Raw genomic sequence first — 113,149 nt, forward strand, 5'->3', positions numbered from 1 at the left:
CCAGATGCGCACGTTCATCGACGCCAACTTCGACTCCCCGCTCGGGCTGCTGACCGGGGATCTGGCGCGGCTGGCCGCGCTCGGCGGCTTCGGCTCCTGGCACGGCAGGGTGGCACGCCACCTCCGGGACGAGCGGCTGCGGCGCCTGTTCACCTTCCAGGCGCTGTACGCCGGGGTGGCGCCGACCAGGGCGCTGGCCGCCTACGCGGTCATCGCCTACATGGACACCGTGGCCGGTGTGTGGTTCCCCCGGGGCGGGATGCACGCGCTGCCCCGCGCCATGGCGCGGGCGGCGGCGGGGGCCGGGGCCCGGCTCGTCCTCGGCAGCGGTGTCACGGCGCTGGAACGCGCGGGCGGCCGCGCGGTGGCGGTGCGCACCGCCCGGGGCGAGCGCATCCCCTGCGACGCCGTCGTGCTCACCTGCGACCTGCCCGCCGCGCACCGGCTGCTCGGCGCGGCACCCCGGCGGCCGCTCCCGCTGCGGTACGCGCCCTCGGCCGTGCTGCTGCACACCGGCGGCGCCCGTACCTGGCCGCAACTCGCCCACCACACGCTGTCGTTCGGCCGCGCGTGGGATCGGACGTTCCGTCAGTTGACGCGCACGGGCGAGCTGATGAGCGACCCCTCGCTCCTCATCACACGCCCGACCGCCACCGATCCGTCGCTCGCGCCCGAGGGCCGGCATCTGCACTACCTGCTGGCGCCGTGCCCCAACCTGCGCCGCGGGCGCCAGGACTGGGACCGGATCGCCGTCCGCTACCGCGACGGGCTCGCCGCCACCCTCGAACGGCGCGGCATGCCGGGCTTCGCCGCAGGACTCGACGTGGAGAAGCTGGTCACGCCCGCCGACTGGGCGCGGCAGGGCCTGGCCGCGGGCACCCCCTTCTCCGTGGCACACACCTTCGCCCAGACCGGCCCGTTCCGGCCGCGCAACCTGCCCTCCGGATGGGAGAACGTCGTGCTGGCCGGCTGCGGCACCACTCCAGGTGTCGGTGTGCCCACGGTGATCGTGTCAGGGAAGCTCGCCGCCGCCCGCATCACCGCACACCACCGCCGCCCCGCACGGCCGTCGCGCCCGGCGGCGCCCGAGCACCCGCGGGGACGGCCGGGTGTCCCCGTGGACGTCTCCGGCAGGGAGGGCAGCCCATGACCGCCCGCGAACTCGACGCGGCAGGCGTCCACGACGAGAGGCTGCGGACCGCCTACACGCGCTGCCGCCTCATCAACGCCCGGGGCGGCGCCACGTACTTCCTCGCCACCCGGCTGCTCGGGCCCGCCCAACGGCCCGCCGTGCACGCGCTGTACGGGTTCGCCCGCTACGCCGACGACATCGTCGACGACCTCGGCGGCGGCAGGGACGTCCCGCAGCGCACCCGCGACCTCGACGCGCTCGACGCGCTCGTGCGGGACGCCCTCAGGACCGGCCGCAGCGGGCACCCGGTGCTTGCGGCGCTGGCCGACACGGTGACACGCCACCGTATCGACACCGCCCACTTCACCGCGTTCCTGCGCTCCATGCGCATGGACCTGCGCACCACCGACTACCCCACCTGGGACGACCTGGCCCGGTACATGCACGGCTCGGCCGCCGTGATCGGGCTCGAACTGCTGCCGGTCCTGGGCACCGTCGTGCCCCACGAGGAGGCCGCGCCGCACGCCGCCTCGCTCGGTGTGGCGTTCCAGCTCACCAACTTCCTGCGCGACATCGGCGAAGACCTCGACCGCGGCCGTATCTACCTGCCCGCCGACCTGCTCCACGCCCACGGCGTCGACCGCGGGCTGCTGACCTGGTGCCGCCGCACCGGACACACGGACGCGCGGGTACGCGCCGCCCTGCGGGAAATGATCGGCCTCACCCGGGGTGTCTACCGGCACGCCGCCCCCGGCATCCAACTCCTCGACCCGGCGTCACGGCCCTGCGTCCACACCGCGTTCATCCTCTACAGCGCCATCCTGCGGCGTATCGAGGCAGCCGACTGCGCCGTCATCGGCCATCGCGCCGTGGTACCGCGCCGCCACAAGGCCGCCCTCGCCCTGACGGGCCTGGCACGCAGCACCGCGCACCGCACCCGGCGCCGGATCGGCCGCGCCGACTCCCGCGGGCCGCAGCGGGGAGCCCCCTCGTGAGGCCGCCCGCCGCATCGCGCGTCCCCCTGCGCCTGCTCAGGTCCCCGGTCTGGAGCCGGCAGCGGAGCACCTGGCGGGCGGCCGCACCGCATCTGATCGCCTCCGCGCTGAAGCGGGCCCGCGAGCGGCCGACCGGGAACTGGTACGTGCTCGGCGCGAGCCGCGCGCTGCCGCCGGGGCGCTCGTGGGGGCGCACCGTCGCCGGTGAGGAGATCGTCGCCTGGCGCACCCCCGAGGGGCGGGTGGCGGCAGGTCCTGGCGCCTGCCCGCACTTGGGGGCGCCTTTGTGCCTGTCCCCCGTGGTGGCGGGCGAGTTGGTGTGCCACTGGCACGGCATGCGGCTGACCGCGGACGGCGGTCCCGGCTGGTCGCCGCTGCCGGTGCACGACGACGGCGTCCTGGTGTGGGTGCGCCTCGACGGGCAGGGCACGGAGCCTGGTTCGCCGCTGCCCTACGTGCCCGCGCGGCCGGTTCTCTCGGCAGCGGTCGAGGCCGTCACCGCGCTGGAGGGCGACTGCGAGCCCGAGGACGTCGTCGCCAACCGCCTCGACCCCTGGCACGGCGGCTGGTTCCATCCGTACGCCTTCTCCCATCTGACCGTGCTTGAGGAGCCCGACCCGGCCGACGGGGACCGCTTCCTCGTCGAGGTGGCCTACCGTCTCGGACGCCGCGCCGCGGTGCCCGTCCTCGCGGAGTTCACGGCGCCGGGGCCGCGCACCGTGGTGATGCGCGTCGTGGCGGGCGAGGGCACGGGCTCCGTGGTGGAGACCCATGCCACCCCGCTCACCGCGCCCGACGAGGCCGGGCCGCGTACCGCCGTCACCGAGGCCGTCATCGCCACCTCCCGGCGGACCGGCTTCGCCGCCGCGCGGGCGGCCGCCCCGCTGCTGCGCCCGCTGATGGGCCGGGTCGCGGCACGGCTGTGGCGCGACGACATGGCCTACGCGGAACGCCGTTGGCACCTGCGCAGCCACGGCCGCTTCCCGGGGAGCTGACACACACATGCGCCGTCGCAACGGGAGGGGGGACGCGGTGGGGGACGCGGACGTGGTGGTGGTCGGCGCGGGCGCCGCGGGCCTCTCGCTGGCAAGGCGGCTGGCCGCCACGCGGGGCCCCGGCGGGCGGGTGCCGTCGATCGTCGTCGTGGAGCCGCCCCCGGGCGCGGCCACCTCCCCGCCGCGCACCTGGTGCTTCTGGGAGCGTGCGGCAGGCGACCTCGACGCGTTCGTCTCCGCGTCCTGGGAGCGGCTGTGCGTACGGGACCCGGGCGGGCGTACCCTCACCGGCACCACCCCTTACCCGTACAGGATGATCCGCTCCGCCGACTATCTTCCAGCGGTGGCAAGGGAGTTGGCGTCCGCTGCCCATGTGCGGCGGCTCACCGGCACCGTGACCCGGGTCGCCGAACTCCCTTGCGGCGGGCGGGTCACCGGTGTCGACGCGCACGGCGCGGCGTTCGCCGTGGAGGGCCGCTGGGTGTTCGACTCCCGCCCGCCCCGCCGCCTGCCGCCCGCCCGCACCACGCTCTTCCAGCACTTCCGCGGCTGGTTCGTCGAGACCGCCGCCGACCGGTTCGAGCCCGGGGTGGCCGAGTTGATGGACTTCCGCACCCCGCAGCCCGCGCGGGGCCTGTCCTTCGCCTATGTGCTGCCGTTCTCCAAGCGCCGCGCCCTGGTCGAGTACACCGAGTTCTCCCCGCGGCCGTCCGACCGGGCCGCCCACGAGCGCGCACTCGACCACTACACCCGCCACATCCGGCCGCTGGGGGCCTTCACCGTCACCGCCGCCGAACAGGGCGCCATCCCGATGACCGACGCCCAACTCTCCCGCGGCCAGGGGGCGTCGGTCTTCGCCATCGGCACCGCGGGCGGCGCCACCCGCCCCGCCACCGGCTACACCTTCGCCACCGTCCAGCGGCAGAGCGCCGCCATCGCCGACGCCTGGCGCCGCGGCCACCGGCCGGTGCCGCCACGGCCGCACAAGCGCCGCCATCTGGCCATGGACGCCGCCTGGCTGCGCGCCCTCGACCGCGGCCGTATCGACGGCCCCGCGTTCTTCACCGGCCTCTTCGCACACAACCCCCTGCCGAGGGTGCTGCGCTTCCTCGACGGCGCCTCCACCCCCGCGGAGGACATCGCCCTCGGTCTGCGCTGCCCCGCCGGGGCCATGGCCCTCTCCCTGCTCGAACTGCCCCTGCTGCCCCGCCGATCCACCCCCCTCGCGCCCGCGGGGGCCCGCACCGGCCCGTCGGAGAAGAGCGTTCCGTGAGACTCCCGCCCCACCGCACCCGGCACCGGCTGGCCCGCGACCCGTGGGCCGCGTACCGGCCCGCCCCGCCCGGCGCCCCCCGCACGGACGGGCGGGTGTGTGCCGCGGTCGTCGGCGGCGGGATCGCGGGCCTGGCCGCCGCCACCGCACTCGCGGAACGCGGGGTGCGCGTGGATCTCGTCGAGCGGGCGGACGCCCTCGGCGGGCGGGTGGCCGGCTGGCCCGTGCGGCTGGCCGACGGCACCACCCAGACCATGAGCCGCGGCTTCCACGCCTTCTTCCGCCAGTACTACAACCTGCGCAACCTGCTGCGGCGTGTCGACCCCACGCTGGCGATGCTCACCCCGGTCGAGGACTACCCGCTCCAGCACGCCGACGGCCCCCGCGACAGCTTCGCCCGTATGCCGCGCACCCCGCCCTGGAACGTGCTCGCCTTCACCGCGACGAGCCCCACCTTCACCGCGGGCGGCCTGGCCAGGATGCGCCCGCGGGCGGCGCTGCCGCTGCTCGACGTGCACGCCACCGGTGTGTACGACAGGCTCGACCACCTCAGCGCCGCCGACTTCCTCACCGCCATCCGCTTCCCCGCCGCCGCCAGACACCTGGCGTTCGAGGTATTCTCCCGCAGCTTCTTCGCCGACCCGCGCCAACTGTCCGCCGCCGAGCTGGCGTTGATGTTCCACATCTACTTCCTCGGCTCCGCCGAGGGGCTTCTCTTCGACACCGCGGCCGACCCCTTCCCCACCGCCCTGTGGGACCCGCTGGCCGCCCGCCTCGCACGGCGGGGCGTGGACATCCGCACCGGCACCACCGCCCACCGCCTCACCGAGGACCGCACGGGCGGCTTCACCCTCACCACCGCGCCCTCCGGCACACCGGGCACACCCCGCGCCCGGCACTACGACGCGGTCGTCCTCGCCCTCGACACCGGCGGTCTGAAGGCCCTGGACGTCCGCTCGCGCCGCCTCGACGGCACCGGCTGGCAGCGCCGCGTCGACGGCCTGCGGCAGGCCCCGCCGTTCCTCGTCTCCCGCTACTGGCTCGACCGCCCCGTGAGAACCGGCAGGCCCGCGTTCCTCGGCACCAGCGGGTACGGGCCCCTGGACAACGTCAGCGTCCTCGAACGGTTCGAGGGCCAGGCCGCCCGCTGGGCCTCCCGTACCGGCGGCAGCGTCGTCGAACTCCACGCGTACGCCGCCGCCACCGGCGACCCCGCCGCGCTGCGGGGACGCCTGCGGTCGGAGCTGGCGCGCGTCTACCCGGAGACGGCGGAGGCGGCCGTCGTCGACGAGCGGCACGAATGGCGGTCCGACTGCCCCCTGTTCACCCCCGGCAGCTACCGCGACCGCCCCACCGTCACCACCGCACACCCCCGGCTCGTCCTCGCCGGTGACCTCGTGCGCACCGACGCGCCCGTCGCCCTCATGGAACGCGCCGCCACCAGCGGCTTCCAGGCCGCCAACGCCCTGCTGGCCACCTGGCACGTGCGCGGCCACCCCCTCCTGACCGTCCCCCGACGCGGCCGTCCCGGCCTCCTGCGCCTGCTCACCCACGCCGTCGGCGGCACCCCGGAAATCGCAACACCGTTCACACGTACCTCTTAAGTGCCAAATGCCGGACAGTACGGCTGAGGCGTATATGCGTAGGGCATGTACTGGGGCAGGCCCTGACGTACCCTCCGACCAGTCCAGGGCAACGTCCGCATGAGCAGGGAGTCCTGGACATGATCGACCGCAGGGCACTGTTGCGCGCCGGCGCCGCCGGGTTCGCGACCACGGCCGCCGCCGCGGCCACCGTCGGGGCGGGCGCCCCGGCCGCCGTGGCCGCGTCCCGCGCCGACGACAGGTTCGACCTCTCCGTACCCGCCGTGTCCTACCTCAGGGAGAAGCCGCTCCACAACGAGACGATCATGCAGTCGTTCGCGTTCGACGACGCCAACGGCCGCCTGTTCGCGATCCAGCTCATGGAGGGCGGCATCCAACTGCCCGACGAACAGGCGCCGGTGTCGGGTGCCGACCGCAGCGCACGCGGCGACCTGTGTCTGACGAGGCTGAGCCGCACCGGCAGCCGGCTGGGCCACATGTACCTCCGCGGTTTCGGCCACGGCGCCTCGATGGGTGTCGAACCCCGCGGCAGGACCTCGTACATCTGGACCGAGGCGGACGCCAACCCGGAGACCGGGTACGGCACGGCCGTCGCCCGCTTCCGCTACGCCGACGGGCGGGTCCTGGACAGCCACGGCCCCGGGGTGCACAAGCTGTACGTCGTCGGCGGCTCGACGAGCAACCGGCCGGCCGTCGACATGCGCCACCGCCGGCTGCTGGTGCAGTACCTGCTCGGCGAGAACGACTACCGCTACCGGGTGTTGGACCTGGACCGCGCCAAGTGGGGCGACACCAGGGGGCTCTACGACCTCCCGCGGATCGGGATGGCCGACACCGAGACCCCGCAGGGACTCGCGCTGCTCGGCGACTACGTCTACCAGATGACCGGCACCCACTACACGGACGAGAGCGGCACCAACCCGCCCTCGAAGCGCGGCGACACCTATCTGTCCGCCATCCACCTGCCGACCACCCGGGTGGTGCAGCGCAACCGCACCGAGGCCGCCGCCACGCTGGACTACCGGGAGCCCGAGGGCCTGGCGATCCAACTGGGCGCCTCCCCGCCCCGGCTCCACATCGGCTTCGCCTCCGGCGTCGCGGGCGCACGCACCTACACGCTCTGCTACCAGAAGCAGAGTTGACGAGGCCGGGTCCCGCCGGGGGCGGCGGGGAGCCGGGCAGGGCACCGGCGGAGGCGGCCCCGCGACGGGACGGCACACCCACCGGCCCCCGCTGACGGGTTGCGGTTTCCGCTGCGTCAACTCCTACCGTCTTCGGTGGGGCCGGAGGGACCGGCCCGGCGACGGGAGGCGGCGCCATGGCCTGGTCGATCGCGCAGGTGGCCCGGATGTCGGGAGTGACGTCCAGGACACTGCGGCACTACGACGAGATCGGCCTGCTGCCACCGGCGTGGACCGCGGGCAACGGCCACCGCCACTACGGGGAGGCCGAGCTGCTGCGGCTCCAGCAGATCCTGCTGATGCGGGAGTTGGGCCTTGGGCTGCGCGAGATCCAGGCGGTCCTCGACAGCCAGGTGGACCGGCTCGCCGCGCTCCGCGAGCACCACCGACGGCTCCTCGCGGAGCGCGACCGGCTGGAGACGCTCGCCCGCACGGTCGGCCGCACCATCGCCGCACTGGAGGAAGGCAGGGACAGCAGCGACATGGCGCAGATCAACAGGCCGGAGAACCTGTTCGAGGGGTTCGAGCCGGGCCGCCACGACGCGGAGGCGCGGCAGCGGTGGCCCGAGCAGTGGGAGCAGTCCCGGCGGGCCGTCGCCGGGATGGGCGCCGACACCGTGGCGCAGTGGCAGCGTGAGGTGACGGCCGGGATGATCCGCATGGCGGAGTTCATGGTGGCCGGCACACCCGTCGCCGATCCCGCGGTGCAGGCCGAGGCGGACGCCCAGTACCGGGCCGTGTGCCGGTTCTGGACCCCGTGCGCCGCCGCGTACAAGGGACTTGGGCAGACCTACGTCGACGATCCGCGCTTCCGTGCGAACTTCGACGAGATCGCCGAAGGGCTGGCCGTCTACCAGCGCGACGCGATGGCCTGCTACGCCGACACACGGCTGAGCTGAGCACCACCGCCGACCGCGTCGCCGGGGGGGTTGCGGACCCCCGGCGACGCCACCCGACGGACCGGGCCGCGCGCCCGCCGCCGCGCTCCCTTTCGGCAACTGGCCTTTCCCGCAGGCGGGTCACCGGAAAAAGCGTTCAGTCCATGCCTCGCGCCCGTCGAACTGTGCGTCAAGGACGATCTTCCGTGCCACCGCATCGAATGAAGGGCGGGGGTAATCGGGTTGGCCCGCGACGGCAGGACCGAGAATTCTCCCGTCAGCCAATCATCGAAGGGATTTACCGTGCGTCGGACCATCGTTCTGGCGGCGGCAGCCGCATCTGCCATCGCCTTCATGACCTGTGGCGGCGCGTCAGCCGCGGACGCGGGAAAGGTCGACGTGTTCCGGACGGAACTGTCGCCCGTGACGGTCTTCCAGGACCCGCACGGCTGCCGGAAACTGCCCGCCGACGCCCATGTCCTCGTCAACAACACGGACCGCCCCGTCACGGTGTACGCGGACCCCTTCTGCGTCACACCAGGACTCGTCGTCCCGCCCGGCTACGGCTCGCACGTGGCTCCGGGCAGCGGCAGCTTCTCCGCCTGAGCCGGCCGGCGTTCCCCCTCTCCCTCCCTCTTCCCGCCGTCCCACGGTCCTGCCGTCCCGCCGCTTTGGAGCACGTCGCGCTGATGTTCGTCGATCTTGTCGTCATGGGCCTCGGCCACGTCGGACTCCCCCTCGCGCACCGGGCCTCGCAGGCCGGTCTGCGTACCGTGGGGCTCGACGTATCGGAACAGGTGGTGGCCGGGGTGAGGGGCGGCCGCTCCCCCGTCGGGGGCGTGGCGGACCAGGACGTGGCGGCCATGCTCGGGGCCGGGTTCACCGCCACCACCGACCCGGCGGTGATCTCGACCGCGCAGACCGTGGTGATCTGCGTGCCGACGGGACTGGCCCCCGACGGCACGCCTGACCTCTCCTCGGTCGAGGCGGCCACCCGCGCGGTGGCCTCCCGGCTGCGCGTCGGCATGCTGGTCGTCCTGGAGTCCACCAGCTACCCGGGCACCACACAGGACGTGGTGCGGCCCCTGCTGGAGAGCGGCAGCGGACTGCGGGCCGGCGACGACTTCCACCTCGCCTACTCCCCGCAGCGCATCGACCCGGGCAACCCGGTGTGGAACGTCGGCAACACCCCCAAGATCGTGAGCGGTTGCACCGAACTGTGCGCCAAATACGCCACCGCCTTCTACCGGCAGTTCGTGGACGACCTCGTCATCGCGCGCGGCACCCAGGAGGCCGAGATGGCGAAGCTGCTGGAGAACACCTACAGGTACGTCAACATCGCGCTGGTCAACGAGGTCGCGCTGTTCTGCCACGAGAGCGGCATCGACACCTGGGACGTACTGCACTGCGCGGCGACGAAACCCTTCGGCTTCGCGCCCTTCACACCGGGCCCCGGCGTCGGCGGGCACTGCATCCCCGTCGACCCCCGCTACCTCGCGGCCCGCGCCGCGTCCCAGGGCTTCCCCTTCCGCATGCTCGCCGCCGCCCACGAGGTCCTCGGCCGCATGCCCGGCCATGTCGCGGGGCGGGCGCTGCGGCTGCTGACCGAGGTCAGGGGCGATCCACGGGGCGCGCGCGTGCTGCTGCTGGGGGTCGCCTACAAGCCGGGCGTCGCCGACGTCCGCGAGAGCCCGGCCCGCCCCGTGGCCGAGGCGCTGTGCGCGGCCGGGGCCGAGGTCGGCTACCACGACCCCTACGTGGACACGTTCACCGTGGGAGGGCGGCCGCTGCCGCGCGCCACCGACCTGCCGGCCGCCCTCGACGCCAGCGACCTGGCGATCCTCCTCCAGGAACACCCCTGCTACGACATGAACGCGCTGTCCCGCGCCCGGTGCGCCCTGCTGGACACCCGGGGCAAGGTCGCGGGCAGCCGCGTCACCCTCCTCTGACCCTCCCCCGGCGCTCCCGCCCGGGTCCCGTCCGCGGCAGCCGCCTCCCCAGGGCCGTGCGCCCTGCGGAGCCCCGCGGCCCCACAGACTCCGTGCGCGCCCCTCGGCGTCGCACGGACCGCGGCGGGCCGTCGGCGATGTCCGACGCCCGCCACTCGACACCCAAGGAGACTCCATGAGCAACGCAACCGCCACCGCCCGCCTCGAAAAGCGCTTCGAGAAGTGGGACATCGACGGCAACGGCATTCTTGAGGCCCGCGACTTCCAGGAGGAGGCCGCCAGGATCGCCCAGAACATCGGCCGCAGCGGCACGCCACAGGCCGAAGCCCTCACGGCCGCCTTCGTGGGCCTCTACGAGCACCTCGCGGGGCGGGCCGGTGTCCAGGCCGGGCAGGGCCTCAGCAGGGAGCAGTTCCTCGACGTCACCGGCAAGCTGCTGTTCAGCGACGGCGAGGCCGGTTTCAACCGCGCCCTGTCCCCGCTGGTGAAGGCCCTCATCGGGATCTGCGACCAGGACCACGACGGCAAGATGGACGCCGACGAGTTCCGGGCGTGGCTCGTCGGTGTGGGGCTGCCGACCAGCAACGCGCGCGAGCTGTTCGGCAAGGTCGACGCGGACGGCAACGGCCATCTGTCGGAGGAGGAACTGCTGCGCGTCATGCGTGAGTTCCACTTCGGCCGTCTTGACGCCGAGCTGCTGGGCTGATCCACGGGCGGCGCACCGGCGCGGCAGGCCCCGGTCCGGCGAGGTCCGGGCCGGGGCCACCGCGCACCCGCCACCGGGGTCAGGGGTGGGCCGGGAGCGCGGTACGGCCCGCCGCCGCGTGGGCGTCGGCCGCGAGGGGCGGGCCCTGGTGGAACGCGACCGGTGCCTCGGGCCGCAGCCCCAGGTCGGGGCCGGTGAGCGGCCTGGCGGTATGGACGAGGATGTTGAGGTGGTTCGGCAGGTGGCAGCCGTCGAAGCCGAGGACGGTGCCGACGTCGCACCCGCCGATCACCAGGGTGTCGCCGCGGTCGAGCACACCGCCGCACTCCAGCTCGGCGAAGCCGAGGAAGCCGACCCGGTCGATCCTGGCGCCCGGGGCCGGGTCCCACTGGTCGGTGGTGACGAGTTCGTGGACCTGGCCGCGCAGCACGCAACGGGCCGCGTACTCCTGGAGCCGCATCCCGCGGTCGGTGCGCCGGTGGGTCAGCACCTTGACCAGCCGCCCGGTCACGACGCGCTTGGGCCCGTCCTCCCGGGGGTTCACCGGTCCGCTCCGGCGTCCGCCGCGGCCCGGTGGCCGCCGTCCGCGGCGGCGTACGAGGCCGCCACCAGGTCCAGGGAGGCGAGCCCGCCGTGTGCGCCGGGCGAAGGCAGTGCCGTGCGCCCGGCGAGTCCGGCGAACTCGGCGAGCAGCGCCTCGTACTCGTGCCAGAGCGAGTTCTTGAAGCCGGGATGGCCCGCGAGCATGTCGGCGTGCAGCACCCGTCCGTCGGCCAACACCGCCTCCACGTCCTTGCGTTCGCCGGGGAACGACCAGTCGAGGTCGACCCGGACCGCCGTGTCGCCGCACCGCAGCAGGACCACCGCACGCCGGTCGGTGCCGGACGCGTCGCGGTGCAGCTCGGCCGCGTCGACCGCAAGGCCGGGGCCGGTGTCCGGCAGCAACTGCCGTACGACGTCGAAGGCGTTGGGGCCGTTGTCGGCGAGGCAGCCGCCGCCGCAGCGTGCGGGGTCGAGGTACCAGTCCTCGCCGCCGAGGTGGTCCTCGATGCGCTCCAGGTAGCGGACCCGCACCGAGCTGACCCGCTGCCCCCGGGTGCGTGCCGCGAGCGCGCGGACGGCCGCGTTGTAGCGCCGGTGGAAGGCCGTCATCAGCGGGACGGAGCGGGCCTCCGCCAGGTCGGCCAGGGTGCGCCCCTGCGCCGGGGTGAGCGCGAGCGGCTTCTCCACGCACACCGGGACCCCGGCGTTCAGCGCGTCGGTGCAGACGTCGAGGTGCGCGTGGTTGGGGACGGCGACGACCACCGCGTCGGGCCGTGCCGTGCGCAGCAGGTCGCGGTGGTCGTCGAAGCGGGGCGCGGGGTCCTGGGCGCGCCGGGGCGGGCGGGGGTCGCAGACGGCCACGAGGTCCCAGCGGGGGGAGCGTGCCGCGGCGGCGAGGTAGTAGGGCGAGATCGCGCCGAGGCCGATCAGGCCGAGCCGCAGGGGCCGGTTCACAGGGCGTCCCCCGTGGCCGTGGGGAGCAGGCCGAGGGCGGCGAGTTCCGCGTGCAGCGGTGCGGCCATCGGGATGCCGGTGCGGCGGCGCAGGGCGGCGCGTTCCGCCTCGTGCCAGCCCGGATAGCGGACCGGGGGCCGGTCGGCCGTGGGCGGGCAGGCGGCGAGGGTACCGAAGAGCGAGGCGGTCTCGGCCGCGATGTCGGCGCCGGGGCGCAGGGCGCCGGGTGCGACGGCGAGCAGCAGGAAGCCGATGTCGTCGTCGCGGCCGTGCGGGCCGCCGTCGCCTTCGAGAGCGGCGGGCGCGGGGCCCACGGCGGCCCCGGACACCACGGCGGCCAGCAGCTCCACCGCGAGGCCGAGGCCGTAGCCCTTGTGGACCCCGTCGTCGGGGGTGCCGCCGAGCCAGCGCAGGAACGCCGCGCCGTCGTCGAAGCCCGCCGGGTCGGTGACCGGGTTGCCTGCCGCGTCCTCAAGCCAGCCCGCGGGCACCGGACGGCCCCGCTGGGCGGCCAGTCTGACCCGTCCCGAGGGGGCGACGGTGGTGGACATGTCCAGCAGAAAGGGGTGTCCTTCGAGCGCGGGCGCGGCGACGCTCAGCGGATTGGTGCCGAGCATCGCCAGGGCGCCGCCGGGCGGGCGGACGATGCGCTGGCCGCCGCAGTTGCTCATGACGACGCCGATCATCCCGGCCTCCGCGGCGCGCAGGGCGTGGAAGCCCGCGCAGCCGAAGTGGGTGGCGTCGCGTACGGAGACCAGTCCCACACCGTGCCGCCCTGCCCGTTCGACGGCGTCGTCCATGGCCTCGGCGGCGGCCCACAGGCCCAGTGCGCGTCCCGCGTCGACGAGTGCGCAGGCCCCCAGGTCGGTGCGGGTGCGCGGCTCGGCACGCGGGTCGCATCTGCCGGATGTGAGGAGGGGGAGGTAGAGCCGGGTGAGGTTGAAGACGCCGTGCGACTCGTGGCCGGTCAGGTCGCCGTGGCACAGCGCGTGGGCGGCGAGCGCGGCGCGCGCGTGCGGCAGGCCGTGCCGGGTGAACAGGCCGGTGAGCGCGGTGTGGAGCCGGTCGTGGGGCACGGGAACGGTGGCGTTCCCTTCGGCGGGGAGCGGGGTGACGGAGGTGGTCATGCGGGGTCCTCGGCGGTGGGTCGTACGGGCGGCGGGTCCGGCGGTGGCCCGGCCGGGCGGGGGTCCCGGGATGCGGTGGCGTCCCGGGAACTGAGCAGGTCGGCGTAGCGGGTGGTGAGCCGGTGGATGATCCCCGCGTACGCCTCCAGGTCGGCGAGGTCGATGAACTCCCCTGCGGCGTGCGCCCTGTTGGCGTCGAGGGTGCCGGGTCCGAGGACCGTGGTGTGGGCGCCCTCCAGGCCCGCTGCCCAGATGGCGTCGCAGGTGAATCCGGGGTCGTCGGGCGGCGCGGGGGGCGCGCCCGCTCCGGTCAGCAGCCGCTCGGCCCAGGCGGCCGGGTTGTCCAGTGCGGGCAGGTCCCGCTTGTCCCAGGTCAACCGGGCGATGGCGGCGGCGTCTTGGGCGGTGCGGCCGAACTCCCTTGTGTGGCCGAAGAGTTCGGTGAAGGCGTGGAGGGCGGAGTCGAGTTGTCCGGTGAGTGCGGCGGCGAGGCGGCGGCCCGCGGGCGTCGACGCGTAGGACAGGTTCAGCAGCAGGGTACCGCTGCCGTGCACCCGGTTGTGGAGGCGGCCGGTGTGCAGCCCCGCGACGCAGACCCGGGTGCCGGGGACGGCTCGGTCGAGGCCGCGTGCCAGGTGCTGGGCGAGGAAGCCGAGCAGCACGGTCGCGTTGTGGCCCGCGTCCGGCCGGTCGTCGACGGCGTCGCGGCCGTCGACGGTGATGCGCGCGGTCATGGCGGCGGTCGCCCTGGGCAGCGCGCGCAGGCCGGTGGGCTCGCAGAACACGTTGAGGTGCCCGTGGTAGCCGGCCTCGACCAGCGGTCGCGTCCCGTAGGTGCCGAGCGCGCCGCCCTCCTCCCCCGCGACCGCCTGGACGAGGACCGTCAGGGCTTCGCCGACGCGCCGGTGGGCGGCGGCGGCCCGCAGCCCGGCCAGCAGCGCGACGGCGGGGCCCTTCGCGTCGGCGGAGCCGCGGCCGGTGAAGCGTGCGCCGTCGAAGGCGAAGGGCCCGGCTCCCGCGACGGTGTCGAGGTGCACGTTGAACATCAGGGTCCCGGCAGGGGGGCGCGGGGGTCCGAGGCGCAGGACCAGGCTCGGCTGGGCCGCGAGGAAGCCGGGGTCGCGGGCCGCCTCGCGGACGGGCGCGGGCACCCCGGGCCGTTCCAGTACGGCGGCGGGCGGGCTCGCGTGGTAGACCGGCCGCAGGCCGAACTCGGCGGCGGCCGCCGCGTACCGGCGCTGTGCCTCGGCCAGCGGCCCGCGTGGCCGCGCCGCCCCGTGCGCGTACGAGGCCGTGCCGTCCTGGGGCCGGGGGACGGGGCCCGCGCCTGTGGCCCGGGGGCCGTCGGGTTCGCGCTCCAGGGGGTTGACGGTCGGCAGGCGCAGCAGGTCCAGCAGCAGGTCGCGGTCCCGTGGGGTGAACAGCGGGCTCACAGCGGCCTCCCGGCGTGCGCGGTCGCGGCGTCGTGGCCGTGCGGGGCGCCGGTGCCGGTGAGTCGGCCGAAGGGCGCGCGGGGGCGGTGCGGTGGCACGGGGTCAGTCATGGGCGGGGGCCGGGGCGGGGCCCGGGGCCGTGACGCAGTGGTCCCTGGCCTCGCAGAGCAGCCGGGCGGCGCGGTGCGCGGAGGCGAAGTCGCAGGGTGCGGCGGCGGCTTCGGTGCCGGTGCGGAAGGCCCGGTAGGCGTGTTCGAGGAAGTCCGTGAGGGCGTCGTCGTAGAGGACGTGCCTCGACGTGTGCACACCGGTCGTCCCTGCGGGCCCGTGGGAGGCGGGGTGCGGCCGGTCGAGCGGCCCGAAGTCCGCGGCCCGGCCCGGGACATGGACCGGCCCCGGCGGGCTCCCTGCCATGAGGGCGAGTTGGGCGTGGTGGTCGTCCTCGGCGACCGGGAAGTGGGCGGTGGCGGTGCCGTGGTCGAAGACGCAGTGCACCCGGCGCTGGCGCACGGGCGCCCCGAGGTCGGAGCGCAGCCGGGTCAGGACCCCGCCGTCGTGGGCGAGTTCGACACTGGCGCCGCCCATCAGCGGCAGGGTGCGGTCCTCGTAGCGCAGGTCCCAGCAGTGGGCGGCCCGCAGCCGCGCGGGTCCTGCCAGGTCGAGCACGAGGCCGAGGGAGTGCGGGATCTCGACGTCGAGGGCCGTACGGTGCCCGCGGTCGGTGAGCGAGCGGGCGAAGCGCGGTTTGTGCTGGTCGACCGTGATCCGGCGCAGCGCGCCGAGCCGCCCGGAGCGCACCGTGTCCCGCAGCCGCCCGGCCAGCCGCGAGGTGAGCCAGTGGGCGACGACCACCAGGCGCAGCGGGGTCCGCTCGCGCAGCCGTACCAGGGCGTCGAGTTCGTCCCCGGTGGCGGCGAGCGGCTTCTCCACGAGGACGCGCCGGAAGCCCAGGGCGGCCAGTTGCTCCAGCACGGGCAGGCGCCGGCCCGGCGGGACGCACAGATGGACGACCGTCCGGGCCGGGTCCAGGTGCGCCAGGCTGTCCTCAAGCTCGGGGACGACCACGAGGTCGGGGGCGTCGAGGGCGAGGGCGGCTGCGCGGGGGTCGTGGCCGACGGCGGGCAGGGCGACCGGCGGGGTGCCCGTGGCGCCGGTCCGCGCGGCCAGGGTACGCAGGGTCCGCAGATGGAGCCCGGCGCCTGACCGGCCTAGCCCGACGACGAGGGGCTGGAGCATCTGTCCTCCGTGAGGGCTGGGGCGGGACGGGCCGGGGGCGCGGCGAGGGGCGCCCCGCGGGGCGAAGGGGGCCGGTGTCAGGCCCGCCGGGCCCGGGAACCGGCCGCGGTGCACCGGCAAGTCGGCGGGTGACGCCCTGGGACTATCTCCGCGGCCGAGAGGGGAGGTCAAGTTTTTCGAATTCACATGACACGTACGTGTGAAGATGATGCTTTCATTTTCTGTTCCGCCTCTTGATTGTGGCTAGAGTCCAGTCTCCAGGTTCCAAGAGTTGGGTGGGAAGTGGCGGCAAGAGAGAAACTGCCGGGCCAGGAGGGCGCGTATTCGCCCTCCGTCCCGACGGGTGAATCCATTCCCTTCTTTTCTCAGGCGAAGACCTTCGCACGTCTTTGGCCGTCGATCGAGAAAAAGCTGGGCGAGGTCTTCGACAACGGGAAGTTCTCGCACGGAAAGCAGGTGGGCGAGTTCGAGGAAGCGCTCGCCCGCTACACCGGTGCCGGACATGTGATCGGGGTCAACTCCGGTACGGACGCCCTGGTCCTGCTGCTGCGGGCCTGCGGCCTCGAAGCGGGCGACGGGGTCCTGGTGCCCGCCTACTCGTTCTTCGCCACCGCCTCCGCGGTGGTACTGGCGGGCGGGCGGCCGCAGTTCGTCGACATCGACCCGGCGACTTATGCGATGGACCCGGCGGCGCTGGAGGCGGCCGTGACCGTCGACAGCCGGTTCGTCATGCCCGTCCACCTGTTCCACACCATGGCCGACATGGCCGCGGTCACCGCGGTGGCCCGGCGCCACGGGCTGACGGTGGTGGAGGACAGCGCCGAGGCGATCGGCATGCGCCAGGGCGGCAGGCACGCGGGTCTGCACGGGGCGGGCGGCGTCCTCTCGTTCTTCCCGTCCAAGACGCTGGGCGCGCTCGGGGACGCGGGCGCCGTACTGACCGACGACCCGTCCGTGGCGGCGGCCGCCGACGCGCTGCGCCACCACGGGCGCGGCGGCAGGACCCTCGACGACTTCCCGGCGGTGGCCACCGAGAGCGCCCTGCCGGGTGTGAACAGCAAGATGGACGACGTACAGGCCGCGGTGCTGCTCGCCAAGACCGCGGTGCTCGAAGAACAGATCGCCCGCAGGGCCGAGTTGGCGCGTGAGTACACCGCGCGGCTGCGGGACGTGCCGGGCGTGCTCCGGCTGCCGGGCCCGCCCCGGGAGGAAGGGGGCGACCGCGACGTGTACTACGTGTACCTGATCGAGAGCGAGCGGCGCGACGCCCTCGTGTCCCACCTCGACGAGCACGGCATCGGCACCGAGGTCTACTACCCGCTGCCGCTGCCCGACCAGCCGGCGTTCGCGCATCTGGGCCACCGGCGGGGCGAGTTCCCGCACGCCGCGGCCGCGGCCCGGCACGCCGTCGCCCTGCCCTTCCACCCCGACCTGGACACCGCGCAAGTGGAGCGTGTCTGTGCCGCCGTCCGCGCCTTCCACACCACTGCGACGACGGCGACCACGGCGACGACGGGGAGGCCCTCATGACCGCGGACACCGGACGCCCCCCGGCCGTACCGGCCCCCGCCGCACCCGCGCCGGAAGGACCCGCGCCACGCGGTGACATCGTGCACTTCTTCCCTCCGACGCTCTTCGAGGAGGACAGGGACGCGCTGATCCGCCTGGTCCGCGAGGTGGGGCTCGACCCCGGGCAGCGGTTCATCCTCGGGCCGCGCACCGCGGAGTTCGAGGATGTGCTGCGCGGGCAGCTCGGGGCCGCGGACGTGGTCTGCTGCTCCAGCGGCACCTCCGCGCTCTCCCTGGTGCTCCGCGCGATGGGGATCGGCGAGGGCGACGAGGTGATCGTGCCCGCCTTCGGCTGCGCCCCGCTCGCCGCGTCGGTGGTCTGGGCCGGGGCCGTACCGGTCTTCGCCGACATCGGGCCCGACACCATGACGATGAGCCCGGAAGGCGTCGAGCCCCTGGTGACGCCCCGTACCAGGGCGGTGCTGCCCGCGCACATGTTCTCCGTGATGGCGGACATGCCGCGCTTCGTGGAACTCTCCACCCGGCTCGGCATCCGCCTCGTGGAGGACTCGGCCGTCGCACAGGGCGGCGTCCTCGGGGGTGTGCCCGCGGGGCTCTGGGGCGAGGCCGGGGTGTACTCCTTCGTCCAGGTGAAGACCTGCGGGATGCCGGGCGAGGGCGGGGCCGTCATCACACGCGACGCCGAACTCGCGGCACGGGTGCGGCTGTTGCGCAATCACGGGCAGCGTCCCGGGCAGCGCTTCGTCCACAACACCGTCGGGTTCAACAGCCGCTTCGACGAGGTGCAGGCCGCCTTCCAGACCCACCGCCTCCCCGGCTTCCCCGCGCGGCTCGCACGGCGCGCCCGGATCGCCGCCTACTACACCGAGCGCTTCCTGCCCCTGGCCGACCGGGGAGTCGCCCCGCCGCCGCCCGGCACGGACGGGCGCTGCTGCTACGTCTACACCGTCCGGGCCGACGAACGGGCCGCCCTGCGGGCGTACTTGGGCGAGCGGAACATCGCCACCCACGTGTACTACCCGCGGCCGCTTCCGGCGCACCGCGCCTTCGCCCCGTACGCCCGCGGGGGCCGCTGGCCGCACGCACGCGCGGCCGCCGACCGGCACCTGGCCCTGCCCGTCCACCATCTGCTGACGGACACTCAGGTCGAGCGGGTCGCCGACGCCGTCGTGTCCTTCGCCGAAGGCCGCCCCCGCCGTCACACCCCCACCGGCGCCTGAGCCGCACCCCGGCGGGCCGCGGCAGCGCGCCCGGCCGCCGGGAGCACGGCACGCGCCCCTGCCGCCCGACACATCGGAGAGGTCATCTTGACGGACAGTATCGCCACCGGCTCCCGCCTGGCCGGGGAGGAGCGGGAGGGCCGGCTGCGCACCTACGCCCGGCTCGGCAAGCTGGATGTGTACGACTACTACCTCGGCGTCCTCATGGTGCTCGCGGCGGTGGCGTTCCCCCGCGGCACGTTCACCGGGCGGGACGGCCTGGTGCTCGTGCTGTTCACGGCGGGCTCGGTCGCCCTGCTGATGGCGATGGTCGCCCTGGACGACGTCACGGGCTTCCGCGACGGCAGCGACCTCACCAACTACGCGCCCGACGACCGGCTGCGCGCCAAGGCCCGCAAGCCCCTGGTGGCAGGAACCCTGACGGTGCCTCAGGCACTGTCCTTCGCCTGGGTGTCGGCGGCGGTCGGCGCCGTGCTGTGGGGCGCCGCGGTGCTGTGCGCGCCCCACAGGCCGGGCTGGGCGGTCGCGGCCGCCGCGGCCCTCTTCGTGGTGGCGCTCCAGTACTCGTACGGTCTCAAGCTGAGCTACCACGGCTTCCAGGAGGTCTTCCTGGCCGCGCTCGGCGCGGTCCTGGTGATCGTGCCGCACGGGCTGCTGACGGGCGGCTTCTTCCCCTTCATGATGGTGCAGGGGGTGCTGTTCGGCTTCGGCCCGCTGATGTTCGGGGTGTACTCCAACACCAACGATGTGGCGGGCGACCGGGCGGTGGGGCGGCCGACGGTGGCGGCGCTGGTGTCGGAGCGGGGCAACGCGGTCTTCATCGCGGCGCTCTCCGCCACCGAGTTCCTGATCGGCGCGCTCGCCTCGGCGACCGGTGTCGCGCCCGGCTGGTTCGTCCTGGTGATGCTGCCCGCCTCGGCGCTGCGGCTGCGGCAGTATCTGACCGGCTTCGTCCGCGGGGACATCATGAAGGCCCGCCGCACCGGCTTCCGGGTGCACAGGCTGAGTGTGGTGCTGATGGTCGCGGCCAATGTCGTCGCCGGATCGGGGGCGGGCGGATGAGCCGCGTACCGGAGCTGGACGTGGCCGTGGTGGGGGCGGGCGCCGCGGGGCTGAGCGCCGCGCACGAACTGCGGCGTGCCGGTCTCACCGTCCGCGTCTACGAGCGGTCGCCGCACGTGGGCGGCAGGATGCGCAGCCTGCGGCACGAGGGCTGGACCGTCGACACGGGCGCGGAGCAGCTCTCCGAGCGCGGCTACCCGGCGACCTGGGAGCTGCTGCGGCGGCTCGGCGCCAGGCCCACGGAGGTGCCGCGGGTCGGGGCGGGCGTCGGGGTGTGGCGCGGGGGGCGTGCCCACCTCGGCGTGGGCGAGCCGACGGCGGTGCTCACCGGGGCGGGACTGCGCCCCCGGGCCCGGCTCGACCTGGCCGTCCTCATGGCGCGCACCGGCCGTCCCACCACCGGTGACGTCCCCCTTGAGGCGGGGCCGCCGGGTGCGGCGACCCTGCGGGAGGCGGCCGCGCGCTACCACCGCGACCTGCACGACTACCTCCTCCAGCCGGTCGCGGGCTGCTTCTTCGGCTGGGACACCGCCCGTTCCGCGGCGGGACCGCTGCTGGACCTCCTCAGGGAGAACGGCGCGCCCTCCGGGTGGCGCACCTACCGGGACGGCATGGACCACCTGGCCAGGCGGCTCGCCGCCGGCCTCGACGTCGTCACCGGCCGCGCGGTGCGCGAGGTGGTGGACGAGGGCGGCCGTGCCGTCCTGCGGTTCGAGGAGGGGGACGCGGTCACCGCGCGGGCCGCGGTCCTCGCCGTGCCCGCCCCGCTCGTCCGCGCGCTGCGGCCAGAACTCCCGCCGGACGAGGCGGGTTTCGTCGAGGCGAGCGGGTTCACCCCGATGCTGAAGGTGAGCCTCCTGCTGCGGCGGCCGCTCTCCCCCGCCGCCGGGAGGCCGGTGCACGTCCTGCTCACCCCGGCCGTCGAGGAGGCGGAACTCTCCGGGGTGGTCGTCGACCACGCCAAGCATCCCGGCAGGGCCCCGGCGGGCCGCGGTCTCCTCAGCCTGCTCGCCGCCCCGCGGTGCGTGCCCGAACTGCTTGAGGCGCCGGAGGAGGAGGCCGCCGGGCGGCTCACCCGCGCCGCCGAGCGCTATGTGCCGGGGCTCGCCGAACCCGGCGTCGTCGTACGGCACTTCGTGCACCCCTTCAGGCACGGGCTCCCGGAGGCCCGGCCGCGGGCGCTGCGCGAGCGCCCCGGGTTCCTGTCCCGTCCGGCGCGCGCGGTGGAGTACGCGGGCGACTGGGTGATGCTGCGCCCGGCGGCCGAGGGCGCCGTCCGGTCGGGGGCGCTGGCCGCGTCCCGGGTGCTGAGCAGGATCGGGCGGCCCCTTCGGGCGTCCGGCGACGAGCGAGGAGAGCAGAGCCATGCGGCCTCATGACATGGGCACCCTGTTCGACGAGGCCGCCGCGCACGGCGCGCCCACCGTCGTACGCCTGGACCGGCCCTTCGACATCGCGCCGCGGGACGGGACCCGCTGGACGGTGCCCGCGCTCGCCGCCCTGGTACGCGCCACGGCCGCCCGGCTGTCCGCGGCCGGGGTCGGTCCCGGCGACCGGGTGGCGATCGTCAAGGACAACCACTGGGACTACGACCTGCTCGCCTGCGCCGCGGTACGGCTCGGCGCGGTACCGGCGCAGCTCTCCGACCGGCTCGACGCGCCCACCCTCGGCACCCTCCTCGACCGGCTGGAACCGGCCGCGGTCGTCACGACGGCCGCGCTGCTCGCACGCTGCGACGCGCTGCGGGCCGCACCGCTCCGTATCACCGTGGACGGCCCGGCGCCGGGCGCCGACCACCTGGCGGCGCTGAGCCCAGGCGGCCCCGCTGCCCCGGTGCGCCGCCACGACGACGAGCCGTTGGTCATCCACCACACGTCGGGCACCACGGGGCTACCGAAGCTCGTGGTGCACTCCACCCGCACCCTCGTGCACAGGCTCGCCCGCGCCGAGACGGCGCCGCTGCCCCTGGTCGGGCTGCGCCCGCGGGACGTGCTGCTCAACGCGAGCGCGTACGCCCACGCGCGCACGTTCTGCTGGACGGCGGTGGTGATGTCCCGCCCCCCGGCCGCGCTGCTGATCCTCACCGGGGACGACCCCGACCTGGCGGACCCGCTGCTGCGCACCCACCGCCCCACCGTCGTCGAGGCGCTGCCGTCGACCTATGTCAGGCTGCGGCCGCTGACCGGGCGCCTCGACAGCCCGTTCCGCTCGGTGCGGCTCTACATCAGCACGTACGACGCCGTGCACCCGCCCGTCCTGCGGTCGTACCTCTCCGTGTCCCGGGTCGGCGAGCCGCTGTGGATGCAGGTCTGGGGACAGACCGAGACGGGGCCGCTGACCTTCCGCTTCCACACGAGGCGCGCCGCGTCGGGGCCCGCGGGCGACGCCCGCAGGCTGGGCCGCCCGGTGCCGGTGCGCACCCGACTGCGGGTCGTCGACCCCCTGACGCTGCGTCAGGTGCCGCGGGGCCGGCCCGGGTTGCTCCAGGTGCGTACGGCGGCGCTCGGCCTCGGCTATGTCGGCGAGGGCACCCGCTGGGACGCCAAGCTGAGGGACGGCTGGTGGTCCACCGGCGACCTGGGCGTACGGCACAGGTCGGGCCGCGTCAGCGTCCTCGACCGGGAGGTCGACAGCGGGCCGGGGCTGAGCTGCCTGGCCACCGAGGACCTGCTGGAGGAGCGGCTGCCGCGGGCCGTGGAGTGCGTGGTCCTGAACATCCCGGGCGGCGGCCCGCCGCTGCCCGTGGTCGTCACCGGCGACGGGCGGCTCGACGCGGCCGAGTGGAAGCGCGCCGCCACCGGCCTGCCCGACCTGGCCGAACCGGCCGTACTGGGCTGGGACGAAGTGCCGCGCACCGGCACAGGCAAGGTGCGCCGCGCCGCCCTCGCCGAACTCCTCACCGGCCATGACGCGCTCCTCGGCACCGGCCGCTGGACCTGAACCCCGCAGGGGAAGGAGAACCGACGCATGCACCGGAGCGATCCCGGCACCGTGCCGGCCCCCGGCCGCCCGCTCTTCGCGAACGACACAGAACACGGCCGCGACCGGCAGCACTGGTCGGCGGCGGCCAACGACCCCGTGACACTGCCCCGGCTCGCGGCGCTCGGCGTCGGGCCCGGCTGGCACTGCCTGGAGATCGGCGCGGGCGGCGGCAGCGTCTCCCGCTGGCTGGCGGGGCGGGTGCTGCCGGGCGGGTCGGTGCTCGCCAGCGACCGCGACCCCAGCGCGCTGCGGCCGGAGCCCGGACTGCGGGTCGCGGCGCTCGACGTGACCGTCGACCCGCTGCCCGAGGCGGTGTACGACCTGATCGTCGCCCGCCTCGTCCTCCAGCACCTGCCGACCCGTGAGACCGTGCTCGGGCGGCTCGTCCGCGCGCTGCGGCCCGGGGGCGTCCTGCACGTCGACGAGTTCGACGCCTCCTACGAACCCCCGCTGCTCACCCCCGGTCCGGAGGCCGAGGAGCTGTATCTGCGGTTCCTGGCGGCGAAGGGCGCGGCGATGCGCGCGGCCGGGGGCGACCCGCACTGGGGCCGCAAGGCGCCCGCCGCGCTGCGGGCGGCCGGGCTCGTCGACCTCGACGTGCACATCCGGGTGGCGGTGCGGCACGCGGGCGAGCCCGGTCTCGGCCTCCAGCTCAACCACACCCACAACCTCCGCGACCAACTGCTCGAACAGGGGCTGACGGACGGGGACCTGGAGCGGGTGCGCGCGCTGATGCGGGACCCGTCCTTCCTGGCCGCCTCCAGCGTCTTCTACTCGGTCCAGGGCCGCCGCCCCGCGGACACGGACAGGTGACCCCGGTCCTGACGGCCGCCACCCGGCCGGGCACCGCCCTGGACGTCGCCGAACGGCTGCTGCGCCACACCGCGGACGGCCTGCCCGGCGGCGCGTACCTCGTCAGGGGCGCCGCGCGCTGCGCCGTCGACTGGGCGGGGCCGGTCGGCGCGGAACTGCCGGACGAGCGCGCGGTGCAGGCGGTTTGCGGAATCATGCATGTGCACGGCCGGGCGACCGGCGGGCCGCTCCCGCTCGCCGTGGACTACGCGTCGGCGGTGGCCGGGGTCCTCGCGGCCCAGGGCACCACCGCGCTCCTCCTCGCGCGGGCCAGGGGCCTTGCTCTGACCGAGGCGCGGACCTCGGTGGCGCAGGGTGCGCTCCTGGCCCTGGCGCAGTACCTCGCCGCCGCCACCGCCCCGTACGACCCGGACGCGGAGGCCGGGCCCGCTCGCCCCGCGGGGGCCGACCCGGTCGCCGGGGGCCTTGCGACGCTGGTGTCCGCCGAGGGTGTCCGCCTGGAGGCCGAGACCCTGGACCCCGGGGCCTGGCGCCGTTTCTGGGCGGGCCTCGACGTGGCCCCCGAGGTCGCGGGGCACGGCTGGTGGCCCTTCCAGCAGCGGTTCGCCACCGCCGTGTGCCCCCTGCCGCAGGCGCTGCGCGACGCGGCACGCGCCGCCCCGCTGGCCGCGCTGCGGGCGGCCGCCGACACCGCGGGCGTCAGCCTGCTCGTCATCGGTGACGACCCGTCGCCCGCCGCCGTACCACCGCCGTGGCTGGACACACCGGCCCCCGCCCCGCGCGGCGCCACGGCGCCGCGGTGTGCCGCCGGGCCCGCGGCGCCGGGGACGGCGGTGCTCCCGCTGCGGGGGCTGCGGGTGGTGGAGTCGACGCGCCGGGTGCAGGGGCCCCTCACCGGGCATCTGTTGCGGCTGCTTGGCGCCGACATCGTCCGCGTGGAGCCGCCCGGCGGCGACCCGATGCGCTGGCTCGCGCCGCTCGCCGGGGACTGCTCGGCCCGGTTCACGGCGCTGAACGCGGGCAAGGACGTCGTGGAGGCGGACCTGACCACCGCGGCCGGGCGCAAGACGGTGCTGGCACTCGCCGCCGACGCCGACGTGTTCCTGCACAACTGGGCGCCGGGGAAGGCCGCGCGCTTCGGCCTCGACGCACCCGGGATGCTCGCCGCCTCACCTGCCCTGGTGTGCGCGTGGGCCGCGGGCTTCGGCCCCGGCACCGACGGCCGCGGGCTGCTGGGCACCGACTACCTGGCCCAGGTCCGCGGCGGTCTCGCCGCGGCCGTACGGCCCCTGGGCACCCCCGCGGCGCCGTCCCTGATGACCCTCACCGACGTCCTCGGCGGCCTGGTCTGCGCGCAGGGCGTGCTGGCGGCGCTGCTGGCTCGGGAGGGGACACGGCGCGGCCGCGCGGTGGTGTCCTCTCTCGAGTCCGCGGCGGCCCTGGTGCCGCGCGCCGCGCACCGGGTCCGCTGGACACCCTGGGATCTTCCGCTGCGGACCGCCGACGGCTATGTGTGCCCTGGCCCCGACGCCCGTTCCCAACCGGAGGCGCTGGCGCGGCTGCTGGGGCCGGGCGCCGACCCGTCGGCCGGGCCGTCCGGCCGGCTCCGCGCCATGGACAGCGCGGCCGTGATCTCGCGGCTGGCGGGGGCGGGGCTCTCCGCGGTACCGGTCCGTACGGACCTGGCCACCCTGCCGGACGACCCCGCCTTCCAAGCCGCGGTCGTACCGGCCGATCCCACCGCACCCTCCCGGGCCTGCGCCCGGCCGACCGCCCCCTGGGAGTTCGCGTGAGCACGAGCACAGGAATGCCCGCCGCGGCCACAAAGCCCACCGTGGCGCCACCGGCCGTGTGGACGTCGGCGAACGGCGTCCCCTTCCCCGACCTGGTGCCGCGGGCACTGCGCGGGGCCTGGACGGCGGCGGGCCTGTGCCCGGACGCCGACCTGTACACCCTGTTCACCCGCCGGGTCGGCGAACACCCGGGCCGCGAGGCCGTGGTGGACGACGCGGGGCCGCTCGACTATGCCGCCCTGCACACCGCGGTGCGGCGGTGGGCGGCCCTGCTGGTACGCGCCGGGGTGCGCGCCCGTGACGTCGTGGGCATCCGGCTGCCCAACGGCCGGGACGCGGTCGCGGCGGAGCTGGCGGTGTACGCGTGCGGCGCGGTGGCGCTGCCGCTGCCGCCGGGCGGCGGCGCCCGCGACCTCGCCCTGCTGCTGGAGCGCTGCCGGGCCCGCGCCATCGTCCTGCCCGAGCCGGAGCGGGCCGAACTCCCCCCGGACCGGCGGCAGTACGCGGTCCTGACGCCGGGCGAGGCGGACGACGGGGGCGCTGCTGCCCGCGGATGGCGGCCACACCGTGTCGACCCGTGCGGCCCGGCGCGCATCCTGGTGTCCTCGGGGTCCGAGACCGAGCCCAAGACGGTCGCCTACAGCCACCAGGGCATGGCGGGCGGCAGGGCCGCATACGTCCGCGCACTGCACCGCGATCCGGCACCGCCACGCCATCTGGTGCTCGTACCGCTCGCCTCCTCCTTCGGCTCCCTGGGCACTCCTGTCACCCTCGCGGCGCTGGGCGGCACGCTGATCGTGCAGGGGTCGTTCGACCCGGCCGACGCGCTGCGGCTGGTCGCCGCGCACCGCGCGACCCACCTCTTCGGGGTGCCCACCATGCTCCGCCGGATCGCCGACCTGCCCCCGACGGCCGGGGAGGACCTGTCGTCGCTGCGCGCCGTCGTCTCCAGCGGCGCCGCGCTCCCCGAGTCGACGGCCGGGCTGTGCCGGTCCCGGTTCGGCCGGCCCGTGATCACCGTGTACGGCTCGTCGGACGGGGTGAACTGCCACACGGCCGACGACGGCGCCGCGCCAGGGGGCAGCACGGGCGTGCCCGACCCGGAGGTCGCCCGCATCCGGATCACCGGCCCCGACGGCCGCGTACTGCCCCCCGGCCGACCGGGACAGATCGAGGCGCTGGGCCCGATGACCCCGATGTGCTACGTCAACTCACCCGAGCTGGACGCCCGTTACCGCGCACCTGGCGGCTGGGTGCGCACCGGTGACCTCGGCCGCCTGGACGAGCACGGCCGCCTGTGGGTTCTCGGGCGGCTTCGACGGATCGTCGTACGGGGCGGGCAGAACATCAGCGCCGCCGAGGTGGAGGCCGAGTTGGGCACCTGTCCCGCGGTCGCGGAGGTGGCGTGCGTACCGGTGCCCGACCCCGACCTGGGCGAGCGGCTGTGCGCCTGTGTCCGCCCGGCACCCGGCGCCGCCGCGCCCACCCTGGACACGCTGACGGCCCATCTGCGCGCCAGGGGCCTGGCCAGGCGGAAACACCCGGAGTACGTCCTGCTCGTCGACACGATGCCGCTCGGCCCGACCGGGAAGATCTCCCACCGCGCCCTCACCGAACGCGCCGCACACCACTGCGCGCCCGAACGCTCCTGACCCCAACTCCCCTCGGGCGGGCCACGATCCGCCGGCTCATCCCGACTCCCGGGCCAGTGCCTCGATCCTGAGGTCCCGCATGCGGGCGAGATGGACGGTCATGGCCCGCCCGGCCTCCTCGGGGTCGGAGGCGCGGACCGCGTCGAGGACGGCCCCGTGCTCCGGGACCGTGCGGTCGGGACCCGCCTGGATGGTGATGGCCGGGCGGTAGATCGCCAGCAGGCTGTCGAGGCGGTCGAGGAAACCGGCCACGATGTCGTTGCGTGCGGCGGCCCGCAGCGCCCGGTGCCACTCCTCGTTCATGGCGGTGAGGGTGGCGCGGTCCGCCGTCCCGGTCGCGGCGCGGCGCTGCTCCACCAGGTGGTCGAGGCGGGTGAGGTCGAAGGAGGTGCGACGCTCCGCCGCCAGCGCGGCCGCGGTGGACTCCAGGGAGATCCGCGCCTCATAGATCGCCAGGATCTCCTCGGGGCCGCGGTGGCGCACCACGAAGCCGCGGGAGCCGCGGTCGATGAAACCGTCCTGCGCCAGCCTGCCGAGCGCCTCGCGCACGGGGGTGCGGGAAACTCCGTAGCGCTCGGAGAGCACCGTCTCCAGCAGGACCGTCCCCGGCGGGAAGGTGCCGTGGACCAGGTCGTCCCTGATGCGGTTGTAGTGCACGTCGCCGGGGCCGCCGACACCGTGGTGCCCCCCGCTCGTTCGCGACCCGGCGCTCGCCATCCGCACTCCCTGGACCGTTGAAGGACGTTCAGCATCATAGGGCGCCCCGGGGCGGGCACGATCATGCCCTCGCACCCGCCGCCCCGGCCCGCTCCCTCCCCGTGACCCGCCCGCGGCCTGCGGGGCCGCGCGCACCTCACGGGGCTCTTGCGTGCCCCGACGCTTGTGTATACGCTGCGTATACGTTTCTGGTGGCGGTTGTCAACGTGCCCGCCCGGAGTGCTGGTTCTCCGGGACGGGGCCGGGCGGCGCACACCGGTCGACAGGGCGGGAAGCGAAGGGAGTCGGCGTGGTGGACGGGCGGCGTGACACGACCGCGGTCGTCACCGATGCGACCGGCGCCCTGCCGGCCCTGCGCACCCTGTACAGCGTGGCCCGCCGGTACGTCGACCAGATGGACGTCTCCTCCAGCCTCTGTTGACCCGGGCCGCTCAGCCCCGCCCTCCCGGTCCCGCGTCCCGCCCCGCCCCGCGGTGCGACGCCCGGGCGACCGCCCCGGGCCGGTAGCCGTCCCACCGGCCGCCCTTCGGCCGGTCGCCATCCCCTGCCACACACCCGGGCCGGCCCCGTCCCCATGAAGGGGGCGGTGTGCGGGCGGTGTGCGACCCGCGTCCGCACGGCCCGCGAGCGGTGTGCGGGCTCGCGCGCCCCGCCGCCCAACTCCCTGCCCCGATCCGCCCGTTCCGTCGCGAAAGGCGAACTCCCATGGCTCCGAACGGACGCCGTATGCACCTCGGCTTCACCATCTGGCCGACCGGTTTTCTCCCCGGCGCCTGGCGCTCCCCCGGCTCCCACCCGGACGGGAACTCCAGCCCGCGGCTCCTCCAGGCCGCCGCCCGCACCGCGGAACGCGGCACGTTCGACTTCTTCTTCATCGGCGACCGCGTCGTGGGCCTCACCGCCTCCCAGTTCGCCGCCCCCAACGAGGTGCTGCGCCCCGAGGCGCTGACGCTCGCCGCCAACATCGCCGCCGTCACCGAGCACATCGGGCTGATCACCACCGTCAACACCACCTACGCGGAGCCGTACAACGTGGCCAGGTCGCTGGCCACCATCGACCACCTCAGCGGCGGCCGCATCGGGCTGAACGTCGTCACCGGCAAGAACCAGGAGGCGGCCGACAACTTCGGCCGCAACGAGCACTGGGACAACGCACGCCGCTACGACTGGGCCACCGAGTTCATCGAGGTGCTCCAGCAGTTGTGGGACAGTTGGGAGGACGACGCGCGCGTCGCCGACCCGCGCACCGGGCGGTTCGTCGACGACAGCCGGGTCCACCGCATCGACTACAAGGGCGAGTTCTTCTCCGTCGCGGGGCCGCTCAACGTCGAGCGGCCCGTCCAGGGGCAGATACCCCTCATCAACGCGGGCGCCTCCGAGCGCTCACGGCAGTTGGGCGCACGCTACTGCGACCTGCGGTTCACCAACTCCTCGGTGCTCGGCCTCGACGGCGCCGCCGCGTACTACGCCGACCTCAAGAACCGGCTGCCCGAGCACGGCCGTTCGGCCGACGACCAGCGGATCGTCCCCGGGGTCGCCGTCTACACCGCGCCCACCGACCGCGAGGCGCACGCACTCTACGCCCGGCTGCACCGCCTGGCCGTACGCGCCACGGACACCCGGCAACTCGCCGCCGCCCTCGGACTCGACCTCGAAGGCGTCGACCCGGACGCCGTGCTCGGCGACGTCCTCGACCTCACCACGGCACCGCCCGACGCCACGGCGATCGTGAACGGGGCCCGGGAGCTGTGGGGCACGCAGGACGTCACCCTCCGCGAGGTCAACTCCTCTTTCATACGCGGGGGTTGGTTCAAGGAGATCGTCGGCTCCCCGTCCCGTGTCGCCGACGTACTCGAAGAGTGGTTCGAGGCGGGCGCGGCCGACGGGTTCATGATCTTCCCGCCCGAGATGCCCGCCTCCCTCGACGCGTTCGTCGATCTCGTCGTGCCCGAGCTGCGCCGCCGCGGCCTCTTCAGGACCGCGTACGAGGGCCACACCCTCCGCGACCACCTGGGGCTCGGGCGCCCGCGCAACCGCTGGGCGGCCGAGCGCGAGGCGGTGAACGGACGGTGAGCACCGCGCCCGACGCCACCCGGGTCACCGTCGACGCCGACGAACTCGCCCGCCTCCTGTCCGGCGACGAACGGCCCGTGCTCCTCGACGTGCGCCACGACCCCCGGCAGGACGGTGCCGGGCACGCCGCCTTCGCCGAAGGCCACATCCCCGGAGCCCTGTACGTCGACCTGGCCCGTGACCTCGCCCGCCCCGGACGGCCGGACGAGGGGCGCCACCCCCTGCCGGCCCTGGACACCCTCCAGGCCACCGTGCGCCGCTGGGGCGTCTCCCACGGCACCCCGGTGGTCGTCTACGACGCCAGGTCCGGGCTCTCCGCCGGGCGCGCCTGGTGGGTGCTGCGCTGGGCGGGCCTGGAGAACGTACGCATCCTGGACGGAGGAATCGCCGCCTGGACCGCACGCGGGCACCGTCTGACGGACCGTCAAAGTCCGCTTCCCGCACCGGGGGACGCCGTCCTGACCACCGGAGCGCTGCCCGTGGTCGACGCCGACACGGCGGCGGCGTACGCGGCGCGCGGTCTGCTCTTCGACGCGCGCGGCATCGACGCCTACGAACGGGGCCATATCCCCGGCGCGCACAGCACCCCCGCCGCCGCCAACCTCCGCGTCGACGGCACCCTGTCCGACCCCGCCGCGCTCCGCGCGCGGTACGCGGCCCTGCTGCCCCGGGCCGACGGCGAGGCGCCCGGGCCCACGCCGTTCGCCGTCTACTGCGGAAGCGGCGTTTCGGCGGCCTTCCAGACGGCGGTGCTGACCGCGCTCGGCATCCCCGTCGCCCTCTACCCCGGCTCCTGGTCGGCCTGGAGCGCCGACCCCGCGCGCCCGGTGGCCACGGGCCCCGACCCGGGCCCCGGCCGCGCCGCCGTGGACCACGAGAACGGAGGGTGAGCCGTGCCGTCCTTCACCCGCGCCGCCCGCGGCGCACCGGCGAGCGGCGCGGGCGCCCGGCAGGCGCAGGCGCCCACCGCGCAGGACACCGTGGCACCCGACGGGCCCGTCGTCCCCGGCGGGCACGGCGACCGCGCCGACCTCGACCACGACGCGGCCGACCGGCGGGCCGACCGCCGCTACCGCCTCGCGCTGTATGGCGGCCGGGTGCTGGTCGGGGTGGTCGCGCTCGCGCTCTGGCAGCTCGCCTCGGGGCGGTGGGTCCGCGCCTTCTACGTCAGCTCGCCCGCCGCGGTGGCGCGGCGGCTCGCCGACCTGGTCGCGAGCGGCGAGCTGTGGCCCCATCTGGAGGCCACCATGGAGGAGTTCGCGGTGGGCCTCGCCGCCGGGACCGTCCTCGGGGTGGCGCTGGGGCTCGCGATCGTCTACTCGGGGATCGTCGGCCGCTGGTTCCACCCGTACGTCATGGCCCTCTACAGCCTGCCGCGGGTGGCCCTCGCGCCGCTGTTCATCGTCTGGTTCGGGATCGGCCTCGCCTCCAAGATCACGATGATCATCACCATGGTGGTGTTCGTGATCTTCTACAACGTCCACGAGGGCATCAGGAGCATCGACCCCGACCTGCTCGACATGGCCCGCGTCCACCGGGCGGGCCGCCGGCGGACGCTGCGCTGGGTGGTCTTCCCCGCGCTGGTCTCCTGGCTGCTGACCGGGCTGCGCCTCGCCATCGGGCTCGCGCTGATCGGCGCGGTGATCGCGGAGATCATCGGATCGAGCGTCGGGCTCGGCTACTACATCAAGACCTCGTCGAACCTGCTGGACATCACCGGTGTGTTCGCGGGCCTCGCCGTCATCACCGTCATCGCCATGGTCTTCGACCTGCTCGTCGGGCTGGTCGAGCGGCGCCTGCTGCGCTACCGCTGAACCCGGAATGAGGACTCCCATGTACCACCGTGAAGACCGGGCCCCGCGAACCGTCCGCCCGGCCGGGCGCCGACGGTCCCCCGCGCCCACCGCCGCCGTCGCCCTCGCCGCCCTGACCGTGCTGAGCGCCTGCTCCTCGTCCGCCTCCTCCGACGCCTCGGACCCGGACGGCACCGTACGGGTGGGCAACGTCTGCGGCGGCATCAACCCCTCGACCGTCGCCACGGACGCCGACACCTTCCCCGCCGGGGTCGAGGTCAGGAAGATCTGCTTCGACGGCGGCGCCGAGGCGTTGCAGGCCCTCATCGGCGGCAGTATCGACGTGTTCGTCGGCTCGCCGGAACACGTCGTGTCGGCGCGGACCAAGGGCCTGCCGATCCGCGCCTACGCGGCCCTGAGCAGGCGCGTGCCGTACTCGCTCGTCACCGACGCGGACTCCGGCGTCCACAGCGTGCGGGACCTGCGCGGCAAGACCGTCGCCGTCACCTCCGTGGGCAGCCTCTCGGACACCGAACTGATCAAAGCGGCCGACGACGCGGGCATCCCGTACAAGGGCCTGAAGGTGATCAACGGCGGTACGGGCGCGAGTATGACCGCCGCGATCGGCAAGGGGGCGCAGGCCGGGATGGTCGGCGACCCCCAGTTGACACAACTGGTCACGTCCGGCGACTACCGGTCCATTTGGAAGCCCGATTTCGACTACGTGTCCCTGGTGACGCTCGCCAACACCGACTGGGTGAAGAAGAACCGCTCCCTCATGACCGGATACCTCAAGGGGCTGACCACCGCCGAGCAGAAGTCGCGGCAGAACCGGTCCTTCGCGATCAAGGCGCTCGCCAAGGAGAAGTTCGCGGTGAGCGACGAGGTGCTCGACGAGGCGACCCGGGAGGCCATCACGAACACCCCGGCGGGGCTGCGGATCGACGGCGCTGTCTACCGGAACACCATGGACGTGCTCGTCCAGACGGGACGCATCAAGAAGGACCAGGTCCCCGGCTTCGACGACGCCTTCGACTTCACCCTGGTGGGGAAGGAGTGAGCGCGGCGGCCACGGGCGGGCCGGGCACCGGCACACCGCCGCCCAAACTCTCCCTGCGCGGCCTGCGGCTCGGCTACCGCTCCGAGGGGCGGCGCACCCTGGCCCTGCGCGACCTGGATCTCGACGTGGCGGAGGGCGAGTTCCTGGCCCTCGTGGGGCCGAGCGGCTGCGGCAAGTCGACCCTGCTGAAGATCATCGCGGGGCTCGTCACCGCGACCGGTGGCACCGTCCGCCTCGACGGGCGCCCCGCGCCTGAGGCCCCGGAACGCGTCGGCCTGCTCTTCCAGAACGACGCCCTGCTGCCCTGGCGCACCGTCGCCGACAACATCCGCTTCCCCCTGGCGATCGCCGGAGTGCCGGCGGCCGAACAGCGCGAGCGGGTACGCGACTTGATCTCCGCCGTCGGTCTCGACGACTTCGGGCACTACTACCCGCGGCGGCTGTCCGGCGGGATGCGCAAGCGGGTCGCGCTGGCACGCATCCTGGCGGCCGACCCCGACGTGTTCCTCATGGACGAGCCGTTCGGGCCGCTCGACGCCCAGACCAGGGCCAGGATCAGCGCGGACTTTCTGGCGCTGTGGGAGAAGGTCGGCAAGACGGTGGTGTTCGTCACTCACGACGTGGACGAGGCGATCACCCTCGCCGACCGGGTCGCGGTGATGACGGCGGGCCCGGGACGCGTCAAGGAGGAGTACCGGGTGGACATCCCACGCCCCCGCTCCTTCGACGACGTACGCTTCTCCGCCCCCTTCCGCGAACTGCGGCAGCGCATCTCACGCTCGCTCGCCGAGGAGTTCGACCCGACCCGGTAGGCCGTGTTCCGACCGGCCGTGACCGGCACTCCCGACGCGGCGACCTCCCCGCGGTCGCCGTCCGTCTCACACCGGTACCCGCAGCGCGAGCAGCGCCACATCGTCCTGGCGCCGCCCGGCGAGGGCACTGAGCAGCCCGTCGCAGAACGCTCCGGGGGGCTCGCGGCAGAGCCGGGCGGCGTGCTGGCGCAGCCGGGTGAGCCCCCACTTGATGTCCTCGCCGGGACGCTCGACGAGCCCGTCGGTGTAGAGCAGCAGGGTGGCGCCCGGCGGCAGCACCGTCACGGCGTCGGCCCTCCGCAGATCCGGGTCCACCCCGAGGACGGGGGACAGCGCCTCTTCGAGCAGGTGTGCCCGGCCCTGCGGGGTCACCAGGACGGGCGCGGGGTGTCCCGCGTTGGTCCACTGGGCGAGCCACGGCCCACGGGACGGTGTGTGCACGCGAACGATCACCGCGGTGACCAGCTCCGTCGAGCTGAGCCCCTGCATGACCGCGTCGAGGCGCCGCATCACACCCGCCGGTGAGTCACCGCTGTCGAAGGCGAGGGCGCGCAGCATGTTCCTCATCTGCGCCATACGCACCGCCGCCTTCAGGTCGTGGCCCACGACGTCGCCGACCGCCAGCACGGTCGACCCGTCGACCAGCCGGAACGCGTCGTACCAGTCGCCGCCCACCTCGACCCCCGTGCGCGCCGGTACGTAGCGCGCCTCAAGGCGCAGATGGCGTACGTCGCCCAGCTCCGGCAGCAGGGAGCGCTGGAACTGCTCTGCGGTGTGCTGCTGGAGGTCGTAGAGGTGGGCGTTCTCCACGGCGAGCCCCGCCCGGTGGCCGATGTCCGCCGCCAGCGAGCGGTCCTGCTCGTCGAAGGGGCGCCCGTCAGGGTCCCGTACCAGGGTGAGCGCGCCCCGCACCTCGCGGCGGGCCTGGAGGGGCACCACGAGGGTGGGCCCTTCGGAGGGGCCGTGTCCGGCGGAGCCGAGGGGACCGGCGCCGCGCAGGACCCGCGCCAGCGGCTCCACGGAGTCGTTCGACCAGGCCGGGAGGGCCGACGCGGCCGGTTCCCTGCGCCGGGGGTCGCGCGCGGGGGCGACCGTGACGCGGCGTACCCGGTCCCCCTCCAGCAGGTCCACCGCGCAGGACGAGGCGAAGTGCGGTACGACGAGTCGCGCCAGGCGGCGCAGTGTCTCGTCGACGTCGAGGATGCTGGCGAGGGCGGCGCTGATGTCGGAGAGGAGCGCCAGCCGGTCGTGGGCGCGCGCCAGCTCGGTCCCGTCGTCCGCGGCCGGTCCTGAGGTCACCTCGCACCCCTCCGCGACATGGCCGTGGCATCGGATACGGGCGTCTGGTGTCCGCGGGGTTCTCGTCGCACGGGACAAATATATGGCGGTATCCACCCATTCGCGGCGCCTTTGCGGAGGGGCGTGTGCGGGATTGCGCCGCGCCTGAGGCCGTCACCCGGGCCGCGGCGCTGCCCCCTCGCCCGTGGGTGTCCACCGGTGGAGGCAGCACTCCGGGCGCATGGGACGCGCGTCGCGGGGTAGTCGGGGGTTCAAGTGGGACGGCGATGAGGCTCGCCGTTGACCGCGGGTGCGACCCCGCTGATGGCCTCTACCGACAGATACGTACCTGTCCGTAGGAGGCCACGATGGACCCGCCGACCGATGTCGACGAGCGCAAGGTCGGGGATGCCGGGGGCTTTGCCGCGGCGCCCCCTCCCTCGCGAAGGACACACCTCACCCCCTCCCCCGCGCGGGCCACCCCCGTCCTCTGGAGGACAGCCATGCCGGTACACATCGCGGACCTGCACGCCATCGAGATCCTGGACTCCCGCGCCCGCCCCACCCTCGCCCTCACCCTGACGACAGCCGACGGCGCCCGTATCCGGGCGGGTGTGCCGTCCGGAGCCTCCACCGGCAGCCGTGAGGCCGTCGAACTGCGCGACGGCGACCAGGGCCGCTACGCGGGCCAGGGCGTGCTGCGGGCCGTCGCCAGGGTCAACACCGACATCGCCGAAGCGCTGCGCGGACGCCGCTTCGCCTCGGCCGCCGAGGTCGACGCCGCCCTGCTCGAACTCGACGGCACCGACACCACCTCACACCTCGGGGCCAACGCGGTCACCGGCGTCTCCCTGGCCGCAGCCCGCGCGGAGGCGGCGTCGGCGGGCACACCCCTGTGGCGGTCGCTCGCCGATATCGCCGGGACCGCGCCCAGGCTCCCCGTACCGCACTTCAACGTGGTCAACGGCGGTGTGCACGCCGCGGGCGACCTCGACTTCCAGGAGTTCATGCTCGCCCCGCTCGGCGCCCCGGGGCTCCCCGAGGCCATCCGGGCCGGTGCCGAGATCTACGCGCGCGTCAAGGCCCGCCTCATCTCCGGGGGCCACACCACGGGACTCGGCGACGAGGGCGGCTTCGCACCGTCGCTCTCCCGGCCCGAGGACGTCCTCACCCTGCTGGTCGACGCCATCGAGGAGGCCGGCCACACCCCGGGCCCCACGGGCGTCGCCCTCGCCCTCGACCCCGCCGCGAGCGAGTTCCACACGGAGGGCCGCTACACCGTGGCGGGCGACGAACTGACGTCGGAACAACTCATCGACCGCTACGAGGAGATCGTCGACCGCTTCCCCGTATGGAGCATCGAGGACGGTCTCGCGGAGGACGACTGGGACGGCTGGGCGCGCCTCACCGCCCGCCTCGGCGACCGGGTCCAGCTCATGGGGGACGACATCTTCGTCACCAATCCCGCGATCATCGAACGCGCCGTCGCCCACCGGGTCGCCAACTCCGCCCTGATCAAGGTCAACCAGATCGGCACCGTCACCGCCGCGCTTGAGGCCATGGCGGTCTGCCGCGACGCCGGATACACCCAGATGGTGTCGCACCGGTCCGGCGAGACGGAGGACTCCTTCATCGCCGACCTCGCCACCGGAACCGGCTGCGGCCAGCTCAAGTCCGGCGCCCCCGCACGCGGGGAACGGGTCGCCAAGTACAACAGGCTCCTCGAACTCGCGCACCAGAACCCCCAACTCCCTTTCGCCGCTCCCGACCGCTGAACGATGGCGGCAGACGGGTCGGCCGCTGGCCTACCGGCCGTTGGCCTCAATACTGTCGGCCGCACTCGAAAAGAAGTAAGGGCGCCGCCGACGGCCGTGTCGGGGCCCATATCAGGGGCCCACGCTCCTGCCCCCGGGGGTTCCGTTCCCCCGGCCCCTGTCCCGTTCCAGGAGTGGTTTTCCACGTGCCCGGGGAGAGGCCCCACCATTCGGCGTAAGGCAGGGTTCGTGGGTTTGCCTGGTGCGGCACTCGGGTCCACGATGGCTCTTCGAAAGCTGAACTTGCCCTACGACAAAGCCCCTTGCGCCGCGGATGGCTGGACACCAGGCGGCACAAGGGGCTGAAGGAAGGACACAGCGTGTCGCTCCAATTCCACGATCCCATACACCCCGGCACACCGCCACGGCGTGCCGGCTCGGCAGCCGTCGTACTCGTGATCATCCTCCTGATGCCCCCCCTCATGACCGCCGCCCAGATCGCAGCAGCAGCCACCCTCATCAGCGCCGGAACCACCCTCATAACGAGGCTCAACAGGGCGGCCCCATGCACATGTCGGCCGTGAACCGGCACCGGTATCGCGGCTAGGATTATCTGCCCCCAGAGGGTTCGCCCGATGAGCGACATGAATCGCTTCTGACCACTAAGGCGGCTTTGGCAAAGTACGCAAAAACCGCGGTCCACCGAGACAAAACAGCAGGCCAACTCCTGTGCTCCCCGCGAACGCGGGGGTGGTCCCTGCTTGCGCAGCTTGCCGAGCGACGTGCCCTAGTGCCCCCCCCCGCAGGAACAACAGCCACCGCCCCCGCCCCAAACGCGAAGGAAGCGTGAGCAAGTCCGGGGCGGGGCACGGCACTACACCCCACGCCGCTGTATCACGCGTCGGCATGACCGGCCCTCCACGGGGCACCGGAATCTCGCAGGTCCAAAGCGCGAACCGGAACCGGACACGGCACCGGTCGCCCGGTGCGGCTGCCGTGGGGGTGCCGCGAGTGGGGGGACGTATGACGAAACGGAACGAAGTTCCCGGCATCACGCTCTTCGGCGCGCTGACCTTCGACTCCCGGGGCGGCTTCGACCGTCCGGCCGTCGAGAGCGTCCTGCGGGACGTCGCGGACAGCGGGGTCGAGGACGTCTACGTGATCGCGCACGGCGCCTGCAACACCGAGGAGACCGCCGACGCCTTCGACCACGAGATCGCCCGCCTGCTCGCCGCGGAACGCGCCGACGACACCCCGCCCGTCGGACTGCTCGGCGTGCGCTGGCCCTCCGTGCGGCTTCGCGACGAGCCGGTGCCGGGGCTCACGGCCGACGAGACACGCGCCGCGTGCGAGGCACGCCCCGCCCTGACCCCTCCCGGGCTCGACGACCTGCGTCACGCCCTGCCCAGGAGCCATGACGCGGTCGACACCATCGACCGGCTGCTGACGGAACAGCCCACCGACGACACCTCCTTCGACGACCTCGGCACGGCGCTGCGCGAGATCGCCCGGGTACCGCTCGACGACCCACGGGCCGACTACACCAGCGACACCGCGGGCGAACTCCTGCCGCAGGCCGACCCGTTGATGCTGTTCGAGGACACCAGGGAGGTCTGCGCCGAGTTCGCGGGCGCGCTGCGGGACGCCGAGAAGTCGTCGCGCAGGTCCGACCACAGGCCCGAGCGGCAGGAGCGCCCCGAACTGGCCTCGCAGGACGCGGCGCCCTCCGAGCACGGCACCCTGCGGGAGATCGCGACGGCGGGGCCAAGGCCCGCGGAACCCCTCAGCGACCGCGTCTCCAGGACCGGCACCGTCTCCGCCGCCGGCCCGCTCGGCGACGCCCGCCTCGCCCAGGACCCCGCCGACCTGTGGTACGGCGCGCACGAGCTGCTGCGCCAGGTCGTCTACCACGTACTGCGCCGACGCGCGGGCCTGGTCGGGGAGTTGGGGCTCGGCCCCTGCCTGTACGCGCTGGCGGAGGCGTCCAAGGTCCGTATCCACCTCGTCGGCCACGGCCTCGGCGGGCGCGTCGCGAGCTTCGCCCTGCGCGGCCTCGAACAGGACGGCGAGCAGCGCCTCGGCGTGTGGAGCCTCACCCTGCTCCAGGCGGCGATGTCGCACTTCGCGTTCGCCCGCAGCCTGCCCCAGCAGATCTCAGGACACGGCGCCCTGTGGGACCGCGAGGACCAGGTGCGGCGCCCCGTCGTGGCCTGCTTCTCCCACCACGACCTCAGCCTCGGCCTGATGTTCCCGCTGTCCACCCAGATGCTGGGGGACGCCGCCGAACTCTCCACGGTCGGCCGCAAGTGGGGCGCCATGGGATTCGACGGCATGCAGGGGGTACGGGGCACCGAGGTACGGGACATCGAGCAGGTGCTGCGCGAGGGGCTGCCCGAGGACGAGTCCTACGTCAACGTGGACGCGTCCTCGGTGGTGCGCCGCGGGGACGCCCCGGTGGGCGCCCACCACGACGTCCTCCACCCCGCCGTCGCCCGCCTCCTGCTCGGGCACCTCCCCGCCCCGTCCTCCTCCTGAGGCGCGCCGGGCCGGGAGCCACCGCGCGCGGTCCAGCCCACCACGGGCACGAGAGCACGAGGCAGACGCCTCGGCGGCCGGTGGCGGTCAGTCGATCTGTGCGGCGAATGCCGTGTACGCGCGGTCGTCGAAGAGGACGAACCTGATCTCCTCCGCCGCCGTCCTCGTCGCGCGGGCGGTCTCCACCGCGATACGGGCGCCGTCGTCCAGGGGCCAGCGGTAGACGCCGGTGGAGATGGCGGGGAACGCGACGGTGCGGGCGCCGAGTTCGTCGGCCACCCGCAGTGACTCGCGGTAGCAGGACGCCAGCAGGTCGGAGCGGTCCTCGGTGGCGCTCCAGACCGGGCCCACGGTGTGGATCACATGCCGGGCGGGCAGGTCGCCCGCGGTGGTGGCCACCGCCTTGCCGGTGGGCAGCCCCTTGCCGTAGTGGCCGGCGCGCAGCGCCCTGCACTCGGCGAGGATGCCCGGGCCGCCCCTGCGGTGGATCGCGCCGTCCACTCCCCCGCCGCCGAGCAGGGAACTGTTGGCCGCGTTCACCACCGCGTCGACCTCCTGGTCGGTGATGCTGCCGCGGACGAGGGTGAGGGTGGTGGTCATGGCGCCATCGTAGGCGCGTCACCGCTGCCCGCCCGGCCTTTTTCGCGGTGGTGGGGCGCCGCGGCGGGGTGCCGCATGCCCACGGTGGGACACCGCAGGCGCCGCATCCCACCGCCGCACACTCAGCCGGTCGCGCGCAGCCTGCGCCACACCGCCTTCGCCGCGTTGTGGCCCGACATCCCGTGTACGCCGGGGCCGGGCGGGGTGGCGGACGAGCAGAGGAACACCGCGGGGCGCGGGGTGGCGTACGGGAAGAGGGTGACCTTGGGGCGCAGCAGGAGTTGGATGCCGTCGGCGGCGCCGCAGGCGATGTCGCCGCCGACGTAGTTGGCGTTGCGGGCGGCGAGTTCCGGCGGGCCCGCGGTGGCGCGGGCCAGGACCAGGTCGCGGAAGCCCGGTGCGAAGCGCTCGACCTGGCGCTCGACGGCGTCCGTGAGGTCGCCCCGCCAGCCCGGTGGCACATGGCCGTACGCCCAGAACACGTGCTTGCCCTCGGGGGCGCGGCTCGGGTCGACGACGCTCGGCTGGGTGGTGATCAGGAACGGTGCCTCGGGGGCGTGTCCGCGCCGGGAGGCGTCGAGGAGCGCGGTGGCGATGTCGCCGCTGCCGGGGCCGATCTGGACGGTACCGGCCCTGCGGGGCGCCTCGGCGGTCCACGGCACGGGGCCGTCGAGCGCGTAGTCGATCTTGAAGACGGAGGCGCCGTAGCGGTAGCGGGCGTAGTAGCGGCCGAGGTCGGCGATGCGGGCGAGCGCGTCGGGCGAGGTGTCGAAGATGTAGGAGCGGGCGGGCGGCAGGTCGTCGAGCCGCTTCACCTCGAAGTCGGTGTGGACCTCGCCGCCGAGGTCGGCGAGGTAGCGGGTGAGCGCGTCGGGGATGGCCTGGGAGCCGCCGCGCGCCACCGGCCAGCCCCCGGCGTGCGCGGCGAGCGCGAAGACCAGGGCGACGGCGCTGGTGGCGAAGCCGCCCAGCGGGGCGATGACATGGGCGACAAGCCCGGCGAGCAGCGCCCGTGCGCGGTCGTCGCGGAAGCGGCGGGCGAGCCAGGGGTACGGGGGCAGGCCCGCGAGCCCGAAGCGGGCGAGGGTGACGGGGTCGCGGGGCAGCGAGGTCAGCGGCAGTGCCATGAAGTCCCGCGCCAGGCGCTCCCAGCGGGGCAGGAAGGGCGCGACGAGGCGACGGTAGGCCACGGCGTCCCGCGGCCCGAGGGAGGCGGCGGTCTCGGCAACGGAGCGGGAGAGCACGGCGGCGGTGCCGTCGGGGAACGGATGCGCCATCGGGAGCGGCGCGTGCAGCCACTCAAGGCCGTAGCGGTCGAGCGGCATCGCGTTGAACGCCGGGGAGTTGACGCCCAGGGCGTGGGCCGCGGAGCAGGGGTCGTGCCGGAAGCCCGGCAGGGTCAGCTCCTCGGTACGGGCGCCACCGCCCACGGTGTCACGGGCCTCGAAGACGGCCACCGACATGCCGCGGCGCGCCAGCTCCACCGCGGCGGTCAGACCGTTGGGCCCCGCCCCCACCACGCACGTGTCCAGCATCGACGGCACCTTCGGACTCCCTTGTCTCGTGTCTGCCGACGGCGACTCTCCCCCAGGATAGGCCGGTACCGCGATCTTCCGGCACGGGGCCGGTCGCCCGGGGCAGGGCGGCGGGGCCCCGTCGCTGGTCAGCGGGCCCGCACCCTCACCACTCCGCCCCGCAGCCCCGTACGGCCGGCCCCCCGCCCCGAGGCTCCCGCTCAGCGCCCCGTGGCGTACCCCTGCATGCCGCGCGGGTTGGCCGCGGCGGAGAGCAGGCCCGACTCGGGGTCGCGGGTGACGGCGCACAGCCGCCCCTCCGACCAGGGGTCGCCGACGGTGACGTCATGGCCGCGGCGGCGCAGTTCCGCCACGGTCTCCTCGTCGGTCCTGCTCTCCACGGTGAGGCTGCCGGGCTTCATGCCGCGGGGGTAGAAGGAGCCGGGGAAGCTGTCGTTGTGCCAGTTCGGGGCGTCGATGGCGCCCTGGAGGTCGAGGCCGCCGCGTACCGGGGCGCGCAGCGCGACCGCGAGGAAGAAGTGGAACTGCCACTGGTCCTGCTGGTCCCCGCCCGGGGTGCCGAACGCCATGACGGGCTCGCCGTCGCGCAGTGCCAGGGAGGGGGTGAGGGTGGTGCGCGGCCTGCGGCCGGGGGTGAGGGTGTTGGGCAGCCCCTCGTCGAGCCAGGTCATCTGGAGCCTGGTGCCGAGCGGGAAGCCCAGTTCCGGCACGACCGGGTTGGAGTGCAGCCAGCCGCCGCTCGGGGTGGCGGCGATCATGTTGCCCCAGCGGTCGACGACGTCGAGGTGGCAGGTGTCGCCGCTGGTGCCGTGTCTGGCCACCGTCGGCTCCCCGGCCCCGGCGCCCGCGAGGCCGAGCGCGTCGAAGCCGCCCTCGCCGGTGGCGACGGCGGCGGCGTGCGCGGCGAGCCGGGGGGTGCGGCCACCGGGCGACCCCGGGCGCACCTCGTGCGAGGCGGACGGCCCGACCAGGGCGCGGCGGGCGGCGCTGTACTCGGGCGAGAGCAGGTCGGCGAGCGGGGTGGCGGCGGCGTCGCCGTACCACGCCTCCCGGTCGGCCATGGCGAGCTTGCAGTTCTCGACGAGGAGGTGGACGTAGTCGGCCGAGCCGTACGGGGGCAGGTCGGCGGGGTCGGCGGGGAGGAGGGCGAGCTGCTGGAGAAACGCGGGCCCCTGGCTCCAGGCGCCCGCCTTGCACACGGTCCAGTCCGCCCAGTCGTGGGTGGCGGGCGCCTCCCAGCTCGCGGACCAGGCGGCGAGGTCGGCGGCGGTGAGGGTGCCGGGGTGGCGCTCGCCGCTGGTGTCCATGGTGGGCAGCGCGGCCTGTCCGGCCAGCGCCTCGGCTATGAAGCCGGTGCGCCACACCTCGCGGGCGCGCTCGATGCGGGCGGTCCTGTCGCCGCCCGCGGCGTCCGACTCGCGCAGCAGCCGCCGCCAGGTGGCGGCGAGCGCGGGGTTGCGGAAGAGGGTGCCGGGGCGCGGGAGTTCGCCGCCCGGCAGGTACAGCTCGGCGGAGCTTGTCCACTCGGTCTCGAAGAGGTCCCGTACGGCGGCGACGGTCTCGCCGAGGCGCTCGACGGGCGGGTGGCCGCCGTCCGCGTAGTGGATCGCGTACTGGAGGACGTCGGCGAGGTGCTTGGTGCCGTGGTCGCGCAGCAGCAGCATCCAGGCGTCGAAGGCGCCGGGCACGGCGGCGGCCAGCGGGCCCGTGCCGGGGACGAGGGTGAGGCCGAGGGAGCGGTAGTGGGCCGCGGTGGCGGCGGCGGGCGCGACGCCCTGCCCGCACAGCACCCGTACGGGGCCGCCCGCGGGGGCCACGAGCGCGGGGACCTCGCCCGCGGGCCCGTTGAGGTGGGGCTCGACGACGTGCAGGACGAAGGCCCCGGCCACCGCCGCGTCAAACGCGTTTCCGCCGTCCTCCAGTACGGCGGTGGCGGCGGAGGAGGCCAGCCAGTGGGTGGAGGACGCCATGCCGAAGGTGCCTTGGAGTGTCGGTCGGGTCGTGAACATTACGGCCAGTCACCTCGCTGTTTCCGCGCGTCGGCGGACCGGTCGGCACGGGGGGCCGTCCTGCGGTCGTACGCCGCCGGGCGTGGACCACAGGACGGCCCCCAGGACCGGTCCTCGGGAACTTACGGGAGGTCGCGGCCCCCGTCCGTTCACTCCAGCAGCCTAGGCCGCCGTAGGACGTGCCCTCCAGGGTGGGCCCACACACTTGCCTAAACACCTTAGGTTTTTGCATGCTATGTATAGGCACATAGCGAAGGAGCCCCCATGCGTCCCGGAACCGCGCGCACCCCGAGCGCGCCGATCACCACCCCCGTGACCGCCGCGATGGTGCGCGGCGCGCTCGACCTGGAGCGCACGGCGCACGGGCTGCTGCCGCACCGGCTGCCGCCCGCGGCCCGCCGCCAGATCCCCGACGCGCGGCTGGCGCACGCGGAGGTCCAGCCGTCCGGTGTGCGGCTCGCGCTGCGCACCCGCGCCACCGTGATCGAGCTGGACACCCTGCCCACGAAGCGGACGTACCCCGGTCTGCCCGCGCCCCCGGACGGCCCGTACGACCTGGTCGTCGACGGCCGCCCGGCGGGCCGTACCACCGTGGCCGGGGGGAACGTGCACACGCTCGACCCGGTGACACAGGAGGGCGCGCTGAGCGCGGGGCCGCCCGGCACCGCGCGCTTCACCGGGCTGCCCGGGCGCGACAAGCACGTCGAGATATGGCTGCCGCACACCGAGGTCGCCGAGCTGATCGCGCTGCACACCGACGCCCCGGTCACGGCGGCGCCCGCGGGCGGGCGGCGGTGGCTGCACCACGGCAGCTCCATCAGCCACGGCTCGAACGCCGCGGCCCCGACCCTGACCTGGCCCGCGCTGGCCGCGGCGCGCGGCGGGGTGGAGCTGACGAACCTGGGCTTCGGCGGCGGCGCGCTGCTCGACCCGTTCACCGCGCGCGCGATGCGCGACGCCCCCGCGGACCTGATCAGCGTGAAGATCGGCATCAACATCGTCAACGGCGACGCGATGCGGCTGCGGACGTTCCTGCCCGCCGTGCACGGCTTCCTCGACACCGTGCGCGAGGGGCACGAGGACACCCCGCTGCTCGTGGTCTCGCCGATCCTCTGCCCGGTGCAGGAGGACACACCGGGGCCGCTCGCGGCCGACTTCGAGGGCGGCGCGCTGCGGTTCAGGGCCACCGGGGACCCGGCGGAGCGCGCGGCCGGAAAGCTGACACTCCGGGTGATCAGGGATGAACTCGCCGCGCTCGTGGAGCGGCGCGCGGCCGACGACCCGGCGCTGTACCACCTCGAAGGACTCCGCCTCTTCGGCGAGCGCGACCACGAGGAGGCACCGCACCCCGACGGACTCCACCCGGGCCCCGAGGGACACCGCCGCATCGGCGCCAACTTCGCACGGATCGCCTTCGGCGAGAGCGGCCCCTTCGCCGCGCGGACCTGAGGAAGCGCAAACCTGAGGAGCGGTACGCGGCCACTCCCCCGGCCGGGCGGTACGCGGCCACTCCCCCGCGGGCGATACGCGGGCCACGCCGTCCGGCCGTTCCCCGGCCCCCGGCGCCCACCGCTCAGACCGGCAGCCGCCCGCGCACCCCGTCGCTGGACTCCCGTACCCGCAGCCAGTGCGGTGCGATGTGCACGCCGAACGGCAGCGGCTCCTTCGCGGCGATACGGGCCGCGAGGCACTTCACGGCCAGTGAGGCGAGCGCGGCCTTGTCCGGGGCCACCGTCGTCAGGGACGGCGTGCTGTACAGGGCCTCCTGGGAGCCGTCGATACCGGCGAGCGCGATGTCCCCCGGCACGCTGAGCCCCGCCTCGTACAGCGCACGCGCCGCGCCGACGGCCAGCATGTCGCTGAAGCAGAACACCGCGTCGGGCCGTTCGCCCGGCGGCAGTGCGGCCAGGGCGCGGGTCGCGAGCAGCCCGTCGACACGGCTGAACTCCCTGACGCGCGGGGCGAGTCGCGGATCGTAGGTCAACCCCGCCTCGTGCAGCGCGAGCTGGAAGCCCTCAAGGCGCTGGCGGCTGGTGGCCGAGCCGTGCTCGTCGACGCCGACGGCGGCGATCCTGGTGCGGCCGAGGCCGATCAGATGGGCGGTGACCTCGCGGGCCGCCGCGACACTGTCGATCAGCACGTGGTCCGCGACGACCCGGCCCCTGCCGTAGCCGCGCTCGCCGAGCAGCACCAGCGGGAACGCGTCGGCCACCCGGGCCAGTTCGTCGAGCGAGACCCGCAGCGGCGACAGGATCACACCGTCGAGCAGGGACGCCCCGACCCCGGTCGCCAGGCGCATCTCCTCCTTGGCGTCCCCCATCGTCTCCTCGATGAGGACGGTGAGGTCGAACGCGGCGGCCTCCGCCCGTACATGGTGGGCCAGTTCGGCGAAGTAGGGCGTGGCGAGGTCGGGCACCGCGAGGGCGACGAGTCCCGCGCGCCCGGTCCGCAGCCGCCGCGCCGAGGGGTTCGGCCGGTAGCCCAGCTCGTCCACGGCGCGCATCACCCGCTCCCGGGTGGCGTCCGACACCCGGGGCGCGCCGCGTACAACGTTGGAAACGGTTTTGATCGACACGCCTGCGCGGTCTGCCACGTCCTTGAGTCTCACTGCCGTCACCCAGCACACCCCCCATTCCTGGTTCCCGCAGATTATGCACAGAGTGGCGACCATTGTCACCGCCCGTTCCCTGGGTCAAGGTTCATCTTGGACAGAGGGTTGACCCTGGGCTCACCCCCCGGTTACAACGTTGGAACAGATCGCGAGCGGCTGGCCCGTTCCGCACTCGGGCACCGCTGTGCGCCCGGGGCGTCCGGGCCGCGCCACCGGGCGTCGGCTTCGACGGCGCGCCTCGGCGGCTCGACGCCGTGAGGAATCGAGCCGCCCGCAGGACCCGTCCGCCCGTTTCGAGAGAGGGTCCCCCTTGTCCCCCCTGCCCCCCTTGTCCGCACACCGATCCGACAGCCCGCTGCGCACGGCCGTGGTCGGCACCGGAGGCATTGCCAGGTCCGCCCATCTGCCAGCGCTGCGGACGCTCGCGGCGGAGGGAGAGGTGGAGCTGGTCGCCGCTGTCGACGTCGACGCGGAGGCGGTGGCGCACGTCGCCGCCGACAACGGCATTCCGCACGCCTCCACCGACCTCGCCGCCGCGCTCGCCGAGACGAGCCCCGCCCTGGTGGTGCTGTGCACCCCGCCCGCCGTCCACCGCGAACAGGCCGTCGCCGCGCTCGCGGCAGGCGCCCATGTGTGGTGCGAGAAGCCGCCCTGCCCCTCGCTTTCCGACTTCGACGCCATCGAGGCCGCCGAGGGCGGGGATGAGGGCCCGCACGCGTCCATCGTCTTCCAGCACCGCTTCGGCTCCGGGGCCCGCCACGTGCGCGCGCTGCTCGCCGAGGGCGCCTTCGGCAGGCCGCTCGTGGCCCACTGCCAGACCACCTGGTACCGGGACACCGCCTACTACTCCGTTCCCTGGCGCGGCCGTTGGGCCACCGAGGGCGGCGGCCCCGCCATGGGGCACGGCATCCACCAGACCGATCTGCTGCTCGACCTGATGGGCCCCTGGAGCGAGGTGCGGGGCATGGCGGCGCGGCTGGTGCACGACGTGGAGACCGAGGACGTGTCCACCGCGCAGGTCCGCTTCGCGAACGGGGCGGTGGCCACCGTCGTCAACAGCGTGCTCAGCCCGGACGAGGTCAGCAGGATACGCATCGACTGCGAGCGCGCCACCATCGAGGTGACCCATTTGTACGGCTACCGCAACGCCGACTGGCGCATCACCCCCGCCCCCGGCGTCCCCGAGGACACCGTCGGGGCGTGGCGGGACTTCGGCGACGACGAACCCAGCTCGCACATCGCCCAACTGCGCGCCCTGGTGGCCGACATCAGGGCGGGGCGGCGCCATCCGACCAGCGGCGAGGGCGGCCGCAGGACCCTGGAGTTCATCACCGCCCTCTACAAGTCCGCGTTCACCGACGCGCCCGTCCGGGCGGGCGAGGTCGGCCCCGGCGACCCCTACTACACCGTGCTGCACGGCGGGGCCCCCGGCTGGGCGCCCGTCACCACCCGCGAGGAAGAGGCCCGCACGTGACACTCTCGCTCACCCATGCCCACGGCGACCGGATCACGGTGGCGCACGAGGCGACCGGGACCGAGTTGTTCGCCTACGTCTACCGTCCCGAGGCGGCCTTCGAGGCGCCGAAGCCGTACCTGCACCCGCTGCGCACCCTCTCCGGCGCACTGGTCACCGACTACCGGCCCAACGACCACCGCTGGCACAAGGGGGTCCAGCTCACCGCCTCGCACCTGTCGGGACAGAACCTCTGGGGCGGCAACACGTACGTGCACGGCGAGGGTTACCTCAAGCTGCCCGAGCGGGTCGGGTCGATGGCCCATGTCTCGTTCGACGAGGTGGCGGCCGAGGGCGATGGCGCGGTGATCGCCGAGCGCCTGACCTGGCACCCGTTCGACGGCTCGCGGTGGGCCGAGGAGGTGCGCCGCATCGAGGTGCGCGACGTCGACCCCGAGGCCGGGAGCTGGTCGTTCACCTGGAGCTTCGCCGTGACCAACGTGCGTGACGAGCCGCTGCGGTTCGGCAGCCCGACCACGCACGGGCGCCCCGCGGCCGGCTACACCGGGCTGCTGTGGCGCGGCCCGCGCGCCTTCCGGGACGGCAGCGTCTTCACCGCGGACGAGGAGGGCCCGGAGCTGATGGGTCGTCAGGCACCGTGGCTGGCCTACTCGGGAGAGCACGACGGGCGCGACGGGCACGCGACGCTGGTGTTCGAGCACGCCGCGGGCAACGACCACGCGGGCGAGAAGGGCACGCACCCGGCGCACTGGTTCGTGCGCAACGACCCGTTCGCCGCGGTGGCGCCCTCCTTCGCCTTCCACGAGGAGCTGGTGCTCGAACCGGGCGACACCCTCGCCCGCGAGTACCGCGTCGTGGTCGCCGACGGCGCCTGGGACCGCGCGCGCGTCACCGCCCATCTGGAGCGTCACCCGTGGTGAGCTACGAGGGCTTCCCCGGCGCGGTCGGCGTCTCCCGGCTGACGGTGTACGGCTGGCCCACCGTCGACGGCCACCCCGGGGGCGGCACCCCGCACCTGCACCTCGCGTGCAGCGAGGGGTACGTGGTCACGGCGGGCAGCGGCGCCGTGCAGACCCTGGCCACCTCCGGCTTCCGGGAGATCCCCCTCGAAGCGGGGACGGTGGCCTGGTTCACCCCGGGCACCATCCACCGCCTCGTCAACGGCGGCGGCCTTGAGATCACCGTCGTCATGCAGAACAGCGGCCTGCCGGAGGCCGGGGACGCGGTGCTCACCCTGCCCCCCGAGCACCTGACCGACCCCGACACCTACGCAGGGGCCGTGCGCATCCCCGCCGACGTGCCGGAGGAGCGGCGGGAGGAGGCGGCCCGCGCCCGGCGCGACCTGGCGACCCGCCGCTTCCTCGAACTGCGCGCCGCGACCGAGGCGGGCGACCCGGAGCCGCTCGCCGCGTTCCAGCGGGCGGCGGCCGCCCTGGTGCGGCCCCGCCTCGACGCGTGGGAGGCCCGCTGGCGCGACGGCGCCCATGCCGCCGCCGCGGCGACCGGGGCACACCTCGCGGCCCTCAGGGACGGTGACACGGCGCACCTGACCGCGGCGCGCGCCACGTCCACCGGGCCCACCGCCCGCGGCCGGTTCGGCATGTGCGGCCGGCTGAACGTCTACGAGGACATCTGAGAGACCCTGCCCCCTCCCCCACACTTCCCCCACACCCCCGGCACACCCCACAACCCCCGCATCCGTACCGGCACCCACCCCGGGGCGGCCTCCTGAGCCCCGGGGGCGGGCCGCCATACGTCCTTCCCGTTCCCGACCCCGTAACCCGGGAGGCCCCATGCACGAGCCCCGATGCGGCCCGAGGCGGTCCACGCGCCGCCGCCGCGCCGCCATGGCAGCGGTCGCCGCAGGTCTCAGCACCGTGCTGGCGGCCACGCTCTCCGCGTGCTCGCAGTCGAGCGGCAGCGTGTCCCACGGCATCACCCTCACCTTCACCTGGTGGGGCAACGACGACCGCGCGGCACGCACCGAGAAGGCCGTCGAACTCTTCGAGAAGGAGCACCCCGGCGTCACGGTGCGCACCAACTCCTCGGACTTCGGGTCCTACCTCCAGAAGCTCGCCACCCAGGCGGCAGGCGGCGAGGTGCCCGACGTCGCCCAGCTCGACTACCGGCAGATGTCCCAGTACTCCGACGGCGGGGCGCTCCTCCCCCTCGACGAGGACGTGCAGAAGGGCGCCATCCGCACCGACGACGTCGACAAGCAGCTCCTCCATACCGGGGCCTACCGGGGCAAGTTGTACGCGGTTCCGATGGGGCAGGGGATCACCGGGTTCGCGTACGACGCCTCCCTGTACGAGAAGGCGGGGCTTTCGAAGCCGAAGCCCAGTTGGACCTGGGAGGACTGGGCCGACGCCAACCGGCGGATCGCCAAGCTCGGTCTGAAGGGCCCGGACGGCGGCGCGGTCACCGGCTCCAACGACCCCGGCACCAACGAGGACGTCTTCGAGGACTGGCTGCGCAGCCACGGAAAGAGCCTCTACCAGGGGCAGGAGCGCAAGCTCGGCTTCACCGAGGACGACCTGACGGCGTTCTGGACGTTCTGCGACACGCTGCGCCGCGAGGGCGCGATCGCGCAGGCCAAGGACACCACACAGGCCGACAGCGCCGAGCACAGCCCGATGGGCCGCGGCCTCGCCGCCGCCGACTACACCTGGGACGCCCCGTTCCCCGGCTATCCGCCGCTGCTCGGGGACTCGGTCCACTTCGAGCCGGTGCCGACGGTCGACGGGCACATCGGCGCGTACTTCAAGCCGTCGATGCTGATGGGCATCGGCGCGCACACCGCGCACCCCAAGGAGGCGGCCGAACTCGTCGACTTCCTCCTCAACGACCGCAAGGCGGGCAGCATCCTCGGCTTCACCCGCTCCACCCCGCCCAACCGCACCGTCGCCGCGGACGTCGCCAAGACCCTCGAAGGCCCGGAGCTGGAGATCTACCGGTACGCCCAGCGGATCAGGGCCTACGGGGTGGAGCCGCCGCCCCCGTCCCCGCCCTCGGGGGACGTCGCCATCCAGTCGGCGTTCAACCGCAACTACCAGCGGGTGATGTTCGGGATGGCCACCCCGCGGCAGGGGGCCCGCGAACTCATCAGCGAGGCCAACCGGGAGCTGACGTCATGACCGCTCTGTCGACCACCGCGCCCGCCCGCCGCGCCGCCGAGGGCAGCCCGCGCGTACGGCGGCGGCGCCGGGTCTCGCGGGAGAAGCAGTGGCCCGCGTATGTGTTCCTCACCCCGTGGATGATCGGCGCCGTGGTGCTGACGCTGGCGCCGATGGCGGTGTCGCTCTACCTGTCGTTCACGGACTACAACCTGTTCGACCCGCCGCGCTGGATCGGTCTTCGCAACTACTCCGACATGCTCACCGCCGACCCCCGCTTCTGGCGCTCGGTCGGCACCACGCTGCTGTACGTCGTGGTGGCGGTGCCGCTGAAGCTGGCGTTCGCGCTCGGCGCCGCGCTGCTGCTGAAGAGTCTGCGCCGGGGCCGCGGCTTCTACCGGTCCGCGTTCTACGCGCCGTCGCTGCTCGGGGCGAGCATGTCCGTCGCGCTGGTGTGGCGCGCGCTGTTCAACGATCATGGGTCGGTCGACAACGCGCTGGGCTGGTTCGGCATCCACTCCGGCGGCTGGGTCGGCAACCCGAGCCTCGCGGTGTTCGCGATCGTGCTGCTGACGGTGTGGCAGTTCGGCGCCCCCATGGTGATCTTCCTCGCCGGGCTCCAGCAGATACCGACCGACCTCTACGAGGCGGCGGAGCTGGACGGGGCGGGCCGCTGGCGGAGGTTCGTGTCCGTCACGGTGCCGATGCTGTCGCCCGTGGTCTTCTTCAACCTGGTCCTGGAGACCATCCAGTCGTTCCAGGTGTTCACCCCCGCGTTCGCCATCAGCGGCGGCAACGGCGGGCCCGCCGACTCGACGATGTTCTACACGCTCTACCTCTACGAGCGCGGTTTCACCGCCTCGCACATGGGCTACGCCTCGGCGATGGCCTGGCTGCTGCTGCTCGCGATCGGGGCCGTGACCCTGATCCTCTTCAAGACGTCCAGGTCCTGGGTCTTCTACGGGGACGAGGGGGCACGATGAACACCGCCGCCAAGCGCTGGCTGCCCCACACGGCGGCACTCGTGGGACTGCTGGTGCTGCTGTACCCACTCGCGTGGCTGCTCGCCACCTCGCTGAAACCGGCCACCGAGGTGGTGACCAGCCTCGACCTGTGGCCGAGCCATCTGGAGTGGTCCAACTACACCACCGCGCTCGACGGGGTCAGCGGGGTCTCCGTGCCCCGGCTGCTCGGCAACACCCTGTTCATCTCGGTGGGCGCGGTCGTCGGCAACGTCCTCACCTGCTCGCTCGCCGCCTACGCCTTCGCCCGGCTGCGCTTTCGCATGCGGGGGCCGATGTTCGGGTTCATGGTGGCCACGCTGATGCTGCCGCACCACGCCGTACTGATCCCGCAGTACATCATCTTCAACCGGCTCGGGATGGTGGACACCTACTGGCCGCTGGTGCTGCCGAAGTTCCTCGCCACGGACGCCTTCTTCGTCTTCCTCATCGTGCAGTTCATGCGCAACCTGCCGCGTGAGCTTGAGGAGTCGGCACGTATCGACGGGTGCGGGGCGTTTCGCACATACTGGTCGGTGACGCTGCCGCTGACCAGGCCCGCGCTGATCACCACCGCCATCTTCACGTTCATCTGGACCTGGAACGACTTCTTCACCCAGATGATCTACCTGTTCGCGCCGGAGAAGTTCACCATCACACTCGCGCTGCGCAGCTTCATCGACCAGTCGAGCCAGTCCGCGTACGGGCCGATGTTCGCGATGTCGGTGATCTCGGTGGTGCCGATCGTGCTGTTCTTCTTCGTCTTCCAGCGCTATCTCGTCCAGGGGATGGCCACGTCCGGGCTGAAGGGCTGACCCGCCATGAGCCACGCACCCGCCTCCGCGCCCGTCGTGCGCCCAGAGGCCCGCAAGGAGCCGGGCGAGGTCTTCGGGCCCGGCTTCACCCTCTTCGCCGACATGCTCCTGGTCGGCCTGCTCACCGCCGTCGCCTGTCTGCCGGTGGTCACCGCCCCGGCCGCCTTCGCGGCGGCCTCGGCGAGCCTGCGGGAGAGCGCGGCGAGCGGTGTCCAGGTCAGGTTGGGCGCCTACGCGGGCCATCTGCGGGCCCGGTCGACGCCGCGCGGGCTCGCCGCCGGGCTGCTGCCGCCCGCCGTCGCCGCGCTGCTGCTCCTCGACCACGCGGCGGTGCGCGCCGGGCTGCCCGGCTCCGCGGTGGCCGCGCCCGCGCTGCTGCTGCTCGCCCTGGGCGCGGCGGTCGTGGGGCTGCGCGCGACGGCGCTCGCGGCGCCCGGCACGCTGTCGGCGCGCGAGGCGCTGCTGCGCTCCTGCGCCGACCCGCGCGGCTCCGCGCTGCTGGCGGGCGCGCTCGTGCTGGCCGCGCTGCTCGTCTGGTCCATGCCGCTGCTGGTCCCGCTGCTGCCGGGGCCGCTCGCGTTCGCGGCGACGGTCATGGAGGTGCGGTACGAGGCGGGGCGCGGGGCGGAGTGAACGGGGGTACGCGTCCGGTGCGTTGCGGCCGGGCGCGTACCGCCGCGGCCGCCGTCAGGAGGCGACGGTGCCGGTGTGCACCGGTCGCCTGTCCTGGTCGCGCTGGAGGGCGCGGAAGTCCTCGTACCAGCCGACGTTGCGCGTGGGCAGCGCCTTCTTGTCGTCCTGCCGTACGGTGCGGCTCGCGTACACCGGGTTGAGCAGCCAGGGGTTCTTGCCGGGGCCGAAGTCCTTGACCATCGCGGCCCCCTGGACCACGGGGTAGGTGGCGACGGCGAGCCTGCCGGTGTCGCGGAAGCGCTGGACCTGGTTCTTCAGGTAGTGGCGGTGGCCCGCGTACCAGGGGCTCATGGTGAGCAGGTCGTCCCACTTGTCCTGGGACCAGGGGTGTTCTGTGGCGTCCTTGATGGCCTGCCACACCTTGGTCCCGGGTGCCGTGCCGTACCGGGCGGCGAAGCGGGCGGGCACCCGGTCGCCGAGGTGCGACTTCCAGAGCCACACCAGGGAGAACTCGGTGACCAGGAACTTCTGTCCGTCTCGCAGCCGGGGCAGGATGAAGTCGAGGTACTGCTGGGCGCTGTCGACGGCCGACACGTGCGGGTGGATGTCGACGCCCTCGATGCCGTCCGTGGCGCGGACGAACTCCATCCACCGCTGGGGGCCCTTGCCGCGCCACTCGGGTTTCTCCAGGCGGTTGAGGGCGCCCATGTAGACGCGGGTGGCGCAGCGGTCGCCGAAGTGGTCGGCGCGGTAGTCGAGCACGTGGTGGGCGACCTTCTCGTAGAAGTCGCCGAGCGGTCCGCTCCAGTCCCGCTGCCTGCTCTCGATGAAGGGCTCGTTGCCGACGGCGAGGATGTTCACCTTGTCCATCGCGGTGTCGAGCACCTTGTCGACCGTGCCGAGGATGCGGTCCATCTCCGCGCTGTCGGGGCGGGGGAACGCCTGGTCCTGGAAGGGGAGTTTGAGGTTCAGGACGGTGCCGTAGCCGTGCTCGGACGCGGTCAGCAGCGCGGAGAGTGCACGGTGCTCCACGGGGCCGGGTTCCTTGTCGGCGCGGACGAAGCCGCGCAGCCAGCTCGCCTTGACGCTGTCGAGTTCCGTGAGGCCGGTCCCGGTGGGGTCCTCGTTGAAGTTGACGCCGAGCGCGCCGTCGGGCGCCGACCCGGTGTCGGGCCCACCGCTCGGGCTGCTGCTCTCCCCGCCGCTGCCACCACCGTCCCCGCCGTCGTCGTCCCCGCCCCCGTCGGTACATGCCGCGGCGAGGAGCACGGCTCCCGAGGCGGCGATCAGTCGGCGCCGTGACATCCCACGGCCTTTGCGCTCCACGTGTGGTTCTCCCCTCGACAGCCAGGACTGCGAGGGCTGCTACCCACTTCCTCCGTTCTCGCACCTCGGGAGCGCCACCGGTCCCCTCACGGCGGGGCGGACCCGGGCACGGCGGACCCGGCGAGCCACACCCGGGCGGGGCGCGTGTCCCCGTCGAGCAGCACCAGGTCGGCGCGGGCCCCGGGGCGCAGCGCCCCGCGGTCGCCCAGGCCGAGCAGGCCGGCCGCGGTCGTGGACGCCATGCGTACGGCGTCGTCCGTGCCGAGGCCCAGCACCGTACGGGCCCTGCGGAACGCCTCCGCGACGAAGAGGGTCGACCCGGCGAGGGTGCCGGTGCCGCGCAGCCGTGCCACCCCGCCGGTGACCGTCACCTCACGGTCGGCGAAGGCGTAGTCGCCGTCGGGCATGCCGGCCGCGGCCATCGCGTCGCTGACCAGGGCGAGGCGGCCTGGTCCTGCGAGGCGGTGGGCGAGGCGTGCGGTGTCGTCGGCGAGGTGGTGGCCGTCGAGGATCAGCTCGCACACCAGGCGCCCGTCGAGCAGCGCGGCGGCGACCGGGCCCGGGGCGCGGTGGTGCAGCGGTGGCATCGCGTTGAAGAGGTGGGTCACGGCGCGGGCGCCCAGCGCCACGGCACGTTCGAAGGCCGCGGGGTCCGCGTCGGTGTGCCCGAGGCACCACACCAGGTCGTCGGCGTGGTCACGGACCAGTTCGGCGGCGCCCGGCAGCTCCGGCGCGATGGTCATCGACACGGCGTGCCCGCCCGCCGCGTCCAACAGCCGCTCCAGGACGGCGGGTTCCGGCCGCCGCAGGGCGTCGGCGGTCTGTGCGCCGCGGCGCGCGGGCGAGAGGAAGGGGCCCTCGAAGTGGATGCCCACCAGGTTGGGCGCGGAGCCGTCGTCGATGACGGACGCCACGGCACGCGCCGCGGCCTCCATGGCGGGCGGTTCGACCGTGGCCACGGACGCCAGCATGGCGGTGGTGCCGTGTGCGAGGTGGCTCGCGGCGGCGGCGCGCACATCGTCCGGGTCGCCGGTGTACACGCAGTGCCCGCCGCCGCCGTGGCAGTGCGGGTCCACGAAGCCCGGTACCACGAGCCCGCCCCGCAGCTCCTCCACCGGCTCCGGGACGTCGGGCGGCGTACCGTGCCCGAGCGCGTGGACGAGCCCGTCGCGTACCAGCAGCCAGCCCGGTTCTGCCGCGGTGTCCGAGCCGGTGAACCGGCCGTTCACGAACAGCCGCCCGCCGTACGAGATCTGAGGCGGCGTCACTTCACGCCCAGGAGGGCGTCGACCGCGGCCCGCGCGCACACCCGGGAGGCGCCGAAGGTGCGTATCCAGCCGCGGAAGCCGCCGAAGTCGTCACCGGGGACGCCCATGTCGACGACGACGCACCCGGGGTGGCGGCTCAGCAGCTCGTCGAGGACCGGGCGCTGCCAGGGGAAGCGGTGGGAGCTGCGGACCAGCAGCACCACGTCCGCGTCCTGGCCGAACTCGTCGAGGTAGAGGCCGATCTCGGCCCTGATCATGCCCTCGGCGTTGTACGTGTCGCCGGCCACCGCCAGCGCCTCCACCTCCACGCCCGCCGCGCGCAGCGGCTCCTCCACGCCCCAGGAGGCGCCGCCCTGCGCGGGCGAGTGGGTGGGGTCGAGCCGGACGACGAGGGCGCGGCGCCCGCGGAGCACGGGGTCGCCGCTGGTTTCGAGGACGTCGTGCGCGAGCCGGGCGCCGACGGTGTCGTCGGGCGCGGCGCCGGTGGCGCGCGGCCTGGTGCCGAGCGCGGCGATACGGTCGTTCGCCTCGCGCAGCCGTGCCACCGGCAGGGTGCCGTCCTCGACGGCGGCGACCAGGGCGCCCGCCGCGGCGTCGACGTCGGCGCCGAACGCCCAGGCGCCGAGGCAGAGCGCGTCGGCCCCGGCGAGGACGGCGCGCACCGCGGCCTCCGGCAGGCTCGCGACGTCGCTGATGCCGTGCATCTCCAGCGCGTCGGTGATGACCACCCCGGCGAAGCCCAGTTCCTCGCGGAGCAGCCCGGTGAGCACGGCGGGGCTGATGGTGGCGGGGACGTCGTCGAGCCGGGTGAGCCGGACGTGGGACACCATGATGCTGTCGACGCCCGCCCCGATGGCGGCGCGGAACGGGTCGAGGTAGTGCGCGAGCAGTTCCTCGCGGGAGAGGTCCACGGTGGGGGTGCCGAGGTGGGCGTCGGTGGAGCTGAGGCCGTGCCCGGGGAAGTGCTTGGCGCAGGCGCTGACCCCGGCGGACTGGAGCCCCTCGACCCAGGCGGCGGCGTGCGCGGAGACGAGCGCGCGGTCGCCGCCGAAGGTGCGGATGCCGTTGGGCGAGAGCGGGTTGACCGCGGTGTCGACGGCGGGCGCCAGATCCCAGTCGACGCCCGCCGCCACCAGCGAGAGGCCGATCTGGTACGCGGCCTCGCGGGTGCGGGCGGTGTCGTCGAGGCGGCCGAGCGCGTGGTTGCCGGGCACCGACGTGCCGCCGTGGTTCTCCAGGCGGTTGACGTCGCCGCCCTCCTCGTCGATGGCGAGCAGCAGGTGTTCGCGCAGCCCGTGCAGGTCGCCGGTCAACTCCCTTATCTGCGCGGCGGATGCGATGTCCTTGCCGAACAGGACGAAGCCGCCGAGGCCCTCGGCGACGCGGGGGCGCGCCCAGCGGGGCACGGTCTGGCGGCCGAGCGCGGGGAACAGCACGCCGTGGGCGAGCCGGGACAGCTCGTTCATGGATTCCTCACCTTGCGGGTCGTCGGGGTGCGGTGGTGCGTGCGGGTGCGGCGGCGGGGCGGTGTCATCCCTTGACCGCGCCGCTCGTCATGCCGCCCACCAGGCGGCGCTGCACCAGCAGGAAGAAGACGAGGACCGGGATCGAGAAGATGGTGGAGGCCGCGATCATGGCGCCGTAGTCGACGCTCTCCGCGGTCTTGAACGACACAAGCCACACCGGCAGCGTGTAGTTGCTCTGCGACTTCATGATCACGTAGGCGAAGACGTAGTCGTCCCACGCGTTGACGAAGGCGAAGATGGAGGTGGCGACGATGCCGGGCATGAGCAGCGGCAGCAGCACCCGTACGTACATCTGGAAGCGGCCGCAGCCGTCGATGAGGGCGGCCTCCTCCAGTTCCACGGGGATGCCGTCGACGAATCCGCGCAGCGTCCAGATGGTGAACGGCAGGACGAACGTCATATAGGTGAGGACGAGTCCCGGCACGTAGTCGAGGCCGCCGATGGAGCGCAGCATCAGGTAGACGGGGATGACCATGGCCGCCGCCGGGACCATCTGCACCAGTACCAGGACGGTCAGTACGGCCTTGCGCCCGGCGAAGCGGAAGCGGGCGATGGCGATGGCCGCGAACAGCGCGATCACCAGGGACAGGACGACCGAGGAGAGCGTCACGGTCAGGGAGTTGCGCACGAACACCCAGAAGTGCGGCTTGTCCAGGGCCCGTTCGAAGTTCTCCAGGCTGGGCGGCCAGGGCAGGAAGCGCGGTACGGAGCTGAGGATGTCCCCGCGGCGTTTGAGGGCGGTGGCGACCATCCAGTAGACGGGGAACACCATCACGGCGCTGAGCACGAGCGCGATGGCGTTGTTGGCGGTGCGGCGGCGGTGCGCGGGTGAGCGCCGTGCGGCGGCCCCGCCGAGCGGCTTTCCTGACCTGCTCATACGACCTCCCCCTGCCGGGACAGCCTGCGGACGTAGGCGATGGAGAAGAGGGCGAGCAGGACGACGGTGACCACGGCGACGGACGCGCCGCTGCCGTACTGGTTGCGGCTGAACGCGGTGACGTACGCGTAGACGCCGAGGGTGGTGGTCTGTCCGTCGGGCCCGCCCTGGGTGAGCACCCAGATCGGGGTGAACGAGTTCACCGACCAGATGACTTCGAGGACGGTGAGGATCGCGAGGACCGGCCGCATGATCGGGATGGTGACGTGCCGGAAGGTCTGGAGGGTGCCCGCGCCGTCGAGGCGGGCGGCCTCGTACAGCGACTCGGGTATCTGTCCGCGCGCGGCGAAGAGGGTGAGCGCGACGAACGGCAGGCCCTTCCACACCGTCAGCACGATGATCAGCCCGAGGGCCTGCACGGGGTGCGAGAACCAGTCGTGGGCCGACAGGTCCCCGAACACCCGTACCTGGGTGAGGAGCCAGTTGACGACGCCGTACTGCGGCTGGAACATCCACTGCCACACCAGGGTGGCCGCCACCATCGGCATCGCCCACACCAGCACCAGGCAGACGGTGGTGACGACGCGCGCCCACGCGGAGACACCCATCAGCAGATGGGAGATGAGGAAGCCGAGCACCATCAGCAGGGCCACGCACACCGCCGTGAACACCACGGTGCGCAGCAGGACCGCGAGGAAGTCGTGTTCCGTGAAGATCCGGGTGAAGTTGTCGAGGCCGACGAAGTCGGACTCGCCGGTGAACAGCGAGCGGGGCCCGAAGTCCTCGGTGGACAGGACGAGCAGCCGCACCAGGGGGTAGCCCTGGATGAGCAGCAGCGCGGCCAGCGCGGGGGCGACCATCGCCCAGGGCAGCACCCGGGGCCTTGCCGGGCTGCCGCGTCGGCCCGGACCCCCGCCGCGGCCCCTGGCCTGCGGCGGGGCCTGCTTCCGCTTCTCGGTGAGTGCCATAGAGCTTCCAGGGGGTGTCAGTTGCCCAGTGAGTTGAAGGCGTCGGTCGCGTGCTTGTCGTACGCGGCGGAGGCGGTGGCGGGGTCGGAGCCGCTCGCGATCTTGGAGAAGAACTGCTCGTTGTAGCGCTCGGTCTCCAGAGTGGCCTCGCCGGGGCTGCCCGGCAGCGGTGTGCTGAGCTTGCCGGCCCGGGAGGCGACGGTGAGCTGTTCCGGCACGCCCGGCGGGGTGAAGTCGGGCGAGACCGGCAGGAGGTTGAGCGTGAGCGCCATCCGCTGCTGGAACTTCTTGCCGGTGATGATCCGCAGCCAGTCCTTGGCGGCCTTCTGGTCGGGGCTGTCGGTGGCTATGCCGATGGTGGAGCCGGAGACGATGACCGGCATGGCCTTGTCCGCGGTGTAGCCGGGCATCGCGAAGAAGCCGATGTTCCCCTTCATCTTCGGGTTCTTCTCGATGACGGCGGCGGGCTCCCACGCCTTGACGTACTCCATGGCGGCCTTGCCGTCGGCGAAGAGCTGGTCCTGGTCGGGGCTGTCGGTGTTGACGCCGACGGAGGACGGGGTGGAGCAGGTGTTCTGGAACTGCTTCCACGCCTTGAGACCGGCCTGGTTGGGCGCGGAGGACATCTCGGCGCGCCACTTGCCGTCCTGCTGGGAGGCGACCTTGCCGCCCTTGGCGAAGAGGAAGGGCATGCCGTTGAACCAGTACTGGCCCGGCAGGTAGAAGCCGGAGAAGCCGGCGGTGGCCTTGTTCGCGGAGGCCAGTGCGGAGCAGTCCTGCTGTAGTTCCGCGACGGTCTTCGGTGGGCCATCGATGCCCGCGTCGGCGAACATCTTCTTGTTGTACATGACCACCTTGGTGCCGCCGTAGAGCGGGACGGCGTACAGCTTGCCGTCGTACTCGGAGGGCGCGGACAGGCCGGTGAGCCAACTGCCGGAGTCCTCGAAGGACTTGCGGTCGCCTGTGAGGTCGGCGAGGCCGCCGGAGTAGGTCTGAAGCGGGGTCTGGGTGTTGCCCATCTCGACGATGTCCGGGGGGTTGCCGCTGGCGAGGGCGGTGGTGACCTTGGTGGCCACACCGTCCCACTGCTGCACCTGGACGTCGACCTTGATGCCGGGGTGCTTCTTGGCGAACTCGGCGTTCGCCTCCTTGACGAGCGGGCTGTCGCCCGGTCCTCCGGTCATCATCCAGACGGTCAGCGTGCCGTCGGAGTCGGCCTTCGCCCCGCCGCCACCGCCGCCGCAGGCGGTCAGTGTGAGTGCCAGTACCGCGGGCGCGGCGATGGCACATCGGGTCCGTGCTCGGTTCGGTTTCCTCACCGTTGTCACCCTTCTGCTTCCTGGTGGTGTGTGGTGTGCGGGTACGTGCCGGGTGTGCGGGTGTCGGCGGGGCAGGTGGCCAGGCGCTCGACGGCCGCGGCGCGGTCGACGGCGACGGACGCCAGGTGCTCGGGGCTCACCCCGAGCGAGGTGTGGAGCCGGCCGAGGGAGGAGGCCATGGAGCCCAGCAGTCCCCCCGAGTCGCCGAGGTCCGAGCGGCGTACGGCGCTGCGCACCCCGACCGCGTCCGCGACGCGGTCGCTGATGGCGGCGAGCTGTCCCGTGTCGAACGACTCGGAGAAGCCGCCGGTGAGCACCACCGTGCCGGGTTCGTAGGCGAGGGCGACGACGGTGACGAGGTGGGTGAGGGCGGCGTCCACCTCGGCGAGCAGTTCGGCATACCGTCCGGGTTCGGCGAAGAGTGCCTGCGCCCTCGGCACGGTCACTCCCCTGGTGCGTGCGTAGGCGACCAGGTCGGCGCCGGAGAGCAGGTCGCGCAGCCGCTCGGGGCGGCCGGGCAGCGGCAGCCGGCCGAACTCGCCGAGCAGGCCCGTCCTGCCCACCATGACCCGGCCGTCGAAGGAGACGGCGGAGCCGAGGCCCGTGCCCATCGCCAGCAGGACGGCGGTGTCCCGGTCGGGCAGCGAGCCGTACTGCAACTCGCCGAGCAGGGCCAGGTTGGAGTCGTTGCCGACGACCGTCTCGACGCCGAGCAGCGCCGAGACCGCCTCGATGAACTCGGTGCCCTTGATCTGGCCGAGATTGTGCGAGTTCACGACGGACCTGCCGTCGCCCGTGATGACGCCCGGCAGGCCGATCGTGACGGTGTGCAGGGGGGCGCCCCCGCCGTGATCGGCGACGAGTCCCGCGACCCGGTCCGCCACCCAGGCGGCGAGTTCCCTCGCGCTCGCGCCGCGGGGGGTGGCGTCGCGGCTGCGGATGAGGGCGCGGCCGAGCGCGTCCGCGACCACCGCGCGGCAGTTGGTGCCGCCCAGGTCGATTCCGCAGACCAGCGCCGCGGCGCCGTTGAAGCCCACGGTCGTCGACTGCCTGCCTGGTCCTTCGCGCAGTACCCTGCGGCCCTCCCTGACGAGGGCCTCGGCCATCAGATCGTCCACGATGCGGAACACCGTGGCCCGGCTGAGACCGGTGTCGGCGATGAGCTGCTGCCGGTCCACCTCGGCGCCGGAGAGCAGGGCGGCCAGCACGGCGCTGCGGTTGGAGGTACGGGGGAGCGAGGTAGTTGCCACAATTCCTCTCACGCTGAGATTAATTTGTGGGCACTACCTTAGCGACGCCACCGTGTCGAAAACCAGACACCGGCATCACGTTCGGGTAAACGAACGAACTCAGCGGTCACCGGGCGCCGCGGGAGGCGCCGGGACATGGCGAGGCCCCGGCCGCGCGCGGGGCCGCGGCCGGGGCAGGGGTGGTACGGGGTCGGCCCCCGTGCCGTGGACAGGTCAGGGGGCGGCGGGGGTCAGGACATGGTCCACTTCTGGTTCGCGGAGCCGGTGCAGGTCCAGATCTGCAACCTGGTGCCGTTGGCGGAGGAGTTGTCGGTGGCGTCCAGGCACTTGTTGGCCTGGAGGTTGACGATGTCGTGGGTGGCGGCGTTGTACGTCCACCGCTGGTTGCCGCCGCCCGTGCAGTCCCAGAGCTGGACCTTGGCGCCGTCCGCGGTGCTGTTGTCGACGATGTCGAGGCACTTGCCGAGGGCGCGCAGGCTGTCGCCGTTCACGGACCACTGCTGGGCGTTCGAGCCGTTGCAGTCGTAGAGCTGCACGGGGGTGCCGTTGGCGCTGCTCGCGCTCGCCACGTCGACGCACTTGCCGCCGGTTCCGGTGATCCGGCCGCCACCGCCGCCGCCCCCACTGGTGGAGACGTGGACGTAGTCCACGACGAGTTGCTGCGGGAAGGAGGTGGACCCGTCGGGGTCGCCCGGCCAGTAGCCGCCGACCGCGAGGTTGAGGATCAGGAAGAACGACTTGTTGAACACCCACTGGTTGCCGCCGACGTCGGCAGGGGTGCGCGTCTGGTACACGTTGCCGTCCACCGACCAGCGGATGGAGTCGGGCGCCCAGTCGATCGCGAAGGTGTGGAAGCCGTCCGCGAACGCCTGCCCGCCGGGCAGCGAGTATCCGGCGCCGATGCCGCCGGAGCCGGAGTAGCCGGGCCCGTGGATGGTGCCGTGCACGGTGGAGGGCTCGAAGCCGACGTTCTCCATGATGTCGATCTCGCCCTGCGCGGGCCAGCCGCCACCGCCGTTGCCGAGCATCCAGAACGCGGGCCACATGCCCTGGCCCCTGGGGATCTTCATCCGGGTCTCGACGTGCCCGTACGCGGCGTCGAACCGGCCCGCGGTGTTCAGCCGCGCGGAGGTGTACTCGCAGCGCCCGTACCAGCACTGGTAGTTGTCCGGGTTCTCGCGGCGCGCGGTGATGACCAGGTGGCCCTGGCCGTCGAGCGCGGCGTTGCTCGTGCCCGAGGTGTAGTACTGCCGCTCGTGGTTGTTGACGTTGTCACCGGTCTCGGTCTGCCAGACCGCGCCGTTGGCGCCCGCGCCCGCGGGACCGTCGAAGTCCTCGGTGAGGGCCGCCTTCAGCCGGGGCGCCGCGGCGGCCGTGGCGTGGTCGGCGGCCGAGGCGTGGTCGGCGGCCGAGGCCGTGGGTACCAGGAGTCCCGCGGAACAGAACGCGGCGGCGGTCCAGACGAGGAGTCTTCGTCGCCAGGGAACGCGCATGGGGCATCACATCACTTCCGTGTGGGGGCGTGCCGGGGCACACCGCAAAGTGAGAGCCGTGCGGAGAACATGTGACGCGCTTGCTTCAGGGCTTGATTTAATGAGCGGCCGCCAGGACCCGTCAAGGTATATGTCTGGACCAATTCCGCCGGGGGTGCGGGCGCGGGCGCCCGGCTCAGCCGCGCGGCTCCCGCGCCGTCACGAGCCCCGACTCGTAGGCGAACACGACGAGTTGGGCGCGGTCCCTGGCGCCCACCTTGGCCATGGCGCGGCTGACGTGCGTCTTCACCGTGAACGGGCTGATCACCATGTGCGCGGCGATCTCCTCGTTGCCGAGCCCGCGCGCCGCGAGCGCCGTCACCTCGCGCTCCCTGCGGGTGAGGCAGGAGAGCGCGGGAGCGGTGAACCGGTCGGGCGGGCGTGCGACGAAGGCGCCGATCAGCCTGCGGGTCACCGAGGGCGACAACAGCGCCTCCCCGGCGGCGACCACCTCGATGGCCTGAAGCAGGTCCCCCGGCTCGGTGTCCTTCAGCAGGAACCCGCTCGCCCCGGCCCGCAGCCCCTCGAACACGTACTCGTCGAGGCCGTAGTTGGTCAGGATCACCACCCGTACGCCGCCGAGCGCGGGGTCGGCCGCGATCCGCCGGGTGGCCTCGATGCCGGAGAGCACCGGCATCTGCACGTCGACGAGCGCGACGTCCGGCACGGTCTCGCGCACCAGCGCCACACCCCGTTCGCCGTCGGCCGCCTCCCCCACCACCTCGATGCCGTCCTCGGCGTCGAGGAGCGCCCGGAAGCCGGCCCGCATCAGCGCCTGGTCGTCGACGAGCACCACCCGGATCACCGCGCCGCCTCCCGCGCCGCCACCGGCAGCACCGCGCGCACCGCGAAGCCGCCGCCGGGCCGCGGCCCGGTGTCCAGGGTGCCGCCGAGCGCGGCCACCCGCTCCCGCATCCCGGTGAGGCCGGTCCCGGGCGGGGGCGGCGGCCCCGGGAGGGCCCTGCCGTCGTCCTCCACGCTCACCGTCACCGTGTCCCCGCCGTGTTCGATGCCGACCGTCACCGCCGCCGAACGCCCCGCGTGCCTGGCCACGTTGGTCAGCGCCTCCTGCACGATGCGGTACACCGCGCCGCTCACCCGCGGCGGCAGCTCGCGGCCGCCCCCGGTGACCTTCAGCTCGGCCGCGATCCCCGCGGACCGCGCCCGCGCCACCAACTGCCCGGGATCGCCCGCGGGTTCGCCGTCCTCGCGCAGCACGTCGAGGGTCGCGCGCAGCTCCCGCATGGCCTCGCTGCCCGCCTCCTGGATGGCCAGCAGCGCCGGCGGCACCTCCTCGCCCCGCTTGCGCGCCAGATGCACCGCCACCCCCGCCTGCAACTTGACGATGGAGATGCTGTGGGTCAGCGAGTCGTGCAACTCGCGTGCGATGCGCAGCCGTTCCTCACCCGCACGGCGCAACGCGGCCTCCTCGCGGGTGCGTTCCGCCTCCAGGGCGCGCTCCTCGGTCTGGCGCAGATACGCCCGCCAGTTCTTGCCCGCGAGACCCGTCAGCACCGCGCACAGGAACCAGCCCGCGAGCAGCACGGTGGCCTCCACCCGGCCCGCCGTGTGCGGGCCCGCGACGAAGGACCCGGTGAGGAACGCCACCGCCGCCACCGCCGCGAGCGCCCGCCGCCCGGTGCGCGCCGCCGTCAGATGCACGGCCACGAACACCGGCACCGCCGCCAGGCTGCGCGGCGAGTCCACGAACAGGGCGAGAGTGATCGCCGCGGTGGTGAACACCAGTACCGCCAGGGGCGCGAGCCGGTGCAGCACCAGTGCAGCCGCCCCCGCCGCCAGCAGCGCGTAACCGCCCGCGCCCGCGCCGCCGTCGAGCGCGGGCGGCACCACCGCCGCGGCGCAGCACAGCACCGCGGCCCCCGCATCCTGGTAGGTGGCCCGGTCGGCACCGGCCCCGCCCCCCGATTCCTCGTGCATGTCGGCACGGTATCCCCGGCCGGGGCCGCACGCGTCGCCCTGGCGTACCGGACGCGCACTACTCCCCGGGGAGTACGGCCCGCACGGCGCGCCCTCGGCGGCGTAGCGCACGGTGTGTCCGCGCGGACGACGCGGCGGCGCTCCCCCGGCCGCCATCATCGGAGGCGACCGGCCGGGGAGCACCCGGCTCCACAGCCCCGGGAGGCGCCGATGCCCACCCCGTTCCCCTCGCCGTTCCGCTTCACCGCTCCCCCGCCGCCGAAGGCCGCCACCGGGCCCACCGCCGGTGTCTACGAGCAGATCGGCCGGGACTTCGGCATTCAGAACCCACCCACCTTCGTGGTGCTGTCCTCCGCGCCCACCCTGCTCACCGCCGCCTGGGCGCTGATGCGCGAGTCGCTGCTCGCGGGCCCCGGGCCGCGCACCGGGAAGGAACTCGTCTCCGCGGGCGTCTCGCTCGCCAACCGGTGCGCGTTCTGCGTCGACGCGCACACCATGCTGCTGCACGCCACAGGCGACCACGCCGCGGCCGAGTCCCTGGCCCACGGCAGACGCCCCGCGGACCCGGGCCAGGAGCGGCTGCTCGCCTGGGGCGAGGCGAGCAGGACGCCCGGCAGCCCGAGGCTGCGCCCGCTGCCGTTCCCCGCGGCGCAGGCGCCCGGGTACGTCGGCTCCGCGCTGGCGTTCCACTTCATCAACCGTGTCGTGTCCGCGCTGCTCACCGAGCAGTTGCTGCCCGGCGGCGCGCAGCGGCTGCGCCCGGTGCGCTCCCTGCTCGGCCGCACCGTGGCGGCGGCCGTACGGCGGGAGGTCGAGCCCGGGCTCAGCCTGCCGCTGCTGCACGACGCGCAGGTGCCGGGCGGTGTGCCCGCGTGGGCGGGCGACACCCCGGTCGGGCCCGCGTACACCGCGCTGCGGGCCGCGGCGCTCGCGGGCGAGGGCCTGCTCGACCGGGAGGAGGCCGACACGGTGGAGCGCGCCGTCGCCGCCTGGGACGGCGGGCATCCACCGGCGGTCGGCGAGGGCGTCCCCGGCCGTGAACTCCCGGGCGCGCGCCTCGCGTTGCTCGCCGCGTTCGCCCCGTACCGCATCACCCCCGAGGACGTCGGCGCCTGGCGCTCGGCCGCCCACACCGACCACTGCCTGGTCCACCTCGTGGCGTACGGGGCGTTCCGCGCGGTGGACAGGATCGAGACCGCGCTGCCGATGGCGACGGCGGCGGGCTAAACCGCCATACCGTCGAGGGGGGGACGCGGGCGCGATGGAGTTCCGGGAGGTGCCCGAGCCGACGGCGGGCGAGGGCCAGGTGCTCGTCCGGGTGCGGGCCGCGGGTCTTAACCCGCCCGGCCGACGCGCGTCCTGACGGGATGTCATCCCTTGCGGTGCCGGAACGGGGCGATGATGTCGCGGACGGCCCCGGCGGCGCCCCAGTCGTCCATGTCGTGGGCGACGGTGCTGAGGAGTTCGCGCAGGTGCAGCAGCGGCATGCGCACTCTCCAGCCGTCCAGGAGCCCGGCCCGCTCCCGGTAGACGGCGAAGAACCGGTCGGCGGACGGCGGGCGGGGCGAGCACCAGAGCATGCTGAGGTCGACCTCGGGCCAGGTGTAGGACACCGCGGGGTCGATCAGCGCCGGGGAGCCGCCGGCGGTGGCGACGATGTTTCCCTGCCACAGGTCGCCATGGGTGAGGCAGGGCGGCTGGGCCGGGACCAGGTCGGGCAGGGCGGCGCAGAGCCGCTCCAGGGCGCGCCGCTCCTCGCGGTCGAACGCGGCCTCGACGCGCGGTTCCGGCAGCCACCGCAGGATGCGCCGCTCGGCGAAGAAGGTGTGGCCGTCCGTCTCCCAGGTGTTGTGCTGGCGCATCCTGCCCAGCCATCCGGGGCGGTGCCAGCCGAAGCGGTCGGTCCCGGTGGCGGTATGGAGGCGGGCGACCATATGGGCGAGTTCTTCCCAGAAGGGCTCGTCGTCCCGGCGCGGCCGCATCCTCTCCATGACGAGCAGCCGCGGTGTCACGCGCAGCACCCCGGGTGTGGTCGCCCCGCCGAGGGTGCGCAGTTCGGCGAGGCCCAGGGACTCGACCGTGAACACGTCGGAGTCCGGCGCCGTCAGCGTCTTCGCGAAGACCCGGCCGCCGCCGCGGAGCGTGACCACCCCGGCGACGGCGACCACACCGCCGACGGCCTCCTCCACCGTCTCGACGGCGAAGCCCGTCTCCCGCAGCCGCTCGACGAGTATCTCCCCGCTGGACATAGGGAGAGGGAAGCACACCCGCGGCCCGTGCGGTGGCCGAACGGGCCGCGCAGTGGCCGCCGGGACGGGAAGGGGGGGGCCAGGGGTACGGCCCCGGGCTATCGCCGCCTGGACAGCGCGAGGTACACGAGGAACGCCGAGCCGAGCCCCACCGCCCAGCCGTAGTCCGCCAGCGGTTCCAGTGGCGGAATGAGGCCGTCGCGGGGGAACGGCCCGGCCCCGGGCTCCGAGTGGGAGCCGCCGACCGCGAGGAGGCCGCCAACCAGGAACGCCAGCACCGCCCGCCAGTTCCAGCCGCCGCGGTACCAGTAGCGCCCCCCGCGGCTGTACAGGTCGACGAGTTCAAGCGAGGTGCGGCGCACCACCCAGTAGTCCGCGATCAGGATGCCGGCAACGGTGCCGAGGAGCCCGCCGACCACCCCGAGCCATACGTAGATGTACACCTCGGGCGACTCGATGAGCTTCCAGGGGAAGATCACCACCCCGATGACGCCGGTGACCAGCGCGCCGGTGCGGAAGTTGATGAACCGCGGCGCCAGGTTGGCGAGATCGTAGGCGGGCGAGACCACGTTCGCGGCGAGGTTGGACGAGATGGTCGCGATCAGCACCGTCAGCAGCGCGAACAGCAGCCCGAAGGTGTTGTCGGCCTGGCCCGCGAGGTCCACGGGCTCCCAGATCGGCTTGCCGAAAACCGCCTGGGAGCCCGAGGTGACCAGCACGGACAGCAGGGCGAACGCGGTCATCGTGGTGGGCAGGCCCAGGGTCTGGCCCCACACCTGGGCGCGCTGCCCCTTGCCGAAGCGGGTGAAGTCGGGGATGTTCAGCGACAGCGTCGACCAGAAGCCGATCATGCCCATGAGCGCGGGGAAGAACACCGGCCAGAAGTCCCCGCCCCAGCCGAGCCGGGACGGCTGGTCGAGCAGCGGTCCGAGGCCGCCTGCCCGCCCCGCCATCCACACCAGCAGCACCACGGCGCCGACGAAGACGAAGGGGCCCGCCCAGTTCTCGAAGCGCCGCAGCGCCTCCATCCCCCGGTGGATAATGGCGAGTTGGAGCACCCAGAACGCGGCGAAGCACACCCAGAGCGTCCACGGGTAGCCGCCGAACTCGGCCGCGTCCTCCCAGCCGCCGCCGAACACCTTGTTCAGCAGGACATAGACGCCCTGCCCACCGATCCAGGTCTGGATGCCGAACCAGCCGCAGGCGACGGCGGCCCGCAGCAGCGCCGGCAGGTTGGCGCCGCGCACCCCGAACGAGGCCCGGGAGAGCACCGGGAAGGGGATGCCGTACTTGGGGCCCGCGTGGCCGGTGAGCAGCATCGGCGCGAGCACGATCACATTGGCGAGCGCGATGGTGAAGACGGCCTGCTTCCAGTCCATCCCCAGCGCGACGAGGCCGGAGGCCAGCGTCCAGGAGGGGATGTTGTGGGCCATGCCGATCCACAGCGCGGTGAAGTTGTACGTGCCCCAGTGCCGCTGGGACACCGGTATCGGCCTGAGGTCGTCGTTGGCGTACCGGCTGCCCTCCGGGTAGGCGCCGGGGTTCAGCTCCACCCTGCCGTCGGGCGCGGTGGACTGGGTGGGGGCGGGAGCGGTGGGTGCGGTGTCGGTCATGTGCTGCCCCGTTCGCTGGTAGGGAACGCCGGGTGGGGTGACCGTGCGGGTGCGGGCGGGGTGGCTCGGGCGCGGCGGGGAGCGCGTGGCTCAGGCCAGGGCGGGGGCGACCTTCTCGCCGTAGGCGTCGACGACCTTCTCGCGCGCGTCGTGCATGGCGTACACGGCGAACTGGTCGACGCCGAGCGCGCGCAGCTCGGCGAGCCTGTCGAGGTGTGCGGAGACCGGCCCGAGCAGGCAGAAGCGGTCCACGATCTCGTCGGGCACGAAGGCGGTGTCGGGGTTGCCCGCGCGGCCGTGGTGCGCGTAGTCGTACCCCTTGCGGGCGGCGACGTACGAGGTGAGTTCCGCGGGGACGGCCGCGGAGTGCGGCCCGTAGCGTGCCACCAGGTCGGCGACGTGGTTGCCGACCATGCCGCCGAACCAGCGGCACTGCTCCCTGGCGTGCGCCAGGTCGTCACCGACGTACGCGGGCGCCGCCACGCACACCGTGAGCGACGCGGGGTCGCGGCCCGCCGCCTCGGCCGCCGTGCGGAAGCCCCTGACCATCCACTCGACCAGGTAGGGGTCGGCGAGTTGGAGGATGAGCCCGTCGGCGCGCTGCCCGGCGAGCGCGAGCGCCCTGGGGCCGTACGCGGCCATCCACACCGGGAGTCTTCCGTCACGCACCCAGGGCAGTCTGAGCCGCTGCCCGTCCACCTCGGCCTCGCGGCCCTCGGCGAGGTCCCTGATGGCGTCGATGGCCTCGCCGAGCCTGGCGAGCGTGGTGGGCGGGCGGCCCGCGACCCTGAGCGCCGAGTCGCCGCGGCCGATGCCGCACACCGTGCGGTTGCCGTACATCTCGCCGAGGGTGGCGAAGGTGGACGCGGTCACCTCCCAACTGCGGGTGGCCGGGTTGGTCACCATGGGGCCGACGACGAGCCTGCTGGTGTGGTCGAGGACGCGGCTGTGCACCACGAACGGCTCCTGCCACAGCACGGCGGAGTCGAAGGTCCAGCCGTGTGTGAAGCCCTGCTGTTCGGCGCGCCGCATCAGTTCGACGACGGCGGAGCCCGGTGGGTCGGTCTGGAGGACGAGTCCGAGGTCCATGGGAGTGCTCCGTTCCGGGGTCAGCCGCCCGCTGGGTGGTCCAGATACTGGCACAGGCCGCGCGGTGTGAACCTGCCGTGCCCCGCGCGGCCCTTGAACTCCCGCTGGTCGAGGATGACTTCGCCGCGGGAGAGCACGGTGTCCACGCGGCCGGCCAGCTCCCTGCCCTCGTAGGCCGAGTAGTCCACGTTCATGTGGTGGGTGGCCGCCGACACGGTCTGGACGGCGGTGGGGTCGTACAGGACGATGTCGGCGTCGGCGCCGGGAGCGATGGTGCCCTTCTTCGGGTAGAGGCCGAACATCCTGGCGGGCGCGGCGCAGGCGATGTCGATCCAGCGGCGGCGGGTGAGGTGCCCGTCGACGACGGCCTGGTGCAGCAGGTCCATGCGGTTCTCCACGCCCGGCATGCCGTTGGGGATCTTCGAGAAGTCGCCCCTGCCGAGGTCCTTCTGCCCGCTGAAGCAGAACGGGCAGTGGTCGGTGGAGACCACCTGGAGGTCGTCGGTGCGCAGTCCGCGCCACAGGGCCGCCTGGTGCTCGCGGGGCCGCAGCGGTGTGGAGCAGACGTACTTGGCGCCCTCGAAGCCGGGTTCCGCGAGGTTGTCGGTGGACAGGAAGAGGTACTGCGGGCAGGTCTCGCCGAACACCGGCAGGCCGTGGTCCCTGGCGGTGGCGATCTCGGCGAGCGCTTCGTCGGCCGAGACGTGCACGACGTACAGGGGGGCGCCCGCGACCCTGGCGAGCTGGATCGCGCGGTGGGTGGCCTCGGCCTCCAGCAGCACCTTGCGCACCTCGCCGTGGTGGCGCGGGTCGCGCTCGCCGCGGGCGAGTGCCTGTTCCACCAGGACGTCGATGGCGAGCCCGTTCTCGGCGTGCATCATGGCGAGGCCGCCGTTGCCCGCGGCGCGCTGCATGGCGCGCAGGATTCTGCCGTCGTCGCTGTAGAAGACGCCCGGGTAGGCCATGAACATCTTGAACGAGGTGACGCCCTCGTCCACGAGGAGGTCCATCTCCTTCAGGGTGTCCTCGTTGACGTCGGCGAGGATCATATGGAAGCCGTAGTCGACGGCGCAGTTGCCCTCGGCCTTGGCGTGCCAGGCGTCCAGGCCCTCGCGCAGGGTGTGCCCGACGCTCTGCACCACGAAGTCCACGATGGTGGTGGTGCCGCCCCAGGCGGCGGCCCTGGTGCCGGTCTCGAAGGTGTCGGAGGCGTAGGTGCCGCCGAACGGCATCTCCATGTGGGTGTGCCCGTCGACGCCGCCGGGGATCACGTACTTCCCCGTGGCGTCGAGGACGGTCTCGGCCGACCAGCCCTCGGCGACGGCGCTGCCCTTCTCGGCCAGGGCCACCACGCGGCCGTCCTCGACGAGCACGTCGGTGTAGGACTCGTCGGCCGCGGTGACAAGCAGGCCGTTGCGGATGAGTGTGCGGGGTGGCATGGGCGGACTCCTCGGGGTTCGGCGTTGCTCGAACGCGGGTGTGCCGTGGCGGGCCCGCGGGACGCAGGGCGGCGCCGTGGCGGGCCCGCGGGGTCAGCCGCCCGCCGTGGCGCGCAGCGCCTGCGCCAGTGCCGCCGCGCCCTCGCGGGCCTCCTGCGCCGTGAGGGTCAGCGGCGGCGCGACGCGCAGCACGCTGGTGTCGTGGCCCCCGCCCTTGCCGATCAGGACGCCCGCCGCCCTGGCGGCTTCGAGCGCGGCGGACGCCGCGGCCTGGTCGGGTTCGAGGGTGCCGGGGCGCACCAGCTCCACGCCGAGCATCAGGCCACGGCCGCGCACCTCCCGCACCCCGGGCAGATCGGCGCAGGCGGCGGTCAGTTGCTCGCGGAGCAGGGCGCCGACGGTGCGGGCGTTCGCCATCAGGTCGTGGTCGAGGAGGTACGTGAGGTTGGCGAGGCCCGCGGCCATGGTGACCGGGGAGCCGCCGAAGGTGGAGATGGAGTTGGCGTCGAGGCCGTTCATGATCTCGGCGCGGGCCACCACGCCGCCGATGGACATGCCGTTGCCGATGCCCTTGGCGAAGGTCAGCAGGTCCGGCGGGCCGCTCTCGGCGTGCGCCTGCCAGCCCCAGAAGTGGTCGCCCGTGCGGCCCCAGCCGGTCTGCACCTCGTCGGTGATCCAGAGGATGCCGTGCTCGTCGAGCACCTCGCGGAACGCGGCGTACAGGCCGTCGGGGGGCGAGGTGAAGCCGCCGACGCCCTGGACCGGCTCGGCGATCAGCGCGGCGACGCCCGGCCTCGTCTGGCCGAGGACGTCCCGGAGGTCGGCCACGCAGGCGGCGGTGAAGTCGGCGTCGGAGAGGTGGGCGAACGGGCCCCGGGTGCGCACCCCGCCGTGCACGTAGTGGGTGGCGAGCGGGGAGAGGCTGGTGGGCGACCAGCCCTTGTTGCCGGTGATGCCCACGGCGCTGAAGGAGCGGCCGTGGTAGCTGTTGCGCATGGCGAGGATCTGGTTGGAGCGGCGGTGTGCGGTGGCGAGGAGCAGCGCGGCGTCGTTGGCCTCGGTGCCCGAGGTGGTGAAGAAGACCCGGGCGTCGGGGATGCCGGACAGCTCCGCGATCCGCTCGGCCAGCTCCACCATGGGGCGGTTGAGGTAGAGCGTGGAGGAGTGGATGATCCGGCCGGCCTGCTCGCTGACGGCCTTGGTGACCTCGGGCAGCGCGTGCGCGGTCATGGTGGTGAGGATGCCGCCGAAGAGGTCGAGGTAGCGGTTGCCCGCGGCGTCCCAGACGTGGCGGCCCTCGCCGCGCACGATCTCGATCGGCTCGTCGTAGTAGAGCGCCAGCCAGTCGGGCAGGACGGCGCGGTGCCTGTCGTGGAGGCCGCTCACGGCTTCACCAGCCCCTCATAGGCGTCGGGCCTGCGGTCGCGGTAGAACGCCCACTGGTGGCGGACCTCCTCGATGAGGTCGAAGTCGAGGTCGCGCACGAGCAGTTCCTCCTGGGTGTCGCTCGCCGCGTCGCCGACGAGCTGTCCGCGGGGGTCGACGAAGTAGCTGGTGCCGTAGAAGTCGTTGTCGCCGTACTCCTCGCGGCCGACGCGGTTGATGGCGGCGATGAAGTACTCGTTGGCGACGGCCGCCGCGGGCTGTTCGAGCTGCCAGAGGTACGAGGACAGGCCCCGGGAGGTGGCGGAGGGGTTGAACACGAGCTGCGCACCGGCGAGTCCGAGCGCGCGCCAGCCCTCGGGGAAGTGCCGGTCGTAGCAGATGTACACGCCGATGCGGCCGACCGCGGTGTCGAAGACGGGCCAGCCCGCGTTGCCGGGGCGGAAGTAGAACTTCTCCCAGAAGCCGGGCAGTTGCGGGATGTGGTGCTTGCGGTAGGTGCCGAGGACGGTGCCGTCGGCGTCGATCACGGCGGCGGTGTTGTAGTAGAAGCCGGGGCCCTCGGCCTCGTAGACGGGCGCGACGACGACCATCCCGGTCTCCCGCGCGAGGTCGCGCATCCGGCCGATGGTGGGCCCGTCGGGCACCGGCTCCGCCCAGCGGTAGTGCTGGGGCTCCTGCACCTGGCAGAAGTACGGGGCGTTGAAGACCTCTTGGAAGCCGATCACCCGGGCGCCCTGCCGGGCGGCGGCGCGGGCGTGCTCCTCGTGCTTGGCGATCATGGATTCGGTGTCGCCCGTCCAGGTGGCCTGGACGAGCGCGGCACGGACGACGTTGGCCATGGGCTGGCTCCCTCGACGGAACGTCAGTGTTTCTACGCACGTAGAGGCGGCGGCGTAGAGCCCGAACGTAAGCCCCGATCTTTCGCGGGGCAAGACCATCGCCGTGAACGGGCCGAGTCGATCATGTTTCACCCGGCCGGTCCCCCGAAGCCGTCCCGCGCAAACCCGCGGCGGCGGTCCGAAGCTGCCGCAGCCGCCGTGCGGGGCGCGGGTGTCAGCCGGCGAGCGGCAGCGGTGCGCAGTGTCCCGCGAGGTCGTCGAGGGAGAGGCCGAGGGCCGAGGCGAGCGCCGCCACCGTGAAGAACGCGGGGGTCGGGGCGCGCCCCGTCTCGATCTTGCGCAGGGTCTCGGCGGAGATTCCGGCGACGGAGGCGACCTCGGCCATGCTGCGGCCGCCGCGCGCGGTGCGCAGCAGCCCGCCGAGCCGTTCGCCGCGCTCGCGCTCTTCTGGAGTCAGGGGGGTACGGACCATGACGTCATTCTAATACCGGTATAGTAATTGCCATGGTCGAACTCAAGACGGAAACCTCCCTCGACGCGATGCGGGAGGCGGGACGGGTCGTGGCGCGGGCGCTGGCCGCCGTGCGGGCCGCGGCGGCGGTGGGGGTCTCCCTGCTCGAACTGGACACGGTGGCGCGCGGCGTGCTGCGGGACGCCGGGGCGGCCTCGCCCTTCCTCGGCTACCACCCGTCGTTCGCGCCGACGCCCTACCCCGCCACCCTCTGCGTCTCGGTAAACGACGCCATCGTGCACGGCATCCCCGACGGCTACCGGCTGCGCGACGGCGACCTGGTCTCCGCCGACTTCGGCGCGATCCTGGACGGCTGGGTCGGTGACTCGGCGATCAGCTTCACGGTCGGCGCCGCGCGCCCCGAGGACACCCTGCTGATCGAGACCGCCGAGCGCGCCCTCGCGGCCGGTATCGCCGCGGCGGTGCCCGGCAACCGCATCGGCGACATCGCACACGCGGTCGGCACGGTCTGCCGCGCCGCCGGGTACGGCATCCCCGACGGGTTCGGCGGGCACGGCGTGGGCCGCAGCATGCACGAGGACCCCTCGGTGCCCAACGAGGGCAGGCCGGGCCGCGGGATGCCGCTGCGCCCCGGGATGGCACTCGCGATCGAGCCGATGCTGATCGCCTCGGGCGCCGACGGCTACCACCCGGCGCCGGACGGCTGGACCCTCGTGACGGACGACGGCAGCCGCGCCGCCCACGCCGAGCACACGGTGGCGATCACCGAGCGGGGACCGCGGGTGCTGACGGCGCTGTGACACAGCCCGCCGGGAGCGGCCCCGGCGGCTCCGGCGCCCGCTGGGTCTCGCGGTAGGCGCGGGCCGTGCCGATCAGCACGTCGAGCGCGTCCCTGGTCCGAGCCAGCTCCGCGATGTGCCCGGAGAGCCGGTCGCGCTCCTGCGCCATCCGCTCAAGGGCCGCGGTGGAGTTGGCCTCGCTCGGCGCGTAGGCGCAGGGCAGCAGCTCCGCGATGGTGCGGCTCGACAGGCCCGCGTTCAGCAGCCGCTGGATGAACAGCACCCGCTCGACGTCGTGCTCCCCGTACCGGCGCTGGCCGCCCACGCTGCGGGCGCTGGTGAGCAGCCGCTGCTCCTCGTAGTAGCGCAGCGACCTGACGCTGACCCCGGTCCGCGCCGCGACCTCCCCGATCCGCATCGCCCACTCCTCGCTCCGCCCGGGCTGTGACCTGCCGCACAGGACCCGCTCCGGGCTTGCCTCTCACATCGATGTCAGGTTCTAGCGTAGCCGCCGTGCCCGAGATCCGGGCACGGGAACGGCGAGGAGTCCTGCGATGACGGACCTGCTCAGCAGCTACCGGTTCGGCGACCTGGTGCTGCCCAACCGCGTGGTGATGGCCCCGATGACCCGGGTGCGCGCCACCGCCGACGGCCTGCCGACCCCGCTCATGGCGGCGTACTACGCACAGCGGGCCACGGCGGGGCTGATCGTCTCGGAGGGCGTGCAGCCGAACCGGGTCGGCCAGTCCAACCCGAACACCCCCGGTCTGCACACCGAGGAACAGGTCGCCGCCTGGCGCCCGGTGACCGACGCGGTGCACACCAGCGGCGGGCGGATCTTCGCCCAGATCATGCACGGCGGCCGGGTCTCGCACCCCGACACCACGGGCCTGCGCCCGGTCGGCCCCTCCGCGGTCGCCGCCGTCGGCGACGTGTTCACACCGGGCGGCCCGCGCCCCGCGCCGGTGCCGCGCGCGCTGGAGACCGCGGAGGTGCCGGGACAGGCGGGGTCGTACGGCGAGGCGGCGCGGCGCGCCGTCGAGGCGGGCTTCGACGGGGTGGAGCTGCACGGCGCCAACGGCTACCTCATCTCCCAGTTCCTCTCGTCCAACGCCAACCTGCGCACCGACCGCTACGGGGGCTCGGTCGCGGGCCGCATCCGCTTCGCCGTGGAGGCGGCGGCGGCCACCGTCGACGCGGTCGGCGGCGACAGGACGGGCATCAGGCTCTCCCCCGGCGGCACCTTCTGGGGCGTCGCGGAGGACGACGTGCCGACGCTGTACGCGGCGCTACTGCCGGAGCTGGCCAGGGCCGGGGTGGGATACGTCCATCTGGAGGCGACCTCGGACGAGACGGTGCTGACCGCCCTGCGCCGCGCCTGGCCCCGGACGCTGATCGTGAACCCGACGCTGCCCATGGGCCCAAAGCAGACGGGGCGCGAGGACGCCGACCGCTGGCTCGGCCTGGGCGCCGACCTCGTCAGCTTCGGCCGCGCCTTCATCGCCAACCCCGACCTCGTCGAGCGGCTGCGCACCGGCCTGCCGCCGGCCCCCGTCGACGAGTCCACGTACTACCAGGGCGGCGCGGCGGGCTATCTGACCTACCCGGCGTACCAGCACGTGGCCTGACGCTGCGGGGCACCGACGGCGCACGGTGGGGCCGTTTGCATGTCCTCGGGTGGGGACATACTCTGTCCTCAGGTGCGGACATCCAGGTTTCCGCACCTGGGGAGGCATCCCCACCACCCCACGTCACCGCGAGAAGGTCCACCCATGCCCATTCCCCAGCGCACCCTCGGCTCCCGGGGGCCCGCCGTCGGCGCCGTCGGCTTCGGAGCGATGAGCTTCGCCCAGCCCTACGGCCAGACCTCGGAGCACACCACCGACGACAGCGCCGACGCGCTGCTCGGCCGCGCCCTCGACCTCGGCGTCACCCTCGTCGACACCGCCGACCTCTACGGCGAGAGCGAGGAGATCATCGGACGGGTCGTCGCGGGCCGCCGCGACCGGCTGACCATCGCCACCAAGTTCGGCATCGTGCGGGGCGTGACCGAGGAGGGCCCGCCGGTCATCAACGGGCGGCCGGAGTACGTGCGCGAGCGTGTCGAGCGCTCCCTCACCCGGCTCGGCACCGACCACATCGACCTCTACTACCAGCACCGCGTCGACCCCGACACCCCCATCGAGGAGACCGTCGGGGCCATGGCGGAGCTGGTGAAGGAGGGCAAGGTGCGCCACCTCGGGCTCAGCGAGGCCGCCGCCGACACCATCAGGCGCGCCCACGCCGTCCACCCCATCAGCGCGGTGCAGACCGAGTGGTCGCTGTGGTCCCGGGACATCGAGGACGAGGTATTCCCGCTCTGCCGCGAGCTGGGCATCGGCGTCGTGCCCTACAGCCCGCTGGGGCGCGGCATGCTCACCGGCAGCATCACCTCGTACGACGACCTGCCGGAGAACGACTACCGGCGCCACATGCCCCGCTTCGCCCGTGAGGTGTTCGAGGCCAACCTCGCCGCCGTGCAGACGGTGCGGGAGATCGCCGCCGGGCACGGTGCGGCGCCGGGGCAGGTCGCCCTGGCCTGGCTGCTCGCCAAGGCGCCCGACGTCGTCCCGATCCCCGGCACCCTGCACGTGTCCCGCCTTGAGGAGAACGCGCGCGCGGCCGAACTCGCCCTCACGGACGGCGAGATCGCCCGGCTCGACGCCCTCACCGCGAAGGGCGAGCGGGAGACGGAGCTGGGCCACAACTGGTCCTACGGCACCACCCCGCCCCGGAGCTGAGCCGGGGCCCGGGGCCGCGGCGGACGCCCGCCCGCCGCGGCCCGGGGCGCGGTGCCGGCCGACCGCGGTCAGCGGCCGGGGCGCACCACCATCGCGGAGCCGCCGCCGCGGCGCTGCGGCTCGGCCGCCGCGAGCCAGCGGCCGTCGGGCAGGCGCTGGACGCCGGTGGCGGCGCCGATCTCCGGAATCTCGGTGAAGTGCTGCCCGAGCGCTTCGAGACGGGCACGCTCCGGGCTGTCGTAGAGCGCGGGCTCCAACTCCGTGGCCGCCGCGTTGCGCTGGCTGGCGCGGGGCGCGCCGATCGCGTCGACCAGCGGCAGGCCCCGGTCGAGGAACCCGGTGAGGGTCTGGAGCACGGTGGTGATGATGGACGCGCCGCCGGGCGAGCCGAGCGCGACGACCGGCTCGCCGTGCCGGTCGAGCACGATGGTCGGGGAGATCGAGGAGCGCGGCCGCTTGCCGGGGCCCGGCAGGTTGGGGTCGGGCACCTTCGGGTCGGCGGGCGCGAAGGAGAAGTCGGTCAGCTCGTTGTTGAGCAGGAACCCGCGCCCCGGCACCACCATGCCGCTGCCGCCGGTCTGCTCGATGGTGAGCGTGTAGGCGACGACGTTGCCCCACTTGTCCGCCACCGTCAGATGCGTGGTGTCCAGGCCCTCGTAGGGGGTCGCGGTGCCCCGTCCCCGCGCCGCGCAGCCGCCCGGGTGGCGGGGGTCGCCAGGGGCGAGCGGGCTGGTGAGCGCGGAGTCGTCGGAGATGAGGCAGGCGCGCGAGTCCGCGAAGCGCTGGGAGAGCAGCCCGCGCTGCGGTACGTCCTCGAACGCCGGGTCGCCGACCCAGCGGCCCCGGTCGGCGAACGCGATCCGGCTCGCCTCGATGGAGTGGTGCAGGTACTGCGTCCTGGACATCCGGGACAGGTCGCTGTCCTCCAGGATGTTCAGCGCCTCCCCGACGGTGGTGCCGCCGGAGGACGAGGGCGCGATGGAGTACACGTCGAGGCCCCGGTACGCGGTCCTCGTCGGGTCCTGGATCTTCGTGCGGTACGCGGCCAGGTCGCGGGTGGAGAGGTCGCCCGGACGGGCGTCGTAGTCCGTATCAGGGTCGAGCGGGGGCTCGTTGACCGTCTTCACGATGTCCTCGGCGAGCCGCCCGTGGTAGAGCGCGCCCATGCCCTCGCGGGCGAGCAGGGCGTAACTGCGGGCCAGGTCGGGATTCTTCAACGTGCTGCCGACGGCGGGCAGTTCGCCGCCCGGCAGGAACAGGTCCGCGGTGGCGGGGAAGTTCCTGAACCGCTCCTCGTTGTCCGCGGTCTGCTGGCGGAAGGTGTCGTCGACGGTGAAGCCGTCCCTGGCCAGTCGCTGCGCGGGCTTCAGCACGCTGCCGAGGCCCCGGGTGCCCCAGGTCTTCAGCGCGGTCTCCCAGGTGGCGGGGGTGCCGGGGGTGCCGACGCTGAGCCCGCTGGTGACGGCGTCGTCGAACGGCAGCGGCTCGCCGTCTTCGAGGAACAGGCCCTCGTCCGCGGTGCGGGGCGCGGTCTCCCGGCCGTCGATGGTGTGGACCCGGTGGGTGCGGGCGTCGTAGTAGACGAAGTAGCCACCGCCGCCGAGGCCCGCCGAGTAGGGCTCGGTGACGCCGAGCGCGGCGGCGGTGGCGACGGCCGCGTCGACCGCGTTGCCGCCGCGGCGCAGCACCTCGATCCCGGCCGCGGACGCGTCCGCGTCCACGCTGGAGACCGCGCCCCCGTACCCGGCGGCGACCGGCGTCTTCGCCGGCGGGGCGTCCCGCGCGGTGGCGGGCGGGGCGACGGTGAGCGAGAGTGCGGCGGTCGCCGCCGCGAGCAGCGCGAGCCCTCTGATGTCCTTCGGACGCATGCGGCCTCCAGTGCCATGGGGGACTCGGAAGCGTAGCGATGCCGGCGGCGTTCCGTCAGCTCACCTGCCCGGCGGGCGGGGTACGTTCGACCGGCGGGCCCGCGGACGCGTGGGACCGGCTAGCATGCGCGCCCATGACTGACGACGTGCGTACCATCGTCCTGGTCGCGGTCGCGGCCGTGGTCTTCGCCGTGCTGGGCTGGTACGTGAGAACGTATCTCTGGCGCCGCAGACTCCGCCGCAGGCAGGCGTTCTTCGGGCTGCCGGAGAACTCCGAGACCCTGCTCGTGGTGAACCGCGAGGCGAGCGGGCCCGAGCTGTCCGTGACCCGGCACGACGTGCTGGCGCTGCTCGAACTCGCCCCGCTGATCAAGGAGTGCGGCGCCCACGCCCAGATCGTCGCGCACGACGGGGCACAGCAGGGCTTCGGCGAGCGCACCGAGTTCTGCGTCGGAGGCCCGGCGGTGAACCGGCGCCTCGCCGCCCATATGCACTCCATGCTGCCCGGGGTGCGCATCAACACCGAGCCGGAGCCGGGGCCCGACCGCAGCGCCTTCCAGATAGGCGGCGAGCGGTACCGCATGGAGCCGGGCAAGACCGAGTACGTGCTGCTGGCCCGGCTGACGGCGGAGCAGGCGCACGGGGACCGGCCGGTGTTCCTCTTCTGTAGCCAGCGCGCCATCGGGAACCCCGCCGCCACCCGGTACCTCGCGGTGAACCACGAGCGTCTCGCGCGCAAGCACGGCGCGAACTCCTTCGTGCTGTTGCTGCGCGTGGTCAACTCGGGGGCGTACGGGCCCGATGTGGTGGAGCTGGTCGCGGATGTCACCAAGGCGGCGCACACTCCCCTGCCCCCACCCCGCAACTCCCATCGCGCCGCCTGACGTTCCGGCGTGCAGCTGACCTTCTGCCCGGGTGGCCGGCCACCCTCGCGGGCGCCGTGGTGCGGGCAGTGATCTCCGGCTGCCATGCCGGTCCGGTCCCCTTTTCGGCCGGTTTGGGCAACCTATCGGGAGCGGCGACGCTGCGGGAGCGCCGACACGCGCCAGGCACCCACCCGGGGCGACGCCGATGCCGGGCGGTGGGCGTGTCACGCCTCGGCGGCCTCCGCGTACACCCGGGACAGCTCGGGCGAGCCGCCGACCGCCCAGTCGAGGCCCGCCTCGACCACCTGGATCTCGCGCCCCGAGGCGAGCCGCACCACGGGCTGCCCGGCCGGCCAGACGTGCCAGCCCGCGCCCGGCACGGTGCGCACGATCACGGTGCCGAGGTAGAGGCCCGCGTCGTTGCCGAGCCAGGGCAGGGTCTCGGGGTCGTCGCGCCAGCGCGGCAGCAGTTGGTCGAGCGCCGTCAGCGACGCGGCCGAGTCGTCGAGCACCACCCCGGAGGCGGACGCCTGGGAGCGCAGCAGATCGCACTCGGCGAACAGCTCGGCCACCCCCTCCGGATCGTCGGCGAACGCGGCCGCCATGACCGCGCCCGGCTCCGCCTGCCGCCTGCGCCACTTGTCCAGGAAAGGGATGTTCATCCGTCAAGCGTGGCACCGGGTGGGCCCCCGGGGCCACAGGCGCGCGCCGCTCGCCGCACTCTCCCCCGTGCGGTGGCGCCGCCCGCGGGGCGGCCGGTGGCGCCGCCGGTGGCGCTAGACGTCCAGGTCGACGACGATCGGCGCGTGGTCGGACGCGCCCTTGCCCTTGCGCTCCTCGCGGTCCACGTACGCGTCGGAGACCGCCTTCGCGAAGGGCGCGTTGCCGTATACGAGGTCGATGCGCATGCCGCGGTTCTTGGGGAAGCCGAGCTGGCGGTAGTCCCAGTACGTGAAGGGGTGGTCGTACTTGAGCGGGCGCGGGACGACGTCGCTGAGGCCGGTCTCCCTGAGCGAGGTGAGGGCGGCGCGCTCGGCCGGGGTGACATGGGTGGCGCCCTCGAAGGCGGCGCGGTCCCAGACGTCCTCGTCGGTGGGGGCGACGTTGTAGTCGCCGAGGACGGCGAAGGGGCGGGAGCCCCCCGCGTCGCCCAGGACGGCGGTGCGGAGGGCTTCGAGCCACTGGAGCTTGTAGGCGTAGTGGGGGTGGTCGACCTCGCGGCCGTTGGGCACGTAGACCGACCAGACGCGGACCTGGCCGCAGGTCGCCGAGACGGCGCGGGGCTCCTGGACGCCGTCGTACTCCGGTCCGCCCGGCAGTCCTCGCACCACGTCGGCGAGGCCGACGCGGGAGAGCACCGCCACGCCGTTCCACCTGCCGGTGGCGTGGACCGCGCTCTCGTAGCCCGCCTCGCGGAGCTGGTCGGCGGGGAACTGCTCGGCGGTGGTCTTGACCTCCTGGAGGCAGAGCACGTCGGTGCCGCTGCTCTCCAGCCAGGCCAGCAGCCTCGGCAGCCGGCTGGTGATCGAGTTCACGTTCCAGGTCGCGATGCGCATGCCGTCCAACCTACCCGGCGGGTCCGACAGCGCCCCCGGTCACACCCGGGCGCCGTCGCCGGGCGCGAGCCGCAGGTGCTCGGCGCCGCCGAGGCCGCCGACCTGCCGGTCGTAGACGGGCCTCGCGAGGTCGCTGAGGAGCACGTCGTGGATGTCGTACGCGCGCTGGGGGCGCACCTCGCGCACGTAGTCGATGACCTCCGAGATCTTGTTCCAGGGCGCGTGCACCGGCAGCAGCAGCGTCTCCACCGGCACCCCGGGCACGGTGAAGGCGTCGCCGGGGTGGAAGACGCGTCCCCCGACGAGGTAGCCGACGTTGGTGATGCGGGGGATGTCGGGGTGGATCACGGCGTGCAGCTCGCCGTGGACCTGGACGTCGAAGCCCGCGGCGGTGAAGGTGTCGCCGCCGCCGACGGTGTGCACCCGGCCCGGGTAGGCCCCGGCGAGCTGGTCGGCGACGGAGCGCAGGGTCCAGACCTCGACGGCGGGGTCGGCGTCGAGGGCGGCGCGGACCCTGCCCTCGTCGAAGTGGTCGGGGTGCTCGTGGGTGATCAGCACCGCGTCGGCGCCCACGGCGGCGTCGGTCTCGCTGAAGCCGCCCGGGTCGATGACGAGGACGCGGCCGTCCTTCTCGACGCGGACACAGGAGTGGGTCTTCTTCGTCAGATGCATGATCCCATCCTGCCCCCCGGGGGCCGCGGCCGCGGCGGTGTCAGTCCTGGGGGGTGGTCTCCTCGGCGATGACGGCCTGGGCGACCGCGAAGGCCCTGCGGGCCGCGGGCAGTCCGCAGTGCACGGCGGTCTGGAGCAGCACCTCCTTGACCTCCTGCGGGGAGAGGCCGCCGCGCAGCGCGGCCCTGGTGTGCGCGGCCAGCTCCTCGAAGTGGCCGCCCGCGGTGAGCGCGGTGAGCGCCACGGCGCTGCGCAGCCGCCGGTCGAGCCCGGGGCGCTGCCAGACCTCGCCGAACTCGTAGCGGGTGCCGAAGTCCTGGAGGGCGTCGGTGAACTCGTCGGCCGTCGCGATCTCGCGGTCGACATGGGCGTCGCCGAGGACGTCGCGGCGGACCCTGAGGCCCCGGGCGTGGGTGTCCTCGGCGGTGATCACCTGGGTCTCGGCCATCGGCGCGATCTCGGCGGCCGGTACGGCGCGGGGCGCGGGCGCGGACGGCTCGACGAGGGCGGGGGCGGGGGGCGCGATCGGGGAGGCGGGGGCCGCGGGCGCGGTCTGGCCGAGGGGCGTCGAGGGCCCGACGGGGACGGTGGGGGCCTGCGGCGGCACGGGCGTGGTGAGGACGGCGGGGATGGCGATGTGCGCGGTGCCGGGGTCGGCGGGGGCCCAGGAGCCGGAGAAGTGGCGCACCAGCAGGTCGGTGACGGCGCCCGGCTGCTCCACGGGCGCGAGGTGGGAGGCGCCGGGCACCAGCGCGAGACGCGCGTCGTGGATGCCCGCGACGAGGGTGCGGGCCTGCCCGGGGCCCGTCACCTGGTCCTCGGAGCCGACGAGCACCAGGGTGGGCACCGTGATGCCGACCAGGTCCTCCCGCAGGTCGAAGGTGGCGAGCGCCTCGCAGGCGGCGATGTAGCAGCCGGGGTCGGTGGTGCGCACCATCTGTACGGCCCACTCGGTGATGGCGGGCTGCTGGGCGGCGAAGCCGGGCGTGAACCACTGCTCGGGCGCGGTACGCGCGATGGGATCGAGGCCCTTGGCGCGGACCACGACGCCGCGCTGGCGGTACTCGTCGGCGGTGCCGAACCGGGGCGAAGAGGAGATCAGCGCGAGCGAGGCGACCCGGTGCGGATGGCGCAGCGCCAGCTCGGCGCCGACGGCGCCGCCGAGGGCGCAGCCCACGTAGCCGAAGCGCTGGACGCCGAGCCCGTCGAGGGTGACGAGGAGCCGGGCGGCCAGCTCGGGCACCGAGTCGGCGGGGTGGGCGGGGGCGCCGCCGTGCCCCGGCAGGTCGTATCTGAGCACCCGCCACTCGCTGCTCAGCTCGGGTATCTGGCGATCCCACATGTGCCAGGTGGTGCCGAGGGAGGGGCCGAGGACGAGGACGGGGGCGTCGTCCGGGCCGTCGCAGCGGTACTGGAGGGCGGGGGTCGTGGTCTCACTCACCCGGCCCACGCTAACCACCGCCGCCCCGGAGGTCACATGTGGTCCCCCGCCTTCACGACTTTCCCCCTTTACCTGCGCGCCTCGGCTCACAACGGACCGAGCGGACGCCCGGCACCCGCCCGGCGCCCTCCGTGTCCCGCCCGCAGCGGTACGAATGCCGCTCTTCTGCCGCTATGCCGACCCTGGGCCGTCGTCCCCGCGGGGCGGACGCGCCGCGGTGGCGCTCGCGAGGGCGTCCAGGGGGTCGGTCGCGGGGGCGCCGCGTGGCCACCACTCGTCGTGTCCCGGCTCGGACTCGTACGCGTACCAGAGGTGGTCGCGGCCCAGGCGGAGCTGGAGGTGGCCCGCGGGGTGGGTGAGGTGGTTGTGCCGGGGGCGGAAGGCGGGCAGACCGGCGGCGAGCAGCGCGGGGCGCGCCCGGTCGAAGCGGCCCGCGGGCGGGTCCCAGGGCTCTTCGAGGACGTCGAGGCCCGCCGCGCCGCCCTGCCGCCAGGCCGCGACGGCGCGGGCCAGCTCCACGGGGTCGCGTTCGGCCGCGGCGGCCAGGGACGCGTACAGGCCGCGGCCCGCCGCGGTGAGCCCCGAGCCGGGGCGCGCGGCGGCGATCCTGACCGCGTCCTGCCAGAGGGTGAGCCCTTCCAGCGGGTCGACGCCCGCGGTGAGCAGCGCGTGCGCCCGGGCCGCCGCGTCGGTGGCGAGCTGGTCGAGGGCGAACGGGTCGGGTCCTCCGGGCGTCGCCGGGTATCCGGGCGGGCGCCCGGGGGCGTGCGGCGCGGGCAGCGGGGGCGGCAGCGCTGCGGGCCGCCTGGCCAGGGCCTCGTCGGCGGGCAGCGAGGGGAAGGCGGCGGGTTTCGCGGCGGCGCGGGCCGCTCCGGCGGCGCTGCGGCGGGCGAGGGCGTCGAGCACCTGGCGCTCGGCCCTGCCGCGCATCGCGAGCAGCACGAACGGGTCCTCGTCGAGGAGCCCGGCCGTCTCGTAGCAGAGCGCCGCCGCGTGCTTGCAGGGGCGGCCCTGGTCGGGGCAACTGCACCGGGGGTCGAGGTCGCCGGGGCCCGGCAGCAGCGGGGTGCGCCCCTCGGCGAGCGAGTGCGGCATGTCCCGGTCGAGGAGGGCGGCGAGCTGGGCGGGGTCGTCGGCCGCGGCGTCGAGGAAGCGGTCCCAGGCCGCGTCGGAGAGAGTGCGCACGCGCAGCTCGGTGCGGTACGGGCGGGGGCGGCCGCCCTGTACGTACGCCAGCACCCGGCCGGGGGTGACGTTGACGGTGCCGACCCGGCCGCCTTCCGCGTAGGCGCGCCCGCGCGCCAGCCGCGCGGGGTCGAGCGCGCCGGTCTCCAGGGCGCGTACCCAGGCGCCGCCCCACCAGGTGCGCGCGGCGCCGACGGGCGCGGCGGGCTCCTCGGCCGCCCGCGCGGGCGCGGCACGGGGGGCGTGCGGGTCGTCCGCCTCCGGGGCGGGTACGGGCGCCGGGGGCGCGGGCGGCGCGGCGGGCGCGTCCGGTGCCGGGGTGTCGTGGGCGGCGGGGGTGCGGGGGCGCGCGGCGGGGGCGGGCCTGGGCGGGGTCCTGCGGGAGCGCGCTTCCTCAAGGGCGAGGCGCGCGGCCTCGGAGGCGCGGCCGCGCGCGGGGCGCGGGGCGTCCTCGGGGGCGTCGGGCGCGGCGGGCTCCGGCTGCTGCTCGTCCGCGGCGCGGCGGCGGGCGGCCAGCGCCTCGTGCAGGGCGCGGCGCGCGGCGTCGGACGGGCGGCGGGCGCCTGGGGCACCCGGGGCGCCCGGGGACTCGGCCGGGCTCATTCGGGCCTCCTGAGCGAGACCAGGTCGGCCAGTTCGCGGTCGGTCAGCTCGGTGAGCGGGGCGTCGCCGCCGCCGAGCACCGCGTCGGCGAGGGCGCGCTTGGTGTCGATCAGCTCCGCGATCCGGTCCTCCACGGTGCCCTCGGTGATCAGCCGGTGCACCTGGACCGGGTGGGTCTGGCCGATGCGGTACGCGCGGTCGGTGGCCTGGTCCTCGACCGCCGGGTTCCACCAGCGGTCGAAGTGGACGACATGGCCCGCCCTGGTGAGGTTCAGACCGGTGCCGGCGGCCTTGAGGGAGAGCACCAGGACGGGCAGCGAGCCGTCCTGGAAGCGGTCGACGAGGCGCTCGCGCTCGGGGACCGGGGTGCCGCCGTGCAGCAGGCCCACGGGGACGGCCCGTCCTGCGAGGTGCCCGGCGAGCAGCCTGGCCATGCGCGCGTACTGGGTGAAGACGAGGGTGGAGCCCTCCTCGGCGAGGACGGTGTCGAGCAGTTCGTCGAGGAGGTCGAGCTTGCCAGAGCGGCCGGTGAGGCGGGGCTCCGCCGCGGGCTCTGCGGGTTCCTTGAGGAAGAGCGCCGGATGGTCGCAGATCTGCTTGAGGGAGGTGAGGAGCTTCAGCACCAGGCCGCGGCGGGCGATGCCGCGCGCGTCCTCGATGGCGCCCATGGCCTCCCGCACCACGGCCTCGTAGAGCCCGGCCTGCTCGCGGGTGAGGGGGACGGGGTGGTCGCTCTCGGTCTTGGGGGGCAGCTCGGGCACGATGCCGGGGTCGGACTTGCGGCGGCGCAGCAGGAACGGGCGCACCAGGCGGGCGAGCCGTGCCACCGCCTCCGGGTCGGGCGGGATGTCCTCGGCGGTCTGCCCCTCGACGCCGCGCGCGTGCCGGGAGCGGAACGCCTTGAGGGGGCCGAGCAGTCCTGGGGTGGTCCAGTCGAGCAGGGCCCACAGCTCGGAGAGGTTGTTCTCGACGGGGGTGCCGGTGAGGGCGACGCGGGCGGGCGCGGGGAGGGTGCGCAGGGCCTTGGCGGTGGCGGAGTGCGGGTTCTTGATGTGCTGGGCCTCGTCGGCGACGACCATGCCCCAGGGGTGCTCGGCGAGCGCGGGCGCCGAGTGCCGCAGGGTGCCGTAGGTCGTGAGGACGAAGCCGCCCCTGGTGCCCTCCAGGTCGCGCTGTGCGCCGTGGTGGCGGCGGACGGGGACGCCGGGGGCGAAGCGGGTGATCTCCCGCTGCCAGTTGCCCAGCAGGGAGGCGGGGCAGACCACGAGGGTGGGCTCGGGGCGCGCGCGGCGCAGATGGAGCGCGATCAGGGTGACGGTCTTGCCCAGGCCCATGTCGTCGGCGAGGCAGCCGCCGAGGCCGAGCGAGGTCATCAGGTCGAGCCAGGCGAGGCCGTGGAGCTGGTAGTCCCGGAGGGTGGCGGCGAGGCCCCGCGGCGGCTCGACGGGGGTGATGCCCGCGGTGAGCCGGTCGCGGAGGGCGGCGAGCGCGCCGACCGGGACCACCTCGACGCTCTCGCCGTCCACCTCGGCGCTGCCGGTGAGGGCGTGGGCGAGGGCGTCGACCGGGTCGAGCAGGCCGAGGTCGCGGTGGCGTGCCCTGCGCACCAGCGCGGGGTCGACGGGCACCCAGCGGTCGCGCAGCCGCACCACGGGCCTGTGGGCCTCGGCGAGCCGGTCCATTTCGGCGTCGCTCAGCTCCTCGCCGCCGAGCGCGAGCTGCCAGCGGAACTCAAGGACGGTGTCGCTGTCGAAGAAGGAGCCCTCGGCGGCGGAGCCTGGCGCGGGGCGCACGACGGCGGCCGCCGACAGGTCGAGCGCGAGGTCGCGCGGCCAGTGCACGGCGACGCCCGCCGCGGTGAGGCGGGGCGCGGCGGGGCCGAGGAGGTCGGACAGCTCGCCCTCGGAGAGCGCGAGCACGTCGGGTACGGGCCGCTCGGCGAGGCGGGCGAGCGGGGGCCAGACCCGCGCGGCCCTGCGCACCGCGAGCGCCGCGTCCACGGTGGCGCGGGGGCCGAAGGCGGGGTCCGCGGTGCCCGCCCAGAGCGCGGCGGCGTCGGTGAGCAGGGTGGGGTCGGCGAGGGAGTGGACCTGGACGACGGCGGTGGCGGCGGCGCGGGTCTCCTTGCCGTCGCCCGCGGGGGTGTCGCGCTCGAAGGCGCGGCTCGCGGAGAGGTCGAGCCTGAGCGAGACGGCGACGCCGACGTCGGCTCCCGCGGCGACCTCGGCGGCCCACGCGCGCGCCCCGGGCAGCCGCTGGGGCCCGGCGGCGGCGAAGGGGGCGCCGACGGCGTGCCGCCCCGCGGGGGTGCGGGGCAGGGTGTCGGCGACGGCGTCGGCGAACGCGCGCACCAGGGCCTCGGGGTCCGGCACCGCGCGCGGTCCGTGGCCGTCGCCGAGCGGGGTCGCGAAGCCCTCGGGGGGCAGGGCGGCGGCGATGGCGCGGAGCTGGGCGATGTCGTCGGCGGCGAGCGGGCCCGCGCGCCAGGCGTCGAGGCCGTCGGGGGTGAGTCCGGGCAGCAGCCTGCCGCGCGCGACGAGGTGCACCGCGTGCAGTGCGGCGGCGGCCCAGCAGGCGGTGGCGGGGTGTGCCGCGGGGTCGTGCCGCGCGCGTACCAGCAGCGGCAGGGCCGCGGCGAGGGGCAGCCGCAGGGCGGGGACCTCGGCGGGCGGCGCGGCGGGCTCCCGCAGCAGGGTCAGCTCGCCGCGCGGCCCCGGGGGCAGCGGGCCGCCGCCGGGGTCCCAGAAGGCGACGGCGGAGGCGCGGGGCAGCGGGGCGGGCAGGAAGACGGCGGCGAGCCGGGGCGGCACGGCGGCGGGCGCGTCGCGGGCGGTGCGGGCGTCCCGGCGTGCGGGCGCGAGCGGCGTGCTCATGGCGTGTGCCACCTCCCTCCCGTCGTGTGAGCCGGTCGCCTCCGACTCTACGGGTGGGGTCCGACAACGCCCCCCGGGGCCGCCCGCCGCCCCGGGGCGTCAGGGGGTGGTCTCGGAGACCACGTAGACCTGGGGGTACTTGGGGTTGGCGCGGTTGACCACGACGGTCTGGGTGGGCTGGGGGTCGGGCTTGGAGTGGACGAGGCCCGACCACTCGCCGGTGCCGCTGAAGTCCCAGTGGGCGATTTTGCGGTCGCGCGCGGTGACGGGCAGCTTGCCGGGCTTGAGGTCGTCGACGCCGGCGCCCATGAAGTGCAGGAACGACGCGAGGCCCTTGTTCGTGGTGAGGAACTGGACGTAGAGCCTGCTGGTCTTCCAGTTGTTGGTCTCGTAGGAGGAGATCGCCGCGTGCTCCCTGGGGACGGGGATGTTGTAGAGGCGGCGCTGGACCCGGGTGGGGGAGCCCGCGCTCATCCCGGTGGCGGAGTAGCGGTCCTCCTTGTCCTTGCCGCTGTCCCTGCTCTGGTTCGCGGAGATCACGAGGTAGCCGGCGGGCACCCCGATCAGCAGCACGATGATCACCAGGGTGAGGGTGCGGCGGCGGATCTTGTGTCGGCGGCCCTCGGCGGCCGGCGGCTCCGGGTCCTGCTGCGTCACGGGCGCGGCCTGTTCTGCGGTGTTCATCCCTTGGTCCCGGTTCCCTGGGTGGTACGGGCGGTGCGGCGGGCCTCGGCGAAGCGCTCGTACCGCTCGTAGCGCTCGACCCGGCGGCGGTTGGCGCGCCTGAACCGCCTGGCCACCAGGCGGGCCAGGTCGGCGGCGCCCACCATGCCCGCGTCCGGGCCGAGCTGGGCGCGGGCCACGCGGGCCTCGGGGCGGTAGCCCCGTCCCGTCAGATGGCGGCGGAAGGCGTCCCTCGCGGGGTCGATCAGCAGGTCGTCGGCGGCGCTGACGCCGCCGCCGATGACGAAGCAGGACGGGTCGAGGGCGGCGGCCAGGTTGGCGATGCCGACGCCGAGCCACTGGCCGATGTCCTGGAGCAGTTCCACGCACATCGCGTCGCCCTCGCGGGCCAGTTCCGTGATGAGCGGGCCCGTGATGTCGGAGACGTTGCCGCCGACCCGGTCGATGATGTTGTACGCGACCGGGGAGTCGGCGGCGGCCAGCTCGCGGGCCTCGCGCACCAGCGCGTTGCCCGAGCTGTACTGCTCCCAGCAGCCGCGGTTGCCGCAGGGGCAGCGGTGGCCGCTGGGCACCACCTGCATGTGCCCGAACTCCCCGGCGACGCCGAAGGTGCCCCGCTTGACCTGTCCTTCGGCGAGGATGGCGCCGCCGATGCCGGTGCCGAGCGTGATCATGACGAGGTGGTCCTCGCCGCGTCCCGCGCCGAAGCGCCACTCGGCCCAGGCGGCGGCGTTGGCGTCGTTGTCCACCATGACGGGGACGGCGAGGCGCCCGGAGAGGCGGTCGCGCAGGGGCTCGTTGCGCCAGGAGAGGTGGGGGGCGAAGAGGACCCGGTTGCGGTCGGCGTCGATCCAGCCGGCGGCGCCGATGCCGACGGCGTGCACGTCGTGGCGGTCCGAGAGATCGAGCACCAGCTCGACGATGGTGTCCTCGACCACCTTGGGACTCTTCGACTTGTCCGGGGTCTCGGTGCGTACCTTCTCCAGGATGTGCCCGTCGGCGTCGACGACGCCCGCCATCACCTTCGTACCGCCGATGTCTATGCCGACGGTGGGGACGCGGGGGGCCGTCAGATGGGAACGGCGCTCGCGCGTGCCGACGGTCCGCAGGACGGTGGCCCGTGCGGAGCCGCGGTGCGCGAAATCGCGGTAGGTGCTCACCGCCCCGATTCTGCCTCACCACCCCCTCCCCCCGCAGACCCCACCCGATGCCCGCGGCATCTCTCCACGCCGCTCCCCTCTCCTGTGCTTTCGCGGCAGGTCGGGGGGTACGGGCGGTTGGTGGGCTTTTGGGTCCCGGCCGTGGACGCGCACGCGCGCGTGACGACCGTACGCGTCAGGCACACGCGCGGGTGAGGGACAGCGGACGGCGGCCCCGCGCGGGTGCGCAGGGGCCGCCGTCCGGGTCGGGGGCCGCTACTCCCCCGTCGCCGTGCCGCCGAGGTGGGCGGGGCTCGGGGCGCGCTCCAGGGCCTGCTCCAGGTCGTCCAGCTCGGAGCCGCCCGCCATCTCGCGGGTCAGCTCGTCGAGGGTGATGCCGGACCTGGGGTGGCTGCCGGACATCGCACCGCGCTTGAGCAGGATGAAGCGGTCCCCGACCAGGTAGGCGTGGTGGGGGTTGTGGGTGATCAGCACGACGCCGAGCCCGGCGTCCCGCGCGGCGGCCACGTACTTCAGCACCACCCCCGACTGCTTCACCCCGAGCGCCGCGGTCGGCTCGTCGAGCACGAGCACCTTCGCCCCGAAGTAGACGGCCCTGGCGATGGCCACGCACTGCCGCTCGCCGCCGGAGAGCGTGCCGATGGGCTGGTCGACGTCGCGCAGGTCGATGCCCATGCGCAGCAGCTCGGCATGGGTGGTGCGGCGCATCAGGTCGACGTCGAGCCGGGAGAAGGGGCCCCTGCCCTTGCGCGGCTCCGAGCCCAGGAAGAAGTTCCGCCACACCGGCATCAGCGGCACCACCGCCAGGTCCTGGTAGACGGTGGCGATGCCGCGGTCGAGGGCCTCGCGGGGCGAGCCGAGCCTGGTGTCCTCGCCGTCGATGCGCAGGGTGCCGCCGTCGTGCTGGTGGAGCCCCGCGACGACCTTGATGAGGGTGGACTTGCCGGCGCCGTTGTCGCCGAGCACACAGGTGATCTCGCCGCCGTGCACCGTGAGCGTCACGCCTTCGAGGGCGCGGATGTTGCCGTAGTACTTACTGACGTCGTCCAGCTCGACGAGCGCCGTGCGGTTGTCCGTGGCGGCCGTCGCGTCCCCGGCCGGTTTCTCCAGCCCTGGCGCCCTGTCCGCCTTGCCCGGTTCCATCGCCTTCTCCCCGCTCATGCCGTGGCCTCCGCCCTCTTGCGCACCCAGGCGTTGAGCAGGGTCGCCAGGAGCAGCATCGCGCCGAGGAAGAACTTGAACCAGTCCGGGTCCCACTCGGCGAACACGATGCCCTTGCTGGTCATGCCGAAGATCAGCGCGCCGACGGCGGAGCCGACCGCGGAGCCGTAGCCCCCGGTGATCAGGCAGCCTCCGATGACGGCGGCGATGATGTAGATCAGTTCGTTGCCGACGCCCTCGCCGGACTGGACCACGTCGAACGAGAACAGCAGGTGCTGGCCCGCGACCCAGGCGCCGAAGCCGACGCCCATGTAAAGGCCGATCTTGGTCCTGGCGACCGGGACGCCGACCGCGCGCGCCGCGTCCTTGCCGCCGCCCGCCGCGAAGATCCAGTTGCCGACGCGGGTGCGCAGCAGGACCCAGGTGGCGAGGGCGATCATGCAGATCCACCACAGGACGGTGACCTTGAGGTCGACGCCGCCGAGGGTGAGCGTGGAGGCGAAGAGGTCGTGGGCGGTGGAGAAGCCCTCCATGTCGGCGATGGACTTGGTGGACACCGTGCCGCTGATCAGCTTGGTGAAGCCGAGGTTCATCCCGGTCAGCATCAGATAGGTGCCGAGCGTGATGATGAAGCTGGGCAGCTTGGTGCGGGTGAGCATCCAGCCGTCGAAGGCGCCGATGGCGAGCGTCACCAGCAGGGAGACCCCGACGCCCACCCAGACGTTGGCGGTCATCTGGTAGCTGAACATCGACGACACCAGCGCGGAGGTGGTGACCAGCACGCCCGCCGACAGGTCGAACTCGCCGCCGATCATCAGCAGCGCCACCGGCACCGCCATGATCCCGATAGTGGACGACGCGTACAGCACGGTGGCAAGGCTCGACGCGTTCAGGAAGCTGTCGGCGGCGAACGCGAAGAACACGAAGACGGCGACGGCGCCGACCACCGAGCCCAGTTCCGGGCGGCCCAGCAGCCTGCGCAGCGGCGAGGTGCGCAGCAGCCGTTCATCGGGGGCGCCGGTGCCGGTCGAGGGGCCCGTGCCGGAGGCGGTGGCGGTCACCTGGTGCCCCGCTTCGCGTACTCGGCGAGGGCGCCCGCGTCCTTCTTCGTGATGATCTGCGGCCCGGTCAGCACGGCCTTGCCGCCGCCGAGCACGTCGGCGTTGTACTTGTACAGCCACAGCAGATCGATGGCCTGGTAGCCCTGGAGGTACGGCTGCTGGTCGACGGCGAAGCCGAGCGAGCCGTCCTGGAGGCCGCCCGCGACCTTGGCGTTGAGGTCGAAGGTGTCGATCTCGGCCTTGCTGCCCGCCTCCTGCCCGGCCTTGACGGCGGTGTCCGCGAACGGCGCGCCGAGGGTGACGACGGCGTCGATCGACTTGTCGGCCTGGAGCTTGGCCTGCACGGCGGACTGCACGTCGGGCATGTTGGTGCCGTCGACGTAGAGGTTCTGCATGCTGCCCTTGAAGTGGTCCTTGGCGCCCTGGCAGCGCTGTTCGAGGCCGACGTTGCCCTGTTCGTGGATGACGCAGAGGGCCTTCTTGCGGCCCCTGGAGTTGAGTTCGTCGCCGACCGCCTGGCCCGCGACGGTCTCGTCCTGCCCGATGTGGGTGAGCGCGCCGAACGCCTTGGACTCGGCGGCGCCGGAGTTCACGGTGATCACCGGGATGTGGGCCTTCACCGCGCGGGCGACCGCGGCCTTCATCGCGTCGGGCTTGGCGAGCGTCACGACGAGGCCGTCGACCTTCTTGTCGACGGCGGCGTCCACGAGCTGCGCCTGCTGCTGGGCCTCGGCGTCGTGCGAGTAGACGAAGTTGATGTTGTCTTTCACGGCGGCCTGCTTGGCGCCGCTCTGCACGATGTCCCAGAAGGTGTCGCCGTCTCCCGAGTGGGTGACCATCGCGAAGGTCCAGCGGGGCGTGTCGACGGCGGCCCTGCCCTTGGCGGCGGCGGCCTTGCGGGCGTCCTCCGCGCGTTTGCCGCCGGTGCTGCTGCATCCGGCGAGCGCGAGTGTCCCGACGAGCGCGATGCTCGTCCAGGTACGAAAGCGTGCCACGTGGCCATGCCTTTCTGCCGGGGGGACCGGCGGTGCCCTTCCGCCCCGCGCCGGGGGTGCGGCCCCGCCGCCGGTGGCGGTCGACGCCGCGGCTGCCGCGGTGGTGCCGCGGGTCATGACCCCGTGTTTTTAGCCGTGGTTCGCCGTGGCGTCAATGTCCTGCCCCCGCGAGAGCGCCGGAACGCCCCTGGCCCCGGGAACGGATCGATCACGACCTGGTCACGGTAGGGGCAAGGGCGCCCGGGGGACGGGGCGGGCGCGGCCCGTCGGCCGCCGCGGCGGGGCGGGGGTTCAGCCCCGTACCAGGAGCTGGAACTCGAACGAGTAGCGGGAGGCGCGGTAGGTGTGGGAGGCGTGCTCGACGGCGCGGCCGGTCTCGTCGAACGTGACGCGTTCCATGGTCAGCAGCGGGGCGCCGGGCTCCTCTGCGAGCCTCGCGGCCTCCTGTGCGGTGGCGGAGCGGGCGCCGACGGCCTGCCGGGCGCTGTGCAGGGTGACTCCGGCGGCGCGCAGCAGCCGGTAGAGGCCGGTCGACTCCAGGCGGGCGCTGTCGAGGTCGGCGAGGCCCGCGGGCAGGTGGTTGCTGAGGTAGGCGATGGGCTCGTCGTGGGTGAGCCGCAGCCGCTCGATGCGCCGCACCTCGTCGCCCTCGGGGACGCCGAGCGCGGCGGCGACCTCGGCGGGCGCGGGCACCAGCGAGTTGTCGACGACGCGGGTGGTCGGCCGCTGCCCGGCCGCCTCCAGGTCGTCGTAGAGGCTGCTGAGTTCGAGGGGCCGCTTGACGCGGCTGTGCACGACCTGGGTGCCGACGCCGCGGCGGCGCACCAGCAGCCCCTTGTCGACCAGGGTCTGGATGGCCTGCCGCACGGTGGGGCGCGACAGGCCGAGCCTGCCGGCCAGCTCGATCTCGTTGCCGAGGAGGGTGCCGGGGGTGAGCGCGCCGCGCTCGATGGCGGCTTCGAGCTGCTGCGCGAGCTGGAAGTAGAGCGGGACCGGGCTGCTGCGGTCCACGCCGAGCTGGAGCGAGACGGTCGGGTCCACCAGTGGCTTCGGCACGGTGCGAGCGTAACGGCGGGGGCTGATGACGGGAAGTCGTGAGGTTCGATTGTCAGGACAACCCATTGACAGGATGGAGGCGTCCGGCGAGGTTTGTACCCATGCGCATCGGACTGATCGGAACGGGCCGTATCGGCACCTTCCACGCTGCCGCACTCGTGCGGCACGGCGACGTAGGCTCCCTCGTCCTCACCGACGCGGACGGCGCGCGCGCCGCCGACCTGGCACAGCGCCTCGGGGCCACGGTGGCGCCCGGGGTGGACGACGTCTTCTCCTGGGGGGTGGACGCCGTGGTGATCACAACGGCCACCTCGGCGCACGCGGAGCTGATCGGCAGGGCGGCGCGCGCCGGTCTCCCGGTGTTCTGCGAGAAGCCGATCGCCCTCGACCTGCCGGGCACCCTCGCGGCGCTGCGCGAGGTGGACGCCACCGGCACCGTCCTGCAACTCGGCTTCCAGCGCCGCTTCGACGCCGGGTACACGGCGGCCAGGGAGGCGGTGCTCGCGGGGCGGCTCGGGCGGCTGCACACCGTCCGCGCGATGACGTCGGACCCGGCGCCGCCGCCCGCAGCGTATCTGCCGCTGTCGGGCGGCCTGTACCGGGACTGCCTGGTCCACGACTTCGACGTCCTGCGGTGGGTGACGGGGCGTGAGGTGACGGAGGTGTACGCGGCGGGCTCCGACGCGGGGCCCGCGATGTTCCGCGAGGCGGACGACGTGGACACGGCGGCCGTGCTGCTGACGCTGGACGACGGGGCGCTCGCCACCGCGACGGCGACCCGCTGCAACGGCGCGGGCTACGACGTCCGTATGGAGCTTGCCGGGGAACGCGACCAGATCGCGGTCGGGCTCGACGACCGTACGCCGATCGCCTCCACGGAACCGGCCGGGCCGCCCGCCGCCGACAAGCCGTGGACCGGGTTCCTGGAGCGGTTCGCGCCCGCGTACGAGGCCGAACTCGCGGCGTTCGTGGACGTGGTGGCGGGCCGCAGGGAGAACCCCTGCGACGGCCGTGAGGCGCTGCGGGCGCTCAGGGTGGCGGAGGCGTGCGAGGTCTCGCGGCGCGAGCACCGCCCGGTGCGGCTGACGGAGATCGCGGGGGGCGAGTTGCTGGGGGCGTGAGCCGCCCGTCCGCTCCGGGCCGCGGGGCGTGGCGTTCTCCCGGGCCGCCGGGGGCACGGTCTCGCCCCGCGGCCTGTCGGTGTGGGGGGTCCGCGGGGCGAGAGATGTGGGTGGGGGGTCAGCAGTCGAAGTCGACCAGGTCGAACGACTCGTAGTGGTCGGCGGTGTAGTAGTCCTCGTCGGTGGCCTGGCCGGCGATGATGCGGCGGGCGCCGCGGTCGGGCGAGCCCGGGGTCTCCACGGTGTACTCGTGGTAGTAGCCGTTGCTCTGCTGGGGCAGCAGGCCCTCGCGATTCTCGAAGACGCCGTCGTCCTGGGGGTACGGGTAGGGGCCGCCCTGGTCGATCAGGTCGAGGGTGTCATGGGCCTGGGAGGGCAGGTCGGAGTAGCAGATGTCGCCGACGGCCAGCACGCGCGCGTGCGCGGTGACGGCGGTGGTGGCGGTGTGGGGGGTGGGGGCCGCGATCGCGGCGGCCGAGCCGCCGAAGAGGAGTGCGGCCGAGACTGCCGAGACGCTGAGAATGCGTGTGGGGATTCGCATGGCTCCTAGCATGACGCGCGTAGAGCATGGCATGTCAACGTCAATGCGGCGGCTTCTTCGAAATTTGGACATGGGTTGGCCCCGGGTTCGCCCGGCGTTCGAGCGGGCCCCGGGGCCGCCGGAGCCGGCGGACACGGGGGAAACGGCAGGTCGGCGGGGTGTACGCGGGGTGCGGACGGGTTGAGGCGTGCGGTCCGTCCGCCGGGGCTAGCCCGCGTGTGTGGAGAACATCCCGCCGGTCGGCCCCTGCTTGTCGCCGCCCTGGGCCTTCTTGAGGGCGTTGGCCAGGCCCTCGATGGTGAGGGACTGAAGGATGACGCGGCCCTGGCCCTCCAGGGTGGCGAGGGACAGGCCCTCGCCGCCGAAGACGGCGTTCATGATCCCCTGGCGGTTGAGGCCGCCGACGCGCTGGACGCCGTACCTGATGCCCTCCTCGAAGGCGACGACGCAGCCGGTGTCGACCTCGATACGGCCCCCGAAGTCGGCGGGGTCGAGGTCGATGAAATTGCCCGCGCCGCAGATGATCACGGTGCCGAGGCCGGTGAACTTCTCCAGGATGAAGCCCTCGCCGCCGCTCATGCCGGTGCGCCCGCCCTGGAAGGCGATGCCGAACTCGACGGTGGACTCGGCCGCGACGAAGGCGTCCTTCTCGGCGAACCAGGCCCGCGAGCCGTTCAGTTCCAGGGCGCGCATCTCGCCGGGCAGCACCCCGGCGAAGCCCACCGTGCCCTCGCCCTGCGAGGTGAAGTACTGGAAGGCGAGCGACTCCCCGGCGAGCGCCCGCTGCCCCACCTGCATCGCGGTGCCCATGGCCTGGCGGAGCATGCCGCCCATGCCGCCGCCCCCGCCGCCCTGCGGGGAGCGCTGGCCGCCGCCGGGGCCGCCGAGACGGGTCTCCATCGATACGTTCGCCGTCTTGAAGAGGAACTTTCCCGCCTCGCAGTAGACCGTCTGGCCGGGCTTGAGGCTGACGACGGCCATCTGCATCGCATTGCCGACGATCTCTTGTTGCAGGGTCACGGCCGCTCTCCTCGACGCGCGTGTGTCGAACCGTACGCGCCCCATGCCCGGGGCCCGTACGGCTGGCTGGTTCAGTGGGACAACGACGCGGACCGCCGGAGAGGTTCCGGTCGTCCGGGTACGGATTGCGTCCCGGAAGACGGTACCGCTCCCCCGCCCGCGCGCACCGGTGAACGGCTCCCACGCGCGCGGGGCCGCGGGGTCAGCCGCCGAGCGTGCGGTGGCGCTCGGCGAGGGCGGCCGCACCGCGCGTGGTGAGGCTGCCGTGCAGGCGGAGCCGGGAGACGCCGCCGTCGGGGAAGATGTCGATACGCGCGTGTGTGCCGACGGCGGGCGCGGGGAGCACGAAGCGGTGGTTGGTGTCGGGCTGGAGCCTGGTGCGGGGCAGGAGCTGCGTCCAGGGCCCGTCGGCGCCCTCGCGCAGCGAGACGGAGGCCCAGCCCGCGGCGTTGCCCCGGTAGCAGGCGGTGTCGATCTCCACGGCGCGCACCTCCGCCTCCGCGGTGAGCGCGTACGCGACCCAGTCGTGCCCGTGGTCGCGGCGGCGGCGGGTCTCCCAGCCCTCGTGCATGGCGCGGGAGCGGCCGTACCCGATGGTGTGGGCCGCGGGCGAGAAGAAGTGGTCGGATGAGTCCTCGACCCGGCCGCCGTTGGCCTCGGCGAGCACGTCGAAGGTGCCGAGCGCGGCGAGCCAGCCGGGGTCGGGCAGCACCTCGCCGTACACCCGCAGCCGGGCGATGCCGCCGTCGGGGAACTGGTTGAGCCGCAGGTGGGTGAAGCGGCGCGGGACGTCGACGGCGAAGCCGTTGGCGGCGTGGCCGCCGACCGGGGTGCGGGGCACGAGCGTGGTCCAGCGCACCGTGTCCGCGGCCAGTTCCTCGGGCCCCGGGGTGCCGTCGGCCGCGGTGGCCTCGACGGAGACGGCGGCCGGGTGGTTGCCGCGGAAGTGCGCGGTGTCGACGACGACGCCGTGCACCACGCCCGGCGCGCCGAGCCGCACCAGCGCCCAGTCGTGGTCGGCGTCGTCGGGCCAGGGGTGTTCGGGGTCGGGGCCGCGGCGGCGCCTGGTCTCCCAGCCGTCCATGATCTTGCCCTTGGGCCCGAAGAGCCCGGGGTCGAAGACGGCGGGCGCGGCGGCGATGAGGTTCTCGCGGGAGGCGAAGAACTCGTCGCCCGCGGCGATGACGCCGGCGCCGAGGCCGGGGGCGGCGAGGTCGGTGAGCCGGGCGAAGGGGAGGTCGGCGGAGCGGTAGTCGGCGTACGGGTCGCCGGTGGTGTAGGGCGCGGCGTCGCCGGTGAAGGCGAGCGCGGGTGTCCGGGGCGCGGACGCGCCGGGGGCGTCGGGGGTGTCGGGGGCGGGGATGCCGGGGGCCGTCACTGTGATCCGTTGTTCCTTTCCAGTAGCTGTCCCGAGGGCCCGGTGAAGGCGGGTCCCCCGGCGGCGTCGTACACGCGCCGCCCGCGCAGCCAGGTCGCCCGGACCACGCCGTGCAGGGTGCGGCCCGCGTAGGCGGTCACGGGGTTGCGGTGCTGGAGCGCGGCGGGGTCGACGGTGAAGGTCTCCTCGGGGGCGAGGGCGGTGAGGTCCGCGTCCCTGCCGGGCGCGATGGCGCCCTTGTGGGCGAGGCCGGCGAGGGCGGCGGTGCGGGCGGACATCCAGCGGGCCAGGTCGTCGAGGGTGTGGCCGCGGCGGCGCGCCTCGCTCCAGACGACGGGCAGGCCGAGCTGGAGCGAGGAGATGCCGCCCCAGGCGGTGGCGAAGTCGGCGGTCTTCAGGTCGGGGGTGGCGGGCGAGTGGTCGCTGACCACGCAGTCGACGGTGCCGTCCGCGAGCGCCGCCCACAGCAGGTCACGGTTGGCGGCCTCCCGGATCGGCGGGCAGCACTTGAACGCGCTGGCGCCGTCGGGGACCTCCTCGGCGGTGAGGGCGAGGTAGTGCGGGCAGGTCTCGGCGGTGACGCGGACCCCGGCGCGGCGGGCGGCGGCGACGGCGGGCAGCGCGGCGGCCGAGGAGAGGTGCAGGATGTGCACGCGGGTGCCGAGGGCGGCGGCCAGTTCGAGCAGGGTCGCGATCGCGGCGTCCTCGCTGCCGGGCGGCCTGCTGTCGAGGAAGTCGGCGTAGCGCGGGCCGCCGCCGGGCGGCGCCGCGGCGAGCGCGGCCGGGTCCTCGGCGTGCACGATGAGCAGCCCGTCGAAGGCCGCGATCTCCTTCATGGCGGCGGCGAGTCCCGTGCGGTCGAGTTCGGGGAACTCCTCGACGCCCGAGGGCGACAGGAAGCACTTGAAGCCGAAGACGCCCGCGTCGTGCAGCGGCCGCAGATGCGCCGTGTTGTCCGGTACGGCGCCGCCCCAGAAGCCGACGTCGACGTGGGCCTGGTCGCGGGCGACCGCGCGCTTGGTGTGCAGATGGGGGACGGTGGTGGTGGGCGGGAGGCTGTTGAGCGGCATGTCGACGAGGGTGGTGACGCCGCCCGCGGCCGCGGCCCTCGTGGCGGTCCAGAAGCCCTCCCACTCGGTGCGTCCCGGGTCGTTGACGTGGACGTGGGTGTCCACGAGCCCGGGCAGCAGCGCGGTGTCGCCGAGGTCTTCGAGGCGGGCGCCGGGGGGCGGCGGCGCGTCGTGGGGCAGGACGGCCGCGATCCTGCCGTCCCGCCCCACGGCCACCGTGGCGGGGCGGGTGCCGTCGGGCAGGACGGCGCGGGTGGAGCGCAGCACCAGGTCGGGCGGGTGCGCCCCGGCTGCTCGGGGTTCCGGCATGCGGGCTGCTTTCTGTCGTCGCGGTCGGCCCGCAGGGCGCGGGCCGGGGTGGGCATGCGGGCCTGTGGGCCCGTCAAGGGTGCCGTGTGGGGCGGGCGGATGCCGGGCGGCAGGGCTGTCGGTGTGTGCGGCGGGTCGGGGGCCGAGGGGCGGGCGGCCCGCCCGGCTCTCCATCGCCCGGCCGCCCGCCGTGGCCGGTGGCGCCGCGGCGCCCCTTCGGCGACGGGTCCGCGCCGGAGCGCCCTTCAGTCCCGCCCCGGAGCATCGACTTCAACGTTCTGTTGAAATTCTTGCCGTCACCCCCGGCTCCGTCAAGGCCCCCGGCCCCCACGGGCGGCCACCCCGTACCGTGCTGGACTTTTCCGTTTAGTGGAAATAGAATTCCGCAATTACGCCTGTGGCTTGCTGAGGAAGGCGTCTCCGCCACGGACACGGACGGGGGACGCGGCGGGACCGGCCGCCGTTCGGCGGGGTCCCGCGCGACCCACGCCCCCGCCCCCGCGGCGCCCGCCCGATAAGCTGCTGCCTTGCCCGCAAGCCCGAAAGGAACGCGCAGTGCCGACGCCAGACACCAGCGCCACCGACACCGCACGGCCGACCGGCGGCGTCCAGTCCCTTGAGCGCGCCTTCGACCTGCTGGAGAGGATGGCGGACGCCGGGGGCGAGGTCGGCCTGAGCGAGCTCTCCACCAGCAGCGGACTCCCGCTGCCGACGATCCACCGGCTGATGCGCACCCTGGTCGCCTGCGGCTACGTACGCCAGCAGCCCAACCGCCGCTATGCGCTCGGCCCCCGGCTCATCAGGCTCGGCGAGTCCGCGTCCCGGCTGCTCGGCACCTGGGCGCGGCCGTACCTCGCCCGGCTCGTGGCGGAGACGGGCGAGACCGCGAACATGGCGCTGCTCGACGGCGACGAGGTCGTCTATGTGGCGCAGGTGCCGTCGAAGCACTCGATGCGGATGTTCACCGAGGTCGGCCGCCGGGTGCTGCCGCACGCGACGGGCGTCGGCAAGGCGCTGCTCGCCCAGCTCCCGCCCGACGAGGTACGGGCGCTGCTCGCGCGCACCGGGATGCCCGCGACGACGGACCGCACCATCACGACCCCGAACGCGTTCCTCGCCGCGCTCGACGAGGTCAGGCGGCAGGGGTACGCGATGGACGACAACGAGCAGGAGATCGGGGTGCGTTGCCTCGCGGTGACGGTGCCGGGCTCGCCGACCGCCGCGGCGATCTCCATCTCGGGCCCCGCGGGCCGCCTCACCGAGGGCGCCACCGAGGAGATCGTGCCCGTGCTGCGGGACGTCGCGGTGGAACTTGCGGGGGCGCTCGCGGGCTGAGGGGCCGTCATGCGCGGCCCTTGCGCGGCGGCCCGCCGGGGACCGTAGGGTTTCGGCCACGGCGGCGCGGGGCGGGGACCGCGCCCCGTCCGGGCGGACACGACCCCCGCCGCACTCCTCGCCTCACTCCTCGTGCCCGAACTCCTCCACCGCCGCGCGCACGTCCGCGAGGCCCCCGGCGAGCGCGCTCACCGAGCCCATCGCCCCGGCCACGAGCAGCAGCGAGCGGCGCAGCCTGCGCACCTCCGGGTGCCCCTCGAAGGCCATCGCGGCCAGGGCGGCCAACTCGTCCTCGGCGATCCCCCGGTCGGCGAACTCCACCGGGTACGCGGCGAGTTCGCGCCGCAGACAGGTCACTGCCGCCCGCAGCCCCACCACCCGCCGGTCGCTGTCGCCCCCGCCGCGCGCCGGTCTCTGGGCACGTTTCCCCACGCTCTGCACCACAGCCCTCCCCCCCCTCGACGGCCCAGGGCGGCTCCCCGAGGGGTGTGGCTTCACCCGGAGCCGCCGCCAGTAAATCGCCCCGTGGCCGGTTCGCGCCACAGACAGGACCAAATTCAACTTCCCTGTAGCGGAGGTGAATCGGCATGTTCACCTGCCCGCTCCCGCGGTCACCCGTCGGGCCGTGACGGGGCGTCAGCCGACGCCGCGCGCCCGCGACGGCGGGGACGGGCCGAACGGGGCGAGTCCGTGCGGTATGCAGGAGCCATGACGAACATGGCACAGCCGGCGCGTGAGGGCGCCGGGGACGAGGGCGGGGCGGGCAGCGCGCCGCGCCCGGAGGTGGTGGGGCTGGTGCTCGCCGCGGGCGGCGGGCGGCGGCTCGGGGGGCGGCCCAAGGCGCTGCTGGAGCACGGGGGCCGCACGCTCGCCGAGCACGCGGTGGGCACGCTGCGCGCGGGCGGCGTCGGACGGGTGCACGTGGTGGTGGGCGCGGCGGCGTCCGCGGTGCGCGCCCTGCCGGGCCTCGCCGACTGCGTCCTCGTCGAGAACCCCGCCTGGCAGGAGGGCATGGGCACGTCCCTGCGGGCGGGGCTCGACTCGCTCGGGGACACCGGCGCCACGGCCGCGCTCGTCCTGCTGGTGGACCAGCCCGGCATCACTTCCGAGGCGGTCGCCCGGGTCCGCGAGGCGGTCGAAGGACCCGCCGTGCTTGCCGCCGCGACATACGACGGGCGCCGGGGCCATCCGGTGCTGCTCGGCGCCGACCACTGGCGGCCCGCCGCCGACTCCGCCGAGGGCGACCGCGGCGCCCGCGCCTACCTCGCCCGGCACTCCGCGGCGCTCGCCCTGGTGCCCTGCGACGGAGTGGCCGCGCCCTACGACATCGACGTGCCGGCGGATCTCGACCGCCTGGACTGAGCGGAGGCGTAGGCCCTCGGCGGGCGTCGGCCGCGCCCTCAACTGGCTGGCACCGGGGGCCAGAACGGCTCGATGGAGAGATTCTCGACATCGACACACATTGAACTTCCACTATAAGGAAACTAATATCCACTGTTCAGAAGCCCTGTCGGGTCGGCGCACTCCCCGCGCGGGAGCCGCGCCACGGCGTGTACCGCGTCGGCCTGGCACCGGGTGCCAGGCCCGCGCACCATGGGTCGGGCACCCGCACCGCACAGTCCGCCGAAGGAAGTGACGTCTCATGTCCGCACCAGCGCCGTCCCCGCTGGCCATCGTCGACGCAGCGCCCCTGCCGCGACAGGAGGAGGTGCTGACGGAGCAGGCCCTCGCCTTCCTGACCGAGCTGCACCGCCGCTTCACCCCGCGCCGCGACGAGCTCCTCGCGGCGCGCGCCGAGCGGCGCGCCGAGATCGCCCGCACCGCCACCCTGGACTTCCTCCCGGAGACCGCGGACGTGCGCGCCGACGACTCCTGGCGCGTCGCCCCCTCCCCCGAGGCGCTGAACGACCGCCGGGTGGAGATCACCGGCCCCACCGACCGCAAGATGACCATCAACGCGCTCAACTCGGGCGCCCGGGTGTGGCTCGCGGACTTCGAGGACGCCTCGGCGCCCACCTGGGAGAACGTGGTCCTCGGGCAGCTCAACCTGATCGACGCGTACGAGCGCCGCATCGACTTCACGGACCCCGCGAGCGGCAAGTCGTACGCCCTGAAGGACCCGGCGGAACTGGCCACCGTCGTGACCCGGCCGCGCGGCTGGCACCTGGACGAGCACCACCTCCAGATCGACGGCCGCCCGGTGCCCGGCGCTCTTGTCGACTTCGGGCTCTACTTCTTCCACAACGCGCGGCGGCTGCTCGACCTCGGCAAGGGCCCGTACTTCTACCTGCCCAAGCTGGAGTCCCACCTCGAAGCGCGGCTGTGGAACGACGTCTTCGTCTTCGCGCAGGACCACCTCGGCATCGCCCAGGGCACCGTCCGCGCGACCGTCCTCATCGAGACGATCACCGCCGCCTACGAGATGGAGGAGATCCTCTACGAGCTGCGCGACCACGCCTCAGGGCTCAACGCGGGCCGCTGGGACTACCTGTTCTCCATCGTGAAGAACTTCCGCGACGGCGGCGCCCGCTTCGTGCTGCCGGACCGCAACGCGGTCACGATGACGGCCCCGTTCATGCGCGCGTACACCGAACTGCTCGTGCGCACCTGCCACAAGCGCGGGGCGCACGCCATCGGCGGCATGGCGGCGTTCATCCCGTCCCGCCGCGACCCCGAGGTCAACAAGGTGGCCTTCGAGAAGGTGCGCGCGGACAAGGACAGGGAGGCCGGGGACGGCTTCGACGGCTCCTGGGTGGCCCACCCGGACCTGGTGCCGATCGCCATGGAGTCCTTCGACAAGGTCCTCGGGGAGCGGCCGAACCAGAAGGAGCGGCTGCGCGAGGAGGTGTCGGTGGCGGCCGCCGACCTGATCGCGGTGGACTCCCTGGACGCGAAGCCGACGTACGAGGGCCTGGTGAACGCGGTGCAGGTCGGCATCCGCTACATCGAGTCCTGGCTGCGCGGCGCGGGCGCCGTCGCCATCTTCAACCTGATGGAGGACGCCGCGACCGCCGAGATCTCCCGCTCCCAGATCTGGCAGTGGATCAACGCGGGCGTCGTCGTCGAGCACGACGGGAAGCCGCTGACGGTGACGGCCGAGGCGGTCCGCGCGCTCGCGGCGGACGACCTGGCGTCGCTCCGCGCCGAGCTGGGCGAGGAGGCGTACGGTGCGGGACGCTGGCAGGAGGCGCACGACATCCTGCTCCAGGTCGCCCTGGACGAGCACTACGCGGACTTCCTCACCGTCCCCGCGTACGAGCGGCTGAAGCGGTAGGCACAGCCGGGGCGGGCAGCCCACGCAGGAGAGGCCGTCCCGTGCTCCACGGGGCGGCCTCTCCTGCGGTGAACAGCGACCCGGTGGCCGCGCGGTGCCGACGGCTCGTGACCTACGGGGCGGGGGACTCGGGGATGTCCGCCGCTTCGAGGTGTTCCCGGCGCACGCGCTCCCTCCCCCACGCGCCGAGCGGGCGCAGTGCCTCGTCGAGGGAGACGCCCGCCTCGGTGAGGGAGTACTCGACCCTCGGCGGCACCTCCGCGTACACCTCGCGGTGGACGAGTCCGTCCTCCTCCATCTGGCGGAGGTGCTGGGTGAGCACCTTCTCGCTCACGCCCGGGAGCGCGCGGCGCAGCTCGGCGAAGCGCCGGGTGCCGTGGGCGTGCAGCTCCCAGAGGACCAGGCCCTTCCACTTCCCGCTGACGACGTCAAGGGCGGCGTCGATACCGCAGATGTACGGCCCGCGCCGCGGCGCCTTCGCCATCGTGACCTCCTCGCTCACCGAACGGTAAGTACCCCACAAGTGAGTGGGTACTTCCCGCTCGACGGTGTTCCGCCCAGCATGGGGGCATGCGAACGACATCCACGACCCCGCCCGCGCGGACCGGCGTCACGCTGCTCGGACTCGGAGCCATGGGCAGTGCCCTTGCCGCGCGGCTCCTCGGCGAGGGCCACCCGGTGACCGTGTGGAACCGGACCCCCGGACGTGCCACCGCCCTCGTCGAGCGCGGCGCCGAGTCCGCCGACGCGGTCGCCGAAGCGGTCACCGCGCGGCCCCTGATCGTGGCCTGCCTGCTCAGGCACCCCTCGGTGCACGAGACCCTGGACCCCGTCGTCGACGGGCTGCGCGGCCGTACCCTGGTCAACCTCACGACCACCACCCCGGTCGAGGCACGCGAGCTCGCCGCCTGGGCCGCCGGGTACGACATCGCGTACCTGGACGGTGCGATCCTCGCGGTGCCCGCCATGATCGGCACCCCCGGGGCGCAGATCTTCTACAGCGGCTCGCAGCCGGTGTACGAGCGGTACCGCGGCGTCTTCGACGCCTGGGCGACGAGCACCTACGACGGCCGGGACGCGGGCATGGCGTCCCTGATCGACCTCGCGATGCTGTCGGGCATGTACCAGATGTTCGCGGGCTTCTTCCACGGCGCGGCCATGGTCGGTTCTGAGGGGATGACCGCGGCCCGGTTCGCCGCCCGCACGGCACCGTTCCTCAGCGCCATGACCAATGGGCTCGCCGCCCACGCACGCGTCATCGACGGCGGCGACTACACCGCCCCCGGACAGCAGAGCCTGGAGTTCTCCGACCTGTCCCACCTGGTGCGCGCCAGCGAGGAGCAGGGCGTGGACCCGACGCCGATCGCGGCGGTGCAGACGCTGATCAGCCGTCAGATCGGCGCGGGGCACGGTTCCGAGGGCCTGGCACGCGTCTACGAGAGCCTGCGCGCGGAGGCCGCTGCCACCTCCGGGCACGCCTAGGAGGCGGCGGGGCCGGGGTGGAGGCGCGCCGAAGCGGCCTCCGCTCCCTCAGCCCTGCTGTCCCCCGCCGAGGTCGGGCACCCTGCGCAGCCATCGGGGGCGGCCCGCCTCGGTGGCCGCGGCGCGGCGGGCGTCCTCCGCCACCAGCTCCCCCGGGGTGGGGAACGCGCGCGGCAGCCATGCCTCGGAGGCGCGGGCGCGGGCCGCGAGGTGGGGGACGTAGGCGTCCCGCAGCTCCCCCGGGCCCGCGAAGCCGTCCTCGCCGGTCAGCCAGCCGTCCGGGACCAGTTCGGCGACCTCGCGCAGCAGCGCCTCGGTGACCAGCGGCGCGAGCTGCGCGTCGGCGGCCCCGGTGTCGGGTCCGTAGCGTCCGAGCGCATGGTGGCGGAAGTCGTACGCCCTGGTCACGGCGGACGCCGCGGACTCCCAGCGGTGGTGGAAGACCAGGGCGGCGCCGTGGTCGATGAGCCACAGGCGGCGCGGCAGCCGGTCGAAGGTGGGCCAGACCATCAGGTTGGAGCTGTGCACCGTGCGGTCCACGTTGGCGGTGAGCGCGTCGAGCCACACCACCTTGCCCGCCTCCAGCGGTGTCACGTCCACCGCGGTGTCCGGGGTGAAGTCGAGCGCGCCCGGCAGCAGGTCCATGCCGAGGTTGAGCCCCGCGCTCGCCCGCAGCAGATCCTGCACCTCCTGGTGCGGCTCCGCCGCGGCCACCGCGGGGTCGAAGTCCACGAGCACGAGGCGCGGCACCCGCAGCCCGAGGCGGCGCGCCAGCTCCCCCACGATGACCTCGGCGATGAGCGCCTTGCGCCCCTGCGCGGAGCCCGTGAACTTGACGACGTACGTGCCCAGGTCGTCCGCCTCGACGACGCCGGGCAGCGAGCCGCCGCCGTGCAGCGGCTCGACGTAGCGCGTGGCGGTGACCCGCGTCAGCATCGTCCCGCCCTGTGCAGCATCCCAGCCCCCGTTCCCGCCTCCGGCATGAGTGAGCATAGTAACCGAGCGTGACAGACGGGGTGGCGCCGCCCGTCACATGGTGCCCGGCCGCCCGGAGTCCCGCGGGGGTCACACCGTTCGTACGGTGTCCCCGTCCACCCGCAGCTCGGCGCCGGTGATCGCGCCCGCCCGGGGGGAGAGCAGGTAGAGGACCGCCGAGGCGACCTCCTCCGGTTCCGCGGGGCGGCCCAGGGGGACACCGCCCAGTGAGTCCATGATCCGCTGCCGGGCCGCGGGGCGGTCGACGCCCGCCGCCCGGGCGATCCGCTCCACCAGGCCCTCGGCGCCCTCGGTGCGGATCCAGCCGGGCGAGACGGTGTTCACCCGCACCCCGCTCCCTGCGACCTCCACCGAGAGGCCCTTGCTGTATGTGGCGAGGGCCGCCTTGGCGGCCGCGTAGGCCAGGGTGGACTCCCACAGCGGCTGCTGGCGCTGGATCGAGGTCACATGCACGATCGCACCGCGCCCCCGGGCGACCATCCCGGGCACCAGCGCCCGGTCGACGCGTACCGCGCCCAGGAGGTTGAGCGAGAGGTCGGCGTGCCAGGCGTCGTCGTCCAGTGCCGCGTAGCCGCCCGCGGGTGCGCTCGATCCGCCGGCCACATGGGCGACGAGGTCGATCTCCTGGTCCCGGAGGGCCGCACGGACGGTCTCGGCCCCGGCGGCCGTCGTGATGTCCGCGGCGATGAAGTGGTCGGGGTCGTCGTAGCCGTCCGGCATGGTGCGGGCGCTTGCCCACACGGTCGCGCCCCCGGCGCGCAGCAGCCCGGCCGTCGCGGCGCCGAGGCCCCGGGACCCGCCCGTGACCAGTGCGGCCGAGCCCTCGAAAAGTGAAGTCGTCATGGTGAGTGCCTTTCGCTCGCACTCCACCCTCGACGTTCCCCTCGGGGGAAGGTCAACGGCGTCCTGGCGGCCCCGCCCCCACCGTCGACGTAGGTTAGCCTAACCTAAGTAGGCCCGCCGGTTCGGGGCGGCCCCCTGGGTGACGCATGTCCGCATACGCGTCGACGCCCGCGAAGGCCCCCTCCCGGACCGCACCTTCGAACTACGGAGTTCCTGGCCATGGCGCCGTACCAGACCCCCTCCCGCCTCCGCACCGCCACCGTGGCGGCGCCGCCGACCGCGGCGGTGCCGGGCGGCATCCGAAAGGCCACGGTCAAGTGAGCGCCGACGCCCCCGTGGCCCCGGAACTCGCCGGGCGGCTCGCCCTGGTGACGGGCGCCGCGCGCGGCATCGGGGAGGCGGTGGTACGCGCGCTCGTCGAGCGCGGCGCCCGCGTCGTCGCCACCGATGTGGCCGCTGACGGGGTGGCGAAGCTCGCCGCCGACCTCCCCGGCGCGGTCGTGCACCGCGCCCTGGACGTGACCGACGCGGCGGCCGTCGAGGCGCTCGTCGCCGACGTCGAGGAGGGGACCGGGCCGCTGGACATCGCCGTCAACGTGGCCGGTGTGCTGTGGAGCGCGCCGGTGGCGGAGCTGACCGACGAGCAGTGGGCCGCCACCTTCGCGGTCAACACCGGCGGTGTGATGCATGTCTCGCGCGCCGTCACCCGCCGCATGGCCGCACGGCGGCGGGGCGCGGTCGTCACCGTCGCCTCCAACGCCGCCGGGGTGCCCAGGGCCGGGATGTCCGCCTACGCCGCGTCGAAGGCGGCGGCGGTGATGTTCACCAGGTGCCTCGGGCTTGAGGTCGCCCCGAGCGGGGTGCGGTGCAACACCGTCTCGCCCGGTTCCACCCTCACCGACATGCAGCGGGGGCTGTGGACGGGCGCGGAGGAGGACGCGGCACGCCGTGTCATCGAGGGGGACCTCGCGTCCCACCGCACCGGCATCCCGCTCGGCCGGATCGCGGACCCCGCCGACATCGCCGACGCCGTGGCGTTCCTCGCCTCCGACCGCGCCCGCCACATCACCATGCACGACCTGTACGTGGACGGCGGCGCGACCCTGCGGGCCTGAAAGGCCACGGACCGCAGCCTCCCGCGCCGCACCGCCGGACGCCGGACGCCCCGAGGGCGCACCCAGGACCCGGCCCCGACCGACCGCCGCCGACCGCGGCCCGCCCCCTCTCGGAGACAGCCATGCCCACCCCCGTGCGCGAACCCGAAGTCCCCGCCTCCGCCTCCCTGGTGCCGCCTTCCGAGGCCCCCGGCACGGCGGCCGCGCTCCTCGACGCCTACCGGCCGGGCGAGGACCGCTTCCTGGCGACCCCGTACCGCACCCTCCTGGCACACGGCACCGCCGCCGAGGTGCCGGACGGCGCCGAGCCGCCCGCGGTGCGGGTCAGGGCCGCGCTCGACGCGCGCCGCGCGGCCGGTGACCCCGCCCCCGTCGTGATGGGCGCGCTGCCGTTCGACCCGGCGGCGCCCGCCGCGCTCGCCGTGCCGCGCACGGTCCGCCGCGCTCAGCCGCTGCGCGAGGACCCCCTCGTCGCGCTGCCGGGCGCCGCGCCCGCCGCCGTCGACTGGCGGGTGCGCGAGGTGCCTTCGGCCCGCGCCTACGGTGACGCGGTCGCCGCGGCCGTGGCCAGGATGCGGGCGGGCGAGTTCGCCAAGGTCGTCCTCGCCCGCACCCTGGAGCTGACCAGCGACACGGAGCCCGACCTGCCGGCGATGCTGGGCCGGCTGGCCCGCCGCGACCCGTCCGGCTACACCTTCGCGGTGCCCAGCGGCCCCGGCCGCACCCTGGTCGGCGCCAGCCCCGAGCTGCTGGTCTCCCGCACCGGCGGGCGGCTCACCGCCAACCCGCTCGCCGGGTCCGCGCCCCGCTCCGCCGACCTCGCCGAGGACGTGCGGCGCGCGGCGGCGCTGCTGGAGTCGGAGAAGGACCTGCACGAACACGCCGTCGTCGTGGACGCGGTGCGCGCGGCCCTCGCCCCGTACTGCACCCGCCTCGACGTGCCCGAGCGGCCCACCCTGGTGCGTACGGCCGCGATGTGGCACCTGTCGACCACCGTCACAGGCGACGTCGCACGGCCGGACGCCACCACCGCCCTCGACCTGGCCTGCGCGCTCCACCCCACCCCCGCGGTGTGCGGCGCGCCCACCGCGCTGGCGCGGCGGGTCATCGCCGAGTCCGAGCCGTTCGAGCGGGGCGCGTACACCGGCGTGGTCGGCTGGCAGGACGCCGCGGGCGACGGCGAGTGGGTGGTGACGATCCGCTGCGCCGAGGCCGAGGGCCGCACCCTGCGGCTGTTCGCGGGCGCGGGCGTGGTCGCCGGGTCGTCCCCCGAGGCGGAGACCGCCGAGACCGGCGCCAAGTTCCGCACCTTCCTGAGCGCCGTGGGGGCCTCGCTGTGAGCGCCGACGCGACCACCCCGGGGCTCGACTCCCCCACCTGGCCCGCCGAGTTCGCCGCGCGCTACCGGGCGGCCGGGTACTGGCGCGGGGAGACCTTCGGCGGTGTGCTGCGCGAGCGGGCCGCCGCGCACCCGGACCGTATCGCGCTCGTCGACCCCGCGCCCGTGCGCCGCACCTGGACCTACCGCGAGCTGGACGAGCGCGCCGACCGGCTGGCCGCCGGGTTCGCCGCGCGCGGCATCGGCAGGGGCGACCGTGTCGTCCTCCAACTCCCCAACACCGGCGAGTTCGTCGAGGTGGTCTTCGCGCTCTTCCGGCTCGGCGCGCTGCCCGTCTACGCGCTGCCCGCGCACCGCGAGACGGAGATCTCCTACTTCTGCTCCTTCACCGAGGCCGTCGCCTACGTCGTCCCCGACCGGCACGCGGGCTTCGACCACCGCGCCCTGGCCTCGAAGGTCAAGGCGGAAACCCCCACCCTGCGCGAGGTGTTCGTGGTGGGCGACCCCGGGGAGCACACCGCACTCGCCGACGTGCCCACGCGGCCCGCGGCCCTGCCCGCGGGGCCCCTGCCGCACGAGGTGGCGTTCCTCCAGCTCTCCGGCGGCACCACGGGCCGCCCCAAACTCATCCCGCGCACCCACGACGACTACCTGTACTCGCTGCGCGGCTCCAACGAGATCTGCGGCGTCGACGCCGGCACCCGCTTCCTCGTGGTGCTGCCCGCCGCACACAACTTCCCGATGAGTTCGCCCGGCTGGCTCGGCGTGCTGTACGCGGGCGGCACCAGCGTGCTGTGCCCCGCGCCCGACCCGGACACCGCGTTCCCGCTGGTCGAGTCCGAGCGGATCACGATGACGGGCATGGTGCCACCGCTCGCCCTGGTGTGGACGGACGCGGCGCCCGGCAGCCGGTACGACCTCTCCAGCCTCGGTGTCGTGCTGGTCGGCGGCGCCAAGTTCAGCGAGTCCGCGGCCCGCCGCCTCGAACCCGCCCTCGGCGCACGTCTCGTGCAGGTCTTCGGGATGGCCGAGGGCCTGGTCAACTACACACGGCTCGACGACGACACGGAGACCGTCGTCACCACACAGGGCCGGCCGATCTCCCCCGACGACGAGGTCCGCGTCGTCGACGACGACGACCGCGACGTCCCCGAGGGCGAGTTCGGGCACCTGCTCACCCGGGGCCCGTACACCATCCGCGGCTACTGGCGCGCCCCCGAGCACAACGCACGCTCCTTCACCGCGGACGGCTTCTACCGCACGGGCGACATCGTCCGCCGCACCCCGGGCGGCCACCTGGTCGTCGAGGGGCGCGCGAAGGACCAGATCAACCGGGGCGGGGAGAAGATCGCGCCGGAGGAGGTGGAGAACGTCATCCTCGCCCACCCGGCCGTGCACGACGTGTCGGTGGTCGCGGTCGACGACGCGTACCTCGGCGAGCGCACCCTCGCCTATGTCATCCTGCGCCGCGGCGCGCAGCCGCTGCGGCCCGCCCATGTCAAGCGGTTCGTGCGCGAGCGCGGCATCGCCGCCTACAAGGTCCCCGACCTCGTCGAGTTCGTCGACGCCTTCCCGCACACCGGGATCGGCAAGGTCAGCAAGAAGGGGCTGCGCACCACCGCGGCCACCGCGGAAGCCCGCCCGCGGCACGACACCCCGCAGCACTGAGAGGCCACCCCCCATGGCACTTCCCGCCATCGCCCCCTACCCCCTGCCGACCGCGCACGAGCTTCCCGCCAACCGGGCCGCGTGGACCGTGGACCCCGGCCGTGCCGTGCTGCTCGTCCACGACCTGCAGAACCACTTCCTGCGCCCCTACCCGTCCGCGGAGCAGCCGCTGACCGGGATGCTGGCGAACTGCGCCCGGATAGCCGACGCGTGCCGACGCGCGGGCGTGCCGGTGGTCTACTCGGCGCAGCGCGGCGGCCAGACGCCCGAGGAGCGCGGGCTCCAGCTCGACTTCTGGGGTCCCGGCGCCGCCGACGACCCCGAGGCCCTGGCCGTGCCGGAACAGGTCGCCCCGGCCGCCGGGGACACCGTCCTGACCAAGTGGAAGTACAGCGCGTTCGTCCGTACCGACCTGGAACGGCTGATGCGCGGTCAGCGGCGCGACCAGCTCGTCGTCGTCGGTGTGTACGCGCACATCGGGGTGCTGATGAGCGCGTGCGACGCGTGGATGCGCGACATCAGGGCGTGGGTCGTCGCCGACGCCGTCGCGGACTTCACCCGCGAGGACCACGACATGGCGCTGCGCTGGGCCGCGGGCCGCTGCGCGGTCGTCACCACCACCGACACGCTCCTGAAGGAGATCTGAGCCGCGATGCCCCTCACCCTGGACCAGATCCGCCGTGACGTCGCCGACTCGCTCGGCGAGGACCCGCGGGACATCCCCGTCGACGAAAACCTGGTCGACTACGGCCTCGACTCCGTGCGCATCATGGCGCTGCTCGAACGGTGGCGCCGGGACCACGGGGTGGCGGCGGCCTTCGTCGACCTCGCCGAGCGTCCCGCGCTCGACGCGTGGGCACCGCTGCTGGGGGCGGCCGTATGACCGCGCTGCTCACCGGCGGACCGCCGTCGGGGCCCCGGGACTCCGACGGGCCGCTGCCGCTGACCGCCGC

General features: G+C 74.2%; 100 protein-coding genes and 1 riboswitch (2 of these 101 only partly in view). Of the genes, 50 read left to right on the top strand and 50 right to left on the bottom strand.

From position 1 onward, the window contains the following. The 10 genes from crtI to ACIBIW_RS22065 form a co-directional block, all read left to right on the top strand. A protein-coding gene (crtI, locus tag ACIBIW_RS22020) for a phytoene desaturase family protein (protein ID WP_399338642.1) crosses the window boundary here: on the top strand, positions 1 to 1,150 show its 3' portion. The gene continues 425 nt to the left of window position 1, outside the view; the window shows 1,150 of its 1,575 coding nt (coding positions 426-1,575); its start codon lies beyond the left edge, outside the window; its stop codon occupies positions 1,148 to 1,150. After that, a complete protein-coding gene (locus ACIBIW_RS22025; protein WP_399338643.1) occupies positions 1,147 to 2,127 on the top strand; it encodes a phytoene/squalene synthase family protein in 981 nt (326 codons plus the stop codon). Before crtI ends, ACIBIW_RS22025 begins: the two co-directional genes overlap by 4 nt. Continuing rightward, positions 2,124 to 3,122 (top strand): DUF5914 domain-containing protein, encoded by a 999-nt coding sequence (locus ACIBIW_RS22030; protein WP_399338644.1) that lies wholly within the window; start codon positions 2,124 to 2,126, stop codon positions 3,120 to 3,122. The genes ACIBIW_RS22025 and ACIBIW_RS22030 overlap by 4 nt, the downstream gene beginning before the upstream one ends. Before the next feature lie 7 nt (positions 3,123 to 3,129). Continuing rightward, the gene (locus tag ACIBIW_RS22035; RefSeq protein ID WP_399338645.1) at positions 3,130 to 4,395 is read left to right on the top strand and encodes a lycopene cyclase family protein; all 1,266 of its coding nucleotides are present in this window, start codon (positions 3,130 to 3,132) and stop codon (positions 4,393 to 4,395) included. Continuing rightward, positions 4,392 to 5,999, top strand: a complete 1,608-nt coding sequence (locus tag ACIBIW_RS22040; protein WP_399338646.1) for an FAD-dependent oxidoreductase — start codon at positions 4,392 to 4,394, stop codon at positions 5,997 to 5,999. The genes ACIBIW_RS22035 and ACIBIW_RS22040 overlap by 4 nt, the downstream gene beginning before the upstream one ends. A gap of 119 nt (positions 6,000 to 6,118) precedes the next feature. Beyond that, a complete protein-coding gene (locus tag ACIBIW_RS22045; protein ID WP_399338647.1) occupies positions 6,119 to 7,141 on the top strand; it encodes a teichoic acid biosynthesis protein C in 1,023 nt (340 codons plus the stop codon). 176 nt (positions 7,142 to 7,317) lie between these two features. Then, positions 7,318 to 8,079, top strand: a complete 762-nt coding sequence (locus ACIBIW_RS22050; protein ID WP_399338648.1) for a MerR family transcriptional regulator — start codon at positions 7,318 to 7,320, stop codon at positions 8,077 to 8,079. A 333-nt stretch (positions 8,080 to 8,412) separates the two neighbouring features. Then, positions 8,413 to 8,664 carry a hypothetical protein gene (locus ACIBIW_RS22055; protein ID WP_399338649.1) on the top strand — a complete coding sequence of 84 codons (252 nt, stop codon included), beginning with the start codon at positions 8,413 to 8,415 and terminating at the stop codon, positions 8,662 to 8,664. Positions 8,665 to 8,729: 65 nt separating this feature from the next. After that, complete coding sequence (locus tag ACIBIW_RS22060) at positions 8,730 to 10,007, top strand: nucleotide sugar dehydrogenase (protein ID WP_399338650.1); 1,278 nt, start codon at positions 8,730 to 8,732, stop codon at positions 10,005 to 10,007. Positions 10,008 to 10,182: 175 nt separating this feature from the next. Further along, positions 10,183 to 10,713, top strand: coding sequence for an EF-hand domain-containing protein (locus tag ACIBIW_RS22065; RefSeq protein WP_399338651.1), 531 nt, complete (start codon positions 10,183 to 10,185; stop codon positions 10,711 to 10,713). Between the two features lie 79 nt (positions 10,714 to 10,792). Here the strand turns inward: ACIBIW_RS22065 and ACIBIW_RS22070 are convergent, their stop codons facing one another. From ACIBIW_RS22070 to ACIBIW_RS22090, 5 genes are all read right to left on the bottom strand, one after another. Continuing rightward, the gene (locus ACIBIW_RS22070; RefSeq protein WP_399338652.1) at positions 10,793 to 11,257 is read right to left on the bottom strand and encodes a DUF6917 domain-containing protein; all 465 of its coding nucleotides are present in this window, start codon (positions 11,255 to 11,257) and stop codon (positions 10,793 to 10,795) included. Beyond that, entirely contained in the window at positions 11,254 to 12,210 is a 957-nt protein-coding gene (locus ACIBIW_RS22075) for a Gfo/Idh/MocA family protein (protein WP_399338653.1), read from the bottom strand. The genes ACIBIW_RS22070 and ACIBIW_RS22075 overlap by 4 nt, the downstream gene beginning before the upstream one ends. After that, positions 12,207 to 13,337, bottom strand: a complete 1,131-nt coding sequence (locus ACIBIW_RS22080; protein WP_399338654.1) for an Ldh family oxidoreductase — start codon at positions 13,335 to 13,337, stop codon at positions 12,207 to 12,209. The genes ACIBIW_RS22075 and ACIBIW_RS22080 overlap by 4 nt, the downstream gene beginning before the upstream one ends. Further along, on the bottom strand, positions 13,334 to 14,770 hold the full coding sequence (locus tag ACIBIW_RS22085; RefSeq protein WP_399338655.1) for a M20/M25/M40 family metallo-hydrolase: 1,437 nt from the start codon (positions 14,768 to 14,770) through the stop codon (positions 13,334 to 13,336). The genes ACIBIW_RS22080 and ACIBIW_RS22085 overlap by 4 nt, the downstream gene beginning before the upstream one ends. Positions 14,771 to 14,872: 102 nt before the next feature. Further along, a complete protein-coding gene (locus ACIBIW_RS22090; protein ID WP_399338656.1) occupies positions 14,873 to 16,006 on the bottom strand; it encodes a Gfo/Idh/MocA family oxidoreductase in 1,134 nt (377 codons plus the stop codon). 282 nt (positions 16,007 to 16,288) lie between these two features. On the opposite strand from ACIBIW_RS22090, the gene ACIBIW_RS22095 reads away from it, so the two are divergent. The 8 genes from ACIBIW_RS22095 (at position 16,289) to ACIBIW_RS22130 (ending at position 27,058) form a co-directional block, all read left to right on the top strand. After that, positions 16,289 to 17,536 carry a DegT/DnrJ/EryC1/StrS family aminotransferase gene (locus tag ACIBIW_RS22095; protein WP_399338657.1) on the top strand — a complete coding sequence of 416 codons (1,248 nt, stop codon included), beginning with the start codon at positions 16,289 to 16,291 and terminating at the stop codon, positions 17,534 to 17,536. After that, positions 17,533 to 18,756, top strand: coding sequence for a DegT/DnrJ/EryC1/StrS family aminotransferase (locus ACIBIW_RS22100; protein ID WP_399338658.1), 1,224 nt, complete (start codon positions 17,533 to 17,535; stop codon positions 18,754 to 18,756). Before ACIBIW_RS22095 ends, ACIBIW_RS22100 begins: the two co-directional genes overlap by 4 nt. An 87-nt stretch (positions 18,757 to 18,843) precedes the next feature. After that, entirely contained in the window at positions 18,844 to 19,818 is a 975-nt protein-coding gene (locus ACIBIW_RS22105; RefSeq protein WP_399338660.1) for a UbiA family prenyltransferase, read from the top strand. Further along, positions 19,815 to 21,197: an NAD(P)/FAD-dependent oxidoreductase gene (locus ACIBIW_RS22110; RefSeq protein ID WP_399338661.1), complete on the top strand. Its 1,383-nt coding sequence runs from the start codon at positions 19,815 to 19,817 to the stop codon at positions 21,195 to 21,197. Before ACIBIW_RS22105 ends, ACIBIW_RS22110 begins: the two co-directional genes overlap by 4 nt. Next, the gene (locus ACIBIW_RS22115; RefSeq protein ID WP_399338662.1) at positions 21,184 to 22,758 is read left to right on the top strand and encodes a class I adenylate-forming enzyme family protein; all 1,575 of its coding nucleotides are present in this window, start codon (positions 21,184 to 21,186) and stop codon (positions 22,756 to 22,758) included. Before ACIBIW_RS22110 ends, ACIBIW_RS22115 begins: the two co-directional genes overlap by 14 nt. 27 nt (positions 22,759 to 22,785) lie before the next feature. Beyond that, positions 22,786 to 23,613, top strand: a complete 828-nt coding sequence (locus ACIBIW_RS22120) for a class I SAM-dependent methyltransferase (protein WP_399338663.1) — start codon at positions 22,786 to 22,788, stop codon at positions 23,611 to 23,613. Further along, positions 23,610 to 25,406, top strand: coding sequence for a CoA transferase (locus ACIBIW_RS22125; protein WP_399338664.1), 1,797 nt, complete (start codon positions 23,610 to 23,612; stop codon positions 25,404 to 25,406). Before ACIBIW_RS22120 ends, ACIBIW_RS22125 begins: the two co-directional genes overlap by 4 nt. Further along, on the top strand, positions 25,403 to 27,058 hold the full coding sequence (locus ACIBIW_RS22130; protein ID WP_399338665.1) for a class I adenylate-forming enzyme family protein: 1,656 nt from the start codon (positions 25,403 to 25,405) through the stop codon (positions 27,056 to 27,058). Before ACIBIW_RS22125 ends, ACIBIW_RS22130 begins: the two co-directional genes overlap by 4 nt. A 36-nt stretch (positions 27,059 to 27,094) precedes the next feature. Here the strand turns inward: ACIBIW_RS22130 and ACIBIW_RS22135 are convergent, their stop codons facing one another. After that, positions 27,095 to 27,775, bottom strand: coding sequence for a GntR family transcriptional regulator (locus ACIBIW_RS22135; protein ID WP_399338666.1), 681 nt, complete (start codon positions 27,773 to 27,775; stop codon positions 27,095 to 27,097). Between the two features lie 292 nt (positions 27,776 to 28,067). Between ACIBIW_RS22135 and ACIBIW_RS22140 the strand changes: the two genes are divergently transcribed. From ACIBIW_RS22140 to ACIBIW_RS22165, 6 genes are all read left to right on the top strand, one after another. Next, on the top strand, positions 28,068 to 28,196 hold the full coding sequence (locus tag ACIBIW_RS22140; protein ID WP_399338667.1) for a hypothetical protein: 129 nt from the start codon (positions 28,068 to 28,070) through the stop codon (positions 28,194 to 28,196). Between the two features lie 284 nt (positions 28,197 to 28,480). Then, on the top strand, positions 28,481 to 29,848 hold the full coding sequence (locus ACIBIW_RS22145) for an NtaA/DmoA family FMN-dependent monooxygenase (protein WP_399338668.1): 1,368 nt from the start codon (positions 28,481 to 28,483) through the stop codon (positions 29,846 to 29,848). After that, entirely contained in the window at positions 29,845 to 30,738 is an 894-nt protein-coding gene (locus ACIBIW_RS22150; protein ID WP_399338669.1) for a sulfurtransferase, read from the top strand. Before ACIBIW_RS22145 ends, ACIBIW_RS22150 begins: the two co-directional genes overlap by 4 nt. A 3-nt stretch (positions 30,739 to 30,741) precedes the next feature. After that, a complete protein-coding gene (locus tag ACIBIW_RS22155; RefSeq protein ID WP_399338670.1) occupies positions 30,742 to 31,662 on the top strand; it encodes an ABC transporter permease in 921 nt (306 codons plus the stop codon). Between the two features lie 19 nt (positions 31,663 to 31,681). Next, complete coding sequence (locus ACIBIW_RS22160; protein ID WP_399338671.1) at positions 31,682 to 32,701, top strand: ABC transporter substrate-binding protein; 1,020 nt, start codon at positions 31,682 to 31,684, stop codon at positions 32,699 to 32,701. Further along, a complete protein-coding gene (locus ACIBIW_RS22165) occupies positions 32,698 to 33,513 on the top strand; it encodes an ABC transporter ATP-binding protein (RefSeq protein WP_399338672.1) in 816 nt (271 codons plus the stop codon). The genes ACIBIW_RS22160 and ACIBIW_RS22165 overlap by 4 nt, the downstream gene beginning before the upstream one ends. Before the next feature lie 66 nt (positions 33,514 to 33,579). Here ACIBIW_RS22165 and ACIBIW_RS22170 read toward each other — a convergent pair whose 3' ends face one another. After that, positions 33,580 to 34,812 (bottom strand): PP2C family protein-serine/threonine phosphatase, encoded by a 1,233-nt coding sequence (locus ACIBIW_RS22170; RefSeq protein ID WP_399338673.1) that lies wholly within the window; start codon positions 34,810 to 34,812, stop codon positions 33,580 to 33,582. Positions 34,813 to 35,065: 253 nt separating this feature from the next. After that, a riboswitch (Fluoride riboswitch) is annotated at positions 35,066 to 35,132 on the top strand. Positions 35,133 to 35,294: 162 nt separating this feature from the next. Between ACIBIW_RS22170 and eno the strand changes: the two genes are divergently transcribed. Both eno and ACIBIW_RS22180 read left to right on the top strand, forming a co-directional pair. Then, the gene (gene eno / locus ACIBIW_RS22175; protein ID WP_399338674.1) at positions 35,295 to 36,566 is read left to right on the top strand and encodes a phosphopyruvate hydratase; all 1,272 of its coding nucleotides are present in this window, start codon (positions 35,295 to 35,297) and stop codon (positions 36,564 to 36,566) included. A 1,002-nt stretch (positions 36,567 to 37,568) separates the two neighbouring features. Next, on the top strand, positions 37,569 to 39,080 hold the full coding sequence (locus ACIBIW_RS22180) for a hypothetical protein (RefSeq protein WP_399338675.1): 1,512 nt from the start codon (positions 37,569 to 37,571) through the stop codon (positions 39,078 to 39,080). 87 nt (positions 39,081 to 39,167) lie between these two features. Here the strand turns inward: ACIBIW_RS22180 and ACIBIW_RS22185 are convergent, their stop codons facing one another. The 3 genes from ACIBIW_RS22185 to ACIBIW_RS22195 all read right to left on the bottom strand — a co-directional run bounded on the left by ACIBIW_RS22185 (position 39,168) and on the right by ACIBIW_RS22195 (position 43,224). Continuing rightward, positions 39,168 to 39,680, bottom strand: a complete 513-nt coding sequence (locus ACIBIW_RS22185) for an O-acetyl-ADP-ribose deacetylase (protein WP_399338676.1) — start codon at positions 39,678 to 39,680, stop codon at positions 39,168 to 39,170. A gap of 122 nt (positions 39,681 to 39,802) precedes the next feature. Next, the gene (locus tag ACIBIW_RS22190) at positions 39,803 to 41,215 is read right to left on the bottom strand and encodes a phytoene desaturase family protein (RefSeq protein WP_399338677.1); all 1,413 of its coding nucleotides are present in this window, start codon (positions 41,213 to 41,215) and stop codon (positions 39,803 to 39,805) included. A 200-nt stretch (positions 41,216 to 41,415) separates the two neighbouring features. Beyond that, positions 41,416 to 43,224 carry a gamma-glutamyltransferase family protein gene (locus tag ACIBIW_RS22195; protein ID WP_399338679.1) on the bottom strand — a complete coding sequence of 603 codons (1,809 nt, stop codon included), beginning with the start codon at positions 43,222 to 43,224 and terminating at the stop codon, positions 41,416 to 41,418. Between the two features lie 264 nt (positions 43,225 to 43,488). Between ACIBIW_RS22195 and ACIBIW_RS22200 the strand changes: the two genes are divergently transcribed. Further along, entirely contained in the window at positions 43,489 to 44,673 is a 1,185-nt protein-coding gene (locus ACIBIW_RS22200) for a GDSL-type esterase/lipase family protein (protein ID WP_399338680.1), read from the top strand. Positions 44,674 to 44,797: 124 nt separating this feature from the next. Here the strand turns inward: ACIBIW_RS22200 and ACIBIW_RS22205 are convergent, their stop codons facing one another. Then, complete coding sequence (locus ACIBIW_RS22205; protein ID WP_399338681.1) at positions 44,798 to 45,841, bottom strand: LacI family DNA-binding transcriptional regulator; 1,044 nt, start codon at positions 45,839 to 45,841, stop codon at positions 44,798 to 44,800. A gap of 313 nt (positions 45,842 to 46,154) precedes the next feature. Here ACIBIW_RS22205 and ACIBIW_RS22210 point away from each other — a divergent pair, with 313 nt between their 5' ends. From ACIBIW_RS22210 to ACIBIW_RS22240, 7 genes are all read left to right on the top strand, one after another. Then, the gene (locus tag ACIBIW_RS22210) at positions 46,155 to 47,309 is read left to right on the top strand and encodes a Gfo/Idh/MocA family protein (RefSeq protein ID WP_399338882.1); all 1,155 of its coding nucleotides are present in this window, start codon (positions 46,155 to 46,157) and stop codon (positions 47,307 to 47,309) included. Further along, a complete protein-coding gene (locus ACIBIW_RS22215) occupies positions 47,306 to 48,229 on the top strand; it encodes a PmoA family protein (protein WP_399338682.1) in 924 nt (307 codons plus the stop codon). Before ACIBIW_RS22210 ends, ACIBIW_RS22215 begins: the two co-directional genes overlap by 4 nt. Continuing rightward, on the top strand, positions 48,223 to 48,945 hold the full coding sequence (locus ACIBIW_RS22220; RefSeq protein ID WP_399338683.1) for a cupin domain-containing protein: 723 nt from the start codon (positions 48,223 to 48,225) through the stop codon (positions 48,943 to 48,945). Before ACIBIW_RS22215 ends, ACIBIW_RS22220 begins: the two co-directional genes overlap by 7 nt. A 157-nt stretch (positions 48,946 to 49,102) precedes the next feature. Next, positions 49,103 to 50,446 carry an ABC transporter substrate-binding protein gene (locus ACIBIW_RS22225; protein ID WP_399338684.1) on the top strand — a complete coding sequence of 448 codons (1,344 nt, stop codon included), beginning with the start codon at positions 49,103 to 49,105 and terminating at the stop codon, positions 50,444 to 50,446. Continuing rightward, positions 50,443 to 51,408, top strand: a complete 966-nt coding sequence (locus tag ACIBIW_RS22230; protein ID WP_399338685.1) for a carbohydrate ABC transporter permease — start codon at positions 50,443 to 50,445, stop codon at positions 51,406 to 51,408. Before ACIBIW_RS22225 ends, ACIBIW_RS22230 begins: the two co-directional genes overlap by 4 nt. Next, positions 51,405 to 52,241, top strand: coding sequence for a carbohydrate ABC transporter permease (locus ACIBIW_RS22235; RefSeq protein ID WP_399338686.1), 837 nt, complete (start codon positions 51,405 to 51,407; stop codon positions 52,239 to 52,241). The genes ACIBIW_RS22230 and ACIBIW_RS22235 overlap by 4 nt, the downstream gene beginning before the upstream one ends. A 6-nt stretch (positions 52,242 to 52,247) precedes the next feature. Continuing rightward, positions 52,248 to 52,874: a hypothetical protein gene (locus ACIBIW_RS22240; protein ID WP_399338687.1), complete on the top strand. Its 627-nt coding sequence runs from the start codon at positions 52,248 to 52,250 to the stop codon at positions 52,872 to 52,874. A 54-nt stretch (positions 52,875 to 52,928) separates the two neighbouring features. Here ACIBIW_RS22240 and ACIBIW_RS22245 read toward each other — a convergent pair whose 3' ends face one another. The 10 genes from ACIBIW_RS22245 to ACIBIW_RS22290 all read right to left on the bottom strand — a co-directional run bounded on the left by ACIBIW_RS22245 (position 52,929) and on the right by ACIBIW_RS22290 (position 64,878). Beyond that, positions 52,929 to 54,179 (bottom strand): hypothetical protein, encoded by a 1,251-nt coding sequence (locus tag ACIBIW_RS22245; protein WP_399338688.1) that lies wholly within the window; start codon positions 54,177 to 54,179, stop codon positions 52,929 to 52,931. 107 nt (positions 54,180 to 54,286) lie between these two features. After that, positions 54,287 to 55,468, bottom strand: coding sequence for an N-acetylglucosamine-6-phosphate deacetylase (nagA, locus tag ACIBIW_RS22250; protein ID WP_399338689.1), 1,182 nt, complete (start codon positions 55,466 to 55,468; stop codon positions 54,287 to 54,289). Beyond that, positions 55,465 to 56,934: a glycoside hydrolase family 3 protein gene (locus ACIBIW_RS22255; RefSeq protein ID WP_399338690.1), complete on the bottom strand. Its 1,470-nt coding sequence runs from the start codon at positions 56,932 to 56,934 to the stop codon at positions 55,465 to 55,467. The genes nagA and ACIBIW_RS22255 overlap by 4 nt, the downstream gene beginning before the upstream one ends. 64 nt (positions 56,935 to 56,998) lie before the next feature. Beyond that, positions 56,999 to 57,871 carry a carbohydrate ABC transporter permease gene (locus ACIBIW_RS22260; RefSeq protein WP_399338691.1) on the bottom strand — a complete coding sequence of 291 codons (873 nt, stop codon included), beginning with the start codon at positions 57,869 to 57,871 and terminating at the stop codon, positions 56,999 to 57,001. Next, positions 57,868 to 58,839 (bottom strand): carbohydrate ABC transporter permease, encoded by a 972-nt coding sequence (locus tag ACIBIW_RS22265; RefSeq protein WP_399338692.1) that lies wholly within the window; start codon positions 58,837 to 58,839, stop codon positions 57,868 to 57,870. Before ACIBIW_RS22265 ends, ACIBIW_RS22260 begins: the two co-directional genes overlap by 4 nt. A gap of 17 nt (positions 58,840 to 58,856) precedes the next feature. After that, positions 58,857 to 60,158: an extracellular solute-binding protein gene (locus tag ACIBIW_RS22270; protein WP_399338693.1), complete on the bottom strand. Its 1,302-nt coding sequence runs from the start codon at positions 60,156 to 60,158 to the stop codon at positions 58,857 to 58,859. 5 nt (positions 60,159 to 60,163) lie between these two features. After that, positions 60,164 to 61,408, bottom strand: coding sequence for an ROK family protein (locus ACIBIW_RS22275; protein WP_399338694.1), 1,245 nt, complete (start codon positions 61,406 to 61,408; stop codon positions 60,164 to 60,166). A 230-nt stretch (positions 61,409 to 61,638) separates the two neighbouring features. After that, entirely contained in the window at positions 61,639 to 62,901 is a 1,263-nt protein-coding gene (locus ACIBIW_RS22280; protein WP_399338696.1) for a ricin-type beta-trefoil lectin domain protein, read from the bottom strand. A 175-nt stretch (positions 62,902 to 63,076) separates the two neighbouring features. Further along, on the bottom strand, positions 63,077 to 63,745 hold the full coding sequence (locus ACIBIW_RS22285) for a response regulator (protein WP_399338697.1): 669 nt from the start codon (positions 63,743 to 63,745) through the stop codon (positions 63,077 to 63,079). After that, a complete protein-coding gene (locus tag ACIBIW_RS22290) occupies positions 63,742 to 64,878 on the bottom strand; it encodes a sensor histidine kinase (protein WP_399338698.1) in 1,137 nt (378 codons plus the stop codon). Before ACIBIW_RS22290 ends, ACIBIW_RS22285 begins: the two co-directional genes overlap by 4 nt. A gap of 210 nt (positions 64,879 to 65,088) precedes the next feature. Between ACIBIW_RS22290 and ACIBIW_RS22295 the strand changes: the two genes are divergently transcribed. Then, the gene (locus tag ACIBIW_RS22295; protein WP_399338699.1) at positions 65,089 to 66,105 is read left to right on the top strand and encodes a carboxymuconolactone decarboxylase family protein; all 1,017 of its coding nucleotides are present in this window, start codon (positions 65,089 to 65,091) and stop codon (positions 66,103 to 66,105) included. A gap of 143 nt (positions 66,106 to 66,248) precedes the next feature. Here the strand turns inward: ACIBIW_RS22295 and ACIBIW_RS22300 are convergent, their stop codons facing one another. The 7 genes from ACIBIW_RS22300 to ACIBIW_RS22330 all read right to left on the bottom strand — a co-directional run bounded on the left by ACIBIW_RS22300 (position 66,249) and on the right by ACIBIW_RS22330 (position 73,965). Then, complete coding sequence (locus ACIBIW_RS22300; RefSeq protein ID WP_399338700.1) at positions 66,249 to 67,127, bottom strand: fructosamine kinase family protein; 879 nt, start codon at positions 67,125 to 67,127, stop codon at positions 66,249 to 66,251. 98 nt (positions 67,128 to 67,225) lie between these two features. Next, positions 67,226 to 68,740: an NCS1 family nucleobase:cation symporter-1 gene (locus tag ACIBIW_RS22305; RefSeq protein WP_399338701.1), complete on the bottom strand. Its 1,515-nt coding sequence runs from the start codon at positions 68,738 to 68,740 to the stop codon at positions 67,226 to 67,228. 90 nt (positions 68,741 to 68,830) lie between these two features. After that, positions 68,831 to 69,829, bottom strand: coding sequence for a TIGR03842 family LLM class F420-dependent oxidoreductase (locus ACIBIW_RS22310; RefSeq protein WP_399338702.1), 999 nt, complete (start codon positions 69,827 to 69,829; stop codon positions 68,831 to 68,833). 20 nt (positions 69,830 to 69,849) lie between these two features. After that, positions 69,850 to 71,268 (bottom strand): dihydropyrimidinase, encoded by a 1,419-nt coding sequence (gene hydA / locus ACIBIW_RS22315; RefSeq protein WP_399338704.1) that lies wholly within the window; start codon positions 71,266 to 71,268, stop codon positions 69,850 to 69,852. Between the two features lie 93 nt (positions 71,269 to 71,361). After that, complete coding sequence (locus tag ACIBIW_RS22320; RefSeq protein ID WP_399338705.1) at positions 71,362 to 72,654, bottom strand: aspartate aminotransferase family protein; 1,293 nt, start codon at positions 72,652 to 72,654, stop codon at positions 71,362 to 71,364. After that, the gene (locus ACIBIW_RS22325) at positions 72,651 to 73,493 is read right to left on the bottom strand and encodes a nitrilase-related carbon-nitrogen hydrolase (protein WP_399338706.1); all 843 of its coding nucleotides are present in this window, start codon (positions 73,491 to 73,493) and stop codon (positions 72,651 to 72,653) included. The genes ACIBIW_RS22320 and ACIBIW_RS22325 overlap by 4 nt, the downstream gene beginning before the upstream one ends. A 214-nt stretch (positions 73,494 to 73,707) precedes the next feature. Further along, positions 73,708 to 73,965 carry a helix-turn-helix domain-containing protein gene (locus tag ACIBIW_RS22330; protein ID WP_399338707.1) on the bottom strand — a complete coding sequence of 86 codons (258 nt, stop codon included), beginning with the start codon at positions 73,963 to 73,965 and terminating at the stop codon, positions 73,708 to 73,710. 32 nt (positions 73,966 to 73,997) lie between these two features. Here ACIBIW_RS22330 and map point away from each other — a divergent pair, with 32 nt between their 5' ends. Continuing rightward, a complete protein-coding gene (map, locus tag ACIBIW_RS22335; RefSeq protein WP_399338708.1) occupies positions 73,998 to 74,765 on the top strand; it encodes a type I methionyl aminopeptidase in 768 nt (255 codons plus the stop codon). Here the strand turns inward: map and ACIBIW_RS22340 are convergent. Continuing rightward, positions 74,728 to 75,162 carry a MerR family transcriptional regulator gene (locus tag ACIBIW_RS22340; protein WP_399338709.1) on the bottom strand — a complete coding sequence of 145 codons (435 nt, stop codon included), beginning with the start codon at positions 75,160 to 75,162 and terminating at the stop codon, positions 74,728 to 74,730. The two genes, map and ACIBIW_RS22340, sit on opposite strands and share 38 nt — an antisense overlap. A gap of 136 nt (positions 75,163 to 75,298) precedes the next feature. Between ACIBIW_RS22340 and ACIBIW_RS22345 the strand changes: the two genes are divergently transcribed. Together ACIBIW_RS22345 and ACIBIW_RS22350 are read left to right on the top strand one after the other, a co-directional pair. Beyond that, on the top strand, positions 75,299 to 76,372 hold the full coding sequence (locus ACIBIW_RS22345) for an alkene reductase (protein WP_399338710.1): 1,074 nt from the start codon (positions 75,299 to 75,301) through the stop codon (positions 76,370 to 76,372). Positions 76,373 to 76,516: 144 nt separating this feature from the next. Then, positions 76,517 to 77,524, top strand: a complete 1,008-nt coding sequence (locus ACIBIW_RS22350) for an aldo/keto reductase (RefSeq protein ID WP_399338711.1) — start codon at positions 76,517 to 76,519, stop codon at positions 77,522 to 77,524. Between the two features lie 68 nt (positions 77,525 to 77,592). Here ACIBIW_RS22350 and ggt read toward each other — a convergent pair whose 3' ends face one another. Beyond that, positions 77,593 to 79,392, bottom strand: coding sequence for a gamma-glutamyltransferase (ggt, locus tag ACIBIW_RS22355; RefSeq protein ID WP_399338712.1), 1,800 nt, complete (start codon positions 79,390 to 79,392; stop codon positions 77,593 to 77,595). A 134-nt stretch (positions 79,393 to 79,526) separates the two neighbouring features. Here ggt and ACIBIW_RS22360 point away from each other — a divergent pair, with 134 nt between their 5' ends. After that, positions 79,527 to 80,276 carry a hypothetical protein gene (locus ACIBIW_RS22360; protein ID WP_399338713.1) on the top strand — a complete coding sequence of 250 codons (750 nt, stop codon included), beginning with the start codon at positions 79,527 to 79,529 and terminating at the stop codon, positions 80,274 to 80,276. Positions 80,277 to 80,482: 206 nt separating this feature from the next. Here the strand turns inward: ACIBIW_RS22360 and ACIBIW_RS22365 are convergent, their stop codons facing one another. The 12 genes from ACIBIW_RS22365 to ACIBIW_RS22420 all read right to left on the bottom strand — a co-directional run bounded on the left by ACIBIW_RS22365 (position 80,483) and on the right by ACIBIW_RS22420 (position 94,690). After that, on the bottom strand, positions 80,483 to 80,920 hold the full coding sequence (locus tag ACIBIW_RS22365) for a DUF6278 family protein (protein ID WP_399338714.1): 438 nt from the start codon (positions 80,918 to 80,920) through the stop codon (positions 80,483 to 80,485). A 114-nt stretch (positions 80,921 to 81,034) separates the two neighbouring features. Further along, positions 81,035 to 81,814, bottom strand: coding sequence for an exodeoxyribonuclease III (locus tag ACIBIW_RS22370; RefSeq protein WP_399338715.1), 780 nt, complete (start codon positions 81,812 to 81,814; stop codon positions 81,035 to 81,037). 39 nt (positions 81,815 to 81,853) lie between these two features. After that, entirely contained in the window at positions 81,854 to 82,486 is a 633-nt protein-coding gene (locus tag ACIBIW_RS22375) for an MBL fold metallo-hydrolase (protein WP_399338716.1), read from the bottom strand. A gap of 40 nt (positions 82,487 to 82,526) precedes the next feature. Beyond that, the gene (locus tag ACIBIW_RS22380) at positions 82,527 to 83,927 is read right to left on the bottom strand and encodes an alpha/beta fold hydrolase (protein WP_399338717.1); all 1,401 of its coding nucleotides are present in this window, start codon (positions 83,925 to 83,927) and stop codon (positions 82,527 to 82,529) included. 171 nt (positions 83,928 to 84,098) lie between these two features. After that, positions 84,099 to 85,715: an SWIM zinc finger family protein gene (locus ACIBIW_RS22385; RefSeq protein WP_399338718.1), complete on the bottom strand. Its 1,617-nt coding sequence runs from the start codon at positions 85,713 to 85,715 to the stop codon at positions 84,099 to 84,101. After that, complete coding sequence (locus ACIBIW_RS22390) at positions 85,712 to 88,588, bottom strand: SNF2-related protein (RefSeq protein ID WP_399338719.1); 2,877 nt, start codon at positions 88,586 to 88,588, stop codon at positions 85,712 to 85,714. Before ACIBIW_RS22390 ends, ACIBIW_RS22385 begins: the two co-directional genes overlap by 4 nt. 99 nt (positions 88,589 to 88,687) lie before the next feature. Further along, positions 88,688 to 89,272, bottom strand: a complete 585-nt coding sequence (locus tag ACIBIW_RS22395; protein WP_399338720.1) for a sugar kinase — start codon at positions 89,270 to 89,272, stop codon at positions 88,688 to 88,690. Beyond that, positions 89,269 to 90,432, bottom strand: a complete 1,164-nt coding sequence (locus tag ACIBIW_RS22400; protein ID WP_399338721.1) for an ROK family glucokinase — start codon at positions 90,430 to 90,432, stop codon at positions 89,269 to 89,271. The genes ACIBIW_RS22395 and ACIBIW_RS22400 overlap by 4 nt, the downstream gene beginning before the upstream one ends. 255 nt (positions 90,433 to 90,687) lie before the next feature. Next, positions 90,688 to 91,593: an ATP-binding cassette domain-containing protein gene (locus ACIBIW_RS22405; protein ID WP_399338722.1), complete on the bottom strand. Its 906-nt coding sequence runs from the start codon at positions 91,591 to 91,593 to the stop codon at positions 90,688 to 90,690. Next, positions 91,590 to 92,654 (bottom strand): ABC transporter permease, encoded by a 1,065-nt coding sequence (locus ACIBIW_RS22410; RefSeq protein WP_399338723.1) that lies wholly within the window; start codon positions 92,652 to 92,654, stop codon positions 91,590 to 91,592. The genes ACIBIW_RS22405 and ACIBIW_RS22410 overlap by 4 nt, the downstream gene beginning before the upstream one ends. After that, positions 92,651 to 93,649 (bottom strand): sugar ABC transporter substrate-binding protein, encoded by a 999-nt coding sequence (locus ACIBIW_RS22415; protein WP_399338724.1) that lies wholly within the window; start codon positions 93,647 to 93,649, stop codon positions 92,651 to 92,653. Before ACIBIW_RS22415 ends, ACIBIW_RS22410 begins: the two co-directional genes overlap by 4 nt. Before the next feature lie 291 nt (positions 93,650 to 93,940). Continuing rightward, on the bottom strand, positions 93,941 to 94,690 hold the full coding sequence (locus ACIBIW_RS22420) for a GntR family transcriptional regulator (RefSeq protein WP_399338883.1): 750 nt from the start codon (positions 94,688 to 94,690) through the stop codon (positions 93,941 to 93,943). 116 nt (positions 94,691 to 94,806) lie between these two features. Here ACIBIW_RS22420 and ACIBIW_RS22425 point away from each other — a divergent pair, with 116 nt between their 5' ends. Next, a complete protein-coding gene (locus ACIBIW_RS22425; protein WP_399338725.1) occupies positions 94,807 to 95,826 on the top strand; it encodes a Gfo/Idh/MocA family oxidoreductase in 1,020 nt (339 codons plus the stop codon). A gap of 118 nt (positions 95,827 to 95,944) precedes the next feature. Here the strand turns inward: ACIBIW_RS22425 and ACIBIW_RS22430 are convergent, their stop codons facing one another. The 4 genes from ACIBIW_RS22430 to allB form a co-directional block, all read right to left on the bottom strand. Next, positions 95,945 to 96,367 carry a ribonuclease domain-containing protein gene (locus ACIBIW_RS22430; protein WP_399338726.1) on the bottom strand — a complete coding sequence of 141 codons (423 nt, stop codon included), beginning with the start codon at positions 96,365 to 96,367 and terminating at the stop codon, positions 95,945 to 95,947. Between the two features lie 207 nt (positions 96,368 to 96,574). After that, complete coding sequence (locus tag ACIBIW_RS22435; protein ID WP_399338727.1) at positions 96,575 to 97,387, bottom strand: AIM24 family protein; 813 nt, start codon at positions 97,385 to 97,387, stop codon at positions 96,575 to 96,577. A 202-nt stretch (positions 97,388 to 97,589) separates the two neighbouring features. Then, positions 97,590 to 98,750, bottom strand: coding sequence for an allantoicase (gene alc, locus ACIBIW_RS22440; RefSeq protein WP_399338884.1), 1,161 nt, complete (start codon positions 98,748 to 98,750; stop codon positions 97,590 to 97,592). 11 nt (positions 98,751 to 98,761) lie between these two features. Continuing rightward, entirely contained in the window at positions 98,762 to 100,144 is a 1,383-nt protein-coding gene (gene allB, locus ACIBIW_RS22445; protein ID WP_399338728.1) for an allantoinase AllB, read from the bottom strand. Positions 100,145 to 100,699: 555 nt separating this feature from the next. Between allB and ACIBIW_RS22450 the strand changes: the two genes are divergently transcribed. After that, on the top strand, positions 100,700 to 101,479 hold the full coding sequence (locus ACIBIW_RS22450; RefSeq protein ID WP_399338729.1) for an IclR family transcriptional regulator: 780 nt from the start codon (positions 100,700 to 100,702) through the stop codon (positions 101,477 to 101,479). A gap of 123 nt (positions 101,480 to 101,602) precedes the next feature. Here ACIBIW_RS22450 and ACIBIW_RS22455 read toward each other — a convergent pair whose 3' ends face one another. Then, the gene (locus ACIBIW_RS22455; RefSeq protein WP_399338730.1) at positions 101,603 to 101,911 is read right to left on the bottom strand and encodes a DUF5955 family protein; all 309 of its coding nucleotides are present in this window, start codon (positions 101,909 to 101,911) and stop codon (positions 101,603 to 101,605) included. A 276-nt stretch (positions 101,912 to 102,187) separates the two neighbouring features. On the opposite strand from ACIBIW_RS22455, the gene ACIBIW_RS22460 reads away from it, so the two are divergent. Continuing rightward, entirely contained in the window at positions 102,188 to 102,841 is a 654-nt protein-coding gene (locus ACIBIW_RS22460; protein ID WP_399338731.1) for an NTP transferase domain-containing protein, read from the top strand. A gap of 280 nt (positions 102,842 to 103,121) precedes the next feature. Then, complete coding sequence (aceB, locus tag ACIBIW_RS22465) at positions 103,122 to 104,753, top strand: malate synthase A (protein ID WP_399338732.1); 1,632 nt, start codon at positions 103,122 to 103,124, stop codon at positions 104,751 to 104,753. Between the two features lie 112 nt (positions 104,754 to 104,865). Here aceB and ACIBIW_RS22470 read toward each other — a convergent pair whose 3' ends face one another. Next, positions 104,866 to 105,237, bottom strand: a complete 372-nt coding sequence (locus ACIBIW_RS22470; RefSeq protein ID WP_399338885.1) for a winged helix-turn-helix transcriptional regulator — start codon at positions 105,235 to 105,237, stop codon at positions 104,866 to 104,868. 86 nt (positions 105,238 to 105,323) lie between these two features. On the opposite strand from ACIBIW_RS22470, the gene ACIBIW_RS22475 reads away from it, so the two are divergent. Next, positions 105,324 to 106,235, top strand: coding sequence for an NAD(P)-dependent oxidoreductase (locus ACIBIW_RS22475; RefSeq protein WP_399338733.1), 912 nt, complete (start codon positions 105,324 to 105,326; stop codon positions 106,233 to 106,235). A 48-nt stretch (positions 106,236 to 106,283) separates the two neighbouring features. On the opposite strand, the gene ACIBIW_RS22480 is transcribed toward ACIBIW_RS22475, so the two are convergent. Together ACIBIW_RS22480 and ACIBIW_RS22485 are read right to left on the bottom strand one after the other, a co-directional pair. Further along, complete coding sequence (locus ACIBIW_RS22480) at positions 106,284 to 107,171, bottom strand: HipA family kinase (RefSeq protein WP_399338734.1); 888 nt, start codon at positions 107,169 to 107,171, stop codon at positions 106,284 to 106,286. A 129-nt stretch (positions 107,172 to 107,300) separates the two neighbouring features. Then, the gene (locus tag ACIBIW_RS22485) at positions 107,301 to 108,074 is read right to left on the bottom strand and encodes an SDR family oxidoreductase (protein WP_399338735.1); all 774 of its coding nucleotides are present in this window, start codon (positions 108,072 to 108,074) and stop codon (positions 107,301 to 107,303) included. 317 nt (positions 108,075 to 108,391) lie between these two features. Between ACIBIW_RS22485 and ACIBIW_RS22490 the strand changes: the two genes are divergently transcribed. The 6 genes from ACIBIW_RS22490 to ACIBIW_RS22515 form a co-directional block, all read left to right on the top strand. Further along, the gene (locus ACIBIW_RS22490) at positions 108,392 to 109,189 is read left to right on the top strand and encodes a 2,3-dihydro-2,3-dihydroxybenzoate dehydrogenase (RefSeq protein WP_399338736.1); all 798 of its coding nucleotides are present in this window, start codon (positions 108,392 to 108,394) and stop codon (positions 109,187 to 109,189) included. Between the two features lie 122 nt (positions 109,190 to 109,311). Further along, on the top strand, positions 109,312 to 110,529 hold the full coding sequence (locus ACIBIW_RS22495; RefSeq protein ID WP_399338738.1) for an isochorismate synthase: 1,218 nt from the start codon (positions 109,312 to 109,314) through the stop codon (positions 110,527 to 110,529). After that, the gene (locus tag ACIBIW_RS22500) at positions 110,526 to 112,196 is read left to right on the top strand and encodes a (2,3-dihydroxybenzoyl)adenylate synthase (protein ID WP_399338739.1); all 1,671 of its coding nucleotides are present in this window, start codon (positions 110,526 to 110,528) and stop codon (positions 112,194 to 112,196) included. Before ACIBIW_RS22495 ends, ACIBIW_RS22500 begins: the two co-directional genes overlap by 4 nt. A 13-nt stretch (positions 112,197 to 112,209) precedes the next feature. Further along, on the top strand, positions 112,210 to 112,842 hold the full coding sequence (locus tag ACIBIW_RS22505) for an isochorismatase family protein (RefSeq protein WP_399338740.1): 633 nt from the start codon (positions 112,210 to 112,212) through the stop codon (positions 112,840 to 112,842). Between the two features lie 6 nt (positions 112,843 to 112,848). Next, a complete protein-coding gene (locus ACIBIW_RS22510; RefSeq protein WP_399338741.1) occupies positions 112,849 to 113,079 on the top strand; it encodes a phosphopantetheine-binding protein in 231 nt (76 codons plus the stop codon). After that, positions 113,076 to 113,149 carry the 5' end (the start) of an amino acid adenylation domain-containing protein gene (locus ACIBIW_RS22515; protein WP_399338742.1) on the top strand. The gene runs 3,847 nt beyond the window's last position, so 74 of the gene's 3,921 nt are visible here — the first part of the coding sequence; it begins with the start codon at positions 113,076 to 113,078; the stop codon falls past the right edge of the window. The genes ACIBIW_RS22510 and ACIBIW_RS22515 overlap by 4 nt, the downstream gene beginning before the upstream one ends.

Source organism: Streptomyces sp. NPDC050560, from assembly GCF_044457285.1.
Classification (GTDB): Bacteria; Actinomycetota; Actinomycetes; order Streptomycetales; family Streptomycetaceae; genus Streptomyces.

What these genes read in the sequence shown, in the direction of transcription:
- ACIBIW_RS22080 (WP_399338654.1), bottom strand. Translation starts at nt 13,337, where the DNA reads ATGACCACCTCCGTCACCCCGCTCCCCGCCGAAGGGAACGCCACCGTT.
- ACIBIW_RS22340 (WP_399338709.1), bottom strand. Translation starts at nt 75,162, where the DNA reads ATGCGGATCGGGGAGGTCGCGGCGCGGACCGGGGTCAGCGTCAGGTCG.
- ACIBIW_RS22160 (WP_399338671.1), top strand. Translation starts at nt 31,682, where the DNA reads ATGTACCACCGTGAAGACCGGGCCCCGCGAACCGTCCGCCCGGCCGGG.
- ACIBIW_RS22190 (WP_399338677.1), bottom strand. Translation starts at nt 41,215, where the DNA reads ATGCTGGACACGTGCGTGGTGGGGGCGGGGCCCAACGGTCTGACCGCC.
- ACIBIW_RS22360 (WP_399338713.1), top strand. Translation starts at nt 79,527, where the DNA reads ATGACTGACGACGTGCGTACCATCGTCCTGGTCGCGGTCGCGGCCGTG.
- ACIBIW_RS22480 (WP_399338734.1), bottom strand. Translation starts at nt 107,171, where the DNA reads ATGCTGACGCGGGTCACCGCCACGCGCTACGTCGAGCCGCTGCACGGC.
- ACIBIW_RS22145 (WP_399338668.1), top strand. Translation starts at nt 28,481, where the DNA reads ATGGCTCCGAACGGACGCCGTATGCACCTCGGCTTCACCATCTGGCCG.
- ACIBIW_RS22470 (WP_399338885.1), bottom strand. Translation starts at nt 105,237, where the DNA reads ATGGCGAAGGCGCCGCGGCGCGGGCCGTACATCTGCGGTATCGACGCC.
- ACIBIW_RS22295 (WP_399338699.1), top strand. Translation starts at nt 65,089, where the DNA reads ATGCCCACCCCGTTCCCCTCGCCGTTCCGCTTCACCGCTCCCCCGCCG.
- ggt (WP_399338712.1), bottom strand. Translation starts at nt 79,392, where the DNA reads ATGCGTCCGAAGGACATCAGAGGGCTCGCGCTGCTCGCGGCGGCGACC.
- ACIBIW_RS22035 (WP_399338645.1), top strand. Translation starts at nt 3,130, where the DNA reads ATGCGCCGTCGCAACGGGAGGGGGGACGCGGTGGGGGACGCGGACGTG.
- ACIBIW_RS22305 (WP_399338701.1), bottom strand. Translation starts at nt 68,740, where the DNA reads ATGACCGACACCGCACCCACCGCTCCCGCCCCCACCCAGTCCACCGCG.
- ACIBIW_RS22265 (WP_399338692.1), bottom strand. Translation starts at nt 58,839, where the DNA reads ATGGCACTCACCGAGAAGCGGAAGCAGGCCCCGCCGCAGGCCAGGGGC.
- ACIBIW_RS22110 (WP_399338661.1), top strand. Translation starts at nt 19,815, where the DNA reads ATGAGCCGCGTACCGGAGCTGGACGTGGCCGTGGTGGGGGCGGGCGCC.
- ACIBIW_RS22495 (WP_399338738.1), top strand. Translation starts at nt 109,312, where the DNA reads ATGCCCACCCCCGTGCGCGAACCCGAAGTCCCCGCCTCCGCCTCCCTG.
- hydA (WP_399338704.1), bottom strand. Translation starts at nt 71,268, where the DNA reads ATGCCACCCCGCACACTCATCCGCAACGGCCTGCTTGTCACCGCGGCC.
- ACIBIW_RS22460 (WP_399338731.1), top strand. Translation starts at nt 102,188, where the DNA reads ATGACGAACATGGCACAGCCGGCGCGTGAGGGCGCCGGGGACGAGGGC.
- ACIBIW_RS22510 (WP_399338741.1), top strand. Translation starts at nt 112,849, where the DNA reads ATGCCCCTCACCCTGGACCAGATCCGCCGTGACGTCGCCGACTCGCTC.
- ACIBIW_RS22245 (WP_399338688.1), bottom strand. Translation starts at nt 54,179, where the DNA reads ATGTCACGGCGCCGACTGATCGCCGCCTCGGGAGCCGTGCTCCTCGCC.
- ACIBIW_RS22090 (WP_399338656.1), bottom strand. Translation starts at nt 16,006, where the DNA reads ATGCTCCAGCCCCTCGTCGTCGGGCTAGGCCGGTCAGGCGCCGGGCTC.
- ACIBIW_RS22485 (WP_399338735.1), bottom strand. Translation starts at nt 108,074, where the DNA reads ATGACGACTTCACTTTTCGAGGGCTCGGCCGCACTGGTCACGGGCGGG.
- ACIBIW_RS22280 (WP_399338696.1), bottom strand. Translation starts at nt 62,901, where the DNA reads ATGCGCGTTCCCTGGCGACGAAGACTCCTCGTCTGGACCGCCGCCGCG.
- ACIBIW_RS22200 (WP_399338680.1), top strand. Translation starts at nt 43,489, where the DNA reads ATGCGTCCCGGAACCGCGCGCACCCCGAGCGCGCCGATCACCACCCCC.
- ACIBIW_RS22300 (WP_399338700.1), bottom strand. Translation starts at nt 67,127, where the DNA reads ATGTCCAGCGGGGAGATACTCGTCGAGCGGCTGCGGGAGACGGGCTTC.
- ACIBIW_RS22260 (WP_399338691.1), bottom strand. Translation starts at nt 57,871, where the DNA reads ATGAGCAGGTCAGGAAAGCCGCTCGGCGGGGCCGCCGCACGGCGCTCA.
- ACIBIW_RS22425 (WP_399338725.1), top strand. Translation starts at nt 94,807, where the DNA reads ATGCGCATCGGACTGATCGGAACGGGCCGTATCGGCACCTTCCACGCT.
- ACIBIW_RS22050 (WP_399338648.1), top strand. Translation starts at nt 7,318, where the DNA reads ATGGCCTGGTCGATCGCGCAGGTGGCCCGGATGTCGGGAGTGACGTCC.
- ACIBIW_RS22330 (WP_399338707.1), bottom strand. Translation starts at nt 73,965, where the DNA reads ATGGTCCGTACCCCCCTGACTCCAGAAGAGCGCGAGCGCGGCGAACGG.
- ACIBIW_RS22325 (WP_399338706.1), bottom strand. Translation starts at nt 73,493, where the DNA reads ATGGCCAACGTCGTCCGTGCCGCGCTCGTCCAGGCCACCTGGACGGGC.
- ACIBIW_RS22290 (WP_399338698.1), bottom strand. Translation starts at nt 64,878, where the DNA reads ATGCACGAGGAATCGGGGGGCGGGGCCGGTGCCGACCGGGCCACCTAC.
- ACIBIW_RS22350 (WP_399338711.1), top strand. Translation starts at nt 76,517, where the DNA reads ATGCCCATTCCCCAGCGCACCCTCGGCTCCCGGGGGCCCGCCGTCGGC.
- ACIBIW_RS22370 (WP_399338715.1), bottom strand. Translation starts at nt 81,814, where the DNA reads ATGCGCATCGCGACCTGGAACGTGAACTCGATCACCAGCCGGCTGCCG.
- ACIBIW_RS22235 (WP_399338686.1), top strand. Translation starts at nt 51,405, where the DNA reads ATGAACACCGCCGCCAAGCGCTGGCTGCCCCACACGGCGGCACTCGTG.
- allB (WP_399338728.1), bottom strand. Translation starts at nt 100,144, where the DNA reads ATGCCGGAACCCCGAGCAGCCGGGGCGCACCCGCCCGACCTGGTGCTG.
- ACIBIW_RS22395 (WP_399338720.1), bottom strand. Translation starts at nt 89,272, where the DNA reads ATGAACACCGCAGAACAGGCCGCGCCCGTGACGCAGCAGGACCCGGAG.
- ACIBIW_RS22385 (WP_399338718.1), bottom strand. Translation starts at nt 85,715, where the DNA reads ATGAGCCCGGCCGAGTCCCCGGGCGCCCCGGGTGCCCCAGGCGCCCGC.
- ACIBIW_RS22045 (WP_399338647.1), top strand. Translation starts at nt 6,119, where the DNA reads ATGATCGACCGCAGGGCACTGTTGCGCGCCGGCGCCGCCGGGTTCGCG.
- ACIBIW_RS22065 (WP_399338651.1), top strand. Translation starts at nt 10,183, where the DNA reads ATGAGCAACGCAACCGCCACCGCCCGCCTCGAAAAGCGCTTCGAGAAG.
- ACIBIW_RS22505 (WP_399338740.1), top strand. Translation starts at nt 112,210, where the DNA reads ATGGCACTTCCCGCCATCGCCCCCTACCCCCTGCCGACCGCGCACGAG.
- ACIBIW_RS22255 (WP_399338690.1), bottom strand. Translation starts at nt 56,934, where the DNA reads ATGAACGAGCTGTCCCGGCTCGCCCACGGCGTGCTGTTCCCCGCGCTC.
- ACIBIW_RS22225 (WP_399338684.1), top strand. Translation starts at nt 49,103, where the DNA reads ATGCACGAGCCCCGATGCGGCCCGAGGCGGTCCACGCGCCGCCGCCGC.
- aceB (WP_399338732.1), top strand. Translation starts at nt 103,122, where the DNA reads ATGTCCGCACCAGCGCCGTCCCCGCTGGCCATCGTCGACGCAGCGCCC.
- ACIBIW_RS22115 (WP_399338662.1), top strand. Translation starts at nt 21,184, where the DNA reads ATGCGGCCTCATGACATGGGCACCCTGTTCGACGAGGCCGCCGCGCAC.
- ACIBIW_RS22430 (WP_399338726.1), bottom strand. Translation starts at nt 96,367, where the DNA reads ATGCGAATCCCCACACGCATTCTCAGCGTCTCGGCAGTCTCGGCCGCA.
- ACIBIW_RS22405 (WP_399338722.1), bottom strand. Translation starts at nt 91,593, where the DNA reads ATGAGCGGGGAGAAGGCGATGGAACCGGGCAAGGCGGACAGGGCGCCA.
- ACIBIW_RS22195 (WP_399338679.1), bottom strand. Translation starts at nt 43,224, where the DNA reads ATGTTCACGACCCGACCGACACTCCAAGGCACCTTCGGCATGGCGTCC.
- ACIBIW_RS22375 (WP_399338716.1), bottom strand. Translation starts at nt 82,486, where the DNA reads ATGCATCTGACGAAGAAGACCCACTCCTGTGTCCGCGTCGAGAAGGAC.
- ACIBIW_RS22240 (WP_399338687.1), top strand. Translation starts at nt 52,248, where the DNA reads ATGAGCCACGCACCCGCCTCCGCGCCCGTCGTGCGCCCAGAGGCCCGC.
- ACIBIW_RS22365 (WP_399338714.1), bottom strand. Translation starts at nt 80,920, where the DNA reads ATGAACATCCCTTTCCTGGACAAGTGGCGCAGGCGGCAGGCGGAGCCG.
- ACIBIW_RS22025 (WP_399338643.1), top strand. Translation starts at nt 1,147, where the DNA reads ATGACCGCCCGCGAACTCGACGCGGCAGGCGTCCACGACGAGAGGCTG.
- map (WP_399338708.1), top strand. Translation starts at nt 73,998, where the DNA reads ATGGTCGAACTCAAGACGGAAACCTCCCTCGACGCGATGCGGGAGGCG.
- ACIBIW_RS22310 (WP_399338702.1), bottom strand. Translation starts at nt 69,829, where the DNA reads ATGGACCTCGGACTCGTCCTCCAGACCGACCCACCGGGCTCCGCCGTC.
- ACIBIW_RS22475 (WP_399338733.1), top strand. Translation starts at nt 105,324, where the DNA reads ATGCGAACGACATCCACGACCCCGCCCGCGCGGACCGGCGTCACGCTG.
- ACIBIW_RS22055 (WP_399338649.1), top strand. Translation starts at nt 8,413, where the DNA reads ATGACCTGTGGCGGCGCGTCAGCCGCGGACGCGGGAAAGGTCGACGTG.
- eno (WP_399338674.1), top strand. Translation starts at nt 35,295, where the DNA reads ATGCCGGTACACATCGCGGACCTGCACGCCATCGAGATCCTGGACTCC.
- ACIBIW_RS22120 (WP_399338663.1), top strand. Translation starts at nt 22,786, where the DNA reads ATGCACCGGAGCGATCCCGGCACCGTGCCGGCCCCCGGCCGCCCGCTC.
- ACIBIW_RS22185 (WP_399338676.1), bottom strand. Translation starts at nt 39,680, where the DNA reads ATGACCACCACCCTCACCCTCGTCCGCGGCAGCATCACCGACCAGGAG.
- ACIBIW_RS22230 (WP_399338685.1), top strand. Translation starts at nt 50,443, where the DNA reads ATGACCGCTCTGTCGACCACCGCGCCCGCCCGCCGCGCCGCCGAGGGC.
- ACIBIW_RS22180 (WP_399338675.1), top strand. Translation starts at nt 37,569, where the DNA reads ATGACGAAACGGAACGAAGTTCCCGGCATCACGCTCTTCGGCGCGCTG.
- ACIBIW_RS22345 (WP_399338710.1), top strand. Translation starts at nt 75,299, where the DNA reads ATGACGGACCTGCTCAGCAGCTACCGGTTCGGCGACCTGGTGCTGCCC.
- ACIBIW_RS22135 (WP_399338666.1), bottom strand. Translation starts at nt 27,775, where the DNA reads ATGGCGAGCGCCGGGTCGCGAACGAGCGGGGGGCACCACGGTGTCGGC.
- ACIBIW_RS22100 (WP_399338658.1), top strand. Translation starts at nt 17,533, where the DNA reads ATGACCGCGGACACCGGACGCCCCCCGGCCGTACCGGCCCCCGCCGCA.
- ACIBIW_RS22390 (WP_399338719.1), bottom strand. Translation starts at nt 88,588, where the DNA reads ATGAGCACGCCGCTCGCGCCCGCACGCCGGGACGCCCGCACCGCCCGC.